Source organism: Haliea sp. E1-2-M8 (genome assembly GCF_030649675.1).
GTDB lineage: Bacteria > Pseudomonadota > Gammaproteobacteria > Pseudomonadales > Halieaceae > Haliea.
The window spans coordinates 114476-229818 of record NZ_JAUTDR010000003.1 but is presented as its reverse complement, the minus strand read 5'-3'; the positions used below and the strand labels follow the sequence as shown (position 1 = coordinate 229818).

At 63.8% G+C, this 115343-nt stretch carries 102 protein-coding genes and 1 pseudogene (2 of these 103 running past the window's edge); 41 read left to right on the top strand and 62 right to left on the bottom strand.

The genetic code is table 11. The annotated features are described in order from the left end of the window. On the top strand, positions 1–858 hold the 3' portion of the coding sequence (locus Q6D67_RS04105) for a malate dehydrogenase (protein ID WP_304704301.1). 123 nt of this gene lie to the left of the window's left edge; only the last 858 of its 981 coding nucleotides appear in the window; its start codon lies off the left edge, out of view; it ends in the stop codon at positions 856–858. Positions 859–889: 31 nt separating this feature from the next. Next, on the top strand, positions 890–1519 hold the full coding sequence (locus Q6D67_RS04100) for a TetR/AcrR family transcriptional regulator (RefSeq protein ID WP_304704300.1): 630 nt from the start codon (positions 890–892) through the stop codon (positions 1517–1519). Positions 1520–1925: 406 nt separating this feature from the next. Here Q6D67_RS04100 and Q6D67_RS04095 read toward each other — a convergent pair whose 3' ends face one another. Both Q6D67_RS04095 and Q6D67_RS04090 read right to left on the bottom strand, forming a co-directional pair. After that, positions 1926–4397 (bottom strand): ABC transporter permease, encoded by a 2472-nt coding sequence (locus tag Q6D67_RS04095; RefSeq protein WP_304704299.1) that lies wholly within the window; start codon positions 4395–4397, stop codon positions 1926–1928. Positions 4398–4406: 9 nt separating this feature from the next. After that, positions 4407–5072 carry an ABC transporter ATP-binding protein gene (locus tag Q6D67_RS04090; RefSeq protein ID WP_304704298.1) on the bottom strand — a complete coding sequence of 222 codons (666 nt, stop codon included), beginning with the start codon at positions 5070–5072 and terminating at the stop codon, positions 4407–4409. Between Q6D67_RS04090 and Q6D67_RS04085 the strand changes: the two genes are divergently transcribed. From Q6D67_RS04085 to dbpA, 6 genes are all read left to right on the top strand, one after another. Then, positions 5071–6396: an amidohydrolase family protein gene (locus Q6D67_RS04085; protein ID WP_304704328.1), complete on the top strand. Its 1326-nt coding sequence runs from the start codon at positions 5071–5073 to the stop codon at positions 6394–6396. The genes Q6D67_RS04090 and Q6D67_RS04085 overlap by 2 nt on opposite strands. Beyond that, a complete protein-coding gene (locus Q6D67_RS04080) occupies positions 6393–7061 on the top strand; it encodes an arylesterase (protein WP_304704297.1) in 669 nt (222 codons plus the stop codon). Before Q6D67_RS04085 ends, Q6D67_RS04080 begins: the two co-directional genes overlap by 4 nt. Further along, the gene (gene bioA, locus Q6D67_RS04075) at positions 7058–8362 is read left to right on the top strand and encodes an adenosylmethionine--8-amino-7-oxononanoate transaminase (protein ID WP_304704296.1); all 1305 of its coding nucleotides are present in this window, start codon (positions 7058–7060) and stop codon (positions 8360–8362) included. The genes Q6D67_RS04080 and bioA overlap by 4 nt, the downstream gene beginning before the upstream one ends. A 68-nt stretch (positions 8363–8430) precedes the next feature. Beyond that, positions 8431–10572, top strand: coding sequence for a YgiQ family radical SAM protein (locus Q6D67_RS04070; protein ID WP_304704295.1), 2142 nt, complete (start codon positions 8431–8433; stop codon positions 10570–10572). Positions 10573–10684: 112 nt separating this feature from the next. Then, positions 10685–11839, top strand: a complete 1155-nt coding sequence (gene cfa, locus Q6D67_RS04065) for a cyclopropane fatty acyl phospholipid synthase (RefSeq protein ID WP_304704327.1) — start codon at positions 10685–10687, stop codon at positions 11837–11839. An 18-nt stretch (positions 11840–11857) separates the two neighbouring features. Beyond that, positions 11858–13282 (top strand): ATP-dependent RNA helicase DbpA, encoded by a 1425-nt coding sequence (dbpA, locus tag Q6D67_RS04060; RefSeq protein ID WP_370551917.1) that lies wholly within the window; start codon positions 11858–11860, stop codon positions 13280–13282. 124 nt (positions 13283–13406) lie between these two features. Here the strand turns inward: dbpA and Q6D67_RS04055 are convergent, their stop codons facing one another. From Q6D67_RS04055 to hrpB, 4 genes are all read right to left on the bottom strand, one after another. Further along, positions 13407–13754 carry a VOC family protein gene (locus Q6D67_RS04055; RefSeq protein WP_304704293.1) on the bottom strand — a complete coding sequence of 116 codons (348 nt, stop codon included), beginning with the start codon at positions 13752–13754 and terminating at the stop codon, positions 13407–13409. Between the two features lie 42 nt (positions 13755–13796). Further along, the gene (locus Q6D67_RS04050) at positions 13797–14243 is read right to left on the bottom strand and encodes a GNAT family N-acetyltransferase (protein ID WP_304704292.1); all 447 of its coding nucleotides are present in this window, start codon (positions 14241–14243) and stop codon (positions 13797–13799) included. A gap of 47 nt (positions 14244–14290) precedes the next feature. Then, complete coding sequence (locus Q6D67_RS04045) at positions 14291–14779, bottom strand: ankyrin repeat domain-containing protein (protein WP_304704291.1); 489 nt, start codon at positions 14777–14779, stop codon at positions 14291–14293. 83 nt (positions 14780–14862) lie between these two features. Further along, positions 14863–17433, bottom strand: coding sequence for an ATP-dependent helicase HrpB (hrpB, locus tag Q6D67_RS04040; RefSeq protein WP_304704290.1), 2571 nt, complete (start codon positions 17431–17433; stop codon positions 14863–14865). A 247-nt stretch (positions 17434–17680) separates the two neighbouring features. Here hrpB and Q6D67_RS04035 point away from each other — a divergent pair, with 247 nt between their 5' ends. Then, positions 17681–19150 (top strand): HAD-IB family hydrolase, encoded by a 1470-nt coding sequence (locus Q6D67_RS04035; RefSeq protein WP_304704289.1) that lies wholly within the window; start codon positions 17681–17683, stop codon positions 19148–19150. Here Q6D67_RS04035 and Q6D67_RS04030 read toward each other — a convergent pair whose 3' ends face one another. Both Q6D67_RS04030 and Q6D67_RS04025 read right to left on the bottom strand, forming a co-directional pair. After that, positions 19151–20890 (bottom strand): DUF885 family protein, encoded by a 1740-nt coding sequence (locus tag Q6D67_RS04030; RefSeq protein ID WP_304704288.1) that lies wholly within the window; start codon positions 20888–20890, stop codon positions 19151–19153. Between the two features lie 61 nt (positions 20891–20951). Next, complete coding sequence (locus Q6D67_RS04025) at positions 20952–22079, bottom strand: zinc-binding dehydrogenase (protein WP_304704287.1); 1128 nt, start codon at positions 22077–22079, stop codon at positions 20952–20954. Positions 22080–22186: 107 nt separating this feature from the next. On the opposite strand from Q6D67_RS04025, the gene ptsP reads away from it, so the two are divergent. Together ptsP and Q6D67_RS21720 are read left to right on the top strand one after the other, a co-directional pair. Further along, positions 22187–24430: a phosphoenolpyruvate--protein phosphotransferase gene (gene ptsP, locus Q6D67_RS04020; RefSeq protein ID WP_304704286.1), complete on the top strand. Its 2244-nt coding sequence runs from the start codon at positions 22187–22189 to the stop codon at positions 24428–24430. 37 nt (positions 24431–24467) lie between these two features. After that, positions 24468–25349, top strand: coding sequence for a lysophospholipid acyltransferase family protein (locus Q6D67_RS21720; RefSeq protein WP_370551916.1), 882 nt, complete (start codon positions 24468–24470; stop codon positions 25347–25349). Between the two features lie 16 nt (positions 25350–25365). Here Q6D67_RS21720 and Q6D67_RS04010 read toward each other — a convergent pair whose 3' ends face one another. Continuing rightward, entirely contained in the window at positions 25366–26727 is a 1362-nt protein-coding gene (locus Q6D67_RS04010; RefSeq protein WP_304704285.1) for an MATE family efflux transporter, read from the bottom strand. A 187-nt stretch (positions 26728–26914) separates the two neighbouring features. After that, positions 26915–27439 carry a peroxiredoxin gene (locus tag Q6D67_RS04005; RefSeq protein WP_304704284.1) on the bottom strand — a complete coding sequence of 175 codons (525 nt, stop codon included), beginning with the start codon at positions 27437–27439 and terminating at the stop codon, positions 26915–26917. A 137-nt stretch (positions 27440–27576) separates the two neighbouring features. On the opposite strand from Q6D67_RS04005, the gene Q6D67_RS04000 reads away from it, so the two are divergent. Beyond that, complete coding sequence (locus Q6D67_RS04000) at positions 27577–30819, top strand: amidohydrolase family protein (RefSeq protein ID WP_304704283.1); 3243 nt, start codon at positions 27577–27579, stop codon at positions 30817–30819. Between the two features lie 180 nt (positions 30820–30999). Here the strand turns inward: Q6D67_RS04000 and Q6D67_RS03995 are convergent, their stop codons facing one another. Genes Q6D67_RS03995 through Q6D67_RS03985 form a run of 3 tightly spaced genes read right to left on the bottom strand, consistent with a single transcriptional unit; the run spans position 31000 to position 34714 of the window. After that, positions 31000–31881, bottom strand: coding sequence for an SDR family oxidoreductase (locus tag Q6D67_RS03995; RefSeq protein WP_304704282.1), 882 nt, complete (start codon positions 31879–31881; stop codon positions 31000–31002). Between the two features lie 23 nt (positions 31882–31904). Then, on the bottom strand, positions 31905–33320 hold the full coding sequence (locus Q6D67_RS03990) for a DUF3482 domain-containing protein (protein ID WP_304704281.1): 1416 nt from the start codon (positions 33318–33320) through the stop codon (positions 31905–31907). Next, positions 33320–34714, bottom strand: a complete 1395-nt coding sequence (locus Q6D67_RS03985) for a DUF2868 domain-containing protein (protein WP_304704280.1) — start codon at positions 34712–34714, stop codon at positions 33320–33322. The genes Q6D67_RS03990 and Q6D67_RS03985 overlap by 1 nt, the downstream gene beginning before the upstream one ends. A 78-nt stretch (positions 34715–34792) precedes the next feature. Between Q6D67_RS03985 and Q6D67_RS03980 the strand changes: the two genes are divergently transcribed. Together Q6D67_RS03980 and Q6D67_RS03975 are read left to right on the top strand one after the other, a co-directional pair. Beyond that, positions 34793–35668 carry a WYL domain-containing protein gene (locus Q6D67_RS03980; protein WP_304704279.1) on the top strand — a complete coding sequence of 292 codons (876 nt, stop codon included), beginning with the start codon at positions 34793–34795 and terminating at the stop codon, positions 35666–35668. Positions 35669–35700: 32 nt separating this feature from the next. Then, positions 35701–36285 (top strand): hypothetical protein, encoded by a 585-nt coding sequence (locus tag Q6D67_RS03975; RefSeq protein WP_304704278.1) that lies wholly within the window; start codon positions 35701–35703, stop codon positions 36283–36285. On the opposite strand, the gene Q6D67_RS03970 is transcribed toward Q6D67_RS03975, so the two are convergent. Genes Q6D67_RS03970 through Q6D67_RS03960 form a run of 3 tightly spaced genes read right to left on the bottom strand, consistent with a single transcriptional unit; the run spans position 36266 to position 39378 of the window. Then, the gene (locus Q6D67_RS03970) at positions 36266–37246 is read right to left on the bottom strand and encodes an NAD(P)H-quinone oxidoreductase (RefSeq protein WP_304704277.1); all 981 of its coding nucleotides are present in this window, start codon (positions 37244–37246) and stop codon (positions 36266–36268) included. The genes Q6D67_RS03975 and Q6D67_RS03970 overlap by 20 nt on opposite strands. A gap of 17 nt (positions 37247–37263) precedes the next feature. Further along, complete coding sequence (locus Q6D67_RS03965) at positions 37264–38007, bottom strand: slipin family protein (RefSeq protein WP_304704276.1); 744 nt, start codon at positions 38005–38007, stop codon at positions 37264–37266. A gap of 6 nt (positions 38008–38013) precedes the next feature. Continuing rightward, a complete protein-coding gene (locus Q6D67_RS03960; protein ID WP_304704275.1) occupies positions 38014–39378 on the bottom strand; it encodes a nodulation protein NfeD in 1365 nt (454 codons plus the stop codon). A gap of 192 nt (positions 39379–39570) precedes the next feature. Here Q6D67_RS03960 and Q6D67_RS03955 point away from each other — a divergent pair, with 192 nt between their 5' ends. The 3 genes from Q6D67_RS03955 to Q6D67_RS03945 all read left to right on the top strand — a co-directional run bounded on the left by Q6D67_RS03955 (position 39571) and on the right by Q6D67_RS03945 (position 43790). Beyond that, the gene (locus Q6D67_RS03955; protein WP_304704274.1) at positions 39571–41340 is read left to right on the top strand and encodes an oleate hydratase; all 1770 of its coding nucleotides are present in this window, start codon (positions 39571–39573) and stop codon (positions 41338–41340) included. 69 nt (positions 41341–41409) lie between these two features. Continuing rightward, positions 41410–43047: an oleate hydratase gene (locus tag Q6D67_RS03950; RefSeq protein WP_304704273.1), complete on the top strand. Its 1638-nt coding sequence runs from the start codon at positions 41410–41412 to the stop codon at positions 43045–43047. Positions 43048–43223: 176 nt separating this feature from the next. Further along, on the top strand, positions 43224–43790 hold the full coding sequence (locus tag Q6D67_RS03945; RefSeq protein ID WP_304704272.1) for a DUF3365 domain-containing protein: 567 nt from the start codon (positions 43224–43226) through the stop codon (positions 43788–43790). On the opposite strand, the gene Q6D67_RS03940 is transcribed toward Q6D67_RS03945, so the two are convergent. After that, positions 43768–44649, bottom strand: coding sequence for a mechanosensitive ion channel family protein (locus Q6D67_RS03940; RefSeq protein ID WP_304704271.1), 882 nt, complete (start codon positions 44647–44649; stop codon positions 43768–43770). The two genes, Q6D67_RS03945 and Q6D67_RS03940, sit on opposite strands and share 23 nt — an antisense overlap. 29 nt (positions 44650–44678) lie before the next feature. On the opposite strand from Q6D67_RS03940, the gene Q6D67_RS03935 reads away from it, so the two are divergent. From Q6D67_RS03935 to Q6D67_RS03925, 3 genes are all read left to right on the top strand, one after another. Then, positions 44679–45647, top strand: coding sequence for a magnesium transporter CorA family protein (locus Q6D67_RS03935; RefSeq protein WP_304704270.1), 969 nt, complete (start codon positions 44679–44681; stop codon positions 45645–45647). 79 nt (positions 45648–45726) lie between these two features. Continuing rightward, positions 45727–47325, top strand: coding sequence for a wax ester/triacylglycerol synthase family O-acyltransferase (locus Q6D67_RS03930; RefSeq protein ID WP_304704269.1), 1599 nt, complete (start codon positions 45727–45729; stop codon positions 47323–47325). A gap of 10 nt (positions 47326–47335) precedes the next feature. Continuing rightward, positions 47336–48799, top strand: coding sequence for a helicase HerA-like domain-containing protein (locus Q6D67_RS03925; RefSeq protein ID WP_304704268.1), 1464 nt, complete (start codon positions 47336–47338; stop codon positions 48797–48799). Between the two features lie 3 nt (positions 48800–48802). Here the strand turns inward: Q6D67_RS03925 and Q6D67_RS03920 are convergent, their stop codons facing one another. After that, on the bottom strand, positions 48803–49828 hold the full coding sequence (locus Q6D67_RS03920) for a zinc-dependent alcohol dehydrogenase family protein (protein ID WP_304704267.1): 1026 nt from the start codon (positions 49826–49828) through the stop codon (positions 48803–48805). Positions 49829–49951: 123 nt separating this feature from the next. Between Q6D67_RS03920 and msrB the strand changes: the two genes are divergently transcribed. From msrB to Q6D67_RS03905, 3 genes are all read left to right on the top strand, one after another. Beyond that, entirely contained in the window at positions 49952–51130 is a 1179-nt protein-coding gene (gene msrB, locus Q6D67_RS03915; RefSeq protein WP_304704266.1) for a peptide-methionine (R)-S-oxide reductase MsrB, read from the top strand. Positions 51131–51214: 84 nt separating this feature from the next. Then, the gene (locus Q6D67_RS03910) at positions 51215–52012 is read left to right on the top strand and encodes a transglutaminase family protein (protein ID WP_304704265.1); all 798 of its coding nucleotides are present in this window, start codon (positions 51215–51217) and stop codon (positions 52010–52012) included. Beyond that, positions 52009–52608: a DUF924 family protein gene (locus Q6D67_RS03905; protein WP_304704264.1), complete on the top strand. Its 600-nt coding sequence runs from the start codon at positions 52009–52011 to the stop codon at positions 52606–52608. The genes Q6D67_RS03910 and Q6D67_RS03905 overlap by 4 nt, the downstream gene beginning before the upstream one ends. A gap of 20 nt (positions 52609–52628) precedes the next feature. Here Q6D67_RS03905 and Q6D67_RS03900 read toward each other — a convergent pair whose 3' ends face one another. From Q6D67_RS03900 to Q6D67_RS03835, 14 genes are all read right to left on the bottom strand, one after another. Beyond that, positions 52629–53351 carry a hypothetical protein gene (locus Q6D67_RS03900; protein ID WP_304704263.1) on the bottom strand — a complete coding sequence of 241 codons (723 nt, stop codon included), beginning with the start codon at positions 53349–53351 and terminating at the stop codon, positions 52629–52631. After that, positions 53335–54123 carry an FTR1 family protein gene (locus tag Q6D67_RS03895; protein WP_304704262.1) on the bottom strand — a complete coding sequence of 263 codons (789 nt, stop codon included), beginning with the start codon at positions 54121–54123 and terminating at the stop codon, positions 53335–53337. The genes Q6D67_RS03900 and Q6D67_RS03895 overlap by 17 nt, the downstream gene beginning before the upstream one ends. A gap of 9 nt (positions 54124–54132) precedes the next feature. Then, the gene (locus Q6D67_RS03890) at positions 54133–54465 is read right to left on the bottom strand and encodes a cupredoxin domain-containing protein (RefSeq protein WP_304704261.1); all 333 of its coding nucleotides are present in this window, start codon (positions 54463–54465) and stop codon (positions 54133–54135) included. Then, a complete protein-coding gene (locus Q6D67_RS03885; protein ID WP_304704260.1) occupies positions 54458–55774 on the bottom strand; it encodes a cell wall metabolism sensor histidine kinase WalK in 1317 nt (438 codons plus the stop codon). Before Q6D67_RS03885 ends, Q6D67_RS03890 begins: the two co-directional genes overlap by 8 nt. After that, positions 55771–56433 (bottom strand): response regulator transcription factor, encoded by a 663-nt coding sequence (locus Q6D67_RS03880; RefSeq protein WP_304704259.1) that lies wholly within the window; start codon positions 56431–56433, stop codon positions 55771–55773. Before Q6D67_RS03880 ends, Q6D67_RS03885 begins: the two co-directional genes overlap by 4 nt. A gap of 9 nt (positions 56434–56442) precedes the next feature. Next, positions 56443–57240, bottom strand: a complete 798-nt coding sequence (locus tag Q6D67_RS03875; protein WP_304704258.1) for an SDR family oxidoreductase — start codon at positions 57238–57240, stop codon at positions 56443–56445. Positions 57241–57249: 9 nt separating this feature from the next. Beyond that, on the bottom strand, positions 57250–57936 hold the full coding sequence (locus Q6D67_RS03870; protein ID WP_304704257.1) for a TenA family transcriptional regulator: 687 nt from the start codon (positions 57934–57936) through the stop codon (positions 57250–57252). Further along, positions 57933–59429: an AMP-binding protein gene (locus Q6D67_RS03865; RefSeq protein ID WP_304704256.1), complete on the bottom strand. Its 1497-nt coding sequence runs from the start codon at positions 59427–59429 to the stop codon at positions 57933–57935. Before Q6D67_RS03865 ends, Q6D67_RS03870 begins: the two co-directional genes overlap by 4 nt. Beyond that, on the bottom strand, positions 59426–60142 hold the full coding sequence (locus Q6D67_RS03860) for a thermostable hemolysin (protein WP_304704255.1): 717 nt from the start codon (positions 60140–60142) through the stop codon (positions 59426–59428). Before Q6D67_RS03860 ends, Q6D67_RS03865 begins: the two co-directional genes overlap by 4 nt. Positions 60143–60218: 76 nt before the next feature. Next, positions 60219–61175, bottom strand: coding sequence for a DUF808 domain-containing protein (locus tag Q6D67_RS03855; protein WP_304704254.1), 957 nt, complete (start codon positions 61173–61175; stop codon positions 60219–60221). Between the two features lie 70 nt (positions 61176–61245). Next, the gene (ppk1, locus tag Q6D67_RS03850; RefSeq protein WP_304704253.1) at positions 61246–63396 is read right to left on the bottom strand and encodes a polyphosphate kinase 1; all 2151 of its coding nucleotides are present in this window, start codon (positions 63394–63396) and stop codon (positions 61246–61248) included. A gap of 118 nt (positions 63397–63514) precedes the next feature. Next, a complete protein-coding gene (locus Q6D67_RS03845) occupies positions 63515–64744 on the bottom strand; it encodes a nucleoside recognition domain-containing protein (protein WP_304704252.1) in 1230 nt (409 codons plus the stop codon). Continuing rightward, positions 64744–65421, bottom strand: coding sequence for an alpha/beta fold hydrolase (locus tag Q6D67_RS03840; protein ID WP_370551915.1), 678 nt, complete (start codon positions 65419–65421; stop codon positions 64744–64746). Before Q6D67_RS03840 ends, Q6D67_RS03845 begins: the two co-directional genes overlap by 1 nt. Beyond that, positions 65322–65567, bottom strand: a complete 246-nt coding sequence (locus Q6D67_RS03835) for a hypothetical protein (RefSeq protein ID WP_304704250.1) — start codon at positions 65565–65567, stop codon at positions 65322–65324. The genes Q6D67_RS03840 and Q6D67_RS03835 overlap by 100 nt, the downstream gene beginning before the upstream one ends. 136 nt (positions 65568–65703) lie before the next feature. On the opposite strand from Q6D67_RS03835, the gene Q6D67_RS03830 reads away from it, so the two are divergent. Continuing rightward, entirely contained in the window at positions 65704–66810 is a 1107-nt protein-coding gene (locus Q6D67_RS03830; protein ID WP_304704249.1) for an S-(hydroxymethyl)glutathione dehydrogenase/class III alcohol dehydrogenase, read from the top strand. Between the two features lie 9 nt (positions 66811–66819). Further along, positions 66820–67662: an S-formylglutathione hydrolase gene (gene fghA / locus Q6D67_RS03825; protein WP_304704326.1), complete on the top strand. Its 843-nt coding sequence runs from the start codon at positions 66820–66822 to the stop codon at positions 67660–67662. A 1-nt stretch (position 67663) separates the two neighbouring features. On the opposite strand, the gene Q6D67_RS03820 is transcribed toward fghA, so the two are convergent. The 4 genes from Q6D67_RS03820 to pspA all read right to left on the bottom strand — a co-directional run bounded on the left by Q6D67_RS03820 (position 67664) and on the right by pspA (position 70152). Then, positions 67664–68467, bottom strand: a complete 804-nt coding sequence (locus tag Q6D67_RS03820; RefSeq protein WP_304704248.1) for an alpha/beta fold hydrolase — start codon at positions 68465–68467, stop codon at positions 67664–67666. A gap of 119 nt (positions 68468–68586) precedes the next feature. Then, positions 68587–69123 (bottom strand): PspC domain-containing protein, encoded by a 537-nt coding sequence (locus Q6D67_RS03815; RefSeq protein ID WP_304704247.1) that lies wholly within the window; start codon positions 69121–69123, stop codon positions 68587–68589. Positions 69124–69127: 4 nt separating this feature from the next. After that, entirely contained in the window at positions 69128–69385 is a 258-nt protein-coding gene (gene pspB, locus Q6D67_RS03810; RefSeq protein WP_304704246.1) for an envelope stress response membrane protein PspB, read from the bottom strand. A gap of 62 nt (positions 69386–69447) precedes the next feature. Further along, complete coding sequence (pspA, locus tag Q6D67_RS03805) at positions 69448–70152, bottom strand: phage shock protein PspA (protein WP_304704245.1); 705 nt, start codon at positions 70150–70152, stop codon at positions 69448–69450. Positions 70153–70368: 216 nt separating this feature from the next. Here pspA and pspF point away from each other — a divergent pair, with 216 nt between their 5' ends. Both pspF and Q6D67_RS03795 read left to right on the top strand, forming a co-directional pair. Next, on the top strand, positions 70369–71400 hold the full coding sequence (gene pspF, locus Q6D67_RS03800; RefSeq protein WP_304704244.1) for a phage shock protein operon transcriptional activator: 1032 nt from the start codon (positions 70369–70371) through the stop codon (positions 71398–71400). Positions 71401–71568: 168 nt separating this feature from the next. Further along, complete coding sequence (locus tag Q6D67_RS03795; RefSeq protein ID WP_304704243.1) at positions 71569–73032, top strand: NAD-dependent succinate-semialdehyde dehydrogenase; 1464 nt, start codon at positions 71569–71571, stop codon at positions 73030–73032. Positions 73033–73258: 226 nt separating this feature from the next. Here Q6D67_RS03795 and Q6D67_RS03790 read toward each other — a convergent pair whose 3' ends face one another. The 5 genes from Q6D67_RS03790 to Q6D67_RS03770 are packed head-to-tail and all read right to left on the bottom strand — an operon-like array spanning position 73259 to position 79557. Continuing rightward, the gene (locus tag Q6D67_RS03790; RefSeq protein WP_304704242.1) at positions 73259–74608 is read right to left on the bottom strand and encodes an aminotransferase; all 1350 of its coding nucleotides are present in this window, start codon (positions 74606–74608) and stop codon (positions 73259–73261) included. 59 nt (positions 74609–74667) lie between these two features. Continuing rightward, complete coding sequence (locus Q6D67_RS03785; RefSeq protein ID WP_304704241.1) at positions 74668–76422, bottom strand: amidohydrolase; 1755 nt, start codon at positions 76420–76422, stop codon at positions 74668–74670. Positions 76423–76444: 22 nt separating this feature from the next. Further along, positions 76445–76630: a hypothetical protein gene (locus tag Q6D67_RS03780; RefSeq protein WP_304704240.1), complete on the bottom strand. Its 186-nt coding sequence runs from the start codon at positions 76628–76630 to the stop codon at positions 76445–76447. A 10-nt stretch (positions 76631–76640) separates the two neighbouring features. After that, positions 76641–78128: a glycerol kinase GlpK gene (gene glpK / locus Q6D67_RS03775; protein WP_304704239.1), complete on the bottom strand. Its 1488-nt coding sequence runs from the start codon at positions 78126–78128 to the stop codon at positions 76641–76643. A gap of 1 nt (position 78129) precedes the next feature. Next, positions 78130–79557, bottom strand: coding sequence for an aldehyde dehydrogenase family protein (locus Q6D67_RS03770; RefSeq protein WP_304704238.1), 1428 nt, complete (start codon positions 79555–79557; stop codon positions 78130–78132). Positions 79558–79669: 112 nt separating this feature from the next. Here Q6D67_RS03770 and Q6D67_RS03765 point away from each other — a divergent pair, with 112 nt between their 5' ends. Together Q6D67_RS03765 and Q6D67_RS03760 are read left to right on the top strand one after the other, a co-directional pair. Beyond that, a complete protein-coding gene (locus Q6D67_RS03765) occupies positions 79670–80809 on the top strand; it encodes an acyl-CoA dehydrogenase family protein (protein ID WP_304704237.1) in 1140 nt (379 codons plus the stop codon). Positions 80810–80814: 5 nt separating this feature from the next. Next, a complete protein-coding gene (locus Q6D67_RS03760) occupies positions 80815–82374 on the top strand; it encodes an NAD(P)/FAD-dependent oxidoreductase (protein WP_304704236.1) in 1560 nt (519 codons plus the stop codon). Here Q6D67_RS03760 and Q6D67_RS03755 read toward each other — a convergent pair. Genes Q6D67_RS03755 through Q6D67_RS03740 form a run of 4 tightly spaced genes read right to left on the bottom strand, consistent with a single transcriptional unit; the run spans position 82286 to position 86332 of the window. After that, on the bottom strand, positions 82286–82726 hold the full coding sequence (locus tag Q6D67_RS03755; RefSeq protein WP_304704235.1) for a hypothetical protein: 441 nt from the start codon (positions 82724–82726) through the stop codon (positions 82286–82288). The genes Q6D67_RS03760 and Q6D67_RS03755 overlap by 89 nt on opposite strands. After that, complete coding sequence (locus Q6D67_RS03750) at positions 82726–83946, bottom strand: CaiB/BaiF CoA-transferase family protein (RefSeq protein WP_304704234.1); 1221 nt, start codon at positions 83944–83946, stop codon at positions 82726–82728. The genes Q6D67_RS03755 and Q6D67_RS03750 overlap by 1 nt, the downstream gene beginning before the upstream one ends. Before the next feature lie 49 nt (positions 83947–83995). After that, positions 83996–84964, bottom strand: coding sequence for an AEC family transporter (locus tag Q6D67_RS03745; RefSeq protein WP_304704233.1), 969 nt, complete (start codon positions 84962–84964; stop codon positions 83996–83998). 30 nt (positions 84965–84994) lie between these two features. Beyond that, positions 84995–86332 (bottom strand): aspartate aminotransferase family protein, encoded by a 1338-nt coding sequence (locus Q6D67_RS03740; protein WP_304704232.1) that lies wholly within the window; start codon positions 86330–86332, stop codon positions 84995–84997. 125 nt (positions 86333–86457) lie between these two features. Here Q6D67_RS03740 and Q6D67_RS03735 point away from each other — a divergent pair, with 125 nt between their 5' ends. Further along, a complete protein-coding gene (locus tag Q6D67_RS03735) occupies positions 86458–87372 on the top strand; it encodes a LysR family transcriptional regulator (RefSeq protein ID WP_304704231.1) in 915 nt (304 codons plus the stop codon). 19 nt (positions 87373–87391) lie between these two features. Here Q6D67_RS03735 and Q6D67_RS03730 read toward each other — a convergent pair whose 3' ends face one another. Then, the gene (locus Q6D67_RS03730) at positions 87392–89713 is read right to left on the bottom strand and encodes an EAL domain-containing protein (RefSeq protein WP_304704230.1); all 2322 of its coding nucleotides are present in this window, start codon (positions 89711–89713) and stop codon (positions 87392–87394) included. Positions 89714–89926: 213 nt separating this feature from the next. Here Q6D67_RS03730 and Q6D67_RS03725 point away from each other — a divergent pair, with 213 nt between their 5' ends. Both Q6D67_RS03725 and Q6D67_RS03720 read left to right on the top strand, forming a co-directional pair. Continuing rightward, entirely contained in the window at positions 89927–90916 is a 990-nt protein-coding gene (locus Q6D67_RS03725) for a diacylglycerol kinase family protein (RefSeq protein ID WP_304704229.1), read from the top strand. Next, complete coding sequence (locus Q6D67_RS03720; RefSeq protein WP_304704228.1) at positions 90913–91728, top strand: metallophosphoesterase; 816 nt, start codon at positions 90913–90915, stop codon at positions 91726–91728. The genes Q6D67_RS03725 and Q6D67_RS03720 overlap by 4 nt, the downstream gene beginning before the upstream one ends. Before the next feature lie 17 nt (positions 91729–91745). Here the strand turns inward: Q6D67_RS03720 and Q6D67_RS03715 are convergent, their stop codons facing one another. After that, positions 91746–92387: an alternative oxidase gene (locus Q6D67_RS03715; RefSeq protein WP_304704227.1), complete on the bottom strand. Its 642-nt coding sequence runs from the start codon at positions 92385–92387 to the stop codon at positions 91746–91748. 433 nt (positions 92388–92820) lie between these two features. Here Q6D67_RS03715 and Q6D67_RS03710 point away from each other — a divergent pair, with 433 nt between their 5' ends. Continuing rightward, complete coding sequence (locus Q6D67_RS03710; protein WP_304704226.1) at positions 92821–94059, top strand: hypothetical protein; 1239 nt, start codon at positions 92821–92823, stop codon at positions 94057–94059. Here Q6D67_RS03710 and Q6D67_RS03705 read toward each other — a convergent pair. Beyond that, positions 94005–95258 carry a hypothetical protein gene (locus tag Q6D67_RS03705; protein WP_304704225.1) on the bottom strand — a complete coding sequence of 418 codons (1254 nt, stop codon included), beginning with the start codon at positions 95256–95258 and terminating at the stop codon, positions 94005–94007. The genes Q6D67_RS03710 and Q6D67_RS03705 overlap by 55 nt on opposite strands. A gap of 219 nt (positions 95259–95477) precedes the next feature. Here Q6D67_RS03705 and Q6D67_RS03700 point away from each other — a divergent pair, with 219 nt between their 5' ends. Both Q6D67_RS03700 and Q6D67_RS21715 read left to right on the top strand, forming a co-directional pair. Further along, positions 95478–95723, top strand: a complete 246-nt coding sequence (locus Q6D67_RS03700) for a type II toxin-antitoxin system CcdA family antitoxin (protein WP_304704224.1) — start codon at positions 95478–95480, stop codon at positions 95721–95723. Further along, positions 95723–95821: pseudogene (locus tag Q6D67_RS21715) on the top strand (CcdB family protein); the annotation flags it as partial. The gene Q6D67_RS03700 and the pseudogene Q6D67_RS21715, both read left to right, overlap by 1 nt. Positions 95822–95832: 11 nt before the next feature. Here the strand turns inward: Q6D67_RS21715 and Q6D67_RS03695 are convergent. Both Q6D67_RS03695 and Q6D67_RS03690 read right to left on the bottom strand, forming a co-directional pair. Beyond that, positions 95833–97011: a P1 family peptidase gene (locus tag Q6D67_RS03695; RefSeq protein ID WP_304704223.1), complete on the bottom strand. Its 1179-nt coding sequence runs from the start codon at positions 97009–97011 to the stop codon at positions 95833–95835. 351 nt (positions 97012–97362) lie between these two features. Continuing rightward, positions 97363–97992, bottom strand: a complete 630-nt coding sequence (locus Q6D67_RS03690; RefSeq protein ID WP_304704222.1) for a bifunctional 2-polyprenyl-6-hydroxyphenol methylase/3-demethylubiquinol 3-O-methyltransferase UbiG — start codon at positions 97990–97992, stop codon at positions 97363–97365. A gap of 397 nt (positions 97993–98389) precedes the next feature. Between Q6D67_RS03690 and Q6D67_RS03685 the strand changes: the two genes are divergently transcribed. Then, positions 98390–98536, top strand: coding sequence for a hypothetical protein (locus tag Q6D67_RS03685; protein ID WP_304704221.1), 147 nt, complete (start codon positions 98390–98392; stop codon positions 98534–98536). A gap of 24 nt (positions 98537–98560) precedes the next feature. On the opposite strand, the gene Q6D67_RS03680 is transcribed toward Q6D67_RS03685, so the two are convergent. Next, the gene (locus tag Q6D67_RS03680; RefSeq protein WP_304704220.1) at positions 98561–100273 is read right to left on the bottom strand and encodes an FAD-binding protein; all 1713 of its coding nucleotides are present in this window, start codon (positions 100271–100273) and stop codon (positions 98561–98563) included. A gap of 157 nt (positions 100274–100430) precedes the next feature. Here Q6D67_RS03680 and Q6D67_RS03675 point away from each other — a divergent pair, with 157 nt between their 5' ends. Continuing rightward, complete coding sequence (locus tag Q6D67_RS03675) at positions 100431–100910, top strand: cytochrome c (RefSeq protein ID WP_304704219.1); 480 nt, start codon at positions 100431–100433, stop codon at positions 100908–100910. 34 nt (positions 100911–100944) lie between these two features. Here Q6D67_RS03675 and Q6D67_RS03670 read toward each other — a convergent pair whose 3' ends face one another. The 6 genes from Q6D67_RS03670 to Q6D67_RS03645 form a co-directional block, all read right to left on the bottom strand. After that, the gene (locus Q6D67_RS03670; protein WP_304704218.1) at positions 100945–101628 is read right to left on the bottom strand and encodes a cytochrome b/b6 domain-containing protein; all 684 of its coding nucleotides are present in this window, start codon (positions 101626–101628) and stop codon (positions 100945–100947) included. Positions 101629–101651: 23 nt separating this feature from the next. Further along, a complete protein-coding gene (locus Q6D67_RS03665) occupies positions 101652–102401 on the bottom strand; it encodes an NUDIX hydrolase (protein ID WP_304704217.1) in 750 nt (249 codons plus the stop codon). Then, positions 102398–103738 (bottom strand): amidohydrolase, encoded by a 1341-nt coding sequence (locus Q6D67_RS03660; protein ID WP_304704216.1) that lies wholly within the window; start codon positions 103736–103738, stop codon positions 102398–102400. Before Q6D67_RS03660 ends, Q6D67_RS03665 begins: the two co-directional genes overlap by 4 nt. A gap of 61 nt (positions 103739–103799) precedes the next feature. Further along, a complete protein-coding gene (locus Q6D67_RS03655; RefSeq protein ID WP_304704215.1) occupies positions 103800–104201 on the bottom strand; it encodes a TIGR01244 family sulfur transferase in 402 nt (133 codons plus the stop codon). A 13-nt stretch (positions 104202–104214) separates the two neighbouring features. Beyond that, positions 104215–104898 carry a DUF3313 family protein gene (locus Q6D67_RS03650; protein WP_304704214.1) on the bottom strand — a complete coding sequence of 228 codons (684 nt, stop codon included), beginning with the start codon at positions 104896–104898 and terminating at the stop codon, positions 104215–104217. A gap of 88 nt (positions 104899–104986) precedes the next feature. Continuing rightward, positions 104987–106090, bottom strand: a complete 1104-nt coding sequence (locus tag Q6D67_RS03645) for a phosphoribosylaminoimidazolesuccinocarboxamide synthase (protein ID WP_304704213.1) — start codon at positions 106088–106090, stop codon at positions 104987–104989. Positions 106091–106257: 167 nt separating this feature from the next. Here Q6D67_RS03645 and Q6D67_RS03640 point away from each other — a divergent pair, with 167 nt between their 5' ends. The 3 genes from Q6D67_RS03640 to Q6D67_RS03630 all read left to right on the top strand — a co-directional run bounded on the left by Q6D67_RS03640 (position 106258) and on the right by Q6D67_RS03630 (position 109888). After that, positions 106258–107295 (top strand): phospholipase A, encoded by a 1038-nt coding sequence (locus tag Q6D67_RS03640; RefSeq protein ID WP_304704212.1) that lies wholly within the window; start codon positions 106258–106260, stop codon positions 107293–107295. Between the two features lie 105 nt (positions 107296–107400). Beyond that, the gene (locus Q6D67_RS03635) at positions 107401–107829 is read left to right on the top strand and encodes a group II truncated hemoglobin (RefSeq protein WP_304704211.1); all 429 of its coding nucleotides are present in this window, start codon (positions 107401–107403) and stop codon (positions 107827–107829) included. Beyond that, positions 107810–109888: a TonB-dependent receptor gene (locus Q6D67_RS03630; protein WP_304704210.1), complete on the top strand. Its 2079-nt coding sequence runs from the start codon at positions 107810–107812 to the stop codon at positions 109886–109888. The genes Q6D67_RS03635 and Q6D67_RS03630 overlap by 20 nt, the downstream gene beginning before the upstream one ends. 229 nt (positions 109889–110117) lie before the next feature. On the opposite strand, the gene Q6D67_RS03625 is transcribed toward Q6D67_RS03630, so the two are convergent. From Q6D67_RS03625 to tsaB, 4 genes are read right to left on the bottom strand one after another with little or no spacing between them, the layout of a single operon-like run. Then, the gene (locus Q6D67_RS03625) at positions 110118–111125 is read right to left on the bottom strand and encodes a tryptophan--tRNA ligase (RefSeq protein ID WP_304704209.1); all 1008 of its coding nucleotides are present in this window, start codon (positions 111123–111125) and stop codon (positions 110118–110120) included. Positions 111126–111184: 59 nt separating this feature from the next. Further along, on the bottom strand, positions 111185–112492 hold the full coding sequence (locus tag Q6D67_RS03620; protein WP_304704208.1) for a M18 family aminopeptidase: 1308 nt from the start codon (positions 112490–112492) through the stop codon (positions 111185–111187). Between the two features lie 50 nt (positions 112493–112542). Next, positions 112543–113343: an undecaprenyl-diphosphate phosphatase gene (locus tag Q6D67_RS03615; RefSeq protein WP_304704325.1), complete on the bottom strand. Its 801-nt coding sequence runs from the start codon at positions 113341–113343 to the stop codon at positions 112543–112545. Next, positions 113343–114041: a tRNA (adenosine(37)-N6)-threonylcarbamoyltransferase complex dimerization subunit type 1 TsaB gene (tsaB, locus tag Q6D67_RS03610; RefSeq protein ID WP_304704207.1), complete on the bottom strand. Its 699-nt coding sequence runs from the start codon at positions 114039–114041 to the stop codon at positions 113343–113345. Before tsaB ends, Q6D67_RS03615 begins: the two co-directional genes overlap by 1 nt. A 56-nt stretch (positions 114042–114097) precedes the next feature. On the opposite strand from tsaB, the gene mobA reads away from it, so the two are divergent. Beyond that, positions 114098–114685 (top strand): molybdenum cofactor guanylyltransferase MobA, encoded by a 588-nt coding sequence (gene mobA, locus Q6D67_RS03605; protein WP_304704206.1) that lies wholly within the window; start codon positions 114098–114100, stop codon positions 114683–114685. Positions 114686–114748: 63 nt separating this feature from the next. Here mobA and Q6D67_RS03600 read toward each other — a convergent pair whose 3' ends face one another. Continuing rightward, positions 114749–115343, bottom strand: the 3' portion of a protein-coding gene (locus Q6D67_RS03600; protein WP_304704205.1) for a hypothetical protein. Its footprint extends 263 nt past the window's final position; 595 of the gene's 858 nt are visible here — the last part of the coding sequence; the start codon falls outside the window, past its right edge; it ends in the stop codon at positions 114749–114751.

The following is a 115343-nucleotide window of genomic DNA, read 5'->3' as shown; positions in this document are numbered from 1 at the left end:
GACATCGCCCCGGCAATGGAAGCCCTGAACGGTGTCAAGATGGAGCTGGACGACTGTGCCTTCCCGCTGCTGGTGGAGACCATCTGCAGTGACGACCCGAACGTCGCCTTCAGGGACGCCGACTACGCCCTGCTGGTCGGGGCGCGCCCGCGCGGTCCCGGCATGGAGCGCAAGGACCTGCTGGAAGCCAACGCCGCAATCTTCTCGGTCCAGGGTAAAGCCATCGATGCCCACGCCAGCCGCAATATCAAGGTGCTGGTGGTGGGCAACCCCGCCAACACCAATGCCCTGATCACCCAGCGCAACGCGCCGGACATCAACCCCCGCAACTTCACTGCCATGACGCGCCTGGATCACAACCGCGCCATGAGCCAGATTGCCCAGAAAACCGGCAAGACCGTCAACGATGTCACCAAGATGACCATCTGGGGCAACCATTCCGCCACCCAGTACCCGGATCTGTTCAACGCCGAGGTCAGCGGCGAGAAAGCGATTTCCCTGATTGAGCAGAGCTGGTACGAGAACGATTTCATCCCCACTGTGCAGCAGCGCGGCGCGGCAATCATCAAGGCCCGCGGCGCCTCCTCCGCCGCCTCTGCGGCGAATGCCGCCATCGACCACATGCGCTCCTGGGCGCTGGGCACCGAGGGCGATGACTGGGTCTCCATGGGCGTCTACTCCGACGGTTCCTACGACATTACCGAAGGCCTGATCTACTCCTTCCCCTGCCGCTGCAAGGACGGCAACTGGGAGATCGTCCAGGGCGTCGAGGTCGGTGACTTCAGCCGCCTGAAGATGCAGGCCACGGAACGGGAACTGACCGAGGAGCGGGACGGCGTTCAGCACCTGCTGCCCTAGTGCTCAAACTACCTGATACTTTGAGCACTACGTGAGGCAAGAGGCCGGACAAAAAAGCTATCACCACGGCAACCTGCGCGCGGAACTGCTGGACACAGCGGTCGAGGAGCTGGAAACCCAGGGCGTGGAAGCTCTCAGCCTGCGGGCGCTGGCCCGCGGCATCGGCGTGTCCCAGACCGCGCCCTACCGCCACTTCAGCGACAAGGGCGACCTGCTGGCCGCCATGGCCACCGTTGGTTACCGGCGTCTCCTGTCCAGCCTGCGTGACGCAGCCGCGGCCACCGAAGACTGCCCTCGTGAACAGCTACAGGCCCTGGCCCATGCCTATGTGGCCTATGCGGGCCAGTATCCGCAAATGTTCAAGCTGATGTTCGGCCCCTCCGTGCACCCGGACTCCCATCCGGAACTGCGCGAGGCGAGCCGGGACACATTCCAGCAGGTCCAGTCCATCCTGCGCCGCGGTATCGAACAGGGAATTTTCCGCCAGCAGGACCTGGCCTATCTCACCAACGCTGCCTGGGCCGGCATCCACGGCCTGGCTACCCTGCTGGTGGATGCGCCGGAACTGTTCCAGCGCCACATCGATCTCCCCCGCCAGGTCGAGCTCGGGGTGCAAACCTTTATCGCAGGTATCAGCAGCAGCCACGCGGCCACTCCCTGAGGGCAGACCACCCGGTCACTGAACACCATCGCGCACAGAGTGCGCTCCTACTGGTAGGAGCCCGCTCCGCGGGCGATCACAGGTAGGAGCCCGCTGGCCCAGGCCACCTTCTCTGTCCGCTACGCGGCCATTCACCTTGTCCGCGGGCGATCACAGGTAGGAGCCCGCTGGCCCAGGCCACCTTCTCTGTCCGCTACGCGGCCATTCACCTTGTCCGCGGGCGATCACAGGTAGGAGCCCGCTGGCCCAGGCCACCTTCTCTGTCCGCTACGCGGCCATTCACCTTGTCCGCGGGCGATCACAGGTAGGAGCCCGCTGGCCCAGGCCACCTTCTCTGTCCGCTACGCGGCCATTCACCTTGTCCGCGGGCGATCGCGCACGGAGTGCGCTCCTACAGGTGGGCGGGTCAGAGATCCCGCAACACCGCCAGCGGCGGGCTGGAAACCACCTTGCGACAGCTGAATACGCCGAGACCGGCAATCAGCACCGTACCCACCACAATCCCCACCGGCCACACCCAGGGCGAGGGCGCGTACTGCATGCCCATCACCTGCGCCTGCAGGATATAGACCGACAGCTCCGCCGCGACCGTGGCCAGCAGGCCGGCGAACAGCCCCATGGCGGCAAACTCGATCAGCAGGCCTCCCAGTACCAGCCGCCGGCACGCACCCAGGGCGCGGAGAATCGAACTCTCGTGCATGCGGGCATCGACGCTGGCCTGGACCCCGGCCACCAGCACCAGGGCCCCGGCGGCCATGATCACCGCCAGCACCAGCTCCACCGCTGCCGACACCTGGCTGATGATGCCGCGGACCTGTGCCACCACCACATCCATCTCGACCACTGTCACCGTCGGAAAGCGACGAATGAACTGGTTGAGGAAGGGCTTTTGCTCCGGCTCCAGGTAGAAACTGGTCATGAAGGTCGCCGGGTAGGAAGCCAGCAGCCTTGGCGGAAACACCAGCCAGAAGTTGGGATTGAAGGATTGCCAGTCCAGTTCGCGGATACTGGTCACGGTGGCCTCGAAGGGCTCGGAGCCCACCTGGAAACCGATGCGATCGCCGAGCGCGACACCAAACCGCTCGGCAAACTCACGCTCCAATGACACTTCCCTGGCATCGCTCTGGGGGCCCCACCACTCTCCCTGTACCAGGGTGTTGTCCGCTGGCAGTTCATCGGACCAGGTAAAATTGGCCTCGCGCTGGCGCGGCCCCCCTTGCTCTGCCTCCTCCCGCGGCGGCAGATCCTCACCATTGACGGTCAGGATACGGCCGCGAATCATCGGTGACAGCGCGGCCCCGGGAACCTCCCGGGCGCGCAGGATCTGCTCCACGCCCTGTACTTCCTCCGGCGCGATATTGAGCGCGAAGTGGTTGGGGGTGTTTTCGGGAAGCTGGGTCTGCCAGGTGTCGATCAGCGAGGTGCGCACCAGCAGCAGCACCAGCAGCAGCATGATGGCCATGGCGAAAATCACGACCTGCAGCGCGTTGGCGGTGCCGCGCCGCTGCAGGCCGGCGAAGGCCAGGCGCCAGACGCTGCCCGCGCTCATGCCCACCAGACGGCCGCCACGCAGCAGGGTCAGGGCCAGCACCAGCCCCAGCACCACCGTCGCCGCCAGCCCCGCCAGCACTGCAGCAGTAAGCTTCCAGTCGCCGCTGTACCACCACATCAGGCCGCTCACCGCGGCCAGGCCGATCGCGTAGTCGGTGAGGGTTCGGCGCTGCTCCAGCGGCATGTCCCGGCGCAACACCCGCAGCGGGCTGGCCAGGCTGAGGCGCCGTAACGGTGGCCAGGCAAAGCACAGCAGGCACACCAGGGCAGTCGCCGCACCGATGCCGTAGGGACGCAAGCCGGCAGGGCCGGGCTGCACCGGCAATTGCCCCCCGAACAGGGTGAAAAAGCTTTGCTGCAGAGCCCAGCCCAGGCCGCAGCCCAGCAGGGTGGCGATGAGACCGAGCAGGAACAGGCTGCTACCGTAGAGGCGGGTGATGTTGGTGGCAGTCGCGCCCAGGCTTTTCATGATCGCAACGTAGTCGTTGTGGCGTTCACTGAAGCGCCGTGCGGCCAGGGCAATAGCCACCCCCGCCAGCACGACGCCGAGGCTGCCGGCCAACAGCAGGAAGCTCTCTGCCCGCTGCAGCGCATCGCCGAGGCCCGGCTGGCCGTCGCTGACGTCCAGCAGGCGCTGACCGGGCACCAGCTGCGGCCGCAGCCAGCCCACAAAGTCCGTCAGCGCGGCGCTGTCGCCGGCATAGAGCTGGCGATACTCCACCCGGCTGCCGGGCTGGACCACGCCGGTGGCGGCAATATCGTCGTAGTGCATCAACACCCGGGGGCCGAAACCGAGAAAGGATCCGCCCTGATCCGGCTCAGTGCGGGCCGACGCCAGCACCGTGAATTCCGCCTCGCCCACCGAGATTCGGTCGCCAATGGCGACGTCCAATAATGGAAACAGGCGTGAATCCAGCCACACAGTCCCCGGCTCCGGGCCGCTGGTCGCGGTCAACACGGCACCGAAGGCTTCTTCGCTAAAGCGCAGCTCGCCGCGCAGGGGATAGGCAGAGCTGACTGCCTTGACCGAGGCCAACACCATCGCGTCGTCGCCGGCGTAGACCATGGAGGGAAAGGTCAGTATCCGGGCAGTCTGCAGGCCCAATCCCTCCGCCTCTGCCAGCCACTCGGCCGGCAGATCACTGCCACTGCGCACTACCCGGTCTGCTGCCAGAAACCGATGGCTCTCCTGCTCCAGCGCGGTCTGGAGCCGGGTGGTAAAGGCGCTGATCCCGGACACTACGGCGACCGCCAGCACCAGGGCCGCCAGCAGCACGCCCAGCTCGCCGCCGCGCCAGTCCCGGGCCAGCATCCGTGTCGCGGTCATGGACACAGGCTAATCCCCCTCTACCAGAGCGCCTGCATCGAGCCGGAACCGGTGCTGGCAGCGGGCCGCCAGCGCGTGGTCGTGGGTGACCAGCACCAGGGTAGTGCCCTGCTCACGGTTGAGTTCAAACAGCAGGTCGACAATGTGGCTGCCGGTGGTGGTGTCGAGGTTGCCGGTAGGCTCGTCGGCGAAGAGGATGGCCGGACTGTTGGCAAAGGCGCGGGCAATCGCCACCCGTTGCTGCTCGCCGCCAGACATCTGCCGCGGGTAATGCTGAACCCGGGACCCCAGGCCGACCCGTTCGAGGAAGTGCCGGGCCTGCTTGCGCACATCGCCCTGCCCCTGCAACTCCAGCGGCAACATCACATTTTCCAGGGCGGTCAATGCCGGTAGCAACTGGAAGGACTGGAACACAAAACCCACCTCCCGGCCGCGAAACAGGGCGCGCTGATCCTCGTCGAGGGCACTGATGTCAGTATCGTTGATCACCACCCGGCCCCCGCTGGCCTCATCCAGGCCCGCCAGCAGGCCGAGCAGGGTGGATTTGCCCGAGCCCGAGGCGCCGATGATCGCCACCGATTCCCCCGACTTGATTTCCAGAGTGATCCCTTTCAGTATCTCCAGCTCACCCCCTGCCATGGGGACACGTTTCTGGAGATTTTCAGCCTTGATCATGCAGCAATTCCTCTTTGCGGTAATACGGGGAGCCCGCTCTTTCAGATTGTTGGCCCTGCTGGCCCTGGCGGCGAGCACAGCCGCTGCCGCCACCCCGCCCGAACGCAGCCTGCTGCTGAGTGCGGATGCCATGGTCGATGTCACCAGTGGCGAACTGGTGCAGGATGCCGCCGTCCTGATCGTGGACGGGAAGATCGTTGCCAGCGGGCCGCGCGCCAGCATAACAGCCCCGGAGGACAGTGAAACCCTGCATCTGGCGGGCCACACCCTGCTGCCGGGCCTGATCGACATGCACGTTCACCTGACCAGTCGCGCCGATCAGCACGGCTATCGCCAGCTGGCGCTGTCAGACGAGCGCAAGACCATCAACGGGGTAGTGAATGCCCGACGCACCCTGCTGGCGGGCTTCACCAGCGTCCGCAACCTGGGCGCCGACGCCTATGCCGACGTGGCTCTGCGTGACGCCATCGCCGACGGCGACATTCCGGGCCCGCGGCTATTCGTATCCGGGCCACCGATTGGCATTACCGGTGGCCACTGCAGTGACGAGAACCTGCTGCCGGCGCAGTTTCAGCACACCGGCGAGGGCGTTGCCGACGGCCCCTGGGCGGCGCGGGCGAAAGTGCGGCAAAACATCAAGTACGGCGCCGACCTGATCAAGACCTGCTCTACGGGCGGCGTCCTCTCCCGCGGTACCAAGGTCGGCGCACCACAATACACCCTGGAAGAGCTCCAGGCGCTGGTGGAAGAGGCTCACAGTCACGGCCTGCGGGTTGCCTCTCATGCCCACGGCGCCGAGGGCATCAACAACGCCCTGCGCGCCGGGGTCGACACCATCGAACACGCCAGCTTCATCGATGAAGAGGGCATCCGCCTGGCCCGGAAACAGGGCGCGGCACTGGCCATGGACATCTACGTTACCGAGTACATTCTCGGTGAAGGCGAGGCCGCCGGCATCCTGCCGGAATCGCTGGACAAGGAACGCGCCACCGGCACCGTGCAACGGGAGAATTTCCGCAATGCACACCGGGCCGGCGTCACCATGATTTACGGCACTGACGCCGGGGTCTACCCCCACGGCGAAAATGCGCGCCAACTGTCGCGGATGACGCAGTTTGGAATGAGCCCGGCGGAAGCCCTGCGTAGCGCCACCGTGAATGCCGCCCGCGCCCTCGGCCGGGAGGAGCAACTGGGGCAGCTGGCGCCGGGCTTTCTGGCCGATATCATCGCCGTGGCCGGCAACCCGCTGGAAGATATCGCGACCCTGGAAAACGTACGCTTCGTAATGCAAGGTGGCGTGATCCACAAGGAGCCGCAAGCATGAATTTTGCGGCCCTGCGGCGCGGTTTCCGCCAGCATTCTCAGCGGAGCTTCGCCACCGCACTGTCGGCGCTGCTGCTGGCCCTGACCCTGGCGGTGCCGGGGAAGGTGTACGCCGCCGACAGCAAAACCCTGCTGGTTCTGGGGGACAGTATCAGTGCCGCCTACGGCATGTCCCTGGAACAGGGCTGGGTGGCATTGCTGGAGGAGCACCTGCAGGAGAGCCACCCGCACTACCGGGTGGTGAACGCCAGCATCAGCGGCGAGACTACCGGTGGCGGCCTGCGCCGCCTGCCTGACCTGCTCGCGCGCTACGAGCCAACGATTGTGCTGCTGGAGCTTGGCGGCAATGACGGCCTGCGTGGCTATCCGCCGGCCAGCATCCGCGACAACCTCAGGGATATGACCCGGCTGGCCGAGGATGCCGGCGCCGAGGTCCTGCTGCTGGCGATGGAAATCCCGCCGAATTACGGTGCCCGTTATACCGCGGCCTTTCGCGACACCTTTACCCTGGTGGCCGAGGAAACCGGGGCCACGGCACTGCCCTTTATCCTCGACGGTATCGCCACGGACGCAAGTTTGATGCAGGAGGACGGCATCCACCCCACCGTGGAGGCGCAGCCGCTGCTGCTCGACAGGCTGTTGCCCAGCCTGCTGGAACTGCTGTGAGCACACGCAAGCCCGGCTGGGCGCAGTTGCAGGCGGGCGATGCTGCGAGTATCTGGCACCCCTATGCCTCGGCGACGGATACCCCGGAAGTCTACCCGGTAAGCAGCGCCCACGGCGTACGCCTCACGCTCGCCGACGGCCGCGAGCTGATCGATGGCATGGCCTCCTGGTGGTGCGCCATCCACGGCTACAACCACCCGGTGCTGAACCGGGCCGTGCAGAAACAGCTGCAGGCCATGTCCCACGTCATGTTCGGTGGCCTTACTCACGCTCCGGCGGTACGTTTGGCACAGCTCCTGACCGAGATCACTCCGCCCAGCCTGGAACGGGTGTTCTTCAGCGACTCGGGCTCAGTGGCTGTGGAAGTGGCGATGAAAATGGCCATCCAGTACTGGTATTCCGAGGGCCAGCCACGCAAGCAAAAACTGGTGGCCCTGCGCAACGGCTACCACGGCGACACCTTCGGCGCCATGTCCCTGTGCGATCCGGTCACCGGCATGCACCACCTGTTCGGGGACGCGTTGGCCCGGCAGTATTTCGCGCCGGCACCGGATGTGCCCTTCGGCCAGCCCTGCGACGAACAGTCCCTGGCCGCCATGGAGGAATTGCTGGTCAGCCACCACAGGGAGCTGGCCGCGGTGATCGTGGAGCCGGTGGTGCAGGGCGCCGGCGGCATGCGCTTTTACTCGGCGGACTACCTGGTGCAGTTGCGCGGCCTCTGCGACGCCTTTGATGTACTGCTGATCTTCGACGAAATCGCCACCGGCTTCGGCCGTACCGGCAAGCTGTTCGCACTGGAGCACGCCGGGGTGGAGCCCGACATTCTCTGCCTGGGCAAGGCCCTGACCGGAGGCTATATGACCCTGGCGGCCACGCTCTGCAACCGCCGCGTCAGCCACGGCATCAGTGAGGGCGAGGCCGGCGCCTTCATGCACGGCCCCACCTTCATGGGCAATCCCCTGGCCTGCGCCACCGCGGTGGCGAGCATTGAGCTGCTGCTGTCGCAGCCCTGGCTGCGCTGCGTACAGCGTATCAATCGGGGCCTCGAAGCGGGTCTGGCGCCAGCCCGGGAGCTGCCTGGAGTGGCAGATGTGCGCACCCTCGGCGCCATCGGTGTAATCGAGCTGGAACAGCCCGTGGATATGCAGCAGATCCAGCCCCTGTTCGTGGAGCGCGGGGTCTGGGTCCGCCCCTTCGGCAAACTGGTTTACTGCATGCCGCCCTTCATCATGAGCGATGCCGACCTCGAAGTTCTCACCACCGCCATGGTCGAGACGGTAGCCGCTGTCGGGGCGCACTAAGCGGCACAGCAGACGGGACGGGAATCGCGTATAATGTCGCCCTCATTCAAAACCCCGCAGCCGTTGTAATGTCCAGCACCGCCCAGCCACGCCACCTCTTCTCCTACCGCAAGTACTGGGCGGAGTGCTTTGGTCCGGCCCCCGAGCTGCCCATGTCGCGCGCGGAGATGGACGCCCTGGGCTGGGACAGCTGCGACGTGATCATTGTCACCGGCGACGCCTACGTGGACCACCCCAGCTTCGGCATGGCGGTGGTGGGCCGGACCCTGGAAGCACAGGGCTTCCGGGTCGGCATCATCGCCCAGCCCGACTGGACCAGTGCCGACGCCTTCAAGGTGCTGGGCAAGCCCAACCTGTTCTTTGGCGTCGCCGCCGGCAACATGGACTCGATGATCAACCGCTACACCGCGGACAAGAAACGCCGCAGCGACGATGCCTATACCCCCGGCAATGTCGGCGGCAAGCGCCCGGACCGGGCGGTGATCGTCTACAGCCAGCGGGTGCGGGAGGCCTACAAGGACGTGCCGCTGATCATCGGCAGCATCGAGGCCAGCCTGCGCCGCATCGCCCACTACGACTACTGGAGCGACAAGGTGCGCCGCTCGGTCCTGCTGGATGCCTGCGCCGACCTGCTGCTCTACGGCAACGCCGAGCGCGCCCTGGTCGACGTCGCCCATCGCCTCGCCGCCGGGGAGCCGGTGCAGCAGATCCGCGACCTGCGCGGCACCGCCTACGTTTGCAAGCGGCTGCCGGAGCATTACCGGGTCATCGACTCCAGCCACCTGGACGTCATCGGCCCGGTGGAAGCACCGATCAACCCCTACATCGACACCCGCACCGAGGCCTGCGCCAGCAGCAGCGAAGAGGGTGCCGCCGAGGCCGAGGTGGCCACCGTGCGCCTGCTGGACCGACCCGCGGAGGATGGCCCGGCGGTCATCCGCCTGCCGGCCTACGAACAGGTGCGGGACGACCCGGCCCTGTACGCCCACGCCTCGCGCATCCTGCACAAGGAAACCAACCCGCACAATGCGCGGCCACTGGTGCAGGCCCACGGCGATCGGGACGTGTGGCTGAACCCGCCGCCCATCCCGCTGGAGACCGATGAGCTGGACCTGGTATTCGAGCAGCCCTACACCCGCCTGCCCCACTCCAGCTACGGCGATGCCAGCATCCCCGCCTACGAGATGATCCGCCACTCGGTCAATATCATGCGCGGCTGCTTTGGCGGCTGCACCTTCTGCTCCATCACCGAACATGAAGGCCGCATCATCCAGAACCGTTCCGAGGACTCCATCATCCGCGAGGTGGAACGTATCCGCGACACCTCCCCCGCCTTTACCGGGGTGATCTCGGACCTGGGCGGCCCCACCGCCAACATGTGGCGGGTCGCCTGCAAGAGCAAGACCATTGAGGCGGCCTGTCGCAAGCTGAGCTGCGTCTATCCCGGCATATGCAAAAATTTGAATACCGACCAGACCCCCCTGATTGGACTCTACCGCCGCGCCCGCGAGGTGAACGGGGTCAAGAAGGTGCTGATCGCCTCCGGCCTGCGCTACGACCTGGCAGTGGAAACCCCGGAATATGTGGAGGAACTGGTCAAGCACCACGTCGGCGGCTACCTGAAGATCGCCCCGGAACATACCGAGGACGGCCCGCTGTCGAAGATGATGAAGCCGGGTATGGGCAGTTACGACCGCTTCAAGGCCATGTTCGAAAAGTACTCGAAGGAGGCCGGCAAAAAACAGTACCTGATCCCCTACTTCATCGCCGCCCACCCCGGCACCCGGGACGAGGACATGATGAACCTGGCGCTGTGGCTCAAGCGCAACAAGTTCCGCGCCGACCAGGTGCAGACGTTCTATCCCTCCCCCATGGCCACGGCTACCGCGATGTACCACACCGGCAAGAACCCGCTCAAGCGCGTAACCCGCGGCAGCGAGACCATGCCCACCGTGCACAAACTGTCCCAGCGCCGCCTGCACAAGGCGTTCCTGCGCTACCACGACCCGGACAACTGGCCCGAGCTGCGCACCGCGCTGAAGAAAATGGGCCGTTCGGACCTGATCGGCAACGGCAAGCTGCACCTGGTGCCGCCGCGGCAGCCCGCCAAGCGCCACGAACGGGTGCCACCGGGTACCGCCAGCTTCGCCACCCAGCACAATGGGCTGCCGCGCAACCCGGCACCGCGTAAATCCCGGGCACGGCGCTAGAGCCGTCCTCACAGCTGAGTGACGGCGTGCCCACAGCGTCCGCACCGTCTATACTGTCACCATTCCAGTCTGCGCCAGCAATGCCGTGCAGGAGGGTACAACAGTGAATCAGATGGCGACCGCAACCACCCGCGAGACACCCGGCGCAGCGCAGGTTCAAGCCCTGCTGGCCGCAGCTGGCATCCGGGTCAACGGCTCCGCGCCCCACGATATCCGCATCCACGATCCGGCCGTATACCAGCGCCTGCTCTCGGGCTGGTCGCTGGGGCTGGGCGAATCCTATATGGACGGCCAGTGGGACTGCCCGCGCCCGGACGAATTCTGTCACCGCCTGCTGCGGGCGGACCTCGAAAGCCAGGCGCGGGGCCGCGCCCGCTGGTCCCTGGCGCTCGCCATTCTCAAAGCCCGGTTGGTCAACCTGCAAGCACCGCAGCGTGCCTTTCAGGTCGCGGAACAGCACTACGATATCGGCAACGATGTGTTTGCCGCGATGCTGGACTCACAGATGGCCTACTCCTGTGGCTACTGGGAGCAGGCCGCTGATCTGGAGCAAGCCCAGGCCCACAAGCTCGACATGATCTGTCGCAAGCTGGAGCTGGCGCCGGGCGAGCGCTTGCTGGATGTCGGCTGTGGCTGGGGCAGTCTGGCGGCCTGGGCCGCGCGCCACTACGGCGCCGAAGTCGTCGGCATCACCGTATCCCGGGAGCAGCAGGCGCTGGCGCAGACCCGCTGCCGGGACCTGCCGGTGGAGATCCGGCTGGCGGATTACCGCGAACTCGAGGGCAGCTTCCACAAGATCGCCTCCGTAGGCATGTTCGAGCACGTGGGTCCGCGCAATTACCGCACCTACTTCGAGATCCTGCACCCGCTGCTGCGGGATCAGGGGCTGATCCTGCTGCACACCATCGGTAGCCATGTCACCGCTGCGCGCACCGAGCCCTGGATCCAGAAATACATTTTCCCCAACGGCAAACTGCCGTCTGCGGAGGAAATCACCGCGGCAACGCAGGATCTGTTTCTGCTGGAAGACTGGCACAATTTCGGGCCAGACTACGACCGCACCCTGATGGCCTGGCTGCACAACTTCGATGCGGCCTGGCCACAGCTTGCCCCCCGCTACGAGGAGCGATTCCGCCGTATGTGGCGCTACTACCTGTGCTGCTGCGCGGGGTATTTCCGCAGCCGCAAGGGACAGCTGTGGCAGCTGGTGCTGAGCAAGCGCGGGCGGACGCGCCCCTATCGCTCCTGGCGCCCCACTCCGACCTAGACAACGCACGGGCGTGGTATGCTGCGCGCCCCCGCCAACAGGGCGATAGGCCCGGAGCACTGCGTGACCACAGCTTTCAACGATCTCGCCCTCGACAGCGCCCTGCTGGCCAACCTGGCCACGCTGGACTACCACAGCATGACCCCGATCCAGGCGCGCAGCCTGCCGCCCATTCTGGCCGGGCGCGATGTGATCGGCCAGGGCAAGACCGGCTCCGGCAAGACCGCCGCCTTCGGCCTGGGGCTGCTGCAGAAGCTGGATGTAAAGCGCTTTGCCATTCAGGCACTGGTGCTGTGCCCGACCCGGGAGCTGGCGGACCAGGTGGCGAAGGAGATTCGTCGCCTCGGGCGTGGCATTCACAATATCAAGGTGCTGACCCTGTGCGGCGGCATGCCTCTGGGGCCACAGATTGGCTCCCTCGAGCACGGCGCGCACATCATCGTGGGCACACCGGGGCGCATCGAGGAGCACCTGGGCAAGGGATCGCTCAAGCTGGACACGGTAACCACCCTGGTGCTGGACGAGGCCGACCGCATGCTGGACATGGGCTTCCAGCCTTCGCTGGACGCCATCCTCGAGTACCTGCCAGCGGAGCGGCAGACCCTGCTGTTCAGCGCCACCTTCCCGCCCGGCATCAAGGCGATCGCGCAGCGCGTAATGCAGGCCCCTGAGCGGGTGCAGGTGGAATCCACCCACGACAGCAGCACCATCGCGCAGGTGTTTCACCAGGTGGAAGACAGCGAGCGCACCACGGCCCTGCGCCTGTTGCTGTTGCAGCAGCGGCCGGATTCCGCGGTCGTGTTCTGCAACACCAGGGTCGAATGCGCCGAGGTCGCCAGAGACCTGGCCCGCCACGGCTTCAGCGTGCAGGCTCTACACGGCGACCTGGAGCAGCGCGACCGCGACCGCACCCTGGTGCGGTTCGCCAATAAAAGCATCTCCGTACTGGTAGCCACCGACGTCGCCGCCCGGGGCCTCGACATCGACGCCCTGGACGCGGTCATCAACTACCACATTCCGCGCGACCTGGATGTCTACGTGCACCGCATCGGCCGCACCGGCCGCGCCGGCAGCAGCGGCCTGGCCTGCACCCTGTTCAGCGACAAGGAGCGCCACAAACTGGCGCAACTGGCAGCCCTGCTGGATCAGCCGATTGTGCCCGCACCCCTGCCCCCCCACAGTCTGCTGAAGACCCCCGGCTACAAACCGCCGATGGTCAGCCTGGAGATCGGCGCCGGCAAGAAACAGAAGCTGCGCCCCGGAGACATCCTCGGCGCTCTCACCGGCGACAACGGCATCGACGGCAAGCAGGTCGGCAAGATCACCCTGTACGACAACTGGTCCTGCGTCGCGGTGCGGCGCAGCGAGGTTGATACCGCGCTGGAAAAGCTGGGACGGGGGAAGATGAAGGGGCGGAGCTTTCGGGTGCGGGTGCTGGAGTAGTCCCACCTGTACTTACCTGGCCTCGACAATCTTTTGCCAGAGCTCCGCTTCCGTGCAGGCAAAATTCCTTGAAACCCTTGCGATCATGCTCTTGCGACCCCCAGTAGCTAGTGGGCAGACTGCCTTACTCAGACCATACCGCGTATTCATTTCCGCTCGGGTCAGTAAAGTGGAATCTGCGGCCGCCAGGAAAACTGTAAATCTGTTTCACTACTTCGCCGCCAGCTTGCACAACTTTTTGCAGGGATGCTTCAAGGTCGAAGCTGCGAAGGACAACCAGTGCACTGCCGCTATCTGTTCGCGAAACCTGATCCGAACGGAAAAATCCACCATCAATCCCTGCGTCGAGAATGGCCGCGTAATCCGGGCCGTAGTCTTCAAACATCCACCCAAAAGCATCAGTAAAGAGTGTCTTGGTGCCTTCCAGATCGCTTGCAGGCATTTCGATGTAGTTTATTTTCTCGGATGTCATGGTTCACCTCGTAACCATACAAGGGCGCCAGCAACAGGAACTTTAGCGGTCGCCATGCCTGGCTTTGTTAACGGGCAAAGACAAGCGGACGGTGCCGTTGTCCCTGCCAAGCTCCTCAAAGCCCATTTTTAGATACATTATCAGAGCAGGGTTCGAATCGTATACACAGCAACTTAACTCAGAATAGCCATGTTGTTTTGCCAACGCCAGGTACCACCGGAACAACTTGCCTCCCAGAATTCCATTCTGACGAACGGGTGCAACCTGAAAGGTATGAATGTGGATACTTTCTGGCGAGCACTCGTAGAACGTAAACGCACATATCTCCCCTTCATGTTCCACCACGGCACTGTTCATGCCGAGAAAGTAACGCCGGATACTGTCTTTGTTCCACTCTTCGCCTCGGGCTGCGTAGTACGGCTGCATGTTCGACTTCATTATCGTGAAGATACTTTCCACGTCGCTGGTGGTGATGGACCGGATCAACATTTGGACGACTCCGCGGAGATTTTTTGGGCAAAAAGGGCACCCGAAACTCATCGCAGGCTGGAAATCACACTCCGTACCTGAGCTTTCGCAGGTTTAGTGCTGTTACCCAATAGATCCAGAATCTCCTTTTCCAGACGCACCAGATAATTCTGGTCTATTTCGCTGCCGGCGGCATACATCATCGCGCAACACAGAAGCGACAATGCCTTCAAGGTAGGTACACCCAACGCTGCGAGCTTATGCAATGTCGGCTCCGACAAGGTACCTATGTTATTGGTTACCGCCATCTTGATGATATTCATTCCCAGCGTATTTTTCCAGAATGGATCTGCCCCATGGGCGAGCAACAAACCGGCAACCACACGCTGTCCTCTACACACCGCCAGCGCCAAGGGCGAGAATGATGCCTCAGTAGGTTGAATGACGTTGACGTCAGCTCCGGACTCCACCAAGGCCTTCACGTGTTCCTGACTGCTCTTCTGCGCCACTATCATCAGGGGCGTGACTGGGGATTCCCCGACCACCTCGAGTTTCATTAACCAGGCTATTCGTCAATTCCATTTCGGTGAGCAATTGATAGTCCCCTGCATCGAGTGCACGCAGGCATCGAGCATCCGGCCTAGCGCACCAGCCCATCCTCTGCGGCGCGCCGCTTGGTCAGGTGCGTCGGCGCCGCCGCCAGCGGGTCATCCGGCCAGGGGTGTTTCGGGTAGCGCCCCTTCATTTCTTTTTTCACTTCCGGATACACGTTGTGCCAGAAGGTCGCCAGGTCCTGGGTCACCTGCAGCGGGCGCTGCGCCGGCGACAGCAGGTGGATCTGCAGGGGCTGGCGGCCGTCGGCGATGCGCGGTGTCTCGGCACAGCCGAACATTTCCTGCAGCTTGACCGCCAGCACCGGGGTTGCGGGGCTGTAGTCGATGGCAACGCTGGAGCCCGAGGGCACCACCAGGCGCTCCGGCGCCAGCCGCTCCAGTTCCAGCGGCAGCGGCCAGGGCAAAAGCCCCTGCAGGATCTGCTTCAGGTCCAGGCGGGCAAAGTCCTGCAGCCGCCGCGCCTGTCCCAGATACGGCAGCAGCCACTGCTCCAGACTGGCGAGGAGGGCCGCGTCGTCCAGGTCCGGCCAGGGGTTGTCCGGCTCACCCCGCCGCAGCCGGTGCAGTAACTGCACCCGCGCGCGCCACTGCTGCAGGGCCGGCGTCCAGGGCAGCAACTGCAGGCCGCGGCGGCGTACCAGCCCGGCGAGGGCGGCGGCCAGCGCCTCTGCCGGTACCTGTTCCAGGGGCCGGCTCTCCAGCACCAGACGCCCCACCCGGCGCTGGCGCTGGGCGATGAACTGTTCGCCGCGTTCATCCCATTCGGCGCGCTCTTCCAGCGTTACCAGCGGCGCCAGCACATCGTCAAAACGGGCCGGGTTGAGCGCGCTGGCGCTGTAGATGCGATCGCCGGTATCGCCGTGCGCGCCGCCGATTTCCGCGGTAGCCAGCCAGCGGGCGGTGCCCAGGCTGTCACCGGCGGGTACGCTGGCGCTGCGGCCATTGGCGAGCTGGAATTCGCCGCCGCGGCCACCCTCGCGGGCGCGCGCAATACGATCGGGCCAGGCACTGGCCAGCAGCACACCCAGCACATCCGCTGCCGGCACCGGCAGGGGACCGCGCCGGGGCTGGTAAATCTCCGACACAATCTGCGCGTAGCGGCGGGCCTGCTGCCAGCTGCGGCGGTACCAGCCCTGAAGCTTCGCCGGGCAGGGCCGCTCGCCCAGCAGCACGGCCAGCGTCGCCCCCAGTTCCGCACCTTCGTCGGCCAGCGGGTTGCGCTCGGCCAGCACCGCCGCCAGCAGGGCCGCGGTTTCGCGCGCGTCGATGTCACAGCCCACCAGCAGCATGTGACCCAGGCGCGGGTGCAGCGGCATCTGCGACAGGCGCACGCCGTGGGGGGTCAGCTGCCATTGACTGTCGCCGCGAGCGAAGGCGGCACCGCACAGCACCAGCACATCCAGACCCTGCTGGTAGTTGGCGGTGGGCGGCGGGTCCAGCCAGGCCAATTCGGCGGGGTCGTGCACGCCCCAGGCGAGCAACTGCAGCGCCAGCGGTGCCAGGTCGGACTGGAGAATTTCCGGGGTACGCTGTTCCTGCAGGCGCTGGAACTGTTCCTCGCTGAACAGGCGCTGGCAGAACCCCGGGCCGAGCCGCCCCGCCCGGCCCGCACGCTGGGCGGCGGAGGCGCGGGAGATGCGGCGGGTGGCCAGGCGGGAGGTACCGGTCGTGGTGTCGAACAGGGCCTGCCGCTCGAGCCCGCTGTCGATCACCGTGGTCACGCCCTCAATGGTCAAGCTGGTCTCGGCGATGTTGGTGGCCAGAACCACCTTGCGCCGCCCCTGCGGGCAGGGCGCGATAGCCTGTTGCTGGCGTTCCAGCGGCAGGCCCCCGTAGAGCGGTGCCAACGTCACATCCGCCGGAAGCAGAGGCGCAAGCTCCCTTGCGACGCGGCGGATCTCCGTCTGCCCCGGCAGGAATACCAGCACGCTGCCGGCGCGTTCCGCGAGCGCCACGCGAATCGCCGCCAGTGCCGGTGCCACTGCGGACGCGCCCGCAGCCAGGCCCGAGCCGTGCACCACTTTGACCGGGTACTGGCGGCCCTCGGAGTGCAGCAGCGCGGGATCGGCCAGCAACCCCGCCACCGGCACACCCTGCAATGTGGCCGACATCACCAGCAGCCGCAGCGGCAGCCCCTCCCGAAACAGCGCCCGCCCCTGCAACGCCAGCGCCAGGCCCAGTTCCGAGTCCAGGTTGCGTTCGTGGAATTCGTCGAAGATGACCAGGCCGACGCCGCCCAGGGCAGGGTCCCGCTGCAGGCGGCGGGTAAGGATGCCCTCGGTGATCACCTCGATGCGGGTGGTGGGGCCGACCCGGTTCTCCAACCGGATCCGGTACCCGACCTGGCCACCGGGCTGCTCGCCCAGCAGCTCCGCCATGCGCGCGGCGGCGGCCCGGGCTGCCACCCGGCGCGGCTGGACCAGCAGGATTGTCTGCCCGGCCAGCCAGTCTTCCGCCAACAGCGCCAGCGGCACCAGGGTGGTCTTGCCGGCACCCGGCGGCGCCTCCAACACCGCGTCGCGGCCTGCCGCCAACGCCGTGCGCAGTGCGGGCAGCACATCGGTGACGGGGAGACGGGGCAGGTCGGCGAGCAGCATCGCGCCATGGTAGCCGAGGCCGGGGGCGGCGCCAATGGCGGTGCAGCGATTGGTTCTTCCGCACCACTCCGGTGCGCCGAGGGCACGACAACCGCCGCAGACGCAGCCCAGACTCCAGTTTCACACTGCTGTCACAGGCCGGATGCAGCATAAGGTGAATTGGCAGGGATCTTGCTGCTGGTAGCAGTAGCAAGCACGGCCTTTCCGCCACCGTCCGCAGGGCACATAGCCCGCCAGGAGACACAGCATGAGCGACCGGGTTCTGGAACAGCACTTGAGCACCATCACCAAAGCTGGTGAATCGGGGGCAGTGGCATTTTTCGACCTGGACGGCACCCTGATCGCCGGCTACTCCATCCTCGCGCTGGCGCTGGAGACGGCTCGCGCCGGCCTGGGTCGCGGTGAGCTGCGCCAGTCAGTGAAAATGATCCGGGATACCCTGGGCCAACGGCGGCGCGAGAGCGGCGGCAACTACCACAGGCTGGTGCGGTGCCTGAGCCGGGCGCTGGCGGGGATCTCCGAGGACAGCCTGCGACGGCTGGGTGAACAGGCCTGCCAGCGCCACCTCGCCAGGAGCCTGTACCGGGAAGCGATCAGCCTGGTGGAAGCGCACCGGGCCGCGGGCCACAAACTGGTTATCGTCACCGCGGCCAGCCACTACCAGGTCGAACCCATTGCCCGCCTGTTGGGCATCGAGGAGATCTGCTGCACCCGGCTGGAAGTACTTGAGGGGCGCTTTACCGGCAAGGTTATCAGCCCCATGTGCTACGGCGAGGGCAAGGCCCTGGCGGCGCGGCGGGTGGCTCGGCGCGAGCACACGGGGCTGGAACAGTGCTGGTTCTACACCGATTCCAGTGCCGACCTGCCGCTGTTGAAAGTGGTCGGCCACCCGGTGGCGGTGAACCCCTCAGACAGTCTCGGGGCTCACGCCCGCAGCCAGCGCTGGCCCCAGCTCCACTTCGCCAGCCGCGGCCTGCCGGACATAGAGTCTCTGCTGCGCACGACCCTGACCGGGCAGGCAGTGACGGCGACGGCGCTGGTCGGTGCGATCGGCAAGCGGCTGGGGCTGCCGCGCTTTGCCAACGCCAATCGCGTGACCCAGTTGCTGGGCGATCTGGGCAGCGGTTTTGCCGGGCTGGAGTTTGATATTGAGGGCGCCGAGCACCTGCAACAGCGGCGCCCGGCGATATTCGTGTTCAATCACCAGAGCATGCTGGACGCCATGGTGCTGGCACATCTGCTGCGGCGGGACGTGGTGCCTTTCTGCAAACAGGAAATGTCCGGGGTTCCAGTTCTCGGACCGCTGCTGCAACAGGTGGGGACCATTTTTGTCGACCGCCAGGCACAGAACCAGTCCGCGGTCCTGCAGGAGGCGCAGGCGGTCCTGGCAAGCGGCCGCTCCCTGGTAATCGCCCCGGAGGGCACCCGCAGCACCCTGGGGCATATCCAACCCTTCAAGCACGGCGCGTTTTTCCTGGCGCGCAAGGCCGGCGTGCCCATCGTGCCGATCGTGCTGCACAACGTCAAAGACGCACTGCCCAAAGGCGGCTTCCTGATTCGCCCGGCGACCATTCGCGTCAGCGTCCTGCCGCCGCTGGAACCCTCCGCCATGGGCAGCGTGCGGGATGTCTGCAGCAGCCTGGAGGCGCGCTACAGCAGTCTGCTGGGAGTGTCCCGGGTCGCCGCCCTGCCCCACCAGACCCCCGCGGTGGCGTGATCAGCCGCGCTGGGCGCCGATCCAGGCGTCCATGCGCTGCTCCAGGGCATCCAGGGGAATGGCGCCGGCGCTGAGCAGGTGGTCGTGGAAGGCGCGAATATCGAAGCGCTCGCCCAGGGTCTGTTCCGCGCGCTCGCGCAGCTCCAGCATCTTCAGCTGACCAATCTTGTAGGCCAGTGCCTGACCCGGCCAGCCGATGTAGCGGTCGATCTCGTTGACAATATCCGCCTCGGTCTTGGCGGCGTTGGCCTTGAAATAATCAATCGCCTGCTCGCGGCTCCAGCCGAAATAGTGCATCCCGGTATCCACCACCAGCCGCACCGCCCGCCACATGTCGTAGGTGAGCTGGCCGTAGCGTGAATAGGGGTCCGTATACAGGCCCATGTCGTAGCCCAGACGTTCGGAGTACAGACCCCAGCCCTCGACGAATGCGGTTTCGCCGCCGCTGCTGCGGAACATCGGCAGGCCCTCCAGCTCCTGCGCCAGGGCGATCTGCAGGTGGTGCCCCGGCACCGCCTCATGCACGCTGAGGACTTCCATCTCGTATTTCGGCCGCACCTCGGGCCGATACAGGTTGACGTAGTAGTAGCCGGCGCGGGTGCCGTTGGCGGCCGGGCGATTGTAATAGGCGGTGGTGGTATCCGGCGCGATGGTATCGGCAATCGGGCGCACGCCGTAGGGCATGCGCGGCAGCTTGCCGAACAGCTTGACCAGCTCCGGGTCCAGCCGCTTGGCCACCGCCAGGTAGCCTTCAAACAGCGCTTCCGGGCTGTCGTAGTAGAACTGCGGATCGGTGCGCAGGAACTCGTTGAACGCCTGCAGGTCACCATCAAAACCAACGCTGGTTTTGACCTCTTCCATCTCTTCCAGAATGCGCGCCACTTCGGCCTTGCCGACCTCGTGGATCGCCTCGGGAGTCATGTCGGTGGTGGTAAAATGGCGGGTGAGAAAGCGATACAGCTCGTCGCCCCCGGGCAGACTGCCGATACCCGGCTCATCGCGGCAGGCGGGCAGGTAGGCCGCGCTGAGAAAATCGCGGAACTCCGCCAGCGCCGGGTTGACCTCGGTGCGAATCATTTGGGCTGCGCTGCGCCGGAGTTCCTTGACCTGGGCGGCGGACAGCTCGGGTGGAGCGTTGCGGAACGGCTTGTAGAAGGGGCTGTCTTCGGGCGCGCCTGCGAGCAAGCGATCGATCTGCGCCGGGACGCGCTCCATGACCACACGGGCCTGGGTACGCTGCTGCAGTATCCCCTCCTCCAGCAGTTCGCGGTACTGCAGCAGCAGGTCCGGCAGCCGCTGCAGGCGCACCAGCCAGGCGCGGTAGTCCTGTTCACTGCGGAAATCGATCTGCTCTGGCAGGGTATGCAGGTGCTGTGGGCCGGAGCGCATATTGACCGGCATCAGGTGCAGGCCCAGCTTGTGGGCCTCGCGCTCGCCCTGCAAGCGACCCACCAGCATGGCGTGGCTGAGCTGATCCTGTTCCGACAGCTCCCGCGCGTCGATGGCGGCCAGCTCGGTCAAAAATTCGCCGCGACGGGCATCGCGCTCCACATGTGCGGCAAGGCTCATGTCCCCCCAGCGGTCGTTGCCACTGCGTTCGCCGAGGTGGGTGCGAAGCTCGGGGTTCTGTTGCAGGTGCCACTGCCAGTGGGCGTCGACGATACGCTGGAAGTCGTCTGCCGGCGCGGCGCTCGCAAACGCGGCGCCCCACAGCAGCAGGGCGAGGATGAGTCGGCTCATGATGGCCTCCCGTAACTGAAAGACCACCATGATACCCCGATTGGGCGGGTTTTGCCGACCCTCAGTCCTGGGGCAGCACCAGGTACTTCTCGCCGGTGGCGCGACGGTTGTAGGCGGCGATGGTCTCCGGGTTCAGGGCCTCGGCGAGGGACACTTTGCTGGTGTAGTGGCTGGCGAAGGTGGTCTTGATCTCCGCCGCGACCCGGGTGCGCATCTCGCCGGCTTTCTGCATCCCCACCTTCTGCAGGAACATTGGCAGCAGCCAGCCGCCGATGTTCCAGGCGAAGCCGAAGTTGCGGGTCAGCACGGTCGGCCCCAGGTCCAGCGCGCCGTAGATGTAGAGTTGCTTGAAAGTCGTGGAGCCGTAGCGGTTGTACTCGGTCATCTTGCGCGCGGCGACGGCTTCCATGCTGTTGAGAATGGCACTGCCCAGCTTGCCGCCGCCGATGGCGTCAAAGGCCAGGGTGGCATCGGTGGCGTCCAGCGCCGCCAGCAACTGCTGCTGGAAGTCCCCGGCCTCGGAGTTGACCACATACTTTGCATCCTGTGCCTGCAACAGCGCTGCCTGTTCGTCCTTGCGCACAATATTCACCAGCGGGATGCCGTCGGCAATGCACAGGCGGTTCAGCATCTGCCCGAGGTTGGAAGCCGCGGCGGTGTGCACCAGCGCGCTGTGGTTTTCCAGCTGCAGGGTTTCCACCATGCCCAGCGCGGTCATCGGGTTGACGAAGCAGGAAGCACCCTCCTCCGCCGTGGTGTTGTCGTTGAGCACCAGGCAGGCCTGGGCGCTGACGCAGCGATACTGGCCGAACATTTCACCGCCGAATACGCCCACGGTCTTGCCCAGCAGGGCCTGGGCTGCCGCCGAACTACCGGCGGCGATCACCTCGCCGGCGCCTTCGTTGCCGGCGGGCAGGGCCTGGCCCACCCGTGCCTGAACAATGCGCATGGCTTGCGGCGGGATATCCGCCGTGATGACCGGGCGCTCCGGGGTGCCGCTGCTGCGCGCAGTGCTCATGTCGGCCGGCCCGAACAGCAGCGCCAGATCGGAGGGGTTGATCGGGGCTGCATCGACCCGTATCAGTACCTGGTCCGGCCCCGGCTGCGGAACGGGTGTATCTTCCAGCCACAGGGTAAGGGTGTTGTCGTCATTGACGCGGGTGCGCAACTGTAATCCGGTGTCCGCCATGGCATTGTCCTCTGTTGGTGTACTGGCAAGAGCCTGCCACTATAGCGGATACTGGGACCTTCCGCCGCCCCCACACCACCACGCCAGCACAGGAACGGACCGCGTCGATGAACACACTGCAGGAACTGACCCGCATCGTGCAGGCTGCCGCCCAGGCAGAGCAGACCGAGGACCAGGTCAAGTTGATCGTGGAGGCGATCCACCGTGCCATCAACGTCGACGTGTGCAGCCTGTATATCGCCGCCATCGACGGCGCCATGGTGCTGGTAGCGAGCCACGGGCTGGACCCGCAGGCGGTCGGCTACAGCCGCCTGGCAGCGGGCCGCGGCCTGGTGGGCCGGGTCGCCCAGAGCCGGCACCCGATCAACGTCGCCGATGCCGCCTCGCACCCGGATTTCTGCTACCTGGCGGAAACCCGTGAAGACGAGTTCCGCAGTTTCTGCGGTGTCCCGGTGGTGCGCGCCGGGGCCGTCATCGGCGTGCTGGTAGTGCAGTCGCGGGAAGGAAGGGTGATGTCCGCGGACGAACAGGCCTTCCTCGTTACCCTCTCCACCCAGCTCGCCCTGGTACTGCCGCCGGAGCCACTCGCGGTACACGCACCGGCCACTGCCCTGCGCCGCGTGCGCGGGGTCAAGGGTGCGCCGGGTACCGGTATCGGCAGCGCCTGGCTGTGCGAAACCGCAGACCTGTATGCGGTGCCGGACCGGCCCTGTGAGGACCCGGCAGCCAGCATCCGCGAGTGGCACCAGTTGCTGGCCACGGTCAGCGCCGCTGTCGACAACGAGCGCAAGGCCCTGGGCGAACAGCTCTCCGACGGCGTTGGCGCCGTGTTTACCGCCTACCAGATGCTGCTCAATGACCCCGGCCTGCGCGTGGGCGTAGAGCAGGCTATCGCCCAGGGCCAATGGCTGCCGGGCGCCCTGCGCCAGGTGGTGCACCACTACGCCGAAGTCTTTCTGGCGATGGAAGATCCCTATCTGCGCGCGCGCAACGAGGACCTGCACCACCTCGGCAACAAGCTCTACCAGAGCTGGAGCGGCGCCCCGGAGAACACTCCCGCCGACGACCACGGCCCGCTGGTGCTGACCGGCGCCAAGGTCAGCGTGTCCGATATCGCCGCCTGCGACCCGCAGCGGCTGGTGGGCATCGTCTGCTACGAGGGCTCCAGCCTGTCCCATACCGCGGTACTGGCCAACGCCCTCGGTATTCCCGCGGTGATGGGGACCGGCAAGCTGAAAGGCATCGACAACGGCAGCCCGCTGATCGTTGACGGCAACACCGGCCAGGTGATTCTGTTCCCCAGCCCCTCGGTGCGGCTGGAGTTCGAGCGGCTGCAGCGGGCGGAACAGGCCCTCAAGGGCGAGCTCGCGGGGCTGCGCGACCAGCCGGCGACCACCACCGACGGCGCACGCGTGCGCCTGCTGGCCAACACCGGGCTGCTGGCCGACATCTCGCCGGGGCTGGCCAACGGCGCCGAGGGCATCGGCCTGTACCGCACCGAAATGCCATTCATGGTCAGCGAAACCTTTCCTTCGGAGGAGGAGCAGCTGCACATCTACAGCCAGGTGCTGGCAGCCTATCGCGGACGTCCGGTGTACATGCGCATACTCGACATCGGCGGCGACAAGCCCCTGCCCTACTTTCCCATTCACGAGGCAAACCCGGCCCTGGGCTGGCGCGGCATCCGCTTCTGCCTGGACAACAGCTCGCTGCTGATGACCCAGGTCCGGGCCATGCTGCGGGCCGCAGCCGGCGGCGAGGAACTGCACATCCTGCTGCCGATGGTCAGCAACACCGGCGAGATCAACGCCTTCCATGAAGTCCTCCTGGATGCCCTGCAGCAGCTGCGCGACGAAGGCGTCGCCGTGCGGCGGCCCCAGGTGGGCATCATGGTGGAAGTTCCCGCGGCCATCTCCCTGTTGCCGGCCTGGGCGCCAAAACTGGACTTTGTCTCCATCGGCTCCAACGACCTCAGCCAGTACCTGCTGGCCCTGGATCGCAACAATCCGCGGGTGGCCGGCGCCTACGACCACATACACCCGGCGGTGCTGCAGGAAATCGCCCGCGTCACCGCCACTGCCCGCAACGCCGGGCTGCCACTGAGCCTGTGCGGCGAAATGGCCTCGGACCCGGCGGCGGTGGTGTTCCTGCTAGGCATCGGCATTCGCAAGCTCAGCATGAGCGCGTCCAAGCTGCCGCGGATCAAGTGGCTGCTGCGCTCGATGGCGGCCGCCGACGCTGCCGAACTGGCCCGGCAGGCGCTGACGCTGGACAACAGCGCAGACATCCGCCAGCTGCTCGAGGGCGCCCTGCAGCAGCGCGGGCTCGGCCGCCTGCTCGGCAGCGAGTGATATACTGGCGCCGAAACATTTGCCAACGGACTTCAGCATGACCGCACTGGACCAGGACAACCAGCCCCTGCAGGGGGAGCGCCTGCAGCGCCATATTGAACGCGCACTCGCAGTCAAGACCATCCCCCACAACCGCGATGTGCAGATCGCCTGGCAGATGGTGCAGCGGCTGTTCCGGCCGGTGGTGCGCGGGGTCGACAACATCCCCCCGCAGCCCTGCCTGTTTGTCGGCAACCACAGCCTGTTTGCCCTCGACGGCCTGGTAGTTGCGACGGTCATGCAGCAGCAGTACGGCCGCTTCCTGCGCCCGCTGGGGGACAAGTTCCTGTTCACCCATCCGGCCTTGGAAAAGCTCCTGCTGGAGCGGGGCGCGGCCATGGGTCATCCCGCTGTCTGCAGCGCCCTGATGGCCCATGGCCACGACCTGCTGGTGTTTCCGGGGGGCGCCCATGAGGCGGTCAAACCCAGTCGCCAGCGCTACCAGTTGCAGTGGAAGGAACGCTACGGCTTTATCCGCATGGCCGCAGAACACGGCTATACCATCATGCCCTTCGGCATTGTCGGCCCGGACGAATTCTACAGCCACCTGATCGAGAGCGAGGACTTGCCGGAGTCCCTGCCGGGGCGTGTGCTGCGCCGGCTTGGCCTGCTGACCGACGACACCCGCGCCGACGCCCTGCCGCCGCTGCCGCTGGGGGCCCTGGGCACACTGCTGCCCAAGCCCCAGCGCTGCTACCTGGGTTTTGGCCAGCCGGTGAACCTGGCCCGTTTCAGCAAGCGCAAGCCGGGCAAGGTGCAGCAGCAGAAGATTCGCGACCAGGTGGCGGGGGAAATTGAAGACCAACTGCGGCAGCTGCTGCTGTTGCGGGAGCAGCAGCGCCGCGAGGACAGTTTGCTGCGCCGCATCCTGACGTTCTGACGGGATTGGCCGCGCGCTACTCTGCCAGCACCCGGGCCAGGCGTGACGGCCTGCGCCAGGTCTGCCCCAGCAGACGCCGCAGGTACACGACGGCCAGGATCAGCAGCATCGCGACAAAGCCCCACCAGCTCGCCAGCGGCCCCACTCCCAGCGGCTTGATCATGATGTACTGGCTCACCAGCATCAGTACATGCAGGCTCATGGAGGTATTCATCAGCCAACGGGTATCGCCCGCTCCCCGCAGCACACCGCTGGAGACAAGAATAATCGCGTCCGCCAGCACGTAGGTGGCCATGCCCAGCATCATGCGGCCGCCCAGTTCGGCGATCTCGCTGAAGTCCTGCTCGGGGGTCGCAAACACCATTATCAGTTCCAGACGGAACAGGATAAAGAACACCGCCAGCACCGCGGAATAGCCCAGCGCAATCACGAAGCCCGCGGCAATCACCTGGTTGGTGCGGCTCATGTCGCCGGCGCCGACATAGCGCCCGATCAGGCTGGTGACCGCGATATTGAGGCCGATCAGGGGGACGTAGTTGAGCATGTCCCAGTTGAAGACGATGGCCATGGCCGCGCCTTCCGCCACGCCGTAGGACTGGAACAGCAGCAGGAAAAAGTTGAAGGTTGCCGCACCGACAAAGGTCTCGAAACCGGACGGCAGGCCCAGGCGCACGTAGCGGCGCAGGATGCCGCTGTCGTAGTGAAAGGAGCTCCGCACCTTGAACATCTCGCGATGAATGCGGTTGAAGTAGAACAGCGCGTAAATGCCAATGCTGAACGCGGTGGCGATAACCGTGCCCAGCGCCGCACCGCGAATGCCCATCTCCGGAAAGCCGAACTCGCCAAAAATCAGCACCCAGCTGAGGGGAATATTCAGCAACACCCCCAGGGTGTCGGTGATCATCACCACCCGGGTGCGGCCGATACCGCAGAAATAGGCCGCCGCACAGGCCTTCACCAGGGTGAAGATGGCGCCGGCCATCATCACGTAGTAATACTGCTGTTCCAGCACCACCTGCTCGGGGGGATGGTCCATAACTGCAAACAGTCCGCCCATGAGCCAGGCAATCACCAGCAACAGGGGCTGGCAGGCCAGCGCCATCAGCACGCCCTGGGTCAGTACCCGGGGGCACTTCTCCAGCTGGCCCGAACCATAATACTGCGCCACCAGGGCGGTGGCGTAGGACATGACGCCAAGAAACAGGGACACACTGACAAAGAAGGTGACCCCGCCACCCAGGGCCGAAGCGATATGCAGGGCATCGATCCGCGACAGGAACAGGCGGTCGGTGAAAACCATCAGGGCAAACGCGCTCTGTGACACCACCATCGGCAGTGCCAGACGAAACAGCTCGCGCGTTTGCCCGGTGCTGAGCATTACCCTCTCCACAAATAGGCGCCAATAAACAAACTCGCCCCCACCAGGAGTGGGGGCGAGAGTGCCGGGTCAAAATTTTCAGGCGGGAATTATAAACCGGAGACGCGAAAACGCTAGCTCGGTCGGGTCAGGATGAGACAAATTGCACGAGAACCGGGACGAATGACTCCCGTGCAGTCCCCGCAGTTCAGCGCTTGGCGACGCCCAATTCGCCCAGGGCGGCTGCCATGTCCTGGGCGGCTGTGGCGGGCTGAACCGAGGTATCTATTTTCAGGATGGTGCCATCAACGCCGATATAGAAGGTATGCCGCTTGGCATACCCCGCGCCCGCCAGCACCCCGTAGGCTTCGGCAGCGCCCTTGTCGGGATCGCTCAGCAGTGGGAAATCGGCGCCGGTTTCCTCGGCAAAGCGCTGGTTTTCCGCCAGCGGATCCACGCTCGCCATGAAGTAGCTGACATCGTACTCCCGAATCAGGTGGCCGTTCTCCGCCAGGGACTTGCACTCAACGGTACAGCCGGAGGTGAAGGCACGGGGATACCAGGCCAGCACCACCGCCTGCTTGTCTTTGAAATCTGCCAGCGAGTAGGTGTTGCCGTCGCTGGCGGCGAGGGTGAAGTCGGGGGCCGGATCGCCGACCTCGAGTTCCTCCGCCAGAACCGGCAGGGCGAAAGTCAGGGTCAGTAACAGGGTCAGGGATCGAATCAGTGCCATGGTTTCTCCGGGGATCATCTGGGGCTCGGTTCACTACCGGGCGGATACATAGTATGGTACGTCGTTTTTGCCGGCCGGATCACTTTCCCGCCACGCAGCTGCGACCCATGACAGCAGTATAACCGATGGATGCCAACATGAATCGAACCCTGCGCTCTTGCCTCTTGCTGCTGTGCGGCAGCCAACTGCTGGTACCCGCCCTGTCGGCGGCGGCCGACACCGATGAACCGGGCTGGGACGTCAACCGTCCGGCCTTTTCGGCAGCACCTGTCAGCGCCGAAATCGAGGTCAGCGAAGGCACCTGGATGAGCCTGGACGTCGCCCCGGACGGGCGCCACCTGGTATTCGACCTGCTCGGCGACATCTACGAACTGCCTATCGCCGGGGGCGAGGCGCGCGCCCTGACCTCCGGCCACGCCTGGGACATGCAGCCGCGCTACAGCCCCGATGGCAGCCACGTCGCCTTCACCTCGGATCGTACGGGCGGCGACAATATCTGGACCCTGGAACGCCCCAGTGGCGACCTGAAGCAGATCACTTTCGAGACCTTCCGCCTGCTCAACAACCCGAGCTGGAGCCCGGACGGGCAGTACCTGGCGGCGCGCAAACACTTCACGACCTCGCGCTCCCTGGGCACAGGAGAAATCTGGCTTTACCACGCCGCCGGCGGCGAGGACAACGGCGGCCAGCTGGTGGTACCCCGTCCCAGCCCGACCTTCCAGAAGGAGCAGGGTGAGCCAGCCTTCAGCCCCGATGGCAAGAGCCTCTACTTCTCCCTGAATACAACCCCCGGCGATACCTTTATCTACCACCAGGACAGCAATACCGAGCTGTTCCAGATCCGCCGCGTCGACCTCGCCAGCGGCGAGGTCAGCACCGTAGCGGGAGGACCCGGCGGCGCCGTGCGCGCCACCCCCTCCCCCGACGGCAAGCAGCTGGCCTACGTCAAGCGGGTGCGGGCGACCTCGCGCCTGTTCGTGATGGACCTCGACTCCGGTGCCGAGCGCATGCTGTTCGACGCTCTTGATCTCGACATGCAGGAAACCTGGGCGGTGCACGGGCTCTATCCCAACATGGCCTGGACCCCGGACAGCCGCAACATCGTATTCTGGGCCCAGGGCAAGATCTGGCGCCTGGCAGTCGCCTCCGGTGAAGTAACGGAAATCCCGTTCCGCGTGCAGGACAAGCGCGACATCTACCCCGCGGTGCGCTTCCCGGTCGAGGTGGCACCGGCACAGTTCCGCACCCGCATGGTCCGTTTCGCCCAGCCCTCCCCCGACGGCAGCGCGGTGGTATTCGAGTCCCTGGGCGAGCTCTACGTCAAGCGCGGGGACAGCGCCCCCCAACGCCTCACCGGCGATGCCAATACCGGCTTCGATTATGCGCCGGTGTGGACCCCGGACGGCCGCGACATCCTGTTCCTGCGCTGGAGCGACCAGGACCTCACCCGGGTGCATAGCGTCTCTGCCCGCGGCGGCAAGTCCCGCGCCCTGGACCACCCCAAGGGGCAGTATACGGAGCTGGCGATTTCTGCCGACGGCACTACCCTCGCCCTGCGCAAGCTGGCCGGCAGCAGCCTGCTCAACCCGGAGTGGGCGGTAAAGCCCGGGCTCTACCTTGTGGACCGCACGAGTGGGGACATGAGCTTTGTCAGCGAACGCGGCCGCAACCCGCACTTCGGCCCCGATGGCCGCATCTATGCCGAGGAGCGCGCCGACAGCGCCAGCGGCCGCGGCAGCAGCACCGCCAGCACCACCCTGATCTCCATGAACCGCAGTGGCCACGATGTGCGCGAGGTAGCCAGCGCCGAGTTGGCAACCGCGATTCGGCTGGCTCCCGACGGCCGCCACATCGTCTTCGAGGACGGCCAGCAAATTTACCTGACTGCCGCCACGCCAACGGGCAAGCCGCTGGCGCTGGATGCGGCCCAGCCGGCCTTCCCCACCGTGCGTCTGAGCAAGGTGGGCGGCGCCTATCTGTACTGGAATGCCGACGGCAGCGCGGTGAGCTGGAGCACCGGGCCCGAGCTGAAAACGGCCGCCGTGGACGCAGCCATGGCGCAGGAGTTCGAACCCGGCAGCGCGGGCATCGACCTCTCCATGAACGTGGACGCCGCCAGTCCGGATACGCGCCTGGCCCTGACCAACGCCCGCATCGTGACCATGAACGCGGCCCGCGACGTAATCGAGGGCGGCACCCTGTTGCTGGAAAACAATCGCATCCGTGCGCTGGGTGACAGTAGCCTCTCCATCCCGGATGACTTCCGCACGGTCGACATGGCGGGCAAGACCCTGGTACCGGGCTTTGTCGACATCCATGCCCACGGCCCCTACGGCCGCAGCGACATCATCCCACAGCAGAACTGGAACCTGCTCGCGCACCTGGCGCTGGGCGTGACCACCGTGCACAACCCGTCCAGCAGCGCCAACCTGGTTTTTGCGGCGGCAGAGTACGCCCAGGCCGGCAAGATCCTGGGACCGCGCATCTTCTCCACCGCGGAGATCATCTACGGCGCCAAGGCCACCGCCTGGTCCCCGGTCGACTCCCTGGAAGACGCCCTCGCCCACGTCCGCCGGCTCAAGGCCCAGGGCGCAGTGAGCGTGAAAAACTACAACCAGCCGCGCCGGGACCAGCGCCAGATGGTGATCGAGGCGGCGCGCCAGGAGGGCCTGATGCCGGTGGCGGAAGGCGGCTCGCTGTACCACATGGACATGAACCTGATCGGCGACGGCATCACCGGTATCGAGCACAACGTGCCGGTACTGACCCTGTACGATGACGTCATCCAGTACTGGCGCCAGAGCCAGGCCGGCTACACGCCGACCCTGGTAGTGACCTTCGGCGGGCTGACCTCCGAGGACTATTACTACCAGGACACGGAAGTCTGGAAGCACCCGCTGCTCGCCAACTTCGTCCCGCCGACCGTGTTGCAGCCGCGCTCCGTGCGCCGCCCCATGGCGCCGGAAGCGGACTACCGCGACGACGATGCCGCAGCCGCCGCCAAGGCCCTGCTGGACGAGGGCATTCTGGTCAACACCGGTGGCCACGGCCAGCGCGAGGGCCTGGCCACCCACTGGGAGATGTGGAGCTTCGCCCGCGGCGGCTTCAGCCCGATGCAGGCGCTGGCCGCGGCGACCATCAACCCGGCCACCTACCTGGGCATGGACAAGGATCTCGGCTCGCTGGAGCCCGGCAAGCTGGCCGACCTGGTAGTCCTGGATGGCAACCCGCTGGAGGATATCCGCAACTCGGACCACATCAGCCATGTAGTGCTGAATGGTCGTATCTATGAAGCGGGTTCACTCACCGAGGTGCATACCGGCGACAGCGCCCTGCAGCCATTCTGGTGGCAGGGTCGGCCTGAATCCGAGATTCGCTGAGGCTGTAGGAGCCGACTCTGTCGGCGATCAAATCGCCCGCAGACAAGGTGAATGACCGCGCAGCGGACAGAGAAGGTGGCCTGGGCCAGCGGGCTCCTACAAATGTGCTTCCCTGTAGGAGCGCGGTCCCCGCGCGATCGCCCGCGGAGCGGGCTCCCACAGGGAGGAGCGGCCCAGCAGTTACAGGGAGGAGCGGCGCGGCAGTGACAGGGTGGTGCGCCCCAGCAGGCCGGTGAGGCGACGCACCAGCCACTTCGGGGTCGCCCGTGCGGCCAGGGTGGTGGCGAGATTGAGAGTCCCCGGCACGACAATGGCCTGCCCCTTCAGGCAGGCCCGCCAGGCTTCCTCCGCCACCTCCTGCACGTCCGAGATCACCATAGCCGGCAGGTTCCGCAGCGCGCTGGACCCCGCCTGGGCTCTGGCCACCATATCGGTAGCGGTGATGCCCGGGCACAGGGTGGTCAGGGTTACACCGCTGCCGCGCAGTTCCTCCCCCAGCGCTTCGGACAGCGACAGCACATAGGCCTTGGTGGCGGCATAGGTCGCCAGGCTGGGAATGGGCTGGAACGCGGCGATCGACGCCACGTTGAGCACCCGGCCAGAGCCGCGGTCTACCATAGGGGGCACGAAATGGGCCAGCAGGTCGGTGAATCCGGCCACATTGAGTTGAACCATGGCCTGATGCTCCGCCGGCGTCATTGCGGTAAACGCCCCATGCTGTAACACGCCCGCGTTGTTGACCAGCACATCCACTGCCAGCTTCTGTCGCTGCACCGCCAGCCACAGCTTGCGGGCACTGCCGCTGGCTGCCATGTCCAACGGCACTAAGGTGACGGCAATGGCGTGGCTTTCGCGCAGGGCCTGCGCCAGGGCCTCCAGTTTGTCCTTGCTGCGGGCGACCAGAATCAGGTCGTAATCCTCCGCGGCGATCAGCCAGGCCAGGGTCTCGCCTATCCCTGCGGACGCACCGGTAATCAGCGCCGTTCGGCGCGCGCGGGAACTGGCGGTACTTTCGGGTGCCGGGGAGCGGCGGGCGCGGCGGGGTTTCTTAGTCGGGCTCATGGCACAAACCTCTCAATGGTGGTTCAGCGATCGCGCTGCAGGCACTGCTGTTCGATCAGCGCCGCCAGCTGCTCCCGGCGCTCCGTCATTTTTCTGCCCCGGCGCAGGTCGGCGAACAGGCGCCCGAACTGGCGCCGCAGGCCGTCATCCAGGTTGGCCAGTAGCTCGCCGCGCAGGTTCAAGGGACTGCGGTCGGCATGGGTGCGGCTGCACAGCAGCTGATGGTGCAGCAATGCGCGGCCCAGCACCACGAAGGGGAAATTGAGATTGCGGGCGGGGCCGTAGTGCAGTTCCTTGCCGCCAGTGGGGATGCCCCGGACCCGGATCTCGCCGATGTCGTTGGCATAGCGCATCGCCGCAATACCGCTGCCGGCAGCGCCCAGTGCGCCGGACACCAGAGTGCCCAGGCCGCCCAGCAGGCCACCAGTGGCGCCGTCGATTACCAGGCCGGTGCCACCGCCTACCATCGCCCCCACCGAACCCGCGACCGTCAGCAGGGAGCGCCGATCCAGACCCCACAGATACCAGTCCTCGACATTGAACAGCTCCGACTCCTCCAGCGCCAACCCCTCCTCGGTACGGTTAAGATTCGTCCAGGAGAATTCCTCCTCCACCCGACGCCGACACTGCCGCTCACGCTCTGCCAGATGGTGCTGGTAACGCTTGAACAACAGCGCCTGGACCGGCTCCTGGGGCAAGCCCCGAGGCACCTTCTGCGAAGTCTCGAAGGTAATCGCCTCGACAATCAGATCCGCAATCAGCAGGCTGGCAGCGCGGTGCTGACCCGCTCTCTCATCGCGCAACACCGCCACGGCCCGCGCCAGCGAGTCGCGCCAGTCCGGGTCCAGATGCCCGAACAGCTCCAACAGTTCCAGCTGTTTGGTCAGCTCTGCGCGCTGGGCGTTGAACTCGCGCACGGTGCGAAAGTACTGGCCCAGGCCCGCGGTCCACTCCGCGGCGAAATCGTCGCTGTCGATGGGGTTGATCAGCGCCAGGCTGGGGCGCCCGGTCCAGCGCAGGATCTCCATCTCCGCTTCATAGTCCGCACTGAAGGGGACCGAGCCATCCACCACATAGATGATACCGGCGCCGTTGACGATCGGCCGCAACAGCTCACATTCATCGTGGAAGCGTGGGTCTGCGCGATGTTCCTCCACGAACTGGCGGACCGCGGCGGGACGCGAGGAGGCATCCGCGCTGTTGGCCTGGAGCCAGTCCAGCACCGCTCTGGCACGCTGGATCCCCGGAGTATCCACCAGCACATACAGGATTTCCTGGTCCACCCGCATGGGAAACTCGCGGGCGTCGCGGGTGGAACCGGCCCGGGCATCAATGAACACCGAGTCGTCCCGGGCCAGGGTGGCGACAATACTGGACTTGCCCTTGTTGGGGCGTCCGACCACGGCGAAGAGTGGGGCGGCCATCAGCGGGGCTGCCATCAGCGTTGCACCCGATTCAGGAGCTGCACATCGACGCTGGCAAAAGGCAGCGAACGGGCGAAGCTGCGCCAGTCTTCCACCTTGCGGTGGGGAATCGCCCTGCCCGGCAGCGGCGCCAGCAAAACCGTGCAGCGCGGTACAGCGGCGAGTGGCTTGAGCAGGTCACGCAGCTCGCCCAGGGGTGGCTCCCAGGCCTTCACCACCAGCAATAGCCGCTCGCTGGCCGCCACCGGCAATTCCGCCAGCCGGGCAAGATCATCCTGCAGCGCGGCGGCACCAACCACCAGAACCTGCCCGGGGGGCACCGTCATCAGTTCCTCGAAATCCGCAGGACCGCCCGGGCCCAGGGCGCCGCCGTAATCCAGCAGCAGCAGGCTGGCGTCGGTGGCCGCTATTCCCAGCGGTGCCGGTTCCAGCTCCAGGGCAGCCGGTGCACCCGTGGCCTCAGTGGCGCGCGTGCGGACCAGCGGCGCCTGCATCCGCGCCAGCACCTGTTCGGCGCCGGGGTAATGCAGAAAACTGCGCGCCAACAGGCGCCGGGAGAACAACCGTGACAGAACCCACAGCAGCAGGCGGGGCAGCAGCGCATACACCAGCAGGCAGGCCCACAGGAAAGGCCACCAGCCGCGCATACTCTCGATGTCACTGCGGTTGAGGGCAACCGTGGCCGGGTGAAAACGACTGTTCGCCACCACCTCTGACGGCACGGTGGCCAGAGGCAACCAGGCTGACCAGGGCAGCGCCAGGGTTTCGGTCAGGCGCTGCACCAGGCCGGCTCCGGGATTGAAGGTGGAGCCCCAGACAAAGCTGAATTCGCCGAGAGCCGGCACCAGCAGAAAGGCCAGCGCCGCACCCAGGGTGAACAGGGCGCCCAACTCCTGGCCGTAGCGCAGGAACAGCATCCGCAGTACCGGCTGGGCTTCCCGCAGGGTACGCCGGTCCGGCAGGCTGCGCTGCACGATCCAGCGCCCCGGATGCAGCGGCAGCGCCATCGGCACATGGCCGCGGACCGTGCGCCACATCATCACCGCGGCCAGCAGGCTGAGCAGAAATTGCAGCAGCACAAACAGCGCCAGGAACAGGAACACGTTCACCAGGGCGCGTTCACTCCCCAGCAGGAAGCCGGCCATGGCAGCGAAGCCGGCGAGCAGCGCCAGCAAGCGCGCCAGCAATGCAGCCGATGCCTCCGACAGAGGCTGCAGGACCGTAGTCGCAACTGCCGGAGAAACCGTATCCAGCCAGTGCAGCAGACGCGGCAGCGCTGCCGCGTCTGCCTGCTCGGCCGCCACGGCTCGATCCCGCTCCCGCAGTGCCGCCACGGGCTGTTCCCGGTCCTGTTCCAACTGTGCTGCCAACCGGTAGAGGTCCCCCAGGTTGGGCCTGCTCTGTGTCATTGCGGTTTGCTCTATATTCGCGGGCGACATGTCCGTGTACGATACAGGCATTCTGCCGGCATGGGGAGTTGCTACCGCGTGATCACCGCCAGCCACGGCAAGTGGCCCATCCGCTGGGACCTGCTGGTCCGTTACCGCTTCATCGAAACCATTGTCCTCTGGGAGGGGCGCCTCACCACCCGCCATCTCTGCGAAACCTTCGGCATTGGCCGGCAGCAGGCCAGCAAGGACATCAACCGCTACATTCGCCAGATCGGCCCGGGCAATCTGCGTTACGACAAATCCCTCAAGGGCTACACACCCGCGGCGGAGTTTACGCCCCAAGTAACCCAGGGTGTGGCGGATGAGTACCTGCATCTGATGGCGCGCAACAACGAGCTGTCCAACGTCTTCGAATCCCTGGCCCTGAACGTGGCCAATGTCGAGGTGCTGTCGGTGCCGGTGCGGGATGTCAGACCGGAAGTGTTGCGGCCGATCATGCAGGCCGCCAGGCAACAGAAGCGGCTGGAGGTGGATTATGTCTCGATCCAGCACCCGGACCGGGAAGGCCGCATCATTGTCCCTCACACCCTGGTCTACACCGGCCTGCGCTGGCACGTCCGGGCCTGGTGCGAGAAGAACCAGGAATACCGCGACTTTGTCCTCAGCCGCTTTCGGGACGTTCCCGAGATCCTCGAGGACTCGGAGCGGGGCCTGGAAGGCGATAGCGAGTGGAATAGCCGGGTGACCATCCGCATCATCGCCGACCCGCGCCTGCGCGAGGATCAGCGCCAGGTTGTGGAAACCGATTACGGCATGCAGGACGGTGCGCTGACAATCACCGTACGCGGCAAGCTGGTGCCCTATGCGCTCAAGTTGTTGCATATTGACCCGGATGCGGCGCAGGATGATCCCATGGCGCAGCAAATCGTGGTGGCAAACCGCGCGGAACTGGTGCCGTGGCTATTTAGCTGAACTACAACAACAACTCTACGGGAGCACAGGTCATGGGCAAGTTCTTCACGCTGATTGCATGGGTCATACTGATTCCGGTGCTGCTGGTCAGCAATTTCCTGACGCTGACCTCGAGCAGCGCCAACGCCGCCCTCTCCGGCCGGCTGGAGGATGCCGGCATCATTACCGTCCACAGCCAGATGCAGGAGCGTTACCGGGAACAGGGCGAGCAGCTGGCAATAGCGCAGGCCCGCAACGAGGAAGTGGGCGAACGGATACAGGCGACCGGAACCGCCATTCGCCAGCGCACCGTGCAGAGCGCCGCGGCCAACGTCGGCTCCCTGCCCGCCGGCGCCGTTCCTTACCTGGGCTGGGCAGTAGTGGTCGGGGTAACGGGCTACGAGCTGATGCTGGCCTGCGAAAACCTGCGGGACCTCAACACCCTGTATACCGATTTCGGTATTGAAGGCGGTACCAGCGACGAGTCCATGGCGTTTATCTGCAACCCGGACCTGCGCAGCTTCGCCGATGCCTACGAGCGGATCCCGGATTCCCTGGCGTCGGAGTATGCAGAATTCCAGGCCTGGGCCAAGGCCACCGAAACCGGGCTGCCGCCGGCTAGCGAACCTGTAGAATAATCTTGCCGATATGGCGGCTGCTTTCCATCAGCTCGTGGGCAGCACTCGCCTCCGCCAGGGGGAAGGTGGCCGCAATAACCGGCTTGAACCTGCCCTGCTGCAGCAGCGGCCAGACCCGTTCGCGCAGGCTCGTCGCAATCGCCGCCTTGGCCTCGGCTGACTGTGGCCGCAGGGTGGACGCCGTCAGGGTCAGGCGTTTCTGCAACACCGGCACAAAATTGACCGTGGTCTCGAAGCCGCCCTGAAAGGCGATATTGACAATCCGACCATCGACCGCGGCGAGCTGGATATTGCGGTTGATGTAGTCGCCGCCCACCATGTCCAGAATCACGTCCACGCCCGCACCTTCCGTAACCGTATCAAGCACCTCGCGGAAATCCTCCTCCCGATAATTCACCGCCCGGGATGCGCCCAATTCCACGCAGGCCGTGCACTTTTCCTCGCTGCCCGCTGTGGCATAGACCGTAGCCCCCAGCGCACAGGCTATCTGGATCGCGGTGGTACCAATGCCGGAGCTGCCGCCATGCACCAGCAGGCTCTCCCCGGGCTGCAAGCGGCCGCGGTCGAAGACATTGGTCCACACGGTAAAGCAGGTTTCCGGCAGGCCCGCCGCCGCCACCAGGTCGAGACTCTCCGGCACCGGCAGGCACTGCCCGGCGGGCGCGGTAACGTACTCCGCGTAGCCGCCACCGTTGGTGAGGGCGCAGACCCGGTCGCCGACTTGCCAGCCGGAGACGCCTGCACCCAGCGCCGCCACGGTACCCGCCACCTCCAGCCCCGGCAGGTCCGAGGCACCGGGGGGCGCCGGATACAGGCCGCGGCGCTGCATGACGTCGGGGCGGTTGACCCCGGCGGCCACAACCTCGATCAGGAGTTCACCGGTATCGGCCCGGGGGGCCTCGCGCTCGGCCGGGAGCAGAACCTCGGGCCCGCCGGGCTGGCTGATTTCAATACACTGCATACAGTCTCTCGTCGGTTTCAGGTAAACTTTTTCATGATATCCACCGGCAGGGGGAAGACAATGGTGGAACTCTTGTCGCCGGCAATTTCCACCAGCGTCTGCAAATAACGCAACTGGATGGCGGACTCCTCGGTGGCCAGCATCTTCGCCGCCTCGGCAAGTTTCTCCGCCGCCTCTGCTTCACCGATGGCGTGGATGACCTTGGCACGCCGTTCCCGCTCGGCCTCAGCCTGCTTGGCAATGGCCCGGACCATGGACTCGTTCAGGTCCACATGCTTGATCTCCACATTGGCGACCTTCACACCCCAGGCCTCGGTCTGCTTGTCGAGGATTTTCTGGATATCATCGTTGAGACGGTCGCGTTCCGCCAGCATGTCATCGAGTTCATGCTGGCCCAACACCGAGCGCAGGGTGGTCTGGGATAGCTGGCTGGTGGCCTCCAGATAATTTTCGACCTGGATGATCGCCCGCTCGGGATCGACCACGCGGAAGTAGATAACGGCGTTGACCTGCACCGAGACATTGTCTCTGGAAATGACATCCTGGGTCGGGACATCCATCACCAGGGTGCGCAGGTCCACCCGCACCATCTGCTGCAGAATGGGGATAATGATGATCAGACCCGGCCCCTTGACCTTGTAGAATCGCCCGAGCGTGAAAATCACGCCGCGCTCGTACTCGCGCAGTACCCTGAACATGGATAGCAGTAGCGCAATAACCAGCACCACCAGGACACCGCCAAACGTTTGTAGCTCGAACATTATCGCTTACTCCTCTGCGGCTGCGACCGCCTGTTTGCGCACGATGGCGGTAAGGCCGTCGATCGCGGTTACTGTGACTCTGTCATTGGGCGCCAACGGCGTATCGCTACGGGCGTGCCAGCTTTCGCCATCCAGCCAGATCCACGCATCGCCGCCCTCCACCCGGATTACGGGTACGGTGGCACCCAGCAAATGCTCGACGCCGGCTACGACCGCGCGCTTGCGCGACCGCAAGATCATGCCCAGAGCAAAGACCAGCAGCCCCGCGCTGAATACGGTCACGGCGACAATCATGGGCAGCGCCAGCTGGAAGGCCGGCAGCGTGGTATCCATGAGCATGACCGAGCCGGTGACGAAGGCCGCCACGCCGCCCAGCCCGAGGACCCCGAAACTCGGGGCAAGGGCCTCTGCCGCCATCAGGGCGATGCCAAGCAGGATAAGGCCCATGCCGGCATAGCTGATGGGCAGCATTTGCAAGGCATACAGGGCGATCAGCAGACTTATGGCACCGACAATGCCGGGCAGGCCAATCCCGGGATTGTAGAACTCAATCACCAGGCCGTAGATCCCGACCATCAGCAGGATATAGGCGATATTGGGGTTGGTGATCACCGAGAGAAATTCGCTGCGCCTGTCCAGCGGCTGGTGGAATACGGGGGCGTCCGCCGTACGCAGGGTTACCGCGGTCTCGCCTACAGTGACCTGCCGCCCATCCAGCTGCGCCAGCAGTTCCGCCATGTTGTTCGCCACCAGGTCGATCACCCCGGCTTCCAGGGCGTCAGCGGCCGCAAGGCTTACACCCTCGCGTACCGCCTGTTCGGCCCAGTCAGCGTTGCGCCCGCGGAGCTGGGCAAGACTGCGAATATAGGCCACCGCGTCATTGACGATTTTGCGCTCCATGGCACTGCCCTTTGCCGGCGCAGATTGGCCGTCACCATCCGGCGACTCGTCCGGCCTCTCCTCCGAACCGGGCATACCCGGCAGAGCGGGTGTACCGCCGATCTGCACCGGGGTGGCGGCACCGAGGTTGGTGCCGGGCGCCATGGCGGCGATGTGGCTCGCATAAAGCAGATAGGTGCCGGCGCTGGCGGCGCGAGCGCCGCTGGGAGCAACGTACGCGATGACCGGGACCGTTGACCCAAGTATGGCCTTGATCATGTCGCGCATCGCGGTATCCAGGCCGCCGGGGGTGTCGATCCGCAACACCAGCGCGATGGCGCCGGCGTCGACGGCCTTGTCCAGTGAGCGCCGCATATGATCGGCGCTGGCGGGACCTATTGCGCCCTCGATATCGACCACCCACACCTCTGACCGTGCCGGCCATGCCAACACCAGCAACAACAGCAGTAAGCCGCAACGGGTTGACGTCATTACACTGTCCATCCTGCCCACCATGCCCGCAGTATAGTGCACTTGATCGGCGGCTGCGGAGAAAGACCTGCGCCATGTTGATGGGCGATCCTGCTGACCAGTGTCTCGGGGCTGATGGCGTACGACACCGAACAGACGAACACGCAGGTATAGTCGGAAGCTTGCGCCGCAACTTCGACGAGGAAAAACCCCATGTACTACAGCAGCGGCAACTACGAAGCGTTCGCCCGCCCGCGCAAGCCCGATGGCGTTGATAACAAGACGGCCTGGTTTGTCGGCTCAGGCCTGGCGGCACTGGCGGGTGCGGCCTTCCTGATCCGCGACGGCCAGATGCCGGGCAACCGGATCACCATCCTGGAGCAGCAACAGTTGCCCGGCGGTGCGCTGGACGGCATCAAGGACTCGACCAAGGGCTTTGTGATCCGCGGCGGGCGCGAGATGGAAGAGCACTTCGAATGCCTGTGGGACCTGTACCGATCGATCCCGTCGTTGGAGATCGAAGGTGCCAGCGTGATCGACGAGTTCTATTGGCTCGACAAGGACGATCCGAACTCATCCTTACAGCGCGCCACTATGAATTGCGGCGAAGACGCGCATACCGACGGCCTGTTCACGCTCAGCGAGCAGGCGCAGAAGGAGATCATCAAGTTCTTTCTCGCCACTCGCGAGGAGATGGAGAACACGCGCATCAACGAGGTGTTCGGGGTGGAATTCCTGAGCAGCAATTTCTGGTTGTACTGGCGCACGATGTTTGCTTTCCAGGAGTGGCACTCGGCGCTGGAGATGAAGCGGTACCTGCACCGTTTCATCCACCAGATCCGCGGTATGCCGGACTTCTCCACGCTGAAGTTCACCAAGTACAACCAGTACGAGTCGCTGGTGCTGCCGCTGGTCAAGTGGCTGCTGGATCATGGCGTGGAGTTCCATTACGGGACCGAGGTGACCGATGTCGATTTCAACATCGCACCCGGCCGCAAACAGGCTACCCGCATACACTGGCGCAGGAACGCCGTTGCAGGCGGCGTCGATCTTGGCCCCGACGATCTGGTGTTCATGACCATCGGCTCGCTCACCGAGAACTCCGACAACGGTGACCACCACACACCGGCGAAACTCAATGTGGGTCCTGCACCAGCCTGGGATCTGTGGCGACGCATCGCCGCAAAGGATACGGCGTTCGGCCGCCCGGATGTGTTCGGCATGCATATACCCGAGACCAAGTGGGAGTCGGCAACCGTCACCACGCTCGACGAACGCATCCCGAAGTACATCGGGAAAATCGCCAGGCGCGATCCGTTCAGTGGCAAGGTCGTCACTGGCGGCATCGTGACCGCAAAGGACTCATCCTGGCTGCTCAGTTGGACGGTGAACCGGCAGCCGCACTTCAAGCAGCAACCCAAGGACCAGATCGTGGTCTGGGTGTACGCGCTGTTCGTAGAGAAACCCGGCGATTACGTGAAGAAGCCGATGCAGGACTGCAGCGGCGAAGAGATCACCCGGGAATGGCTCTACCACCTGGGGGTGCCGGTCGAGGACATCCCCGAACTGGCCGCAACTGGTGCGATAACCATGCCGGTGATGATGCCGTACGTGACCGCCTTCTTCATGCCACGCCAGGCCGGTGATCGCCCGGATGTGGTGCCTGAGGGCGCCGTCAACTTCGCCTTTATCGGCCAGTTCGCGGAATCCAGGGAGCGGGACTGCATCTTCACCACCGAGTACTCCGTACGAACGCCGATGGAGGCGGTCTACACACTGCTCAACGTCGAGCGCGGTGTGCCGGAAGTATTCAACTCCACCTACGACATTCGCATGCTTCTGTCCGCAACCGGCCGCCTGCGGGACGGCGAGGAGATCGACATCCCGGGGCCTGCTTTCCTGCGCAATCTGCTGATGAAAAGGCTCGACAAAACCCAGATCGGCGCACTGTTACGCGAGTTCGGTATAGTCGCGGGCGATTGACCACTCTCCTTCGGTGTCAGTCTTGTGATCATTACCGAGAAGCTTGAAAGAAGGGAGAGGTTCACCTAAATGGCAAAGAAAGAAGATTCTTCTGTTAACGTTTATCTTAATGGTCTTGGCTTGGGTTCCATTGCTGCTGTGATGTATATGATCCAGAAGGCGGACTTTAATCCATCCAATATCCATATATTTGAGCAAAACCGCAGCAAGGATCTTGTTGGAGGAAGCTGTGATGCCTCAGAGATGATGGTGAACGACCAGCCGGCGTACTTCATGCAAGGCAGCCGCATGTTTGAAGACAAGGTATATCCCTGCACCAAAGAACTGTGGTCAATTATACCGTACAACGATAATGAATCCTGTCTACAAGACCACCAGCGGAACCTGGAAGAATGCAGAGTGCACACGGTCGTTCGCCTTCTGCATGCGAACGGCAAGAAGGACACCGGATATCAACTGGGTCTGAACACGGCTGAAAAACTGAAGATGGCAAGACTTCTAGCCACACCCGAGTTCCTGATTCCAGACGGTGCAAGGATCACGGATATTTTTGGCGAGGCTTTTTTCACCAGCAATTACTGGTACATGTGGCGAGCACTTTTTGCCTTTCAGCCGTGGCATTCAGCGGTGGAAATGAAGCGCTACATGCACCTCTTCTTTCACGAAATGCCGAACATGAACACAATGGTCGCCCTGGAACGTACTCGCTATACCAACTTCCATTCTTTTATACTGCCCGCCCTGGGCTTCATGCAGAAGAAGGGCGTGAACTTCCACTACAACTGTAGAATCTCGAACGTAGACTTCAAGGTTGACTCCGGCGGCAAGGAGAGGTGGATTGAGAGGATCCACCTCGAGACCGGGAGTGGAAGGTCCAAGCCTTCCATCCCGGTGCGCAACACCGACCTCGTCTTCCTGACCATCGGCTCCATAGTCAGCAATGCCTCGTTCGGCACCCACGACCGCCCGGTGGACCAGCCCGCGCTCAACGCCCAGAACCTCGGCGGGGCCTGGACGCTGTGGAAGAAGATCGCCGCCAAGCAACCCGACTTCGGCCGCCCCGAGCAGTTCCTCCGCGACATCTCGCAGTCCACGATGATGACCTTTACCGTCACCTTCCGCGGCGGATTGTTCCAGCGCAAGTTCGAGTGGTTGGTGGAGCGCCAGATGGGTCGTCAGAGCCCGCTGCCGATCACAGCGTCACCGTGGATCCTGCACCTCCACACGTACCGCCAGCCCCTGTTCCCCGACCAACCCCGCGATACCTGCGTCATCTGGGTGACGGCGCTGGGGTCCAACAACATCGGCACGTTCGTGAAGAAGACCATGCCTGAGTGCACAGGTCGCGAGATCCTGGAGGAGCTGTTGGGTCACCTGCAGTTCGACCAGGACAAGGGGGAGAAGAACGAGATCCTCGATACTTCCACCTGCATCCCCTGCATGCTGCCCTACAGCACCAGCCAGTTCCTCAGCAGAGCCAGGGGCGACCGGCCTGCGGTGGTGCCGGCGGGTTCAAAGAACTTCGCGCTCCTTGGGCAGTTTGTAGAGATTCCCGACGGAATCGTTTTCACCACAGAGTACAGCGTGTTGGGCGCGATCCATGCGGTGAAAAAATTCGTCAAGCCGTCGCTGGTGGTTCCTCCCATGTATTTCGGGCAGCACCACCCGCTCACGTCCATTGCAGTTGTACGTGCTTTGGCCCGCTAAGTGTATTCAGCCATTCTAATAATACCGCCCTGCCAAATTCTGATTTGGGTGGTTGGCGTATGTGCTATAAAACCGGACAGATTATGTGTCACTGACAGGAACAACCTGCGCCAGACCATGAGCAGAATCGACTGGCGGACTATACTAACCACGGTGAGTCCGCAGAGGATGACATCATGCATAGAATCTGGATAACGGCCATCGCGGCGACAACCACCCTGGCCTGCGCCGAGCCCCGCGGCACAGCTGGCGATGCCGCAGCGGTGGAGGCTGCGGCGAAAGCGGTGGTGCAGCAGTTTGTGGGGCAACTGAAGCCACAGCTGCAGCAGGCCATTGCCGAGGGCGGCCCCGGCCGCGCCACCGCCGTGTGCGCCAACATTGCGCCCGCCCTGATGGATGAGTTGAGCGCCAGCTCCGGCTGGAGTGTGCGCCGGGTGAGCCTGCAACCGCGCAACAGGGAGCGGGCAGTGCCGGATGCCTGGGAACAGGAAGTGCTTGAGCGTTTCAGCGCGGAGCAGGCCGCAGGCACTCCGGCCCAGGCGCTGAACTACGGGCGCAAGGTCGACGGCCAGTATCGCTACATGCAGGCCCAGGGTGTTGAGCCCGTGTGCCTGATGTGCCATGGCACTGACTTGGCGGAACCGGTAAAGAAAGCCCTTGCCGCGTATTATCCGGAGGATAGTGCCACCGGCTACAGTCTCGGCGAGGTGCGCGGGGCAATCAGTCTGATTGACCTGCGCTGACTGCCTCTTCCCGCACAAGGCGCAACTGCCCGCCCAGATGGACATCCCGCTGCGGGAACGCGATTACGATCCCCTGCTCCCGAAACAGTTCGTCAATGCGGAAGCGCAGATCGCTGCGGATCATTCTTAGCCCGCGCTCGGCGGTCGAGTGGATCCACACATTGAGCTCAAATTCCAGGGCACTGTCGCCAAAATTGTCGAACAGGACCAGTTTGACGGGTTCCTCCAGAACATCCGGGTGTTCGTTCGCTGCCTGGTACAACAGTGACTCAGTCAGCCGGACATCCGAGCCATAGGCGACACCGACCCGAATGGACGTGCGCACCAGGTCATCTTCCAGAGTCCAGTTGGTCACCGTGGTTTCCAGCAGCTGACTGTTGGGAATCAGCAGGTGCACGCCGTCCACCCGGCGGATGCGGGTAGAGCGGGTGTTGATCGACTCGACGGTTCCTCGTGCCTCCCCCAGCTCCAGAAAATCCCCGATCTTGATCGGCCGCTCCCACATCAGGATCCAGCCGCTGATGAAGTTATTGATGATGTTCTGGGCCCCGAAACCAAAGCCGATGGCAACCGCGCCCGAGACAAAGGCAAACGCCGCCAGTGGCACACTCAGCAGGTCCAGGGTGGAGATGGCAACGATCACCATGCCCAGGATCAGCCAGGCGCGCGATACCAGCTGGACGACATTGACATCGACACCGCGCTTGCTCATCCGGCTGCGCAGGAAGCCGCCGGACCACAGCACCAGCATCACCCCGATCACGACAAAAGCCAGCACCGTGAAAATCTGCACCAGGCTGATGCTGATGTCGCCGAAAACGATTAGAGGCGTCTGCAGGATTCGGTTAAGCTCTTCCATGTATGAATTCCCCGGGGAGATTGCAGCGAATGATAAAAACCAAATTGCTCTCAGCGCAGGGCCAGTACCAGCACGGTGACGTGGGCCTGATCGATCAGTGGCGAGAGCAAAGCGGCAGCATACTATGGCTGGACATCGAGGGGGAACTCAGCGCCGAAATCCAGGGTCTGCTGCTGTCCCTGAAGTGTGACCGGCTGGCCATCGCCGATTGCTCCCGGGTGCGCCACCCGCCCAAGGTCGAGGAATTTGATCACGATACCTTCATCCTGTTCCGCGGCATGAGCGGCATGGACGAGGAGCTGAACCTGCAACCCATGGCGGTCGGAATGTGGGTCAGCGAAAGGCTGTTGATCACGGCCCACCCCGGGCATGCGGTGAGCGTGCGCCATTTCTGGGACAGCGAGCAGGAACAGAAACTGCTGAAAACGCCCAATATTCTTGCCATGCGCATCCTGCACTACGTCGGCGGCCGTTACCTCGAAAAACTGATGGAGTTCGAGGACACCCTCGCCGGCCTCGAAGACGCACTGCTGGCCGACGAAACAGACACGGTGATGAAGGAATTGGTCGTCTACCGTTCACGCCTGCGCAAGCTGCACCGGATCTTCAACTACCACCGGGCGCTCGCCGAGCAGATCCTGCACGGGGGCACCGCCCACCTTGGCACGGGCAAGGACCACACTCACCACGTCCGCAGGGACCTGTACGACCGCTGCGAGCGGCTGTATACCCTGTGCCACATGTACTATGAAATCTGTGGCGACCTGGTGGAAAGCCACATCTCCATCACCTCCCACAACCTGAACAACACGATCAAGATCCTGACCATCATCACCGCGGTGTTCATCCCGATAACGTTCATCGCCGGCCTGTATGGCATGAATTTCCAGCATATTCCGGAATTGCAGTGGCGCTATGGCTACTTTGCGGTACTCGGAGTCATGCTCGCGCTGGTAGTCGGCATGCTGGCGCTGTTCCGGAAAATCCGCTGGCTTTAGGAGGGCAAGCCGGGGCTTCCCCCGCGGGGTTTTACAGTCTATCGTTGATCCGAACTTACAATAACAGGGGTTAAAAGCAATGCGCGCAGTCAACCTCGCCGACGCCGGCTTCCTGATGATGGAAAAGCGCGAGACCCCCATGCATGTGGGCGGATTACACCTGTTCAACTTCCCCAAGGGGGTGAACCAGCGGCAGTTCCTGCAGGAGGTGCTGGCAGTGCTGCGCGTGCAGGAAGAATACCGGCGGCCCTTCGGCGAATATGTGACTACGGGCCGCGCCGGGCCACTGCGGCTGTACTGGGAGTACGACAGTCACCTGGAAATCGACTACCACGTCCGCCACTCCGCCCTGCCCCAGCCCGGCCGCTACCGGGAGCTGTTCATGCTGGTGTCGCGCCTGCACAGCACCCTGCTCGACCGCAACCGGCCGCTGTGGGAGATTCACCTGATCGAGGGGCTGCAGAACAACCAGTTTGCACTCTACAGCAAGATGCACCACGCAGCGGTTGATGGCGCCTCGGCGATGCACATGGTCAACGCCATGTACTCCAGAAACGCGCGCACCAGGGCAAAACACTCTCCCCTGTCTTTCGCCGCCTACGAGGCCTACAAAAAACAGCAGCTGGCGCGGAGGGCGCCGCGGGTGGAGCCCCGGGGCAAGGAACTCAAGAATGTAATGGAGGTGCTGCGCCAGCAATACGACACCACCGCCAACCTGGTCAGTGCCTTCCGCCAGTTCGGGGGCGCATTCTTTGGCCGCAGCGGCAATCTTTCGGTCCCCTGGCATGAGGTACCGCACACCTCGATCAACACCAATGTCACCGGAGCACGCCGCTTCGTTGCCCAGTCCTTCGAGTTCGAGCGGGTACGGGGCGTGTGCAAGGCGACCAATGCCACGGTGAATGATATTGTCCTGGCGATGTGCTCGGGCGCGCTGCGGCGCTACCTTGCCAGTCAGAATGAACGCCCACCCCACTCCCTGAAGGCCATGGCGCCGGTTTCCCTGCGCGAGGAAACGGATCTCGATTCGTCCAACGCAGTGGCGTACATCACCGCCGACCTGGCGACGGACATCTTCGATCCGGAACAGCGGTTGCGCAAAATCCAGGCTTCCATGGCTGCGGGCAAGGGCCTGCTCAGGAGCATGACCAGCCGCGAGGCCACCCTGTTCATGCAGGTGACCCAGGTACCCGCCCTGTTGGGCTCGGCACTGGGGCTGGCGGGCAGGTTCCCCGCCTTCAGCACCGTAATCTCCAATGTGCCCGGCCCACGGGAACAGCTGTATTGGAACGGCGCCAGCCTGGAAGGCATGTATCCGGCATCGATAGTCTTCGATGGCTTCGCGATGAACATCACCCTGGTCAGTTACCGCAAGCAGCTGGATTTCGGGATTGTCGCCTGCCGCCGCTCCGTACCCCAGGTGCAGCGCATCATCGACTACCTGGAGAGCTCCCTGCAGGAACTCGAGGAACTCGCGGGGACGCGCAACGTGGCTCCAGCCGGAAAGGCCCGCGCGCGCCGCAAGACACCTGCCGCAGCCGCCGGGAAGAAAACCGCCGCGACCAAAACCCAAGCAAAAACCAAAGCAAAAACCAAAGCAAAAGCTCCCAGGGCGCGCACCAAAGCCAGGGCTTCTGTAAAACCCAAGCTGGCCAGCAAAGACAAGAAAAAGGGATAGCATCAGCGCAATGACAGACAATATTCTCATCGGCGGCAACGCCGCCGGCCAGGTTTCGCTGCTACCCCGCTATGCCAACCGTCACGGCCTGATTGCCGGAGCCACCGGTACCGGCAAGACAGTCACCCTGCAGTGTCTGGCGGAGGGTTTTTCCGACCTCGGGGTGCCGGTGTTCATGGCCGATGTGAAGGGCGACCTGTCCGGCATCAGCCAAGCCGGCACACCGCACCCGAAAGTGGCTGAGCGGGTCCAATTCATCGGCATGGAGAACTACCGGCAGCGCGGCTTTCCGGTCGCCTTCTGGGACCTCTTCGGCAAACTGGGGACGCCGATACGCACCACCGTCACCGAAATGGGGCCGCAGCTGCTGTCGCGCCTGCTGGATCTGAATGATACTCAGGAAGGGGTGATGACCGTGGTGTTCGAGTTTGCCGACAGCGAGGGTTTGCTGCTGGTGGACCTGGCGGACTTGCGCACCACACTGGAATATGTCGGCGAACACAGCGACGAGCTGGGCCCGGGCTTTGGCGTCGCCAGGGCGTCGGTCAACGCCATTCTGCGGCGCCTGCTGATGCTGGAACGCGAGGGCGGCCGGGTCTTTTTCGGCGAGCCATCGCTGGAATTGAAAGACTTCATGCAGACCACCCGCGACGGCCGCGGCGTGATCAATCTGCTGGCAGCCGACACCCTGATCCAGAATCCCCGGGTATATTCCACTTTTCTGCTCTGGCTGCTGTCGGAGCTGTTCGAGGAACTGCCGGAGCTCGGCGACCCGGAGCAGCCGATCCTGGTGTTTTTCTTCGACGAGGCCCACCTGCTGTTCCGCGACGTGCCCAGGGCGTTGCTGGAAAAGATCGAGCAGGTCGTGCGCCTGATCCGGTCCAAGGGCGTAGGCGTCTATTTCATCAGCCAGAGCCCCGGCGATATCCCCGACGCGGTGCTGGCCCAGCTCGGCAACCGGGTCCAGCACGCCCTCCGGGCCTATACCCCGAAAGAGCAGAAGGCGGTGCGGATCGCCGCCCAATCCTTCCGCGAAAACCCTGAGTTGGACACCGTAACCGCGATCACGGAAATGGGCGTCGGCGAAGCGCTGGTCTCCACCCTGCAGGCCAAGGGCATACCTGCGCCGGTGCAGCGGGTGCTGGTGCGACCTCCCAGTTCCCGGATGGGGCCCGCCACCGCGGAGGAGCGCAGCGCCATTCTCGCTCACGACCCCAACCAGCGGCTGTACAGGGACGCGGTGGACCCAAGGTCAGCCCACGAGATCCTGCTGGAGCGCACCGCCGCCCGCCAGTCCGCCAAAGACCAGGAGGCGCTGGGGAAGCGCGCCGGGGCCGGCAGCAAGCGCAGCAGCAACCGCCAGAGCACCAGTGAAGCCTTCATCAAAAGCATGGCGCGCAGCCTGGGCTCCGCCGCCGGCAGCAATCTGGGCAGGAAACTGTTTCGCGGCCTGCTGGGGTCGCTGCTGAAATAGCCCTTACACCACTAGCACCGCGGCACCGGTAAACCTGCCCTGGCGCAAATCCTCCAGGGCCTGGTTGGCATCCTCCAGCGCGTAGGTGGTGACCTCGGTATGTACCGGAATGGCGGCCGCCAGCGCCAGGAACTCTTCGCCGTCTGCCCGGGTCAGGTTGGCCACGGAAGTCAGGGTGCGTTCCTGCCACAACAGGTGATAGGGGAAGGATGGGATATCGCTCATGTGAATGCCGCCGCTGACCACCGTGCCACCGCGGTCAACATGCTCCAGTGCCGTCACCATCAGCTCACCCGCGGGCGCGAACACCATGGCCGCATCCAGCACCTCAGGCGGCTCGGTGTTGCTGCCGCCGGCCCACACCGCCCCGAGCCTGCGGGCGAATGCCTGGGCTTCGCTATCACCCTCGCGGGTAAACGCGTAGATGGCCTGGCCGTGATATACCGCGACCTGGGTGATGATGTGGGCGGCGGCACCAAAGCCGTAAATGCCGAGCCGTTGCGGGCGAGTGCCGCCTGCCAGGCGCCAGGTGCGGTAGCCGATCAAGCCGGCGCATAGCAGGGGCGCCAGGGCCAGGTCCTGCGCCGCCTCCGGCAGCGGAAAACAATAGCGGGCATCTGCCAGGGCATATTCCGCATAGCCGCCATCCAGCGTATAACCGGTGAAACGTGCCTCCGGACACAGATTTTCCTGGCCGCGCAGGCAGAAGCGGCAGCTGCCGTCGGTAAAACCGAGCCAAGGCACGCCAACCCGGTCGCCCCGCCGGAACCGGCTCACCCCTGCACCCGTCGCCACCACCTCCCCCACGATCTGATGGCCGGGAATCACTGGCAGCAGCGGATCGGGCAGTTCACCGTCGACCAGATGCAGGTCGGTGCGGCAGACGCCGCAGGCCCGCACCCGCAGCAGGACCTGACCCTTGTCCTGCAGCACAGGTACTGGCCGCTCGCGCAGAACCAGCGCTTCGCCCGGGCGCTCCAGCACCATGGCTCGCATGGTGTCAGGCAGCTTGTGCGCAGATACTGTCATGGTTCACCCCTCTTGTTGCACCGGCCCTCTACATGGTACGACCGAACTCTCGGTCTCTGCCACTGTCGGACAATCTGAGCCTGCGACTTCGACGTCTACACGGCACATCTTCAGGAGAAAGCAATGATGGCAAAACTGACGACGGCGGGCATGCTCGCCGCTCTGGCACTGGCAGCCCTGCTGGTTGCCGTGGGGGGAACTGCGCAGGCCGGCTCCCGCTACGCGCCGGAGACATCCGGACTGGCGGTGGCAACCTTTGCCGGAGGCTGCTTCTGGTGTGTGGAGCAGGGCTTCGAGAAGATTCCCGGGGTGGTCGAGGCGGTATCCGGCTACAGCGGCGGCAGCGAAAAAAATCCCACCTACAAGCAAGTTTCGGGTGGGCGAACCGGCCACACCGAGGCCGTTCAGGTGTACTACGACCCGCGGCAAATCACCTACGAGGGACTGCTGGAGGGATTCTGGCGCTTTATGGACCCGACCGACGCGGATGGCCAGTTCGTCGATCGCGGCCGCCAGTACCGCCCGGAGATCTTCTATCACGATGACGAACAAAGGCAGCTCGCCGAGGCATCCAAAGCCGCCCTCGACGCTTCCGGACGCTATGACAAGCCCGTGGTGATCGCAATCAGCCCGCTGACCGCCTTCTACGAGGCGGAGGATTACCACCAGGACTACTACAAGGAAAATCCGCTGCGGTACAAGTTCTACACCTTCAACTCGGGACGCTACCAGTTTATCGACGAAGTCTGGGGCAATGAGCAGACTCTTGATTTCACCCGCTTCAACCCGGAGCCCGCCGCCATGGAAAAGACCAGCAGCACTACCCCCGCCGACGGCGCTGGTTTTGACCCCGCCACTTTCAGCCGCCCTGATGATGCCACGCTGAAGCAGCAGCTTACCCGGGAACAGTTTGAAGTGGCGCGCAAAGACGGCACCGAGCGGCCGTTCAACAATCCCTACTGGGACGAAAAGCGGGCGGGCATCTACGTCGACATCGTATCCGGGGAGCCATTGTTTTCTTCCCGGGACAAGTATGTCTCCGGTACCGGCTGGCCCAGCTTTACCCGGCCCATTGACAGCAGCATGGTTGTGGAAAAAAGCGAGCGCAGGTTTTTCATGACCCGCACGGAAGTGCGCAGTCGCCATGCCGATTCCCACCTCGGCCATGTGTTCGACGACGGCCCTGCTCCTACCGGGCTGCGCTACTGCATGAACTCCGCGGCCATGCGCTTTATTCCGCTGGAGGAAATGGAGGCTGCGGGCTACGGGGACTACCTTGACGCGGTTGTCGCCGCGCCCTGATTCGGCCACGCTGAAAACAGGACGTAAATCCTGGCGTGTTTTGCTACAGTGGGTTTTCAGCTTCAGACGCGGCGGTTTCCCGGCATGTGGTTCCACACCAGTTGCGATCTCTCCTTCGAGATTATCGAGCCCACCCCCTTCATGCTGATGCTGCGGCCCCGACGCGGCCCCCAGCAATGGGTCGCGCGCGAGGAATACCGCATCTCCCCCAGTGTGCCGGTTTCGGAGTTCACCGATGGCTACGGCAACTACTGCCAGCGTCTGATTGCTCCGCCGGGCGAGTTCAGCATCCATGCCGCCGCGGAAGTCATGACCCTGGACAAGATTGATGTCGCACCCGGGGCGCCCTGTGTCCCGGTACAGGATCTGCCGGATTCAGTACTCAGCTACATTCTGCCCAGCCGCTACTGCGAGTCCGATCGTTTTTTCAACATGGCCAGGGAGATCACCGCGGGGCATCTGCTGGGCTACGACCAGGTTGCGGCGATCGAGGACTGGCTGCGGCGCAGCATCCGCTATCTTCCCGGCAGCAGCGAATATCCCGAGTCTGCGGTGGAAGTGAACCTGCGCCAGTCCGGGGTCTGTCGCGACCTGTCCCACCTGGGTATCGCCCTGTGTCGCAGCCTCAGCATTCCCGCGCGCATGGTGGTGGGTTACCTGTATAACCTTGAGCCCATGGACATGCACGCCTGGTTTGAAGTTTACGTTGGCGGCCGCTGGTACACCTTCGATGCAACCCAGGTCAAACGCGAGCGCGGCTACATCGTGGTTGGCTATGGGCGCGACGCCGCCGACGTGGCCATTTTCAATCAGTTCGGCGCCCCCGTAACCCAGACCGTGCACGACATTCGCGTTGAACGCAGCAACGGTTTGCTGCAGTGAACGGTATCGACGCCATTCTCGACTACTGGTTTGGCGACAGCGACGATGACGCGGCCGTCGCCAGGGGTCAGCAACAGCTTTGGTGGGCAAAAAATACAGAGACCGACGCCGCCATTCGCGAGCAGTTCGAGCCCGAAGTTATTGCCGCCGGAGCGGGAGAACTGGACCACTGGCGCAGCTCGACACCGGGCTGGCTGGCGCTGATCATTCTCTGCGACCAGTTTCCGCGCAATATCTACCGCGATGCACCCCGGGCCTTCGCCCTGGATCCGGTGGCGAGGGCGCTGTGCCTGGAGGGTCTCGCCCGGGGCATGGACCAGCAGCTGCGGCCCATCCAGCGCGTCTTTTGCTACCTGCCTCTGGAGCACGCCGAAGACCTGGAACACCAGCACCGCGCCGTCGCCCTGTTCCAGCACCTGGCTGCCACTGCAGCAGATACCGAGCGGGATACTTTCGACGGCTTTCTCGACTACGCATTGCGCCACCGGGCGATCATCGAGCGTTTTGGTCGCTTCCCCCACCGCAACGCCATCCTCGGGCGCGAGTCCAGCGCGGAGGAAATCGCGTTCCTGCGTGAACCGGGGTCATCCTTCTAGCAACAGCGGACCCGGCAGGCTCAGAACTCGTATTCCAGCAGGGCGCGAAAGCTGTAGTCCGCCGTGCTGTGATCCAGCCCCCAGATCACGCCCGCTTCCCAGCGCAGGGACTGGCGCTCACCGATGCGGGTCATCCCCAGCAGGACCGGGCCCAGCGCCCGGGTGTCCTCGCCCAGGTACAGTTCGAGCGCCGGCTCCAGCAGGGGCGAATGTCGGTACCGGGCCTGCAGCGCGGCCGTGGTTTCCAGTTCATCGGCAATATCGTCGCCCCATTCGTAGACCAGTCCCAGGTTGGCCGTGGCGCTGAAACGGCCCAACTCGCGCTCCAGCAGGAGCGTGGTTGCGTATTCCCAAATGTCATCGTCGCGGGCTTTTTCCAATTCGAAGAGCAGGCCGTAATCCAGCAGGTACTCCCCCTGCTCCGACATCTGCCACAGCACTTCCGCCTCCCAGGCCCGCACCTGCAGACTGCGATCGGCGCTGGCCTCGCCGATCAGGTAGATTTCCGCAAATACATACTCGGCAACCGCCCGGCCAAGGCCGAGTTTGTGGGTTTGGTAGCGCGCCTCCCCGGTGACCGGGTCATCGCGCTGCTGCACCGCTCGCCACTCCAGTTCCCACTCGAGCTGATTCACGTAAGGGTGATAGATCTTGTCGATGACACTGCCATCGGCCAGGCCCTGCAGCGGCAGCAGCACGCAGCAGAGTGCCACGCCCTGCGCCAGTCTAGGCAATTGCTTCACGAGACATCCTCCATTTCCAACCCGCCGCCACGGCGCCCAAGGCAAGCAGCAGGCTGCCGCCATACAGCGCTACCTGCAGCGCCCCGGGTGTGGCCTCATAGCCCAGCACCGCGTACAACAATTCACCGAGAAACGATTGCTCACTGATAAACCGCGAGCTGTCCCACATTGGCGTCTGGTAAGGGAGCCAGTCGACCTGTTCCAGCAGCATCGTGGCCTGCATCACCATACCGGCGCCAATCAGGCCCAGCGCCACAAGGCAGGCGCGGCGCGATGCAACGGGTGCCAGCGCACGCAGCGCGGCATACACCAGAACCCCGGCACTGAGCCCGATACCCGCGCCCAGCGCGCTGCCCGCCCACACCGCCTGCGCCTGATCCCCAGCCGCAGCAAATGCCTGCACGTAAATCTGGATCTCGGCACACTCACGAACGATGGCGAAGGTTACCGCCAGGGTCATGAGCGCTGCCAGGAGCCGGCGCTGGCCATAGTGTGGAAACGTGGTACACAGAAAAAGAATGGGCAAGATCAGCAGAAACACCATTCCCTGCAGGCTGGCATTGGTGACTTCCTGGCCGGCGCCATCCAGCGCCTCGGTAAGGGCGCCAAGGGAATAGGAATAGGCAAACACGCATACCACCGACAGAGGCAGGGCGTACCAGAGCCAGTGGTTGCGAAGGCGCACGGTGTGCGCCAGGGCGAGCAGCACACTGACCAGCACCGCGGCTTCAAGCACCTCGCGCAACACCAGAATGACCGAATTAAGCAACATGTCGACGCCTCATTCGACCACCACCCTGCCCTGCGCGGTGCGGGGATTGAATTCGCCAAAAAACGGATACACCCCGGGCGCCAGGGGGCCAATGAAGATATTGGCTTTTCTGCCACCCATGATCACCTTTTCCCGGTTCAACTCGTAGCTTTCGAATTCCTCCGGGGTCGGGTCGCGGTTGTACACCACCAGCTTTACCTTGGTGTTGGCGGGAATCCGGATTTCCTCGGGGTGGAACAGGTGATCGCGGATATCCAGCTCGAATATCGGCGTTTTCGCCATCGCCGGCAGCCAGGCCAGGGCCAGCAACAGCATCAGTGAAAGCCGCGCGGGTCTATTCATGGGCACTGGTTCCGGCTCCGAATTCGACGGTCACCGCCAGACCGCTACCGAGCGCACTGTCACCCAGGCTGATGCGTGCGCCATGGAGCTGCACGATATGCTGGACTATCGCCAGCCCGAGGCCGGCTCCCGTCACACCACCCTGCCTCCGTTCACCCACTCGGTAAAAACGCTCAAACACCCGTTCACGCTCGTCCCGGGGTATCCCGGGGCCACTGTCGGCCACTTCCAGGACTACACTGCTCGCGCGCCTGCCGGCGAAGACCGCGACCTCACCTCCGCTGGGCGTGTACTTGCGCGCGTTATCCAACAAGTTGCGCAGCAGAACTTCCAGCATGGCTTCGTCGCCTTGCATGAGTACCGATTCGCCCGTCAGCGACAGTGACTGGCCGCGCACCTCGAATTCCGGCCAGGAGTCCGCCGTCACCCGCTGCGCGAGGAGATGGAGATCCATAGTGTGGAAATTGGCTTTGATCAACTCGGGCTGGGTGCGGGCGAGATCCAGTAATTGTTCCACCAGATGCTGCATGCGCTGGACGCCGGCATTGGCGTGAGTCAGGGCGCTGCTCGGCCCGAGCTCCCCTTCCAGATTGTGCAGGTGTATCTTCAGCGCGCTGATCGGGGTGCGCAGTTCGTGGGCGGCATGGGAGGCAAAGTGTTTCTCCCGCTGCAGGGCGGCAGCCAGGCGCAGCAGCAAACCGTTGGTCGACTCGATTACCTGGCGCAGCTCGGCCGGCGGCTCCGTATACTGTAGCGGAGCAAGATCATCGCTGGCCTTGCGGTTGATCTGCCGGCTCAAGTCGCGCAGCGGCGCCAGACCCCACCCCACCAGCACCCAGATCAACAACGCGGCCACCGGCAGCCATAGCAACAGCGGCGTGACCGATTCCAGGACCACACTTTCCGCCAGCAGATAGCGCACATCGGCGCGCTCCGCGACCATACTCCAGCGCTGCTCCCCGCTGGCAACCGTGAGCGTACGCCAGCGGTAACCGCCGAAATTGACATAGCGATATCCATCCTCGAACGCTGTCAGGGGGCGGGTCGGTGCGCTGGCGGAGCGCAGCAGCAGCGAATCCCCATCCCAGACCTGAAAGACAAAACCTTCGGCGCCGTTGACACTGTCGGCTTCGGTACTGTAGCCGGGTCCGATGCTGGTGAGAATGTCGCTGGCATAGCGCAGCTGGGCGTCGAGCAGGATCTCGGCCTTGTCCATGCTGGCGCGGTAGCCATTGAGTGCCGCGACAAAGGACACCAGCGTAAATGCCGCGACCAGCATGACCACCAGCGAGGTGCGGATTGACTTCATCGTCGCGGCACGGTGTAGCCGATACCTCGCACCGTCTTGATAAAGTCCTCCGGGAGTTTTTTCCGCAGGTGGTGAATGTGCACTTCCAGGGCGTTGCTGCTCACCTCCTCGCCCCAGCTGTAGAGCCTGCTTTCCAGCGCTTCGCGGGTGAGTACCTTGCCGGCACTCTCCATCAGCGCCTTCAACAGCATGTACTCCCTGCGCGGCAACTCCAGCGCTTGCTGCGCCACGGAAACGGTGTGGGCGGCGGTGTCCAGCTCGACGCTACCGACATTGAGGCAACTGGTCGCCGCGGAAGCCGACAGGCGCCGTTCCATCACCCGCAGGCGGGCAGCCAACTCCTTCATGTCAAAGGGTTTGGCCAGGTAATCGTCCGCGCCACGATCAAGCCCTTTCACTTTGTCCTCGGCACCATCGCGAGCAGTCAGCAGCAGCACCGGCAGACCGCGGTTGGTCTCGCGCAGGTTCGCCAGCACCTGGAGCCCGTCCATATCCGGCAAACCCAAATCCAGGACCACCATATCGGGCACCTCGGCCCGCACAGCCGCCAGCGCCTGTCCGCCCGAGTCCACATGGTTTACCGCAAAACCCTCCCGGCCCAGGGCCGCCTGCAGGCCCGCCGCGAGGGAACTGTCATCTTCAACCAGGAGGATACGCATCAGCCGAGTTTACTCTCGCGCAGTGGCGGCTGCCAGCGCATGGCGGCGCACGACGGGTAACTGCCGCAACAGTGCCTTGTCCACCAGACCGGGCAAGACGCTGTTGAGCTTGATGAAGAAGCGCTCCGGCCAGCCGATAAAGCGAACGCCGTTACCCCGGGCCAACAGGGCCATCAGCTCATCCGCCACACGCTCCGGCGGATCCATGGCAGTTCCAAGTTCAGAGTTCATCGCCTGCACGGCAGCGCTGTTCATCGACGTTGCGGTCGCCCTCGGGGCCAGGTACTGCACGTTGACACCGCTGTCCGCCAGTTCCCGCCGCAGTGCCTCGGTGAAGCCGCGCAAGCCGAACTTGCTACCACTGTAGGCGACGTTGCCCGCGAAGCCTATGCTGCCGAAAGCGGAGCCCACGTTCACGATGGTGCCACCGCGGGCCTGCAGGGCGGGAAGAAGATCCCGCACCAGAAGCATCGGCAGCAACAGATTCAGCTCCAGGGTCTGGCGCAACTCCGCTTCGCCCTGCTCTCCCAGCAGCCCAAAAAAACTCACACCGGCGTTGTTGATCAGGCCGTCGACCTCCACTCCCGCCGCCGTCACCAGGGCCGCACGTCCCCCGGCAGTTGCCAGATCGGCTGCCACCAGCTGGTGCCCGCTTCCCGGCAGCCGACCACACAGGGCCTCAAGGGCGTCCTCGCTGCGCGACACCAGCAGCAGCTGCGCACCGGCACCCGCCAGTGCGGCAGCGAAAGCCTGTCCGATTCCGCCTGCCGCGCCGGTCAGAACGAACCGCTTGCCCGCAAGTTGCATGCCCAACGCCTAAGCTGCCAGCTGCAGCGCCTGTTCGGCACTGACGCTGCGGTAGACGTCCGCATACAGGTGATAAAACTGGCGCGCGCAGTGCAGGATCTGGCGCTGGTCCTGCGGGCAGTCGATCCGGTTCATCAGGTTTTCGAAAAACTGTACGTGTTCTATGTCCAGGGCGCCGTGCGAAAGCAGGTAGGTAAACGCCTTGCGGGGCAGCCCGGTTACAGTGGCAATGGCATCGGCCGCACTGTCCGCCACTTTGATGGAGGTTCCCTCCAGAACATGCACCATGCCAAAAAACCCTACCGGATTGACCCGGTCGATAATGTGGTACGCATAGGCCACCATCAGTTCGGTTTCCCGGTTGGGGATGCTCTGGCGCGCCTTGTCAGCGTCGTAGCCACAGGCTGCGATGTCGTTGAGGATCCACTCCTGGTGCCCGAGTTCCTCGCCGATGTATTCCGCCAGCGCGGTACGCAGCCACTCCTTGTCGCCGGGCATACGCGCACCGGCGGCCATCAGCAGCGGCACCGTGTGCCTGACATGGTGATAGGCCTGCACCAGAAACGCCACGTAACGCTCGGTACCGACCCGACCGGCGAGCGCGTCCTGCACCAGGCTGGTATTGAGCAGGGCTTCACGTTCGCCCCGGGTGCTGTCCTGCAACTGCTGGAAAAAACCGGAAGATGGGGTGTTCATCGGGCGAGAGACTCCTTCATGGGGGGATAACACTGCTCAACAGCGGCAGCGAAGTGCACAGCTATCTGCTTGCGACGGGGACGCCCGTTCGCGGTCAACAAATCGGCGGCCGCGGACAGCGGCTGCTGCAGCCGGATCCAGTCGCGCACCTGGGCATAGTCCGGCAGGCGCTCATTGGCAGCAGCAATCGCCGCTGCAATGGCACTGTCGTCGCAGCCGGTATCCGCCGGGTACACCAGCGCGACGCACCATGGCCGGTCATCTCCCAGCACTACGGCCTGGCGCAGGACTCCGCCCGCCAGCAGCTCGCTTTCTACCCACTCGGGAGAGATGTTGCGGCCGAAACTGCTGATCAGCAGGTGCTTGCGCCGGCCCGAGACGGTGAGGAAGCCATCGCTGTCGATACGGCCAAGGTCACCGGTGGCAACCGGTCCGCACTCCCAGCTGGCCGGGTCATCGAGGTAGCCCAGGAAGCGATTTCCTTCGACCCACAACTCCCCCTCGCGTTCCGTCACCCGGACATGGGGCAGGACCTGGCCGCTGCTGCCGGGCCGGTCCAGGCCGGGCGTATTCAGACTGACCACCGACGCACACTCGGAGAGGCCGTAGCCCTCGAATACCGGCAAACCCGCCCTCCGAACCCGCTGTAACAGGGCCGGCGCTACCCGGGCTCCACCGAGCGCAACAAAGCGCAGGCTCTGCGGCGGCTGCCAACCTGTTTGCAGGGCCTGGTCAAATAGCGCGAGAAACTGGGGCGTGAGGATCAGCGTTTGCGGCTGCCACTGCCCGAGGGCCTGCAGCAAGCGCCCCGCATTGACCCCGGAACTACCCGTCAGGCCGACTTCAGCAGGCGGCGGCAGCGCAACTGAACCGCCGGCCAACAACGGCATATAGACGCCGGCAATATTCTCCAACAGGGTGCTCATGGGCAGCAGGGACAGGTGGCGCGGCGCCCGCAAACCAACGGCGCTCACCAGCGCAGAGGCCACCCTCAGACACTGCTCCGTCGACAGGCAGACACCCTTCGGGGTACCTGTGGAACCAGAGGTAAAGGTGATCTTGGCGGTACCCGCCGGAACTTGCCCGTGCCTGGTGACGGGCAGCAGATCGAGCAACAGCTCCGGGCATCGGGCGATGGGCTCCCCGCTGCCAGCTGGCAGTGCCAGCAGCGGTCGCAGGCCGGTCTCGCTGGCGATCGCATCGACCCCGACTGCGTGCAGGACATGGTCACGCTGGGCGGCACTGAAGAAGGTGGGCACCGGTACCAGGCAGATCCCGCGGCTCTGGGCGGCGAGGTCCAGCCGGACCCAGTCCGGGGAATTGTCTGCGAGCAGCGCCAGGCGTTTGACACCCAGCGCGGCCAGTTGCCGGCCAAGCTGGTCAATGTCATCCACCAGCCGGGTGGCGGTCGTCGACGTGTGGCCATCGGTGAGTACGACGTCCTCCGGCTTTACCCGCGCCCGCTGGTGCAGAGCCCGCAGCAAGGGGTTCATGCACAGTGCTCGCGGATTGTGCTGGCCAGCGCGTCGATCGAGGCCTGGTACTGGCGCAGGGTTGCCTCCAGTGCTGGCTGCGCCAGCACCTGCTGTCGGGTCAGCGCCATATCCCCCACCATGACCCTGGGGTCACCATCGTAATATCGGCCCCAGCTTGCGGCGGCGGTGCCAAGGCACTCCGCTCTGGCGGGGCCGATGGTCAGCGGCGTGAACCCACTGCGGCGAATGGAGACCCGCACCGCGCGGTTGGCGGCAAAAATCAGATAGCGTATGCCCGCATCGTGAATGGCGGCGGTGACCAGCAGGTACAGCAGCGATCCCTGCCCCGGGTGAGACGCGGCCAGGTTACCCAGTTCCATGAGATTGCCGGGCAGGCAGCGGGTGCCGTACAGGGCCGCCACCTCCTCCAGCGCCGGACGGGCCAGATACTGCTCGCAGAACAGGGGGCCGTGGTTGGCGCTGCGCAGGCCGAGGGCAGCGGAGCAATGTCCCTGCTGTTGCAAGCTGCAAAGCAGGGGCAGAAACCCCAGCACCCGCGCGCCCCAGGCCGCCTGAAACACGCCGGCGATATACTGCTCCAGGCGTTCCCGCCGTGGGTGGAGTTCGGGGCACGCCTCCAGCACCGGCAGGTTTCTTCCGGCCAGGGCCGGGCCAGGCGGGCAGTCAGCGCTGGTGCTGCTCTGGATCTCGATCGTCGTGGCTTTCACCATCTTGCCTCACGTGGCTATTGATGGTGGCCACTCTAACGACCCAAGCTTAGTGCAACCTTAAGCGGACCGGCGGCAATCAGCCCCCCTTCGCCCAGCCCTTGCGCAGGCGCCCGACAATGCTGACCAGGGCCAGCACCACGGCCCCCGCAGCCGCACCGAACAACGCCGAGAGCAGGGTCGGGGCCAACAGGGCCACAGCGGGGCCGACCACTGGCAGACTCGCTCCGCTGGCCGTTATGGCCTGGATCGCGGCGTCGACCGGCCCCAGCCCGTGGGCCAGAATCCCCCCGCCTACCATGAACATCGCCAGGGTCCCGACTATCGTCAGGGTCTTCATGAACCGCGGGGCAAACACCAGCAAGCCTCGACCGAGCACGCGGCTGGCGGCCGCCGCCATACCGCTACCTTCACGACCCGCCAGATGGACACCCGCGTCGTCCAGTTTGACGATGACCGCCACCAGGCCATAAACGCCCACCGTGATCAGCACTGCAATGCCGGCGACGACCGCAATCTTGGTGCCAAGGGCGGCATCAGCCGCGGTGCCCAGGGTGATGACGATAATTTCCGCCGACAGGATAAAGTCCGTGCGAATTGCACCACGAATTTTCTGCTGTTCCAATTTGACCAGATCCGCCTTTGGATCAGCCAGCTTGGCGCGTAATTCGCGCCGGTGCGCGGCCTTGTCCTCGGGCGAATCAAACAGGCTGTGGGCGACTTTTTCGAACCCTTCGTAACACAGGTATAAACCACCGAGCATCAGCACCGGAGGGATCAGGACCGGGGCCACCACGGACACCAGCAGCGCCGCCGGTACCAGGATCAGCTTGTTGCGAAAGGATCCTTTTGCGACCGCCCAAACGACCGCCAGTTCGCGGTCCGCGCGCACCCCGCTCACCTGCTCTGCATTGACTGCCAGGTCATCGCCGAGGACGCCTGCTGTCTTGCGCAATGCGACTTTGCTCATTACCGCCACGTCATCAAGGATGGTGGCGATGTCATCAAGCAGTGCTAACAGGCTGGTACCGGCCATGGTGAGGGGACTCGGATAAAAGGTTAGTGACAGTGTAAGCCAGCCCGGGCCGCGGCAACAACGTCGATGGTCAGCGCCGCTTGCGCCGACGCTGGGGCTTCTTGCCGGTGGCTGGCGTCTTCGGGTAGCGCGGCAGCTTGCCCGTGGCCAGGTACCTGTGAATGGATTCCTGGGAGCGAATCATGGGAGCCTTGCGGGGGCGGGGCACAAACGCGTTCACCTGGTGCTGGTCGATAATCCGCGCCTTCACGTTGTCGTACCACTGCTGGTCGAGAATGTCCTGCAGGGTCTTCTGCGCCGCCGGATCGCGCACCGGGCATAGCACCTCCACCCGGTAGTCCAGGTTGCGCGTCATCAGGTCGGCGGAGCCAATCAGATAGCGTGGATTGCCGCGGTTGTAGAACACGTAGGCGCGCGGGTGCTCGAGATAGCGGTCGACAATACTGATAGCCTCTATGTTCTCCGAGATACCCTTCACCCCGGGCAGCAGCGAACACATGCCGCGGATGATGAGCTTGATCTGCACCCCGGCATCCGACGCCTCGTACAGCTTCATTACCAGCTGATTGTCGACCAGGTTGTTGCATTTGAGCGTAATCTCGGCGTGATACCCCGCCCGGGCATTGGCAATCTCCTGCTCGATCAGGTGCATCAGGCCGGGGCGAGTGCTGTGCGGTGACACCAGCAGGGTGCGGTAGCGCGGGCGCTTGTAGGTGAACTGGAGAAAATCGAAGACATCGTAGATGTCGCGACCGATGTTCTGGTCGTAGGTCAGCAGGCTGAAATCCGTGTAGACCCGCGCAGTCTTCTCGTTGAAATTGCCGGTGCCGATGTGGCTGTAATAGCGGATCTGTCCCTCTTCGCGACGCTCGATCAGCAGCAGCTTGCTGTGTACCTTGAGGCCGGGAATACCGAATATCACCTGAATACCGTTTTCGGTCAGCCGCTGGGCCCAGCTGATGTTGGCGGCCTCGTCAAAGCGGGCCGCCAGTTCCACCACCGTCAGCACGCGCTTGCCGTTTTGCACCGCGTTGACCAGGGCATCAATGACCCGGGACTGTTTAGCCACCCGGTACAGACAGATCTTGATCGCGGTCACGGCGGGGTCCAGAGCCGCGGTCTTCAGCAGGTCGACGATGTAGTCGAAGGGGTGATACGGGTAATAGAGAAACACATCCTGCTCGCGGATGTTGTCCGCCAGGCTGCCCGGATCGTCCAGTCGCGGCAGGCGAATCGGCGGCAGCGGCGGGAATTCCAGGTACTTGGGGCCGACATTGGGGAAGGACATGAAGTCCTTGGAATTATGGTAGCGGCCACCGGGAATCAGGCTGTCATATTTGCCAAACCCGAAGCGCGCACAGAGGTGATCCAGCAGGCGCTGCGGCATGGCTGCGTCGTAGACGAAGCGCACTGCCTCCGCCCGTCGCCGCTGCTTGAGGCTGGTCTCCATCTTGTCGATCAGGCTTTCGCTGATACCGGGGTCGATTTCCAGCTCGGCGTCGCGGGAAAACTTGAAACAGTAGGCCGCCATCTCCTCGATCTGGAATACCCCGCGGAACATCTGCGGCAGGCAGGCGCGGATAACGTTGTCCAGGGCGATAAACACCTTGCCGGCCTTGCCCTTGCGCTTTGGAATCTGCACGAAGCGATCCAGCCGGTCCGTGGGAACCTCGACCACAGCATAGATGTAGTTTTCGCCAGTGCGGATGTCCAGCGCCAGGTAGATCGACTCGTCGTTGAGCGGGGGAATGGAATGCCCCTCCCGCAGCAGGATGGGCTCAAGTTCCGGGAGCACGGTACGGGTGAAAAACGCCTGCACGAAGGCGGCCTGGCCCGGGTCGAGCTGGCGCTCGTTGATCATGAATATCTGGCGTGCCTGCAGGTCGCGCAGCACCCCGTTGTAGGTTTTCTCGAACTGTTTCTGCAACTCCACCACCCGCTTCTGGATGGCTGCCAGCAACTCTTTGGCCTGGGGCCTCATGCTGGCGTCGGACACCGTGATCAGGCGCCGCACTTCCGCCACCCGGACGCGGAAGAACTCGTCCATGTTGTTGGAGAAAATACCGAGGTAGCGCAGGCGCTCGATCACCGGCACCGTGTCGTCGGCGGCCTCCTGCAGCACCCGCGCGTTGAAGGAGAGCCAGCTGATCTCCCGGGGGATAAACAGGTTTTCATCCAGGTCGGCCAGGCGTCGCTGCAGGGAGCTGTGGGTATCACTCAAGGCGGGTTCTCTGCCCCAGGGCAGCCTCGTAAACAAAGGACCACGCAGTCTAGCGTGCCCGGGGGCGCCGTTCACCCGGTTTCGACCACCCGCTATATGAAAGTTTTATGACAACGACTCAGGTGTAAAACCAGTAGGCCACGACGATGGCCGCGGTGATGCCGGCTGCATCCGCCACCAGCCCACAGGCCAGGGCGTGGCGCGCGTGGCGTATGCCCACCGCGCCAAAGTAGACCGCCAGGGTGTAGAAGGTGGTCTCCGTAGAGCCCTGCATGGTTGCCGCCAGCCGCCCCTGGAACGAGTCCACGCCATAGGTATTCATGGTGTCGATCATCATCGCCCGCGCGCCCGACCCCGACAGCGGCTTCATCAGCGCCGTCGGCATGGCCTCCACCCAGCGGGTATCAAAACCCAGCCCCCCGACCCCGGCGCGCAGCACCTCCAGCACCAGCTCCAGGGCGCCGCTGGCGCGAAACACGCCGATTGCCACCAGCATGGCAAGCAGGTAGGGAATGATGCCGATGGCCGTCTCGAAGCCCTGCTTCGCGCCCTCGATAAAGGTCTCGTAAACGTTGACCGCACGCCGGTGGGCCACCACCAGAAACAGGATAATGAGGCTGATAATCAGCAGATTGCTGAGCAGGCTGGACTGCCGCTGCAACTCGCTGGCAGTCAGGGTGGAAAACCAGCCCACCAGCGCCAGCAGCAGGGCAAAGCCGCCCCCCAGGCAGGCCAGCACTACTGTGTCACGAAGATTGATGCGTTGCACCCAGGCGGTCACCAGCAAGCCCGCCAGGGTGGAACAACTGGTCGCGATCAGAATGGGGATGAACACCGCCGCCGGATCCGGCGCGCCCATCTGCGCCCGGTACAGCAGCACCGTGACCGGAAACAGGGTCACCGACGAGGTATTCAGCACCAGGAACAGGATCTGGGCGTTACTCGCCACCGTGGGGTTCGGATTCAGTTCCTGCAGGTCTTTCATCGCCTTGATGCCCAGTGGCGTAGCGGCATTGTCCAGGCCGAGTACATTGGCGGACAGATTCAGGGTCATGGAGGAAATCGCCGGGTGCCCTCGCGGCACATCCGGCATCAGGCGCACAAACAGTGGCGACAGCAGGCGCGCCAGTTTGTCCACCAGCCCGGAGGCTTCGCCGATAGCCACCACCCCCAGCCAGAGGGCCATCAGGCCGATCAGGCCGATCGCCAGTTGCACCGCCAGGCCCGCCATATCGAACAGGCTGGCCACCATGCGCTGGAAAACCTCGGCGTCGCCGGCCACCAGCCACTGGAACAAAGCGCTGGCAAAAGCAATGAGGAAGAAACCCAGCCAGATCCGGTGCAGCATCAGTGAGGCTGGCGTCCCAGGAAATCCAGCACCAGTGCCGCGGTCTGGTCCGGCTGTTCCAGCGGGAAAAGGTGGCCGCCGGGTACGCTGTGCAGCTCCGCCTCAGGCTGCAGCCGGGCCCAGCGCCGCAGGGCCGCCGGCGACAAAATGTCAGAACTTTCGCCGCCAATGCCGAGGGTCGGCACCTTCAGGCGCAGCAACCTGGGCCAAACCAGCGGCAGGGAAGAGTACACCGCGGCCTCCCAGCCACCGGAATACGCCAACTCCCAGGCGCCACCCTTGCCCGGCTTCAAGCCCGCGCGTATGTAGTCCCACAGCACCTCGTCATCGAAGGCGTTGAAAGCGCGCTTGCCGCGGTGAAACTCGAACGCAGTCTGGGGGTCGGGAAAACGGTCCGGGCGGTTCAGCGCCCGCCGCACCATGGGAATTTTCGGCAACCGGGAGCGCGGTGTCAGGTTGAGACCCAGAGCCAGCCGGGTTTTGACAAAAACGGGATCCAGCAGGATCAGGCCGCGAAACAGCTGCGGCCGCTTCAGCGCCGCCAGCATGGCAACGACGCCGCCCAGGGAGTGGCCCATCATCCACACCGGTTCGCCGGCGCCGCGCTCCAGGTCTGGATCAGGTCGTTGGCAAACTGGTGCCAGTCGGCGCGCGCGGGCACCGGTTCCCGCGACCACAGGGGGCGGTGCCGATAGCCGGTAACAGCGTACTGTTCGGCCAGGTGCGCGAGCAGGCGCCGGTAGCTACCCGGGGGGTAACCATTGGCATGGGCAAACACCAGCGGCTCACCGCTGCCGCCGAAAGATTCCAGTCGTTCCTGCATCGGGTGTCTCTGCTTCCTGCAAACTGTGATTCACGCCGGCGCCAGCCTAATGCAAAAGCCCGCGCTTGTCCCGCCCGGAACGGGGCCTTACCATGGTTGCCGTTACACCTGTTGCCATTCTGCAAGGAGTTAGCCAATGAAAACTCGTGCCGCCGTCGCCTTCGGGGCCGGCCAACCGCTGGAAGTGGTCGACGTCGACCTGGAAGGACCCCGCGCCGGTGAAGTGCTGGTGGAAGTCATGGCCACCGGTATCTGTCACACGGATGCCTTCACCCTCTCGGGCGACGATCCGGAGGGCGCCTTCCCCGCCATCCTCGGCCACGAGGGCGCGGGCATCGTGCGCGAGGTAGGGGCCGGGGTGAAATCGCTGCAGCCGGGTGACCACGTCATTCCGCTATACACCCCCGAATGCCGGGAGTGCAATTTCTGCCTGAACCCGAAGACCAACCTGTGCCAGGCCATTCGCGAAACCCAGGGCCAGGGTGTGATGCCCGACGGCAGCAGCCGCTTCTCCCTGGACGGCAAGCCCCTGCGGCACTACATGGGTTGCTCCACCTTCTCCAACTTTACCGTGCTGCCGGAAATCGCGCTGGCCAAAGTGCGCGAGGATGCGCCGTTCGACAAGATCTGCTATATCGGCTGCGGCGTGACCACCGGTGTCGGCGCCGTGGTGTACCGGGCTAGGGTCGAGCCCGGCAGCAACGTCGTGGTGTTCGGCCTCGGGGGCATCGGTCTCAACGTCATCCAGGGCGCGCGCCTGGTCGGCGCCGGCAAGATTATCGGTATCGATCTGAACCCGGAGCGGGAGGCCCTGGGTCGCAAGTTCGGCATGACCGATTTCATCAATCCGAAGAATGTGGCCAATGTGGTCGAGGCCATAGTCGAGCTGACCAAGGGTGGCGCCGACTACAGCTTCGAATGCATCGGCAATGTCGAGGTAATGCGCCAGGCACTGGAATGCTGCCACAAGGGTTGGGGGGAGTCCTATATCATCGGGGTGGCGGGTGCAGGCAAGGAGATTGCCACCCGCCCCTTCCAGCTGGTCACCGGCCGCTCCTGGCACGGGGTCGCCTTCGGCGGCGCCCGCGGCCGCACCGATGTGCCGACGATTGTCGACTGGTACATGGACGGCAAGATCAACATCGACGACCTGATTACCCACACCATGCCGCTGGAGGATATCAACAAGGGCTTTGACCTGATGCACGGCGGCGAGAGTATCCGCTCGGTCGTGGTGTACTGAGGCATGAGCGTGGAAATCATTGCTGAAAACCGCTGCTTCGGTGGCCGCCAGCTGCGCTTCAGCCACCGTTCCGGGGCGCTGGACTGCACCATGCAGGTAGCCATCTACCTGCCACCCCAGGCCGAGCAGGGTCCGGTGCCGGTGCTGTACTGGCTGTCCGGCCTCACCTGCACGGAGGAGAACTTTGTGCAGAAGGCGGGCGCCCAGCGCTATGCGGCGGCCCACGGCATCGCCATCGTCTGCCCCGACACCAGCCCCCGCGGCGAGGGCGTGCCCGATGACCCGGAAGGTGCCTGGGACTTCGGCCTCGGCGCCGGGTTCTATGTCAACGCAACCGAGGCGCCCTGGCGCAGCCACTACCGGATGGACGACTACGTCAGCGCGGAATTGCCGGCGCTGGTGGCCGCGGAGTTCCCGCTGCAGGCGGAGCGCTGCAGCATTTTCGGCCACTCCATGGGCGGCCACGGCGCGCTGGTGCTGGCGCTGCGCAACCCGGGGCGCTACGCCTCGGTGTCGGCTTTTTCGCCCATCGTCGCCCCCAGCCAGTGCCCCTGGGGGGAGAAAGCCCTGGGCAATTACCTGGGGCCAGACCGCGACACCTGGCAGGCTTACGACAGCTGCGCCCTGATCCGCGCGGGTGCGCCACATTTGCCGATGCTGGTAGACCAGGGCGAGGCGGACAACTTCCTCAAAGATCAGCTGAAGACAGAGCTACTGGAGCAGGCCTGTGCCGAAACCGGCTTCAAGGCGCACATCCGCCGACAACCGGGCTACGATCACAGTTACTTCTTTATCGCGACGTTTGTTGGCGAGCACCTGGCATTTCACGCCAGGATGCTGGCGGAGAGCTGACTCAGGAAGAGATTGCCGGGTACAGCAGGCTGTTCCAGCTGTGCCGCTCGAAAGGCCGCCAGCCGCCGAGCGGCAGAGCCAGGCGGTCGGCAACCAGGTACCAGATGGTGGGATTGAAGGTCATGCCGCAGTGGCTGCCGCGCACCTCGATGCTCTCGGTATGCTGGTGGCCGTTGCGCTGCAGGGTGGTCTGCCAGTTCACCACGCCATCGCCGCGGGAGTAGATCGCCGTGGTGGGCACCGGCGGTGCCTCGTGCAGGTGATCCTGCTCAATGGGCAACTCCTCTATCGGATTGAGCGCCATGAACAGACGCGAGGGATAGGATGCGGTCAGGCGGCCTTCGCCAAAGGGACTGCCCAGGGAAATCACCTGCCGCACCCGGTCGGGAAATTCCCGCGCCAGTTCGCGGGCGAAGATACCGCCGAGACTGTGCCCGACCAGGGAAATTGGCCCGCCGTAGCGGTCCGAAAGGAACGTGATACGCGCCTGCAGACTCTCCAGCACTCCATCGCGGGGCCCCAGGTTGCGGCCCAGCCCCCAGCCATGGACCGCGTAGCCGAGGCTGGTCAAATAGCGGCGAAAAGACGCATTGTAGCCATCGGCGCCCAGAAACCCCGGCAGCACCATCACCGGGTGACCGTCGCCGTGGGGCGCCCTGTCCAACAGTTTGCGGCTGAGGCGCAGCGACAACATCTCCACTACGACCCGGTGCGCCTCGGTCAGGGCCAGCAAGGCATGGGGCGGCGGAACAGGCGGCTCCAGCCGGACACTGGTTGCGTAGTCGATAACTTCGACGGCCGTCACTGTCCTACCCCGTCTTTGTCCCACCGGGCACTCCCAGCGTCTTGCATAAAGAGATTCATGCAACTGAGCATAGCCCATCCTGCCCGCAGGGGGAAAGCCCCGGCCTTTGTGTCATTGCACTAAAGTCGAGAAATCTCCCGATCCAGTTCGTACTGGCGCGAGGTGACGTAGGATTCCATGGCTTCAACCCTGCGCAAGGCCTCATCCAGCCGCTCCCGGGCGCGGCGCAGGCGAACGCTGCCGGGCTCGCTGTAGCGAAACACCTTGCGCGGGCGGTAGTCGTGGCGACGCTCGTCGTACTCCATTTCGACGTCGGTATCCGGGCCGGGATCGAGGGCGTCCGGCGGCAGATCCGACCGCTCGCCGCGCCGCGGTGAGGGCCGCGGCGCCAGCAGCAGCCAGGCACCCAGGTACGCCCACAGGGCCAGGGTCCCGGTAAACAGGATTGCGGCCACCCAGAGCAGGCGCACCAGCCAGTGGGCGATATCGAAGTAGTCCGCAAGCCCGGCACAGACGCCGCCGATTTTTCCCGCGCGGGTGTTGCGGTAGAGATTCATGCCCCAGCCGGAAACGCGCTGCCGGCGGAAGCGACGCTCGCCGCCGCGCCAGTCCGGGCCTTTATGGCGACGATAGTCGCGCTGATAACGTTTGCTCATGATCTTACTCCTTGGTGCGCCGCTGACGTTCAGTCTGGTCGCGCCAGTTGCTGTGGTCCGAATCCAGGATTGTTTCCAGGACGCCGATGCGCTCGGTCAGCCGGTCCACCGTTGCCAGCAGGTCCTCCAGAGCCTGCCGGTCTTCCTCATTAAGGCTGCGGGAAGAGCGGTTGACGCTGCGGTAGTGCATCGTGATCCAGATCGGCGCCACGATCACTAAAAACGCCATCGTGGGCACAAACATGAATTGCCAGAATTGCATTGTTTCCATCCTCAGGCAGGTCCGCGGTCAGGCTACATGCTGCCACTTCATCGTGGTCGACACTAGCCGTTACCTTCGCGGCTGCTCTCGCGGCTGCCCTGGCGGGCCTCCAGTTCAGCCTTGAGGCGCTGCAATTCGTCGCTGATGCGCTCGTCCTGCTGCAGGGCGTCGATTTCCGCGGCCAGGTCCGGGGGCACTTCCCGGCCCACGTCAAGCAGCTCGAGCTGACTCTCCAGGTTATCCATCCGCCGCTCGAAGTGCTCAAACCGGTGGAAGGCGGTATCCAGGGCCTCGCGATGCATCTGCCGCTTCACCTTGATCCGGGACTCGACCGTCTGGCTGCGCATCAGCAGGGCCTGCTGCCGCGACTTGGCGTCGGACAGCTTCTGCTGCAGCTGGCCGATTTCCGTGCTCAGCTGGGCGATGTGATCGTCAGCAGCGGTGAGCTCGGCCGTCACTACAACCAGCTCGTCTTCAATGGCGTGCTTTTCCTGCAGCGCCGCCCGCGCCAGGTCCTCGCGACCCTTGCTGATGGCGAGCTTCGCTTTCTGCTCCCAACTCTCGGCGTCGGCCTGCACCTGCTGCAGGCGGCGGGCGGCAGCCTTGCGGTCCGCCAAGACCCGGGCCGAGGAACTGCGTACCTCAACCAGCGTGTCCTCCATCTCCTGGATGATCAGGCGGATCATCTTCTGGGGATCCTCCGCCTGATCGAGCAGCGCGTTGAGGTTGGAATTAATGATGTCCGACATCCGCGAAAAAATACCCATGGTTCCTCTCCACTGGGGCCCTGCCCCGGTTAACGACGGCCAGCTGCCGATCTACACGGCATATCTATCAGCATTCGTGCCAGAAACTGCAACCCACTGAATTTATTGCGCTATTCCCTGAGCGACGTGCTTCGGCCCCGCATTGCGGGAAAGTTATAAGGGTATATTTACCTTTTATAGGCTTCATAAACCTTATACATAGGTTATATTTACCTTATGAAGCCACAAGAGAGCATCATCGGCAGCTCAGCCGCCCTCGCCCAAGCTCTGGAGCAGGTGTCGCGGCTGGCGGCGATCAACCGGCCGGTGCTGATCCTGGGGGCCAGGGGCACGGGCAAGGAACTGGCCGCGGAGCGCCTGCACTTCCTCTCCCCGCGCTGGGATGCCCCGTTCATCAAGGTAAACTGCGCCGCCCTGGCAGATTCCCTGCTGGAGTCGGAGCTGTTCGGCCACGAACCCGGCGCCTTTACCGGCGCGACCCGGGTCCGCCAGGGCCGCTTCGAGCGCGCCGATGGCGGCACTCTGTTCCTCGACGAGTTGGGGACAATGTCCCTGCGCCTGCAGGAGAAACTGCTGCGGCTGGTCGAGTACGGCGAATTCGAGCGCCTGGGGGGTCAGCAGACCTTGCAGGTGGACGTGCGGGTGGTCGGCGCCACCAACGCGGACCTGCAGGCCCTGGCCAGTGCCGGGGAGTTCCGCGCCGACCTGCTGGACCGGCTCAGTTTTGATGTGATCCATTTGCCCGCTCTGCAGCAGCGGCCGGAAGACATTCCCGAGTTGGCACACCACTTCGCGATTCAGATGAGTGCAGAACTGGGCTGGGAGCTGTTCCCCGGCTTCAGCGACGGGGCCATGGCGGCCCTGCAGGGTCACCCCTGGCCGGGTAACGTCCGGGAGCTGAAAAACGCGGTGGAACGCTCTCTGCACCGTTGGGCCCACCCCCGCAGGCCGGTGGCCGAGGTGGCGCTGGACCCCTTTGTTTCGCCCTATGCCGAGCCTCCCGCGCCGGGCCCGGAAAGTGCCGCAGCAGCGCAGCAGAGTGAGACCGCGGCGCTTGCCACCCCTGGAATAACCGATTTTGCCGCCCGTATGCTGGCCATTGAACGCCGTCTGGTACATCAGGCTCTGGCGGACCACGGCTATCACCAGCGCCGCACAGCCGACGCCCTCGGGCTCAGCTACGACCAGCTGCGCGGCCTGGTACGCAAGCACCGGCTGGGGCGCCGGCGCCGCCAGCGCAAAGCCTGAGCGAAGCCCCAATCCACCACTTTCGGGGAGCGCGCAAGCCAGCTAAAGCAGCTATAGTGTGATGTCACGGTGGGCCGGGATGCAAAAGGCATGTTACGGTTGCGCCGATAATCGACGGGCACACGGTAAGCCCGCCATCCAGCATGCACAGCAACAAGGATTCTCGCTATGAGCCTGTCACTCACCGACCCCACGCTGCTCCAGACCCGCGCCTACATCAATGGCGAGTGGGTCGATGCCGACGATGGCGCCACCTTCTCCATCAGCAACCCCGCCAACGGTGAGGTCATCGCCGAGGTGGCGAAGACAGGCGCAGCCGAGACCCGGCGCGCGATCGAGGCCGCACAAACAGCCATGGACAAGTGGAAAGTGGTGCCGGCGAAGCAGCGCGCGCAGATCCTGCGCAAGTGGTTCGACCTGATGATGGCCAACCAGGAAGACCTGGCCCGCATCATGACCGCCGAGCAGGGCAAGGTTCTGGCCGAGTCCCGCACCGAAATCGCCTACGGCGCGTCGTTTGTCGAGTGGTTCGGCGAGGAAGCCAAGCGTATCGACGGTGACGTGATCCCGGGCCCGTCCGCGGACCGGCGCATCGTCTGCATCAAGCAGCCGGTGGGCGTGGTCGCCGCCATCACCCCCTGGAACTTCCCCAACGCCATGATCGCGCGCAAGGCGGCACCGGCCCTGGCCGCGGGCTGCAGCATCGTGATCAAACCCGCCAGCGAGACGCCGCTGTCGGCGTTTGCCATGGCAGTACTGGCGGAGCGTGCGGGCGTTCCCGCGGGCGTGCTGAACATCGTCGCCGGCAGCTCCTCTGCCATCGGCGGCGAACTCACCGGCAACCCCATCGTGCGCAAGCTTACCTTCACCGGGTCCACCCCCGTGGGCAAGATGCTGGAGGCCCAGTGTGCCGAGACCATGAAAAAGACCTCGATGGAGCTGGGCGGCAATGCCCCCTTCATTGTCTTCGATGACGCCGACCTCGACGAAGCGGTCAGGGGTGCAGTGATCTCCAAGTACCGCAATTCCGGCCAGACCTGCGTCTGCTCCAACCGGATGCTGGTGCAGGATGGGGTCTACGATGAGTTCGTGGCGAAGCTGGTCAAGGCGACCGCGGAACTGGCGGTGGGCGACGGCTTTGCCGAGGGCATCAGTATTGGCCCGCTGGTCAACGCCGGCGCCGTCAACGATGTCGACAGCCTGGTACAGGACTCCATCGGCGCCGGCGCCAAGGTTGCCCTGGGCGGGGGCCCACACGACCTCGGGGGCTGTTTCTACCAGCCCACGATTCTGACCGAAGTCACATCGGAGATGGCGGTGTTTCGCAACGAGATCTTCGGGCCGGTCGCTCCGGTGGTGCGGTTCAAGGACGAAGCGGAGGCCATCGCCATGGCCAACGACACCGAGTTTGGTCTCGCCTCCTACTTCTACACCCGCGACATCGGCCGGGTCTGGCGCGTCGCAGAGGCGCTGGAGTACGGGATTGTGGGCATCAACGAAGGCATTATCTCCAACGAGATGGCGCCCTTTGGCGGGGTCAAGGAATCCGGCTCAGGCCGGGAAGGCTCCAAGTACGGGATGGACGACTACGTCGAAATCAAATACATGCTGATGGGCGGCCTGGACCGCTAATGTAGGAGCCCGCTCCGCGGGCGATATCTCCAGATTTAGGAGCCCGCTCCGCGGGCGATATCCCCAGATGCGGTCGATAAATTAATCGCCCGCGGAGCGGGCTCCTACAATTCCCACCAGTTTGATCGCCCGCGGAGCGGGCTCCCACAAGTGCCCCAAGTGCCCCAAGTTCCCCAAGTTCCCCAAGTTCCCCAAGGCCCCCAAGGCCCGGAAGCCCGCAACTGGCTCACGCCACCAGCAGCTGTTCCCGGGTCACGTGCGCCAGGGTCTCATCCAGCGCCCGGCCCAGCTTCTCGATCATTTCATCGACCTGGGCTTCCGAGATAATCAGCGGCGGACACAGGGCGATACTGTTGCCGCCCATGGCGCGCACGATCAGGCCGTGCTCCTGGGCCCGCAGGGCGCAGAATCCGCCGATGAGATTGCCATCGAAAGGCTGCCGGGTATGCTTGTTCGCCACCAGCTCCAGCGCCGCAATCAGGCCCATGCCGCGCACCTCGCCCACCAGTGGATGGCTGGCGAAAGCCTGCAGTTTCCGCTGCATGTAGTCGCCCATCACCCGGGCGCGCTCGAACAGATTGTCGCGCTCGTAGATTTCCAGCACTTTCGACGCCACGGCGCAGGCCACCGGATGGCCGCCGTAGGTGTAACCGTGGCCGAAAATACCCACCTTCGCGCTGGGTTCCACCATCGCCTCATAGATGTCACCAGTGACGATGGCGGCACTGACCGGCAGGTAGGCTGAAGACAGGGCCTTGGCCAGGGACATCAGCTGGGGCTGGATGCCGAAGCTGGTGGCACCGAAGTCGGCGCCGGTGCGGCCAAACCCGCAAATCACCTCGTCGTCCCACATGAAAATGTCGTACTTGCGCAGCACTGCCTGCACCTTTTCAAAGTAGCCCGGCGGCGGCACCACGACCCCACCGGCGCCGCTGATGGGCTCGGCAATAAATGCAGCGATGGTCTCGGGGCCTTCCGCCAGAATCAGATCCTCCAGTTCCTGCGCCCGGCGGGAGGCGAACTCCTCTTCCGTCTCGCCGGGCAGGCCGTCCCGGTAGAAGTGCGGTGCGCCGGTGCGCAGTATGCCCAGCGCCTCGAAAGGCAGGCTGAAGTGGGTGTGATTGGGCACCAGGCCGGTCAGGGACGCAGCCGCGACGGTCACCCCGTGGTAGGCGCGTTCGCGGGAGATAATCTTGTACTTTTCGGGCTTGCCGATGGCGTTGAAGTAATAACGCAGCAGCTTGACCTGAGTGTCATTGGCGTCGGAACCCGAGTTGCCGAGGAACACCTGTGCATTGTCCACCGGCACCATCTCCGCCAGCTTGTCCGCCAGGGCCATGGCCGCCGGATGGGTCTTGCCGCCGAACAGATGCGAGTACGCCAGGGTGCGCATCTGCTCAGCCGCGGTGGCCACAATTTCCTCATTGCCATAGCCCAGGGCGGTGCACCAGAGGCCGCTCATACCCTCCAGGTACTGCCGCCCCTGATTGTCGTAAACATAGACTCCCTCGCCGCGTTCAATCACCAGCTGCTCGGTGGCCTTAAGGTTAGTGGTCGGATAGATCATGTGGGTCATGGCTGGTACCTCGCTCTCTCGCTCTGCAGCTTGCAAATCACTCTTCAGGATAGCGCAAACTACCTGGCCTGATAAACCACCTCGCCATCAAACAGCGTCATCTGTACCGTGGTGGTATTGATGTCTTCGGCGGGAATGCGGTACAGGTCCTGACTCAGCAGCACCAGATCAGCCCTCTTGCCCACCTCTATGCTGCCGACACTGTCCTCCTGATGCATCAGCCACGCCGCGTCCCGGGTGTAGGCCGCGAGCATGGTGTCCAGAGTGACGGCCTCCTGCGCATTCAGGGTGCCCTGCACAAGGTCATCGGGGTCCTGCCGGCGCAGCGCGGTCTCAATCGCATCCAGCGGATTCACCGATGAAACCGACCAGTCGCTGCCGCCGACGATGCGTGCGCCGGCGCGCTGCAGGCTGCGTACCGGATACATGCGCTCCACCCGTTCGGCACCGACTGCCGGGAAATTGATCTCGGTAATGTAGCTGTCCGGCCAGGCCCACAGCGCCTGGAAGGTGGTGCTGACATTGAGCTCCGCGAAGCGCGGGATGTCGTCGGGGTGGACCAGCTGCAGGTGTGCAATATGGTGCCGGTTGTCCCGCGCACCGTTGCGCTCACGCGCCGCCTCGAAAGCATCCAGCGCGGTGCGCACGCCGAGATCCCCGATGGCATGGACATGAACCTGCAGGCCCATGGCATCGAAGCGGGTGATGATATCCTTGAGTTCCTCCGGGTCAAAGTTGATTTCGCCGCTGTGCGGATCGTCACCAAGGTAGGGTGTCACCAGCGCCGCTGTCTCACCCTCCAGCACGCCGTCGACAAAGAGCTTCACCGCATCCGTGTTCACGTGCTCGCTGGCATACTCGCCACGCCGCGCCAGCACTGTCTCAAATTCCTCACCGGTATGCTGGCTGAAGGTACCGTGGGTCAGGGAGGTACGCACCCGCGCCTGCAGTTCGCCGGCAGTCTCGAGCGCCCGATAGGCGCGCCAGTGCTGCTCACCAACCGCGGCGTCGATAAACGAGGTTATACCCTTGCTGTGCATAAACTGCAGGGCGGCGCGCAGGGCGGCAACATCATCTTCGGGCGTAGTTTCCGGCAGCAGGTCACTGACCAGCGCCTGGGCTGTCTCCCGCAGGGTACCAGTCGCTTCGCCCGTGGCGGGGTCGCGCTCTATGACCCCTTGCGGCGGGTTGGGCGTGTCCCCGGTAATGCCCGCGAGCGCCAGGGCGCTGGAGTTTACCCAGGCGGAGTGCCCGTCAGCGGCCGCGAGGTATACCGGGCGCTCGGGAAACAGCGCATCCAGCGATGCCTTGTGCGGGTTGCCGTCCGGGAACAGCCCCAGGTTGAAATCGAGGCCGACGAGCCAGCCTTCCCCGTCCTCGGCACAGTCCTGCAGCCGTTGCAGGATTGCTTCTTCGGACACGGCATCACTCAGGGCACAGCCCAGCAGCGCAGCGCCCGACGACAGGGGGTGCACATGGGCATCGTGCAGCCCCGGCAGCAGCATTCCCTGTTCGGCGTCAATCACCTGGGTATCGTCGTCGACCAACCCTGCAGTCGTGGCGTCATCGCCGACCGCCACGATCGCGCCGTCCCGGACAGCGACACTCTCAGCCTCGGGCTGTTGCGGATTCTGGGTGTAGATCCGCGCGTTGCGAATCACCAGATCTGCCGCTGCCGCGGGAGCGGTCTGCTCTGACGTGCTGGCAGCGGCCGCCGGTGCCGAGGCCTGCTGCCGATCACAGGAGGTCAGCGAGCCAACCCCCAGTGCAACAACCGCCGCAGCGGCCAGTAATCCGGACTTTGTTCTTATCATCGATCGCTCTCCTGTCGAAATATTAGTGTGCCTTCACCTTCTGCTGACCGCAGCGCGCACAGCGGTACACCGTCACCAGCTGCCCCTGCTTCACATCAAACTGCTTCGCTTTATCCACCTCCCACTTGTGATGACCGTGGCGGCACAGGGTTTTGCCCTGGTGTTTCTCCTGCAGGGACGGCTTGCGAAATGGGAGGATGTCGGCCACCGGGCAGCGCTCAGAGCAGGGTACGGGCCAGGGCGGCCTGCCAGGATGTCTGCCGCTGGCGCCGCGCGCCGGCGGACATCTGCACCCTGAACTCCTGATCCGCAGACCAGATCTTGCGAATGTCGCCAACCCCGGACCACAGCCCCACGCCCAGCCCCGCCAGATAGCAGGCGCCGGCCACGGTGGTCTCGATAACCTGTGGCCGCATCAGCTTGCGGCCCAATACGTCCGCCTGGATCTGCATTAGCAGATCGTTGGCGGCGGCACCGCCGTCCACCCGCAGCGGCCGCATGCGCTTGCCCAGGTCGCGCTCCATGGCCAGCAGGATGTCTGCGTTCTGCAGCGCCATGGCATCCAGGGTGGCCCGGGCAATATGCCCGCGTTCGGTGCCGCGGGTGAGGCCGCTGAGGTTGCCCCGCGCATCCGGGGCCCAGTGCGGGGCGCCGAGGCCGGTCAGCGCCGGCACAAACTCCACCCCGCCCGCGTCATCCACGGTCCGCGCCAGCGCCTCCACCTCCGCGGAGCGCTTGATCATCTGCAGGCCATCCCGCAGCCACTGCACCGCGGCGCCACAAATAAAGGCACCGCCTTCGAGGGCATAGACCGGCTTGCCCTCACCCAGCTGCCAGGCCGCTGTGGTCAACAACCCCGAGCGCGACTGCAACAGTTCGGAGCCGGTGTTCATGAGGATGAAGGAGCCGGTACCGAAGGTACACTTGGCATCGCCCGCGGTGAAACAGGCCTGGCCAAACAGGGCCGCCTGCTGGTCCCCCGCCACCCCGGCAATGGGAATGCCGTCCGGCACCCCCGGAATACCGCGTGTCTGGGCCAGGGCCCCGCTGGAGGGAACAATGTTCGGCAGGATACCTTCGGGCACCTCGAACAGGTCCATCAGCTCTTTGTCCCAGCTCAGCCGGCGCAGGTTCATCAGCGAGGTGCGCGAGGCGTTGGAGACATCGCTGACGTGGGCCGCGCCGCCGCTGAGTTGCCAGATCAGGTAGCTGTCGATGGTGCCCGCGGCAACCTGTCCGGCCTTCAGCTTGCGCGCGATGCCAGCGGTGTTCTTGAGCAGCCAGCGGAACTTGCTGGCGGAAAAATAGGGGTCCAGCACCAGGCCGGACTTGCGCTGGACCAGTTTCTCGTGACCGGCGGCCTTGAGCGTTTCACAGAACTCCGTGGTGCGCCGGCACTGCCAGACAATAGCCCGGTTCAGCGGTTCGCCACTGCCGCGGTCCCAGAGCAGTGAAGTCTCGCGCTGATTGGTGATACCGATGGCGGCGATATCCCCCGGTTTGCACAGGCGCTTGCGCAGCACTTTGCCAATGCCGCGCTGTACCGAGCTCCAGATATCCCCGGCGTCGTGCTCCACCCAGCCGGGCTTGGGGTAGTGCTGGGGGAATTCGATATTGACGCTGGTCCGGATTTGGCCCTTTGCATCCATCAGGGCAACCGTGGTGCCGGTGGTGCCCTGATCGATGGCGAGGATAAAGGCACCCATATCAGGTGCCGTAGCCCTCAATCGCCTTGATTTCGAGGAAATCGGTGAAGCCGTGGGCGCCCCACTCGCGGCCGTTGCCGGACTGCTTGTAGCCGCCGAAGGGCACGTTGTAGCCGCCACTGGCGCCGTTGATATGGACGTTACCGGCACGGATGCGGGCTGCTACCCGGCGCGCGTGGTCCATGTCGCCACCCTGCACATAACCCGCGAGACCGTAGGGCGTGTCGTTGGCGATGCGGATGGCCTCGTCCTCGCTGTCGTAGGGAATCATCACCAGTACCGGGCCGAAGATCTCCTCCTGGGCGATGGTCATGTCGTTGTTCACTTCAGAGAACACCGTCGGGCGCACGAAATAGCCCTTGTCGATGCCGTCGGGACGACCCGGCCCACCACAGACCACCTTGGCGCCCTCGGCAATACCCTTCTCGATCAGGCTCTGAATCCTGTTGAATTGCAGCTCCGAGACCACTGGACCCATGGTCGTGGCGTCATCCGCCGGGTCGCCAATAACCACTTTGTCCGTCACCTTCGCCGCAATCGCTTCCGCCTCGGCCAGACGCGCCCGGGGCACCAGCATGCGCGAGGGCGCATTGCAGGACTGGCCGGTGTTGTTGTACATGTGCAGCACGCCGCGGGTGACGGCCTTCTCCAGGTCGGCATCGTCGAGAACGATATTGGGCGACTTGCCGCCCAGTTCCTGGGTCACACGCTTCACCGTCGGCGCCGCATTCTGGGCCACCAGCGAACCTGCGCGGGTGGACCCGGTGAAGGACATCATGTCCACCCCCGGGTGCTTGGACAGGGCCGTACCCACCGTCGGGCCGTCGCCGTTGACCAGATTGAACACGCCCGCCGGCACCCCGGCCTCGTGCATGACCTTGGCAAACAGGTAAGCCGACAGGGGCGCTACCTCGGAGGGCTTGAGGATCATGGTGCAGCCCGTTGCCAGGGCCGGCGCCACCTTGCAGCTGACCTGGTTCATCGGCCAGTTCCAGGGCGTGATCAGGCCGCAGACGCCGATCGGCTCCTTGAAGACGCGGTGCTCACCGAGGTCCTCCTCGAAGGGGAAGTCCCGCAGCACCCGCAGCGCCTCCTGCAGATGGCCGAGGCCGGCGTGGGCCTGGGCCGCTACCGCCAGGGATTTGGGCGCACCCATCTCTTCGCGGATCGCGTCAGCGATGTCGTTGTAATACTTCTCGTAGGTAGCGACGCAGGACTCCAGCACCTCGATCCGGTCCTCGCGGCTGCTGTAGCCCCAGGTCTCGAATGCGGTGCGAGCGGCGGCCACGGCCCGGTCGACATCTTCTTCCGAGCCCAGCGAGATATGGGCACAGACTTCCTCGGTGGCCGGGTTGATCACGTCGTGGGGGTTGGGCTGGGCCGGATCGACCCACTCACCGTTGATATAAAACTGCAGGTAATCGCGCATATGTGCTCTCCAGTAACTGATTAGCGATGTGCGTTAGTGTAGCACCGCCTGTGTGGTCGGCTACCACCCCATAGGGTTATCATTGTCCCCACCTGCCCCAGGAGACTCCCGCATGCAATCTGAAGAAATGACCCTGTTCCGCGACATGGCGCGCCGCGCCTTCGAGGCCGAGATCAGCCCCCATTATGAACAGTGGGAAGAGGACCACATGGTACCCCGGGAGCTGTGGCGCACGCTGGGCAGCGCCGGCCTGCTGTGCGCGGACGTCGACGAAGCCTACGGCGGCGCGGGCACCTCGCCCCACGTCACCCTGATGCTGATCGAAGAGCTGTCGCGGATGGGTTTCGGCGGCTTTGCCTCCGGCTTCGGCATTCACTCCAACATCGTCGCGCCCTACCTGTCGCGCCACGGCTCGGAAGAGCAGAAGCAGCAGTGGCTGCCGAGGATGGTCAGCGGCGACGCCGTCGGCGCCCTGGCGATGACCGAGCCCGGCGCCGGCTCCGATGTGCAGTCGATCCGCACCAATGCCGTCCGCGACGGCGATGAGTGGGTGCTGAACGGCTCCAAGATCTTTATCACCAACGGCATGCACGCGGACCTGGTCATCGTCGCCGCCATTACCGACCCGGGCAAGGGAGCCAAGGGCACCTCCCTGTTCCTGGTGGACACCAGCCTGCCCGGCTTCGAGCGGGGCAAGAAGATCGAGAAGATCGGCCAGCACGCCTCCGACACCGCCCTGCTCTTCTTCCAGGACATGCGCCTGCCGGCCAGTGCCCTGCTGGGGCAGGAGAACAAGGGCTTTGTCATCATGATGGAAGAGCTGCCCCGGGAACGGCTGGGCATTGCCGCCCAGGCGGTGGCCGCCGCCGAGGGCGCCCTGGACCTGACGGTCGATTACGTGCTCGAACGCAAGGCCTTTGGCCAGGCCATCGGCAGCTTCCAGAATACCCGCTTCAAGCTCGCCGATGTGCGCACCGAGATCGCGCTGAACCGGGCCCTGTACCAGCAGTGTGCGGACGAATACAGCCGCGGTGAACTGACCGCCGACAAGGCAGCGATGCTGAAGCTGGCCTCCTGCGAGATGCAGTGCGACACCATAGACGACTGCCTGCAGCTGTTCGGCGGCTACGGCTACACGGTGGAATACCCGATCTCGCGCTTCTATACCGACGCCCGGGTCCAGCGCATCTACGGCGGCTCCTCGGAAATCATGCGCGAGCTGGTGGCCCGCTCCATCCTCGGCCGGGCTTGAGCACCGTGCCGGCGAACGCAACACAGCGTCAATTCGACGTCATTATCGTTGGCGCCGGCTTGTCCGGTATCGGTGCCGCGGTACACCTGCAGCAGCAATGCCCGGGCAAGCGCGTGGCGCTGCTGGAAAGCCGCGCGGCGATGGGTGGCACCTGGGACCTGTTCCGCTACCCGGGCATTCGCTCGGACAGTGACATGCACACGCTGGGCTACGATTTCAAACCCTGGCGCAGCCCCAAGGCCATCGCCGACGGGCCGGCGATTCTCGACTATATCGAGGAAACTGCCAGCGAATACGGAATCAGGGAGAAAATCCGCTTCCAGCACCGGGTTGAGCGGGCGCGGTTTAGCAGCGCAGAGGCGTGCTGGGAGCTGGAGGTCGCGGTTGGCGATGGCGAGCAGGAACAGCGCGCAACCTTCGGCTGCCAGTTCCTGCTCATGTGCGCCGGCTACTTCAACTACGACCACGGTCACGATCCCGCATTCCCCGGCGAGGAGCGTTTCCAGGGTCCCATCGTGCGTCCGCAGCACTGGCCCGAGGACCTGGACTACCGCGGCAAGCACGTGGTGATTATCGGCTCCGGCGCCACGGCCATGACCCTGGTGCCGGCGATGGCGGCAACAGCGGCGAAGGTCACCATGCTGCAACGCTCGCCGACCTACGTGATCTCCCGGCCGGCCCGGGACCGGCTGGCGAACCTCCTGCGCAAGCTGCTGCCGGAACGCTGGGCCTATGCCATCACCCGTTGGAAGAACACGCGCCTGCAGCAGTGGTTCTACCGCAAGACCCGGACCCAACCGGCGAAGGTGCGGGAGCATCTGCTGGGCCTGCTGCGCGAGGAGCTGGGGCCCGGCTTCGACGTTGACCGCCACTTCAGCCCCAGCTACCAGCCCTGGGACCAGCGCCTGTGCCTGGTGCCGGATGGCGACCTCTATGCCGCCCTGCGCAGTGGCCGGGCCGAGGTGGTCACCGAGCACATCGCGGAGTTCACCGGGCACGGCATCCGCCTGCAGTCGGGCAAGGAATTGCCGGCGGACATTATCGTCACCGCGACCGGCCTGGAACTGGTGGTGACGGGCGACATTGTCTTCGAGGTGGACGGGGAAGCGGTGGACTTCAGTCAATGCTGGACCTGGCGCGGCATGATGTATTCCGGCGTACCCAACATGGCCAACACCTTCGGCTACATCAACGCCTCCTGGACCCTGCGCGCGGACCTGATCGCGCGCTTTGTCTGCCGCCTGCTGAACCATATGGACCGCAAGGGGCTGGAGCAGGTGACCCCGACCCTGCGCAGCGACGAACTCGATATGCCCGCGCGACCCTGGATCGAAGGCTTCAGCGCCGGCTACCTGCAGCGGGTCATGCATCTTTTGCCCCGGCAGGGGGACCGGGAGCCCTGGCTCAATCCGCAGGATTATGGGAGCGACCGCAAGATCCTGCCCGCGGTGTCGCTGGAAGATGGGAGCCTGGTGTTCAGTAATCCCGGGGCGATGGCGGTTGATGATGCTCAGGGACAGGGGGATCAAGCGGTGGCTGCCCGCCGCGCCGGCGCAGCCAGTTGAGCGCAGTCAGCACACCGCGGTGCCGGACCAGCCAGCGCTCGAACCGGTATTTACCGGGAAAGTTTATCAGCAGCAGGCCCACCAGGAGCGTCAGCAGCCCCTGCCCCGGGGTTACCAGCATGATCAAACCGAGCAACATCAGCAGCGCCCCGACAATGTTCTTGAGTACGCCCAGAATCAGCACAAGTCGGGGGACATTCCCGTAACTGCGCCAGACTGAGCGCCGGGGCTTATTGAAGTAATCCCTGGGCAGGCGGCTCACTACCCACGGTACGCCAACGGCAGTTGCAACCAGGCACAGCAGAGACAGGCCCGAACCCCACCAGAGCAGCGCTTCCAGTCGTGGATCCATCAGGCCGGGTCCCCCGCCGGGCCGATAACCCCCTGCGCCGCCAGCTGTTCCAGCTCTTCCTCATCCAGTCCCAATAGCCCCTGCAGCACTTCCCGGTTGTGGCTGCCCAGAGCCCCGCCGGGCCAGTCCGTGCGCCCGGGGGTGTCCGCCAGCCGCGGCAGGATGGCGGGAATCTTCAGTGGCTTGCCGTCGATCTCCACCTGCTCGAACATGCCGCGGGCCTGGTACTGGGGATCCTGCAGCATGTCGGCGACGCTGTAGATGGGCCCCACCGGCACTCCGGCCTGCTCCAGCACGAAGATAACGTGCCGGGAGGAGTGCTGGCCGCACCAGAGTGACAGGGCCTTGTCGATCTCGTGCTCGTGGCGCACGCGGCCAGCGTTGTTCGCCAACTCCGGGTCCGCGGCCATGTCCGAGCGCCCCGCCGCCGTCATCAGGCGCTTGAAAATGGAGTCGCCGTTGCCGCCGATGACCACGTACCTGCCGTCGTCACAGTGGTAGGTGTTGGTCGGCACAATGCCGGTCACCGTGGTGCCCGAGGGCTCGCGGATCACCCCGGCGCCGTCGTACTCGGGGACGATACCTTCCAGCAGGTTGAAGATGGACTCGTACAAGGCAACGTCCACTACCTGCCCTTCCCCGCCGTCCGGCTTGCCGCGTTGCAACAGCGCCAGGGTAATGCCCAACGCGGCGTGCAGGGCCGCGACCGTGTCTCCCAGGCTGATATTGGGCCGCACCGGGGCGTGGCCGGGCTCGCCGTTGATATAGCGAAAGCCGCCAAAACCTTCCGTGACCGAGGCATAGCCGGGCTTGTTGGCATTGGGGCCAGTCTGGCCGTAGCCGGAAATCCGCGCGTATACCAGCCGCGGGTTGCGGGCCTTGACCACTTCGGGACCCAGGCCCCACTCTTCCATGGCCCCGGGGCGGAAGTTCTCCACCAGCACATCGGCGCTGTCCAGCAGCTGCAATACCAGTTCGCGGCCGCGCTCACTCTTGAGGTCCAGGGTGACGCTCTTCTTGTTGCGCCCCAGGCTGCGGTACCAGAGCGAGGTGCCGTCCTGGACGACGCGCCAACCCCGGATCGGGTCGCCGCCGGGGGGTTCCACCTTGATCACTTCGGCGCCGAAGTACGCCAGGATAGTGCCGGTAAACGGCCCGGCCAGTAGCTGGCCCAGCTCGATCACGCGCAAGCCCTCAAGCGGTCTGGTTGCTGTTGTCACCCGCTGACCTCCCCCGAAAATCACGATTGTACCCGATAAGCTGCCGCCGTCAGACCGGCGCTGCCGCCAGACCGGCAACAATCAGCACGGTGAAACCGAGTGTCACCGTGACGATGGACATCAGCGTGGTAAGAACGACGATATTCGCCGCCATGGTGCCATCCCCCCGGGCCGCTACCACCATGACAAAACTGGCCGCAGCCACCGGTGCGCTGAGCAGCAAAAACATTACCCCGAGCTGCATGGGTTCTACCCCCATGATTACGGCCACCAGCACTCCCAGCAGGGGACCGACCAGCAGGCGCCAGAGCGTGGCCTCCCAGGTCACACTGCCCGCAGTGCGCAGCACGCTGATCCGCAGGGCCCCACCGATACAGACCAGCATCAGGGGCAGGAAGAAAAGGGACAGGCCCTGACTGATCAGCGGCGTGAAAGACGGCAACGGCCAACCCGTTAGCGCAACAATAACACCCGCCGCAATACCCAACAGCAGCGGATTGACCGCCATCCCCCGCAGCAGGCCCAGCATCGAGCGGCTGCCGCCGTGGGTCACCTGCAGCACCCACACCGCCAGCACATTGTAGAGCGCGGTCAGCAGCGCCACCGGCAGCGCGGCAAGGCTCAGGCCAGCTTCACCATAAGCGGCGTGACAGAGGGCGAAGCCGACAATCGCGAGATTCGAGCGAAAGGTGGCCTGCACGAAAATACCCAGGGTCGGCCGGGGAAAGCCGCGCCAGCGCGCATAAACCCAGCCGCAGGCGAGGGTCAGCACCGTGGCAATTACGCCAGCCAGCAGATAGGTCGCGCCACCCAATGCGGCAAAGTCGACGCCGGCGGCGCTGATAAACAGCAACAGTGGCAGCGCCGCATTGAACGCAAACCGGGAAACGGCATCGATATGGCGCTGCTGCAGCAGCCCGACACGGCGCAGCAGCATGCCCAGCACCACCCAGCCAAAGGTGGGTATGCTGACCGAGAGTGCTGTAAATATCAGTAGTGGAAGGTCAAAAGCCGGCAAGAGTCAGGGGCTACCGCTGGGAAACCCCCATTATGCCAGCTCCCGCAGGGATTCTCCGAGTGCTGTCAGCAGACTGTCGATTTCCGCTTTCTCGATCACGAAAGGCAGGCCCAGCTGGATCGTGTCACCGCCGTAGCGGACATAGAAACCCTTTTCCCACATGCGCATGGCGACCTCGAAGGGGCGCCGCGCGGGCTCGCCCTCATGGGGCCGCAGTTGCAGTGCACCGGCAAAACCGAAGTTGCGGATATCCACCACATGCGGCGCGCCTTGCAACTGGTGCAGCGCATCCTCGAAATACGGCGCCAGCGTGGAGACCCGGGCCGGCAACTGCTCCTGCTGCAGGATATCCAGGGCGGCGATGCCCGCGGCACAGGCGACCGGGTGGGCGGAGTAGGTGTAGCCGTGGGGAAATTCCAGCATATAGTCCGGCCCGCCCTGGGCCATGAAGGTCTGGTAGATCTCGGCCTTGGCGATCACCGCGCCCATGGGCACGGCGCCGTTGGTGAGCTGCTTGGCCACATTCATGATGTCTGGCACCACGCCGAAAGCATCGGCGCCGGTCAAGGCGCCGCAGCGGCCAAAGCCGGTGATGACCTCGTCGAAAATCAGCAGGATATCGTGGGCGGTGCAGATATCCCGCAGCCGCTGCAGGTAGCCCGCCGGCGGCGGAATTACCCCGGCGGAACCGGCCATCGGCTCGACGATGACGGCGGCGATGTTGCTGGCGTCGTGCAGGGCGATCAGTTCCAGCAGCTCATCGGCACGCTGCCAGCCCTGGCGCGGCATGCCGCGGGTGAAGGCGTTTTCCGGCAGCAGGGTGTGCGCCAGGTGGTCGGCCTCCACCGCCTGCCCGAACAGCTTCCGGTTGGGGCCGATGCCGCCAACAGAGATGCCGCCGAAGTTGACCCCGTGGTAGCCCTTGGCGCGGCCGATCAGCCGTGTCTTGGTGGGCTTGCCCTTGAGGCGCCAGTAGGCCCGCGCCATTTTCAGAGACGTATCCGCGCATTCGGAACCGGAGTTGGTGAAGAAGACGTAGTCGAGCCCCTCCGGCGTCAGTGCCTTGATCCGGTTGGCCAGCTCAAAGGACTTCGGGTGGCCGTACTGGAAGGCGGGAGCATAGTCCAGGGTGGTCAACTGGCGCTGTACCGCCTCGGCAATCTCCGGGCGGTTATGGCCGGCACCACAGCACCAGAGCCCCGAGAGACCATCCAGAATCCGGCGGCCGTCATCGTCGATAAAATACACGCCGTCGGCAGCCACGATCATGCGCGGGTCGCGCTTGAACTGGCGATTGCCGGTGTAGGGCATCCAGTGGGATTCCAGCTGTTCCCGGGTCAGTTTCTGGTTGGCAGGCATACGGGTCATGACACTCTTCCTGAAGGCTAATAGGCGCATTCTAGACCTGGCGCAAGGGTGCATAAATCATTATCTATCGCTACTGACTTTCATTATTATGAAACTAACGACCAGACTGTACCGGAGGCGCTGCCATGTCCCGCAAAGCCCTGTTGGGCACCGTCACCGACAACGACCTGCGCCTGCTGCGGGTATTCCGCGCGGTGGTCGCCTGCGGCGGGTTCGCGGCCGCGGAACTGGAGCTGAACATCAACCGCTCCACCATCTCGCGCCACATCAAGGACCTGGAGACCCGCCTCGGCTTCACCCTCTGTCGCCGGGGCCGGGGTGGGTTCGCCCTTACCGATGAAGGTGCGCAGATCTACAGTGCCGCGCAGAAAATGATGGCGGCGCTGGAGGACTACCAGCACGACGTCAACGACATCAACCAGCGTCTGACCGGCTCGCTGGCAGTCGCCATCTTCGACAAGACCGCCTCCAATCCCGCCTGCCATATCGACCGCGCGCTGGCGCTGTTTGATCAACAGGCTCCGGGGGTCCACCTGCAGATCCACGTCGAGCCGATCAACGCTATCGAGCGCGGCGTAATGGAGGGACGATTCAACCTCGGCATCATTCCCGATCACCGCCCCTCCAGCAGCCTGCGCTACCATCCCCTGTTTGACGAGCAGATGTACCTGTACTGCGGCGCCGGCCACCCCCTGTTCAAACGCGCCGGAAAAGCGCTGGAGGACGGCGAGATACTCGCCAGCAAATACGTCGGCATTGGCTACCACTCACCCAACATGGAAGTGACCCGCCAGCGCGGCCAGCACCGCGATGCCACCGCCTGGGACCAGGAAGCGGTCGCTCATCTGGTATTGTCCGGGTGCTACCTGGGTTACCTGCCACAGCACTACGCCGAGGCCTTCGTCAGCGCCCGGCGCATGCTCCCTGTGGCCAGCGACCGCTTCCAGTATACATGCCAGTTCAGCGCGATCGTACGCCAGTCATCGCCGCCCAGCCGGGTGGTGGCGACGTTGCTGAAGGCTTTGGTGGAAGTACACTAATCCCTTGAGCGGAATAGCTTCAGGAGCAAGCTGATGTTGGAACTGTGTTTTCGACAGGGTCCAGGCCATCCTCGGCGAGGCTCTTTCCCGCTGCCAGCAATCCTTCCTCGAACACATCCGCCGGTATTGGTTTACTGAACAGAAAGCCCTGCACCTCATTGCAGCTCAACAGTCTGAGAGCTTCGGATTGCCCCTCGGTTTCGACGCCCTCCGCCACCACGTTTATCTTCAGCAGATGCGCCAGACTGATGATCGCATGTACCAGAACATGGCCTTCGGGAGATAGCGTCATATCCTGCACGAACGTGCGGTCCACCTTCAGGGTGTCCACCGGCAGCCTGGCGAGGTGGCTGAGCGAGGAGTAGCCAGTCCCAAAGTCATCGATGGCGATCCGGACTCCAAGCTCACGGATGGCGTTCAGGCTCTCGACATTTTGCTCGACGTCCAACATCATCAAACTCTCGGTTATCTCCAGTTCCAGTCCCGTCGCGGCGCGTGCGTCGACAGCAAGCAGTTCCCGTATCTCGGTGACAAACTCCGGGTCGCGCAATTGCAGTTGGGATAAATTCACCGCGACCCGCATGTTGGGCAGGCCCTGGTCACACCAGCGCAGGTAGTCGTCAATTGCCTGTCGCAGAACCCAGCGCCCGACGTCACGGATCATGCCGGTCTCTTCCAGGATAGGGATGAAGTCGACGGGGGCCAGCAACCCGGCCTCAGGGTGGTTCCAACGAATCAGTGCCTCGGCACCGCTGATTTCACCGCTGGAAAGGTCGATTATGGGTTGGTAATGGAGCACAAACTGCTCTTCCTCAAGCGCCTTTCGCAACTGATTTTCCAGGGAAAGCCGGGACGCGACCATGTCCGTCATCTTCCGGGTGTAGAACAGATACCGGTCACCGTCCTCCTTGGCCCGCTTGAGGGCAGCCTCGGCCTTCTTGAACAATTGATCGGCAGTGTCCGCATCTTCCGGGAACAAGGCCACCCCGACCTTGGCGGCAACTCTCAGATCCACGTCGTGCAGGTGAAACAGGCTCTCCGTGAACTCCGCCATCGACTTCTTGACCAGGCGCGCCACATCGCCGGCATTTCCTACCATCGGCAATACCACGGCAAAACAATCCGAGCTAATCCGGGCCACCAGGTTGGGATCACCGACCTGGCCGGTCAACCACTCGGCCACCTGTTGCAGCAAAGTATCACCGGCCGTCTGGCCGAGGCTGTCATTGATGTTCTTGAACCCTTCAAGGTCGAAGAGATACAGGGCCAATTCATGACCACCATAGCTGGCGCTGAGGATCTGCGTGGAAACGCGTTCAAGAAACAGTTTTTGATTGGCCAGGCCGGTCAGTGCGTCGTAATAGGCGAGATAACTGAGTTGATCCTGCTGGTCGATATTGGCTATCGCGTAGGAAATATCCCCCGCCAACTCCGCCAGAAGATTCAATTCGACCTCATCAAAGAAATCCGTTTCCGTGGAGTACAGCGCGAAAACGCCCACCACGCTATCGGCCACGATCAGCGGCAGAACCGCGGTGGAGTGAATTTCAGTGGCGGCGTATTCACCGCCGAACAGCAGGGGGGTATCGGCCTGCACGCTGTTGGAAAACAGGACTTTCTTTTCTCTGACCGCCCGCACGGCCAGGGAACTGCCCAGGGGCCCGCACTCTGCCAAGACACAACTGTCATCAAGGATGCCGGTCAGGTTCGGATCCATATCCGCCGAAGCGGTCAGGTCCAGATTTTTGCCCGTCGCATCAACAAGGCCAATCCAGACCTTGCAGAACCCACCCGCCTCCACCGCCAGGCGACAGGCTTCCCGGAACAGTTCATCCCGGTTACGCGCCCGGACAATCAACGTATTGATACCGCTCAGCGTGGCATAGATCCGGTTCAGGTAGATGATCTTGTTTTCAGCCAGGCGGCGCAGACTGATGTCACGTATTGCCGCCGTCACCAGGAGACCCTCGGGGGTTTCCAGCGGACTCAACATGATTTCAATGGGAAACTCAGTGCCGTCCCTGCGCCGGCCGATGAGCTCAATGCCGGTACCGATCTGTTGACTGAGCGCCTCGGCGGCGGTGCGAAGACTGTCGGCAACCAGGCGCTCCGCAAACCCGTTGGGTATGATGGTTGTTACCGGGTGACCGAGCAGCTCGTCACGGGGATAACCGAACTGACTCTCTGCCCGCAGATTCAGCAAAACGATCAGTCCATCCTGATCCACAACCGCCATTGCGTCCGGCGCGGCCTCCAGCAAGCCGAAGTACCGCTGTTCCATTTGCGCCAGACGCCTGTCCGCTTGCCTGGTACGGTGGCTGCCGTAGTGGTCAACTGTCATCCGACATCCTGGTAAAGGTGATCCGAATTCGATTCGACAGCCTACACTTACTCGCGCCCACGGCGCCATGGTTTCAAGTACAATTCTCGCGTTTTTGCCCTCACATTCGAGGGCGAAGAGTTTGAACTTACCGCAAAGTCGGAATCACACTGCCGCCCCCGGATTTTCGCGAGGGGGAGTGCAATATCAGCGCCACCGGGCTATGTTATCCCTATGAATGAACCCGCGACAGATCTGGCCCAACCCTCTCCCGGTAGCGCGACCCTTACCGGCCAGGAGCCTTTTTTCCTGGTCATGAATACCGGCTCTGGCAGCGGTGACAGCGATACAATCCAGGACACGATTGCCACTGCAATGGCGGCTGCCAATCGGCGCTATGAACTGCTGGTGGTGACGGATGGCAGCGGGCCGATCGATACGGCACGGCAGGCGCTGCGCCTGGCTCAACAGCAAAGCGGGATCGTGGTAGCGGTCGGGGGCGACGGCACGCTCAACGCGGTGTGCCAGGTCGTATTGGGGTCGGGGGTACCCTTTGGCGCGCTGCCCCAGGGAACCTTCAACTATTTCGGACGCAGCTTTGGCATCCCCCAGGACACCGCGCTTGCCATGCGGGGCCTGCTGGACGCCGTGATCAAACCGGTCAACGTCGGCCTGGTCAATGACAGGGTGTTTCTGGTCAACGCCAGTCTGGGCCTCTACCCGCAGCTGCTGGAGGACCGTGAAGCGTTCAAGCAGCGTTTTGGGCGCAGCCGCCTGGTGGCTCTGGGGTCGGCACTGGTGACCCTGCTCAAAGCCCACCGGCAGTTGCGGGTTCAGATCGAGAGTGATGGTGAAACCCGGCAACTGCGCACCCCCACCATCGTGGTCGACAACAATGCGCTGCAGCTGGAACACATGGGGCTGCAGGAACCCGCCGAGCTGGCCCGCCATCATCTCGTGGCGATTACCTCTAAACCCACGGGTAGACTGGCGCTGTATGGCCTGCTGGTGCGCGGCCTGCTGAGCAGGCTGGGTGAAGATGAGCATGTGATCAGCTTCGGGTTCGACACCATGACGGTGCGCCTGGGTCCCGGGCGGCGCCGTACCAAGGTGGCGATGGACGGAGAAATCTCATGGCTGCGCTCGCCACTGGTTTTCAGCGTGGCGCAACACCAGCTACCACTGCTGGTGCCGCGGGACCCCACGCTGTTGCAACGCGCATGATCAGGGTGCTGCAGGTTTCGGACCCGCATTTTGGTACCGAGCGACCGCAGGTCATGGAGGCGGTGCTGGAACTTGGGCGCCAACAGGTTCCCGACCTGGTGATTTTCAGCGGCGATATAACGCAGCGCGCCCGACGCGGCCAGTTTGCCCGGGCGCGCCGCTTTGCCGACCGGTTCCAGGCGCCCCTGTTGGCCGTACCCGGCAACCATGACCTGCCCCTGTTCAATGTGTTTGCCCGGCTGTTGAATCCCTATGGCAATTATCGCCGAGCCTTTGGCCAGGAACTGGAGCCGGAGTTTGAAACCGAACAACTGCTGGTGATCGGCGTCAACAGTACCCGACCGGGCCGCCACAAGGACGGCGAGGTCTCTTCGCGTCAGGTCGAGCGGGTCGCCCGCAGACTGAGCCGGGCCCGGCCCCAGCAGCTGCGGATGGTGGTGCAGCATCACCCGGTGCGCGCAGCCGAAGCCAGCGATACTGGCAATCTGCTTTGGGGCCGGGAACTGGCGCTGCCTGCCTGGGTGGATGCGGGCCTGGACCTTCTGCTGGGCGGCCACATCCACCTGCCCTACGTGTTGCCCCTGCCGGGCGGTGACGGCAAGCCCGGTCGCCGTGGCTGGACGGTGCAGGCCGGCACGGCGGTCTCCAGCCGGGTGCGAGGCAAGACCCCCAATTCGGTCAACCTGATCAGCTACCAGCCGGACCCGCAACAGCCGCACTGCCTGCTTGAGCGCTGGGACTACGACGCGGGTGACGGAGGCGGTTTCCAGATCTGCGAGCGCAGTACGCTCGAACTCAGCCGCGATCCCTGAGGCCGCATCCTCCCGGGTTATTCCCCCGGTTTGTCAAAGCTGTCGGCAAACCCGTGGTTGACATCACGATGGCCCGCCTCGTCCTCTCTTACCACAACAATGACGTCGCGTAGTGTCGCGTCGGGCGCCAGCTCCCAATAATCGATTGCAATTGCCGGCGCGGGTACGTCTTCAAGACGCCCGCTTTCCACTTCTCTCAGGTACTCGCTGTAGCTATAGACGGCTTCCTCTTCAAAGTAGCCCACCAGGCGATGGGCCGTGCGCGCAGATATGATATAAAGCAGAAAGAAACCGGTAAAAAAGACACCCTGCGCTGCCAGGATAATCATGCGCTCAAACCAGGTCGGCCGCGCAATTTCAATGAAAGTCATCAAATGCATGCGCTCATTTTCGGCTTCGGACAAGAGTGTGTGTATCCAGCCGTGGTCATCCTCCAGGCGCCGCAGTGAGCGCATGTGACGGACCATCCCAGCGACCATACCAGGCACAGCAGCGACTGTCTCCAGCACCACCGCGCGATGGCCGTAGCGCTTTGCAAAAAAACTGTCAGCGAAAAAACGCAGCATTTTGGTGAGACCAAACGCCACTCGATCAGAGAACCCGGCTGGCGTGTGGCGCTTTTGCAGCGGATCTTCATGGGGGTCCATCGGCTGGTTCATCTGCGCTTCGCTCATCGGGGAAGTGGCAATTTACAGGAGAGCTGCAAGGCGGCACTGCCAGCTGCGAAGCGGCGACGCTTTTCGGTTATAGGCTGGCGCAGTAAACCGTGCAAGGGGATATAACAAGTCCGACCGCCCTGAGATCGAAACCCCTGGCCGAAGTGCGCGCTGGTGCCTGGCCTCGTTATTCCGCATTGTGTATACGCCACGCTCTGAATCAATGTAGATGCCGATAGCACGCCCACATGGAAAGACGCAAAACACGAATTCTACATCAGCTGCCTGATTCAAGTGTAGGCGACGCCGAACATATTTAATTGCGGGAACGCCCCTGACAGTGGCCGGTGGAGCCCCACTGGCTCCCATTGCCAGACTGGATAATTTCCAGTTCCAGACATACCTTTTAATGCCCGCACAAGGTAACGGGTGATTTATGGACCGATCCATATTACTGAAGGTAGCCCTGCTGGCCGGTGTGCTGGCCGTCGCCCGCCTTGATGCCGCGGAACCCAATTACCGCTTCGCTTCAGTGCGTACCATTGATGGCCCGTGTTGTGGAGATTGGGGCTCAAGTATCTCAGTTGACACCGAGGGTGCCGTATTCGTGGCAGGTCGCCGCGGGGGGCTGGATCTCAACGGAAATGGCGTAGTGGACCTGGACACCTACGGCTCGCCCGACTCCATGGTATTCAAGGCGTTCGGCACCAGTGAATGGCTGGACTGGGTCAAGGGACCGGGGGGCGTCGGCGAGGACTTTGCCAGCGGTGTCGCACCTGACGGACAGGGTGGCGCCTATGTGGTTGGCCAGTTCGATGGCCGGATGCAGGTCGGCAAGGAGACCGTCACGGGGAGTGGCAGAAAAGGTGGATTCCTGGCGCGCTTCGACAGGCGTGGCGAGGTCGTTTGGGTTCGCGCGATCGGTGGCGCCGGGGATGATCGCATAGCGCAGGTGGCGGTCGATAGCGAAGGCAGCGTCTTCGTGGTGGGCACCGTCGCAGGTTCCGTTGACGTTGATCGCGACGGCACCGTGGATGTCGATGCCCGCGGTGCGTCAGCCATGTTGTTAGCCTCCTTTGACCCCACGGGTGCCCTGCGCTTTGCGCGCGCCACAGAAGGCACGGCACGCACCATGGGCTGGTTTGTTTCGGTCGGTCGCGAAGGCGAGCTCCATGCAGGTGGCCACTACATGGCCGGCACCCTGGACCTTGATGGCGACGGGCAGGACGACATTGAGTTCAAGAGCATAGCCGGCAGAGTCTGGGAACACGATCTGGACGCCAATGGACTGCTGATGCGTCTCTCCCCTGCTGGCGAGCTGCGCTGGATGCGTCGCTACGCGGCGGCTGTCGCCAGTGTCACTTCGAATGGCTCTCGCATTGTGGTTACCGGAACCTACACCGACGGGAATTTGCGCCACACCTTCACCATCTTCGGCGATGACAGCGACGTCCCCTATGCGGCGCGTCCTCTGCGGATGGTGACCGGCTTTATGCCACCGGCTACACCAAACTGGGGGCGGACTTCAGCGGTGACGGCAAGATCGAGAGCGAGTCGCTATGCCACCAGCTCGGGGACGTATTCCTGGCTGTTTACGACGTCAAGGAATGACGGGGGTGCTCACAGCGGACTCACCGCCATAGACGCCGGGCCCTCCCCGGTGCGGAGCACGTAGGGGCTGCGAATCAGCTTCATCCCATCGAGGGTGTACACATCGATATGGTGCGCATTGGTCGCCTGGACAAACAGCATTGAGCCATCGGGACTGAACTCGATTCCCTGGGGGACGTACGCCATCGGAAGGTAGTAAAGGAGCTGCATCGGTGAAACGGTGAGGTCGACGACCGCGAGCTGCCCGAGGTAAGGCCCGACAATGCAGGCGATCACCGCAAATTTGCCGCTGGGATGGAAGGCTGCGCTCTCGAGCGCTTGTGCGACGTTCGGGATTGCTTCCGTCACACGGGGAGGGTCAATTGTCAGGTCGATATTCAGCACAGCGTCCAGCGATGGCGTTGCTGCTATACCCAGGCCATTCAGGACCAGTGCGCGCGATCCGTCCGGACTGAAGCGGGGCGCGAAAGGCTGATCAATCGCGCCCGCTGCCGGATCGATTCCAATCTGGGTGACGTGACTGATGGTTTCAGCTTCAAGCTCAAAGAGGTGCAGCTCGACCACCGTCGAGTAGGATAGCTCCTGGGCAGCTGTAGCGATGATAGAGCGTCCGTCCGGACTGATCGCAAAAGACGTCAGATATAACGGGAAGCGCTCGCTCTCCGAGACGAGTCGTGGCCGACCGGATTCGACTTGCAAGAGATAGAACCGATGGTCGCTGATAGCAATCGCGCGATCTCCATCTGGATGTGCCAACACCTGCCATGCATGGTCAGGCAGGGGTAGCGTCGCAACCACAGTCAAGTCAGGAGTGTCCAGATCCACCACGGAGACCTGGTTTGGTGACTGCCCCTCCTCGTCATCCGATCCCCAGGGATTGTTGGGCACTACTGCATACTGTCCGCCAGACAAAATGGCCGACGAAGGCGCGCCAGCGAATGTGTTCGGTACCGTCCCGGGTACAGTGCGCGTGACGGGTGGCGTATCTACAGAGAGATCGATCACGGTGATAGAGTCGGGAAAGTCACTGCCAGGCCGACCCAAGGATCTGAGAGCGTCGCCATCGTTGGCGCTAACAATGCGCAGTGGCGAGGACGATGCCAGGAATGGCCGATCAATTGTGGCTGCGCGATCAACAGGCGCGCAGCCAGCACTCAGCGTTGCGATGGCTAAAATCAATATCAGGGGACTCGCTTGCCGCGTGTCAACTCGCTCACCTGAACGGTCCATTGCTTTCAACAAAGAACAAAAATTGACAATCATGCAGACACCTCACTTCGGAGAAGGTTTATAGCATGGAAAATTCGGGCCAGACAGTACTCCATCGTACCGATAGGAATAACCAGGGCTGCCATGTCTTTGATAGCGTCACTGAAAACCTCAAGCAGCGGTACAAAGTGTTTGGCAGCTTTGCAGTGCGAATGCTTTACAATGCGCAGTGAGTGCGCACAATGTGAGCATTGCCGCACGGAGGATGCCCTCATGGAGCCGTTGTTCGATACACATGCCCCAAAGAAAGCCACGAATCTTAGCGTAAACAGCGATCTGTTGACTAAGTCCAGAGCACTAAACATAAACCTCTCAGCCACTTTGGAGCAGGCATTGCAGGCCAAGCTGGCCCAGGCGAGCGCCGAAAAGTGGGCCGACGAAAATCGAAATGCCATTAAGGCATATAACGAATTTGCTGCGGAGCATGGCTGCTTTGGCGATGAATACAGGCAATTCTGATGCGACAATTCGACGTCTACGCAAACCCGAGCAAAACCACTCGCGGGGCATATCCCTATATCGTAGATATTCAAAGCGACACGATCTCGGCAATAACCACTCGAGGCATTTACCGACTCCGGTTGTATTTTTTCATTAGCTCGACCAATCGGTCATGCGGCAATTCATGCACGGTGTTTCCGTTGACTCCCACCATTGTTTCTGCTGCCACGAGCGCATTGACGATTGCTTCTTCCGTTGCTTCTGCTGTTGCTAAAAATAGAGGGCTCATCTCCTCATTTGGCAGCATCTTGGCTGCAAAGGAACGTGTCCGTGTTGCGGCTCCAGGGTTCGCCGTAGAAAACGCTATAAAAATGTCTCCCGACCCGTTGGAACCATAGCCACCAACCCGCGATATACCGATCGGCACGCGCCGCGCCACTCGCTTCAAGTGATGCGGAAGCAGGGGCGCATCGGTCGCGACGACTACAATGATCGAGCCGGTGCTACGATCGTTCGGCCTGAACTCCGGCATCAGGTCGGTTATCTCGGCACCTACTGGTACGCCGGCAATCGTTAAAGCCTCTCTGGTTCCGTGATTGGCTTGCACCAACACACCCAAGGTATATTTCTGGCCAAAGATATCCAGCACGCGGGAGGCAGTACCGATCCCACACTTGAACTGATGACAAATCATCCCGGTACCGCCGCCAACGGCACCTTCCTGCACTGACCCGACGGTGGCCGATTCGAGTGCCTCTATGACGTGTGCTTTGGTAACGTGAAAGCCATTGATGTCGTTCAAGTCACCATCATAGGTCTCTGCGACAACAGGTAACGACCAGAAAACCTCAGGGTCATCAGGCAGAGGATCGAAGAGATTGTTCTCGTATTGCCAGGCAATGGTGGCGTCCCGGGCAACTCCCACGCTATGCGTGTTTGTGATCACCACAGGGCCTTCGAGAAAACCAGATTCTTCAATCCAGGTGGTGCCCGTCATCTCGCCATTGCCGTTCAGTGCGTACCAGCCGGCGAACACGGGATCGTAGACCTTGCCGCGAGGATGTATCACCGTCACGCCAGTCCTGACCGGACCGACCCCTACTTCCAAAGGGCCATTACCAGCAATAAGCGTCTTGTGCCCCACGGTGACGCCGGCGACGTCTGTGATCGAATTTAGTGGTCCCGGTGAGCCGCCAAATGGAATGCCCAGATCTCTGGCGCGTATATCATTTTGCCCGAGCGCGGTCAGCGGTATCAGAGCCAGGCAGGTTACCGCCAGTCGCTGGTAGATCCGTTGTAGTTTCATTCTTCCTCCAGCCCATTTCAAGGCGCTACCGGATTAATCAGGGGCTTTGGAGGCCAATGCGGACTTTCGATACGCCAACTCACGCATGACCTTGCTCATAGCTCCGACCTCAATAGTCTGATCGAAACACCTAATGCTCTTAGTCATGCGTCAGCTTGGCTGATCGCGTGCAATTGATGGTTAGGCGGCGGTCGATCATGGGTCATAGTTTAGAGTGGTGCGCAACAGCGTCAAGGCGGCTAAATTGAGTGGTGGCACTCCAAGATGCGAAGAGACATCTCCGCAGAAACGCTTTCCGGTTATATATGGCACCAAAAGCGAGGGCACTGAAATATAAGACGTCCTGCCTGGTCAGGCGATAGCCGAAACCGGTGCCCCCATCCTGTCTGTATGAACAATCCCCCACTCCGGGTGGTCTTCAGCATGCACCGTGATATTCTGGAAACCCGCCTGCTCCAGATGAGCCAGCAAATCCGGCAGGGAGAATAGCCGCAATTCCAGCGTAGCCCCATCTCCTCCGTGGAAACACAAATCGGTATAAATTTTCTCGCGACCATCCTGGGTTCGGTTGATTAATTGGCGATCACTTTTTTTGCCAATGATCTCGAAATCATGGAGTTCAGGGAAGTGCTCAACGGTTTGCCCCTGCAAGGCGTAGGGGACCGTAAATACCAATACCCCTCCAGGCCGTAGCAGTGCGTGTAAATTGGCAAATACACTATCCAGCGGCGCGCTTACATGTTCGAGAACGTCGGAACTGATCACAAAGTCATTTCGTGCCAGGTATTGCGTTCCCGGCTTTCGAATATCGAGATAGGGACGGGTATGAAAGAACGTATTGGTGTATGAGAACTTCTGTTCCAACCAATAGGAGTAAACAGACGCATCACTCATCCCCAGGCCGACAACCCCCTTGTCTGGTGCCACACGAGCCAGGGCCTGTTCAAGCCCACCATACAGCCGCAATTGCAGGGCAGCCATCAGCGAGCGGAATCGCAACGTGGACTTGCATACGCTGCAACTTGCCAATTCACGTTGCGACCACAGCGTCTGATCTCTACGCAGTTTGCAGCCACAAATGTTGCAAGCGGGCTCGCCCCGGGGCGGACGTATGCGAGTATCAATACTCGCATACGTCCGCAAGGCGATATGGCGGAAACGGCCTAACCGACCCATACTACCGGCATGTCCGCGCTCATCGAAAGGTAAGAAAAAGCACCTGTTAAAGACGCTACGGGTTCAATTGTATGACACTCATAAATTACTTGCCATTCCACCGCGGCCCACTTTGTGTCATAAGTCACGGAGGCGCTTCCGCCCTGGCGGGGCACCTCACACACTCCAACGTTTGGGAGCGCACAATTTCATGCAGGATTCAATGCAACAACTCAATGACCAGATTCAGAAGCTGGTGCAGGCCGGTGTATTCAGTAGTGAGCAGCAAGCGATCGACGGCATCATCGCCTGGTTACAACACATGGAGGATGATTTCATTCGCCAACAGATGCAGCAGGAAGACGCCTGAATCCACGAGCTGGCGGCCTGAGTGCTACTGCTCGCGGTAGCCGGTAATGGCCTTGGCGGCCTGATAGGCGAAGGTCATGGCCGGGCCCAGGGTCGAGCCGGGGCCCGGGTAGCAGGGCAGTGTCGGCGCGCTGCAATTGCCGATGGCGTACAGGCCCGGAATCACGGAGCCGTCCTCCCGCAGGACCTGGGCATCGGCATTGCAGACCATGCCGCCCTGGGTACCGAAATCACCCGGGTCGATCTTCATCGCGTAGTAAGGCGGCTTGTCGAGGGGCGCCAGGCAGGGGTTGGGGGTGACCCGCGGGTCGCCGTAGTAGCGGTCGTAGGCGGAGTCGCCGCGGTGGCAGTCCGGGTCGACGCCGGTGCGGGCGTACTCGTTCATCTTCGCTACCGTGTCCGCAAGCCCATCCGGATTGACGCCGATCTTGCGGGCAAGCTCCGGAATGGTATCCGCCTTGGCGAAAAAGCCTTCCTCCTCGTAGCGCTTGGGCAGGGCCCAGTCCGGGCGGAAAGTGCTATTGTACAGGGGCCCTACAAAGTAGCGGGCGCGGAAGTTGGCATCAAATACCTGCCAGCTCGGGTTGCAGGGGTTCTCTTCGCTGTGTTTCTCGAAGGTCTCATGCTGGAACGCCATGTAGTTCTGGGATTCGTTGCTGAAACGCTCCCCGGCGGGGTTCACCACGATGGAGCCCGGGTAGGACTTTTCCATGATGCTGAGGCGGGGGATCTCCTCCCCTGGCACGGAAATCGTGTTGCACCACCAGGCTTCGTTGAGCCGGTGCATCTTCGCCCCCAGGCGCTGGCCTTCGAGGATGGCATCGCCGGTATTGTCCTTGGTACCGGCGCTCCAGCGGTGATCGGTAGGCTGGGGCAGGTACTGTTCGCGCATGGCCTGGTTGTGTTCGAAGCCGCCGGCTGCCAGCACTACGCCCTTGCGCGCCTGGATGCGCACGGTCTCGCCGTTGCGCTTGACCTCAATACCCAACACGGCCCCGTCCTCATCGACGACCCGGGTCATGGCAGTGTTGAGCCACAGGGGAATGTCCCGGTCTTGCAGGGAGGCGCGCAGGCGGGCGACCCCGGCGCAGCCTGTGGCCAGACGCCGGTGGTACTTGTCTCGCAGGCGCCAGGGGATATCCGTGAGATAGCTGCCCACCAGCTTGAGTGCGGTTTTCCACCAGCCCGGCTGCTGGCCCACCAGCAAGGCAGCCTCCACCTGGGTGATACCAATCAGGCCTCCCAAATGCATCATCGGGTGGGTCCGGCGCAGGCGTCGCCACTCTTCACCCAGTTCGCTGGCGGCAAAGGTTTCCGGTTCCATGGAGCGGTGGCCGACCATGGCCCCGTCCAGGTTGGTGTAGTAGTCCGGGTAGTGCGCCAGGGTAACGTAGCGCATGCGGGTGCGCTCATGCAGGAAATCGACCATCTTCGGGCCGTTCTCGAGAAAGGCCTGCAGCTGGTACTCGGGCACTTCCTCTTCGGTGATCAGTTGGCGCAGATAGGTGCGCGCCTTTTCGATGGAGTCCTCGGCGCCGACCGCGCGGGCGTAGCGATTGCAGGGGATCCAGACTCCGCCGCCAGAGATGGAGCTGGTGCCGCCATAAAGATTGGATTTCTCCACCACCAGTACGTCGCGTGTGCCCATTTCATAGCTGCACAGCGCCGCGGTCAGACCCCCGTTACCGGATCCGACCACCACCACGTCAAAACTGTAATCCCACTGCTGTGCGCTCATGTGCTACCTCGTTGCATCAAGGGGGCAATGGTAGCCCACCCGGGATCAATTCCCCACGCCGCCTCGGCGTAACCCGAGGCAGGTTCAAAAAATTGGTCGCAAACCGCATCCCTGTCGTATAGTTGGAGAGCACCCACACCATTGCAAGGAGATTTCCATGTCGAACCCGTTCCGTAAGCGTGCAGCCATCCTGGCATCGGCCGCCGCCCTGGCCATGTCGCCCCTGGCCCTGTCCCACCTGGACGAGGACGAGTTCCACCAGTCCTACCGCCAGTCCTACTTTGCCCTGCTGGGCTCCAACTTTGGACCCATCGGCGCCATGGTGAAAGGGGAAATGCCCTGGAATCAGGAGCAGCTGCAGGGCTTTACCGATGACCTGGTCGCGGTGACCTCGCTGAATATCCTCCGCGGCTTCCCCGAAGGTTCCGAGCGCGGCACCACCCGGGCCCAGCCGGAGATCTGGGAAAACAAGGACGACTTCGCCAGCAAGCTTGACGACCTGAAGGCGGAAGCCGCCACCCTCAAGACCACGGTTGCCGGTGGCGATCGCGGCGCAATCGCGCAACAGGTCGGCGCCGTCGGCGAGGCTTGCAAGGCCTGCCACGACGACTACAAGTCGAAAGACTACCTCTACTGAGTGGGCAGCGGGGCGTTGCCAGTAACGGCCCGCCCTACCACATCCGGGGTGGCGGCGGCGCCTGCTGCAATAACCACCAGCCTGCCGCAATCACCACAACCAGCAACAGCGGCGCCAGCCACCAGGGCGCCGGCGCTGCCACCCCCTGTTTGCCTTCCGCCGTGCCCTTGAGCATGGCCTGTACCAGCTTTTCCCGGCGCCGGAACTGGTGCCACGCAATTGCCAGCAGGTGCAACACCACCATCGCCAGCAGGGCGTCAAATGCCCACTCGTGCACCACCCCGAGAAAGTCCCGGGTATCGCTGCTGACCGCGTAGTAGAAGGGTCCGTCGAACAAAATCTGGTCACTGTTGAAAAGCCCGCTGCCCGCCTGCACCAGCAGCAGGGTGAGCAGCACGATCACCGACCAGCCGCCCAGCGGGTTGTGACCGGGGCCTGGCGCAACGCGGCCACGGACATAGCCCAGCACGGTGCCGGGGCCCCGCAGGAAATCGCGAAAACGGGAGTGCGGGCTGCCGACAAAGCCCCAGCAAATGCGAAACACCACCAGCACGATGACCGTGTAGCCCACCCACTGGTGGCGCTCCATCTGCCCCTCCTCCGCGGTCCACCAGGCCAGCGGCAGCAAAACCACCAGGGCCCAGTGGAATAATCGGGTAGGCCAGTCCCAAAGCGGATGGGGTGCATTCCGGGACACAGCGTCAGTACCTTGGGGCATTGCTGTTTATCTCGCTGGACGTCTCAGGAGCCAATCAGGCAGGGGAATTCAGGCGCCACATTTTCGTACTCATAGTGCCAGCGCCCGTCTCTCAGAGTCGCCCGGTGGCGAGCGCCATGCACTGAGCCGTCGCCGCTGTCGTAACCCGCATCGCCACGAAACATCACGAATACTGTGCCATCGCCGTGGCAGAACCGTGGCAGCACTTCCCCGGGCGGGCGCACCAACTCTCGCGCCAGCAGCTCGGCGACATTCCGGTATTGGGCGACATGGCACAGGGTGACATAGGTGGGAGGCAGTACGCCCAGTTCGCCGGCATGGTGTTCCGCGACTGCAGCCGCCACGTTCACCCAGCGTGAGTCGTGGATTTCGCTGCCGTCAATCACCACCTCGGTTTCACTGTCCACCGGTGCCGCGTAGATCCAGGTAGAAAAGCGCTTGGCTTCGTTGACCGGCGTGGTCCAGTGGCTGATCAGCACCATTTCGTCCGGGCAGGGGCGCAGGCCCGATTCTTCCCCGGCCTCGCGGGCCGCCGCCAGCCGGGTGGCGCGGTCTTCGTCGCCAGCGGCCTGCTCCCAGTCCTGCGGCTCCAGCGCGCCGCCGGGAAATACCCAGTAGCCGCCGGCGAACAACAGCGCCTTGTTACGCCGCAGCAACAGGGTTTCCAGACCGTCCGCGCCATCCCGCAGCAGCACCACAGTGCTCGCGGGGCGAGCCTGGACCTCCTCCGGGGACTGGTTGTCCGGCCGGGGGAAAAAGCTTTCTCGAGTCACGGCGCGGGTGCCTGCAGCAACTTCTGCAGGGCCACTACCGTCGCCTCGACACCCAGGGTGATGGCGGGCTCCGACTCCACCCTGAACTGCGGTGAATGGTGCGAGGGGACAGGGTCACCACCGGCGGCGGCGCGGGTAAAGTCTTCCAGCGGCGTGCCACCAACGGCAAAATAGGTGCTGGGGATGTAGGGATCGGTAGTGAAAAATCCGAAGTCCTCAGCGCCCATGCCTTTGCGCTTGCCTTCCCTGAAGATCTGCTCGCCAAAGTGACCGGTCCAGACTTCCCGCAGTTCGCGGGTCAATGGGGTGTCGTTGATGGTCGGCGGTACCGACTCGCTCTCGGAAACAAGCACCTCCGGCAGCTTGTCATCCGGCAGCCCCACCACCCGCCCCATGTTCTCCGCCACCCGGCGGATACCATCCAGCAGCAGCTCGCGGTTCTCCGGGTCGTCATGCCGCACCGTGAGCTGCAGGTGGGCGCGGTCGGAAATGATGTTGTGCTTGCTGCCGGCGTGGAATGCACCCACAGTAATCACCCCGGCATCCCGCGGCGCCAGTTCTCGCGATACAACGGTTTGCAGCGCCAATACGATCTGGCTGCCCAGCACCACCGGGTCGATACCCTCGTGGGGGCTGGCGCCGTGGGCGCCGATGCCGTGGACAATGATGTCGACGGTGTCCGCGCCGGAGTACGGTGAGTCTTCAGTCAACGCGAGCTGGCCTGCGGGCAACTGCGCGGCGACGTGGAAGGCCAGGGCGTAGTCGGGCTGGCCGAACCGCTTCCAGAGGTCGTCTTCCATCATGTTCCGGGCGCCGACGATTCGCTCCTCCGCGGGCTGGCCGATCAGCATGAGGGTGCCGGACCACTGTTCCCGCTGCGCCGCCATCAGCCGCGCCGTGCCCACCAGGCTGGTGATGTGGACATCGTGGCCGCAGGCGTGCATCACAAACGTCTCCTGGCCGGACTCATCCACCTGCTTTGCCCGGGAGGCATAGGGCAGGCCGGACTTTTCCTCCAGCGGCAGGCCATCCATGTCCGCGCGCATCATCACCAGCGGACCCGGCCCGTTCTCCATCAGCGCCACCACCCCGGTACCGCCGACCCCCTCGGTGACCTCGAACCCCGCTTCGCGCAATTCAGCCGCCAACCGCGCAGCGGTCTTGGCCTCCATGCCGGAGAGTTCGGGATTCTGGTGGAAATGAGTAAACAGTGCGCCGAGATGACGCTTGTAATCGGCGGCCACCAGGTCGGCGAGTTCACTCGCCGGTACCGGGTTGGCGAGGACAGCAAGGCTCAGCAGAAGGGAGCCGACTGTCAATCGAGGGGAACAGTGCATGGGAAATTCCGTTCAGAGGGTCAGCCGGATAGGCTACCCAGCGCGGCCGCGAATGGCAACCTCAGCGCTGGCCCACCATGGAGAGGTCATAGCCGAGGCTGCGGGCCCGCTGCAGGGCTTCGGGCCACTCCTGGGCGGAGCGGGTCGCGAGCCACAGGTTGATGGAGCGGGTGCCGCTGCGACAAAAAGCCAGCGCGGGCCCTTTGGCAGCGGCAAATGCAGCCGAGAGTTGCTCGAGATCCGAACCCGGGAAGTCCAGCCCGGTAACGGGATAGTAGACGTAGCTGACGCCGTGCTGCGCAGCCGCGGCGGCAAAGGCCGCAGAGGACGGCTGCCCCGGAGCCTCGCCGTCGGGCCGGTTATTGATCAGCACCTTGTATCCCGCCGCCGCTATGGCCGCCACGTCCTCGGGCAATATCTGCTCCGACACGGCGATGTCCGGGGTAATCTTGACTATGTTCACTGCCAGTTTCTCCTTAGGCGCCGCGTACGCGGTCGACGCTGTCCCTGAGCAAATCCGCCCACCGCCGCAGTATACGCCTGAATTCGGCCCGGTTGGTCACGCTGCTGGTCCACTGCAGCTGGCTATGCTCCACACCGCGCCTGCGGTCCACAACCCGCCCCTGGACCTGGCCGGTCAGCGCGTCTACCAATTCCAGATTCAGCGTCATCTCGCCGGCGGAGGTGGTATAGGAGCGGGTTCGCACGGCACCCTGCACGTCGGGCGCATGGATATCCAGGTTGACAATGGACGGGCGCAATACCAGCACGTCTTCGCCGTTGGGTGCTGCCTCGACCAGGTCATAGGCCGGTGCGCGCTCCAGCGCGGCGCGGAAATGCTCGTCGCAGGCTGCAGCAATGCGCTGGCGGATCCGGTCCGCATCCTCCTGCCGCACACGGGAGGTCAGGTTTCTGCTGTCGCGCTGCTGGTCGCGCAGCCAGTTCTTGCGGAAGGCAACTTCACACCCGCCCAGGGACAGGTGCTGGTAATGCCCCAGGTCGGCGCCCGGGCGCAGATACACTTCGGCAAACTCCTGGCCCTCGACGCGCTCCAGGCCGTCGTGGGTAAGAGCGGATTCCCGCGAGGAACCGCTACCGGCGCAGGCAGCGAGGACAAGACTGGTAATGACAACAAGGCTGGCAGCAAGATTGCGGTACATGGCGTCACCTCCACGGATTGACCTTTAGACCACACTATAGGCAAAGCCGGGCCGCGGCACCACTTCAGGCGAGGGATGCCGCGCAACACTAGGAGATAAGGCCGAACTCAGTGCCGAGGATGTCGATGATCTCCTGTCGGGGATCGTCCGGCAGGGCCAGCGGCTGGCCGGTAATTTTCTCCGCGATGCCGACGTAGGTGGCGGAGACCGCCAGCAGCACCGACGCCGGCAGCTCGTTGTCCCGGGCCAGGGCTACCCGCTCGGGCATCCGGTCCTTGTTGAGCAGGATATCGGGGTCCGGGAAGTGATTCAGCAGCAGCTGGCGGAAGCTCTCCTTGGAGTTCTCCACCACCTGCCCCTCGCGCCAGGCCGGGCCATCCCAGATACGCGAGGAGTCGGGGGTTCCCACTTCATCCATGTAGATCAGCTGCTCTTCACCCGCGGCGTTGGTCACGTAGCCGAATTCAAACTTGGTGTCGACGAAGATCTGGTCCAGCCGGGCCAGTTCCCGGCTGATCACTTCAAAGCCCTCCCGCAACAGGGTCTCGTAGCGGTCCACATCCGCAGGCGAGCGGAACTGGAAAGCGGCATAGTGGTTGAGGATGTCGTCGCGGGTAATGTTGACATCATCCTGGGCCGGCACGCCGGGGATACCCTCGAGAATCCCTTTGGTGGAAGGGGTAATCAGTAGTTCGGGCAATTTCTGGTCCTTCTGCAGGCCATCGGGAATGCGGATGCCGCAGAATTCGCGCTCGCCGCGGGCATAGGAGCGCCACATGGAGCCGGTAATGTACTGACGGGCGATGGCCTCGATCATTACCGGGCGGGCTTTCTGGACGATCCACACCAGGGGATGCGGAATCTCCAGAATGTGGCTGTCCGCCAGCCCCTGCTCCCGGAACAGCCGGAACCAGTGGTTGGAGATCGCGTTCAGCGCGGCGCCCTTGCCGGGCACGCCGGCCATGCCACCCTCGCCGCGCCAGATGCACTCGAAGGCGGAGATGCGGTCGCTGATCACCATGATCGCCAGCGGGGCATCGGCAGCCACAGGGTAGCCGCGCTCCCTGATCAGGCGCGCGCTGTCAGCGGCATCCAGCCAGTACACGGACCTCACCTTGCCGGAGTGGACAGGAGCACCGGTGCGAATCGGCAGGTCGTTGTTGACCGCCAAAACCTTGTTTGCAAGACTCATTTCAGATTCCTGTTGACGCAAATAAAGGCGCAATTCTAGCAGACAGCGGGCCGTCAGGGCACCCGCTACCGTCCATACCAAACCCGCAAGCCGGACCGCGCCGCTGTTCCCCGGGCGCCTGCTCAGTTAAACTTGGACTTCATTTTTCCCCGGACACGGCCAGCGTCATGAAGGCACGATTTCTTGCATCGGCCCTGCTGTGGTCAGCCCTGGGCAACGCCCTTCATGCCCAGGCCGACACCCTCGCCACTTGCGCGGCCATAGCCGACAACGCGCTGCGTCTTGACTGCTACGACGCCCTCGCGGCCTCTGCCGACAGCGCTGCGGAACCGCCGCCCCCGGGCATCACAGCCCCGGGCGGCCTGGCGGACTCGCCGCTTACCGAGGAAACCGTTGAACCCCTGGATCTCGCTGAGGAAGAGCTGCTCATGGGCATGCGCCTGGCGGAGGAGACAACGCTCTCCGGCAACGCCTGGGTCATTACCCCCCACCACCGCAACTATCTGCTGCCGGTAACCTACAATGACACGCTCAACCGGGAAGACTGGGCAGCGCTGCAGCCGAAAGACGCCATGGACTGGGTGGAAGCGAAGTTCCAGATCAGCCTGAAAACGATCGCCTGGGAAAATATCCTCGGCGCGGGCAGCAACCTCTGGGTTGCCTACACCCAGCGCAACTGGTGGCAGCTCTACAACGACTCCTCGCCCTTCCGGGAAACCAACTACCAGCCGGAGGTGTTCCTGACCTTCACCAACAACTGGCGCTTCTGGGGCTTCACCAACACCGTGGTCGGCGCCGGCTTCAAGCACGAATCCAACGGCCAGGGCGGCGATCTCTCCCGCAGCTGGAACCGGGTCATGGCCATGGCGGCCTTCGAGCGGCGGCGCATGGCGCTTAACGTCCGCACCTGGTACCGCCTTCCCGAGAGCAGCGGCGATGACGACAACCCCGATATGGAGCGCTACATGGGCTACGGCGATATCGCCGGCATCTGGAAGTGGCGAGAGCACGAATTCGGCGTGCGGTTGCGCAACAATCTGCGCAGCCAGAATCGCGGCGCGGTAGAGCTGGAATGGACCTTTCCCATCAACCGCCGCTTCAAGGGCTACATCCAGTACTTCAACGGCTATGGCGAGAGCCTGATCGACTATGATCAGAGCAACAACCGCATCGGCTTTGGGGTGTCCATGACCGATGTCCTCTAGCAGCAACCCGCCCCGTCCGGTTCAGTGGGTCAACCCGACAGAGAGGAAATCACCGGCAAAGGCGGTTAAACTGTCGCCCCTCCAAAAGCAGCCGCCACCGATACCATGACTACAGCAAACACCCCCTTCGAAATTCTTGGTGAAGACGGTATCCGCCAGCTCTGCGCGGATTTCTACCGCATCATGGATACCCGGCCGGAAGCGCGCGAACTACGCGCCATGCACGCCGAAGACCTGGGCCCGATCACCGAGAAGCTGGCCGAGTACCTGACCGGCTGGATGGGCGGGCCGCCCCGCTATGCGGAAAAATACGGCACCGTCTGCCTCACTGACTCGCACGCGGCCTACCATATCGGCCCCGAGGAACGGGACCAGTGGCTGTGGTGCATGGAACAGGCGCTCACCGAGAGTAACGCCCCCGAGGAACTGCACGAGATGTTGCGCATTCCACTCCAGCGCATCGCCGATGCGGTGCGCAATCGGGACCAGCCAAGTGCCACCAAGAGGGACCCCAATGTCATCGCCGCAAGTTAAATCAGGCATGCGCCTGCTCGCTATCGCCATTGCTGTCACCGCCACCGCGACAGCAACCGCGGCCGAGCAGCGCCTGGAGCAGATTCTGGTCAGTGCCAAACGGATCAGCGAGGACGCCAGGCGCCTGCCGCTGGCCTGGTCCACGGTTGATGAGGACGACCTCGCCCTCATCGGCCACACCCACCCCAATGAAATCATGCAACAGATTCCCGGCTCCTGGATCAGCCGCGGCAACGGCCAGGAAAGCCTGACCGCCCTGCGCTCCCCGGTCCTTACCGGCGCCGGTGGCTGCGGTTCATTCTTCATGGCCGCCGACGGCATCAGCCTGCGGGCTCCCGGGTTCTGCAACGTCAACCAGCTGTTCGATGCCAACATTGCACAGGCCGGCCGGATCGAGGTTATCAAGGGCCCCGCGGGCGCCACCTACGGCTCCAACGCCATGCACGGGGTCATCAACGTCCTCAGTGCCGAGCCGAAACAGGGCGCCGGCCAGCAGTTCGCCATTGAGGCCGGACCCGACGACTACTACCGCGGCAAATACCGCCTGGACCACGTCGAGGGCCGCCATGGCATCAGCCTGCGGCTGAACGGCACCACGGACGGCGGTTACCAGGACGAATCCGGTTTCGACCAGCAGAAACTCACCCTGCGCCACGACTACGACGGCGACGTCTGGGCGTTCCAGAGTGTGGTCGACGCCGCCAACCTGAACCAGGAAACCGCGGGCTTTGTCCAGGGTTTCGAGGCCTACGCAGACGACGCCCTGCGGCGCAGCAACCCCAACCCCGAAGCCTATCGCGACGCCTGGTCCCTGCGCATGTACAGCGAGGCCAGCCGCGAATTGTCCAATGGCCAGCGCCTGAGCATCACCCCCTACCTGCGGCGCAACCGCATGGTATTCCTGCAGCATTTCCTGCCCTGGCAGTCGGTGGAAACCAATGGCCACGAATCCCTCGGGCTGCGCACTACCCTGCACGGCGAGGCTGACCGCCTGAGCTGGGTAGCCGGCACCGACCTCGAGTACACCGATGGCTGGCTCCGGGAAGACCAGGAAAATGACTTCAGCCCGAACCAGCCCGCTGGCATTCACTATGACTACGAGGTCAAGGCCAGCATGGCTGCGGCCTACACCCAGCTGCGCTACGACCTGAGCGAGCGCTGGACCCTGGACGGCGGGGTGCGGTTGGAATATACCCACTATGACTACGACAACCTGGCGGCGGACGGCCCGGCCTGCGCCCCCACCGCCAGTGCCTGCCGCTTCTTCCGGGTTGCCGACCGCAGCGACAGTTTCACCGACTGGTCGGTCAATGCCGGCGCCAGCCTGCAGTTGCGCCCCGACCACTACGCCTACCTGCGCCTGGCCAACGGCTTCCGGGCGCCGGATACCAGCGAGCTGTACCGCCTGCAGTCCGGCCAATCCGTGGCCGAGCTGGACTCGGAGGTGATCGACAATATCGAACTGGGCCTGCGCGGCGATACCGGTGCCGGCCTGAGCTACGACCTGTCGGTCTACCACATGAACAAGGACGAAGTGATCTTCCAGGACGCCGACCGGCGCAACGTCAGCGGCGCCAAGACCGAGCACTACGGCCTGGAAGTGAGCCTCGACTACCGCTCACCGGGGCCCTGGTATACGCGCCTGGATGTCACCGCCGCGCGCCATCGCTACGCCAACAACGCCCTTCCCCGAGGTGTCAACGAGTCCATCGATGGTAACGACATCGACACCGCACCGCGCCTGTTCGGCAGTGCCCGGTTTGGCTGGGAGTTCGCCTCCCGCCACGGTACGGCACCGGTGGCCGAGCTGGAGTGGGTGTACATGGATGAGTACTACCTGGAGCCGGAAAACCGCTTCGAGTACGAGGGCCACTCCCTCCTCAACCTGCGCATCAGCAGCCCCCTGACCCCGCGCCTGGCCGCCACGGTCCGCATCACCAACCTGCTGGACGAGGACTACGCGGAGCGGGCCGATATCGGCTTTGGTGAGTACCGGTACTTTGTGGGGCGACCGCGCAGTGCGTTCGTTGAACTGCGGTACTCCTGGGGCGAAGGTTAGCGAAGCTTTGCGCTATTGGCACGGACTTTGGCGCGGCCGGCCTCGGGAACTGGAAGGGCTTTGCCGGACACGCTGCAAGTCCATCCATGGACGCTCGTACTCGACTTCCTGTCTCGAACGGTCCGGCAAAGCCCTTCCAGCCCCCGAGACCTCTGGCGGACATGGCACGTAATTCTCCGGGAGGCGCGAAGAATTACGTGCCGTAGCGCGACCAGCAACCAGCGTACCCTCACCGCATCGGCGCGATACCCACGGCGTCTCTGACTTGAGCGAGTAACGGCGTGCTGAAAGAGCGTGCGCGCTCGGCGCCGCGCTGGAGGACTTGCTCGATGTGTGTGGGGTCGTCCATCAGCTGGAGGTAGCGCTCGCGGGCAGCTGCGAGAGTATCGTTGACCAGCTCGAACAGCTCTTTCTTGGCTTCGCCCCAGGCGATGCCCTGCTCGAACTCGCGGCGCATGCGCGCGGTTTCTTCTGCTGAAGCGAAGGCCGACCAGATCTGGAATACAGTGGAATCGTCTGCATCCTTGGGTTCGCCGGGTTCCAGCAGATTGGTCTTGATCTTGTTGATGGCCTTGCGCAGCTGCTTCTCCGGCAGGAACAGGGGGACGGTGTTGTTGTAGCTCTTGCTCATCTTGCGCCCGTCCAGGCCCTGCAGCACCGCGACGTGATCTTCCACTACCGCCTCGGGCAGGGTGAACAGCGGGGCGAAGTTGTGGTTGAAGCGCTGGGCGATGTCGCGGGCCATTTCCACATGCTGGATCTGGTCGCGGCCCACGGGCACTTTGTGGGCGCCGAACATGAGGATGTCTGCGGCCATCAGCACCGGATAGCTGAACAGCCCCATGGTCACGCCGAAGTCGGGGTCCTCCCCCGCCTCTTCGTTGGCCTGTACCGCCGCCTTGTAGGCGTGGGCGCGGTTCATCAGGCCCTTGGCGGCGTTGCAGCAAAGGATCCAGGTCAGCTCGGTGATTTCCGGGATATCCGACTGGCGGTAGAACACCGCGCGCTCGGTATCGAGCCCCAGCGCCAGCCAGGTGGCGGCGATCTCCTTGCTGGATTGGCGCACAACGGTGGGGTCCTGGCATTTGATCAAGGCGTGGTAGTCCGCCAGGAACAGGAACGACTCGGTGCCGGAATCGGTGGAAGCGGCAATCGCGGGACGTATTGCACCCACGTAGTTGCCGAGGTGAGGCGTGCCGGTGGTGGTAATGCCGGTGAGAACGCGTTGTTTGCTCATGAGTGTCCCGCTCGGGTAAAAGCCCGAGATTCTAGCGCCTCAAGGGGCGGCTGGCTATTTCAGGCGGGCGTCAGAGAGCCCGGATGGTTGTAGAACCGGCGCAGCACCCGGCCCAGGTTGCAGGCATCCTCGCTGCCGGCGAGTTCGCGAATGGAGTGCATGGCAAAAGTCGGCACGCCGATGTCCAGAGTGCGGATACCGGTGCCGCCGGCGGTAATCGGACCGATAGTACTGCCGCAACCCATGTCGCTACGGACCACAAAGGTCTGTACCGGCACCTCCTCCTGTGCCGCCAGCAGGCGGTAGAGGCCGGCAGTTTCCGCGTTGGTGGCATAGCGCTGGTTGGCGTTGACCTTGATGACCGGGCCCGCATTGAGCCGGGGACCGTGATTGTCATCGTGCTTGTCGGCATAGTTCGGATGGATACCGTGGGCATTGTCGGCAGAAATCATCATTGAGTTCTGCACCAGCTGGCCCAGGCGCTCCTCGGTACCGGCAATGCGGCGCAGGGTCGACAGCAGCAGCGGGCCCTGGGCGCCGGAGGTGGACTGGCTGCCCACCTCCTCGTGGTCATTGCAGACCAGCATGCAGCTTTGCCTGCCATCGGCCTGCAGCAAGGCCTGCAGCCCGGTAAAGCAGCTCAGCAGATTGTCCAGCCGGGCCGAGGCGATAAACTCCTGCCGTAGCCCCACCAGGGCGGCTGGCTGGCTGTCGTAAAAGCACAGCTCATAGTCCAGCACCCGCTCGGCAGCGCAGTCCGGGTGCTCTTCCAGCAGGCGCTGGCGCAACAGGCTGCGGAAGTCGGGCACCGCACTGTCAGCCTGCAGCGCCAGGATCGGCAGGATATCAGTCTGCGGGTTGACGCTGCGGGACTGGTTGGCCTCCCGGTCCAGGTGAATGGCCAGGCTGGGGATGACTGCCAGCGGGCGGCGGAAGTCCACCAGCGCGGTGTGCAGCCTGCTGGCCCCAGCGGCGAAGCTGACCCGGCCCGCCAGCGACAGGTCGCGGTCAAACCAGGGATTCAGCAAGACGCCGCCATACACCTCCACTCCCAGCTGGAAATAGCCCGAGCGCTGCTTCTCTGGAGAGGGCTTGACCATCAGGCAGGGGCTGTCCGTGTGGGCGCCGACCATGCGCATGCCAGTCTCGGGAGCGGACTCCGAGCCCACCGTAAACGCCAGCAGGGAGCTGTCGTTGCGAGTCAGGTAGCAGCGCTGCCCCGGTTGCAGGTTCCAGTCCCCCTCCGGCGGCAAGCGGGCGAAACCAGCAGCCTCCAGCCTCCCCACCAGCGCGACCACGGCGTGAAACGGCGTGGTCGCTGCCGTGAGAAATGCCAGGAGATCAGTATTGAACTGTTGCGGTGTCATGGGCGAACAAACCTCGATCCGGGAAAACAACGGGTAACCGCGCTACGGCGTCAAAACAGCCAGAGCGCGTAGAGCAGACCAGCGAGCGCGATACGGTAATACACAAACGGCATCAGGCCCAGGCGCTCAAGCAGGCGCAGGAACAGGCTGATACAGGCGTAGGCCGTGACTGCGGCCACCAGTGCTGACACGCCCAGCACCAGCCAGTCCACGGGTGCGCTTTGCTGTGCGAGCTGCAGGCCTTTTAGCAGCCCCGCTCCGGCGATCACCGGAATCGACAGCAGGAAAGCGAAGCGCGCCGCCGTGGCGCGGTCCAGACCCAGCAACAGGCCGGCGCTAATGGTGATGCCGGAACGGGATACACCGGGCACGGGCGCCAGCGCCTGCGCCAGGCCAATCAGCAGGGCCACCCCGGCGGCCAGCGGTCGCGCCGGCGCCCCGCTGCGCGCGCGCCGATCCGCCAGCCCCAGCAGCAGCCCGAACAGCAGCGTGGTGGTCGCGATCACCGGCAGATTGCGCAGCCGGGTCTCGATAAATTCATCGGCGAGAAATCCAACTACAACGACCGGCACGGTGGCCAGAGCCAGGTACAGTACCAGTCGGACATCTTCATTCACCGGCTGCCCTCGCAGGAGGCCGGCGCAGCTCATGCTCATTTGCAGCAGTTCACGACGATAGTACAGCACCACCGCCAGCAAGGTTCCCACGTGTACCGCGACATCGAAGGCGAGACCCTGGTCCTCCCAACCCAACAGCAGTGCCGGCAGGACCAAATGTGCCGAACTGGAGATCGGCAGAAATTCGGTGACGCCCTGCAACAGGGCCAGGACTAGCGCCTGCAGCCATTCCATCACGCCTGCGGCCCCTGTTGGTCCAGCTTTTTCCAGCTTATCTCGTCGCGCACGTATACCGGGCACACCTGCTCCGCACTCTGCACACGACGCTCTTGCAGGGCCCTGAGCGCCTCAGGCAGCACGTCCAGCGCGTCAGGCAGCAAGTCAGGATGTGCGGCATTGAAGCGAGCCGTGACGGCGGGGGGCATGGCATCCCGATACTTGAGCCCGCCGCCGATCGCGATCAGCGCATCACTGCCGGACGGAGCCAGCAACCCCGGCTTGACCGCCTGCGCCGCAGCGATCTCCACGGCGCGGCCCTTGTCTATACGGTATAGCGCCCAGTACAGCTCCCCGATGTGAGCGTCCACGGTACTGAGTACATAATCGCCCTCCCCCGCCTGCCCCAAACGTATGGCACCATATACCTGGCAGCACAAGGTGGAGACAGGCAATGCCGGCAGGCCGGTGGCGAAACACAAGCCCTGCACCGCGCTGGCGGCGATACGCAACCCGGTGAACGAGCCCGGGCCGCTGCCATAAGCGACCGCATCCAGAGCATCCGGCCCCGCGGGCATAAGCTCGCGCAGCATGGCCAGCAACAACTGGTTGTGCCGGCGCGGCGCGATTTCCTGCAGTGCAGTCACTTCACCGTCGCGGTAAAGTGCCACTGAGCAGGCTTCTGTCGAGGTATCAACTGCAAGGATGCTTGTCATAACATGATTATCCCACAGGCCGCCGCTGGCAAGAACTGCAACAGAGGACAAAACAGGTGGGTCGCGCGCAAACTCCTGCACATTTTGACGGCCTGATCCTCGCGGGTGGTGCCGGTCGCCGTGCCGGTGGACGGGACAAGGGTCTGCTGGACTGGGAAGGCAGACCGTTGGTGGCCTGGGTCAGTGAACGCCTGCGACCCCAGACCAGCCACCTGCAGATCAGCTGCAATCGCAACCTGGATGTTTACGCAGGCTTTGGCGATTCGGTATTCGCGGACCGCCAATCCGGATTCCAGGGTCCACTGGCGGGGTTGGAGGCGTTCCCAACGGATCCGACCCGGGAGTTCCTGCTGGTGGTTCCCTGTGACACTCCGCGCCTGCCGCTCGACCTCGCCGCTCGCCTGTACCAGGCGCTGACCAAGCAGCCGGAGTCATGTGATCTGGCTTACGCCACCGCCGGCGGGCAGCACCACTACCTGCACATGCTGCTGCGGCGGCGCTGCCTGGGCAGCCTGCCGGCCTATCTGGCCAGCGGCGGCCGCTCCGTGCGCGGCTGGCAGGCACAACTGCGCTGTATCAGCGTGGATTTCGCGGCTGCCGGTGACGCCTTCGACAATCACAACCAGATGCAGGCCCGGACCTGACCTCCGCCAATAAAAAAACCCGCGCCAGTTTCCCGGCGCGGGTTCCTCGGTTCCTGCAAGCAGTCAGCCGCTGGCGGCGGTGGCGTTAACCTGCCGTGGCGCAGCTTTTGCTTTTTTGGGAGCAGCCTTCGCTTTTCTGGGCGCGGCCTTTGCCTTTTTAGGTGCGGCCTTTTTAGGTGCAGCCTTTTTCTTTGCTGCAGCCTTCTTCTTCGGTGCCGCTTTTTTCTTGGGTGCCGCCTTCTTGGCCTTTGTCCTGGCTTTGGATGCAGCAGGTGCGACCGAGTCGGCGAGGGATTCTGCAGTTTTCGCCAGCGACTTGCGGCCGGCGCGCGCTTTCTTCAGCGCCCCCTTGGCAGCGGCCTCAGCTTTCTTTTCCGCCGCTCGCAGCTGCGCGAGTACTTTCTTCTCCAACGCGTTTATCTTGGCAGCATCGGATTTGGCGCGCTGCGCGGTCCATTTCTTGGCGTGCTTCGCCAGCGCTCTGGACTTGTCGATTTCAGCCTTGGCCGCCAGTTCCGCTTTCTTCTCCAGAACCCGCTCCTGGGCCGCCATCTGTTTGGCTACCAGCTTCGCATCGGCAACTATTTCCTTCACTCGCTGACGCGTTTCCCTGAGCTTGCCCTGCGCTGTTTCCAGACGGGCTTTGGAACGCGCCACT

Bases quoted from the DNA above. Each gene is read 5' to 3' on its own strand.
- Q6D67_RS04095 (WP_304704299.1), bottom strand. From the start codon at position 4,397: ATGACCGCGACACGGATGCTGGCCCGGGACTGGCGCGGCGGCGAGCTG.
- Q6D67_RS04085 (WP_304704328.1), top strand. From the start codon at position 5,071: ATGCAGCAATTCCTCTTTGCGGTAATACGGGGAGCCCGCTCTTTCAGA.
- Q6D67_RS04090 (WP_304704298.1), bottom strand. From the start codon at position 5,072: ATGATCAAGGCTGAAAATCTCCAGAAACGTGTCCCCATGGCAGGGGGT.
- Q6D67_RS04080 (WP_304704297.1), top strand. From the start codon at position 6,393: ATGAATTTTGCGGCCCTGCGGCGCGGTTTCCGCCAGCATTCTCAGCGG.
- Q6D67_RS04070 (WP_304704295.1), top strand. From the start codon at position 8,431: ATGTCCAGCACCGCCCAGCCACGCCACCTCTTCTCCTACCGCAAGTAC.
- cfa (WP_304704327.1), top strand. From the start codon at position 10,685: ATGGCGACCGCAACCACCCGCGAGACACCCGGCGCAGCGCAGGTTCAA.
- dbpA (WP_370551917.1), top strand. From the start codon at position 11,858: ATGCTGCGCGCCCCCGCCAACAGGGCGATAGGCCCGGAGCACTGCGTG.
- Q6D67_RS04055 (WP_304704293.1), bottom strand. From the start codon at position 13,754: ATGACATCCGAGAAAATAAACTACATCGAAATGCCTGCAAGCGATCTG.
- Q6D67_RS04050 (WP_304704292.1), bottom strand. From the start codon at position 14,243: ATGTTGATCCGGTCCATCACCACCAGCGACGTGGAAAGTATCTTCACG.
- Q6D67_RS04045 (WP_304704291.1), bottom strand. From the start codon at position 14,779: ATGAAACTCGAGGTGGTCGGGGAATCCCCAGTCACGCCCCTGATGATA.
- hrpB (WP_304704290.1), bottom strand. From the start codon at position 17,433: ATGCTGCTCGCCGACCTGCCCCGTCTCCCCGTCACCGATGTGCTGCCC.
- Q6D67_RS04035 (WP_304704289.1), top strand. From the start codon at position 17,681: ATGAGCGACCGGGTTCTGGAACAGCACTTGAGCACCATCACCAAAGCT.
- Q6D67_RS04030 (WP_304704288.1), bottom strand. From the start codon at position 20,890: ATGAGCCGACTCATCCTCGCCCTGCTGCTGTGGGGCGCCGCGTTTGCG.
- Q6D67_RS04025 (WP_304704287.1), bottom strand. From the start codon at position 22,079: ATGGCGGACACCGGATTACAGTTGCGCACCCGCGTCAATGACGACAAC.
- ptsP (WP_304704286.1), top strand. From the start codon at position 22,187: ATGAACACACTGCAGGAACTGACCCGCATCGTGCAGGCTGCCGCCCAG.
- Q6D67_RS21720 (WP_370551916.1), top strand. From the start codon at position 24,468: ATGACCGCACTGGACCAGGACAACCAGCCCCTGCAGGGGGAGCGCCTG.
- Q6D67_RS04010 (WP_304704285.1), bottom strand. From the start codon at position 26,727: ATGCTCAGCACCGGGCAAACGCGCGAGCTGTTTCGTCTGGCACTGCCG.
- Q6D67_RS04005 (WP_304704284.1), bottom strand. From the start codon at position 27,439: ATGGCACTGATTCGATCCCTGACCCTGTTACTGACCCTGACTTTCGCC.
- Q6D67_RS04000 (WP_304704283.1), top strand. From the start codon at position 27,577: ATGAATCGAACCCTGCGCTCTTGCCTCTTGCTGCTGTGCGGCAGCCAA.
- Q6D67_RS03995 (WP_304704282.1), bottom strand. From the start codon at position 31,881: ATGAGCCCGACTAAGAAACCCCGCCGCGCCCGCCGCTCCCCGGCACCC.
- Q6D67_RS03990 (WP_304704281.1), bottom strand. From the start codon at position 33,320: ATGGCAGCCCCGCTGATGGCCGCCCCACTCTTCGCCGTGGTCGGACGC.
- Q6D67_RS03985 (WP_304704280.1), bottom strand. From the start codon at position 34,714: ATGACACAGAGCAGGCCCAACCTGGGGGACCTCTACCGGTTGGCAGCA.
- Q6D67_RS03975 (WP_304704278.1), top strand. From the start codon at position 35,701: ATGGGCAAGTTCTTCACGCTGATTGCATGGGTCATACTGATTCCGGTG.
- Q6D67_RS03970 (WP_304704277.1), bottom strand. From the start codon at position 37,246: ATGCAGTGTATTGAAATCAGCCAGCCCGGCGGGCCCGAGGTTCTGCTC.
- Q6D67_RS03965 (WP_304704276.1), bottom strand. From the start codon at position 38,007: ATGTTCGAGCTACAAACGTTTGGCGGTGTCCTGGTGGTGCTGGTTATT.
- Q6D67_RS03960 (WP_304704275.1), bottom strand. From the start codon at position 39,378: ATGACGTCAACCCGTTGCGGCTTACTGCTGTTGTTGCTGGTGTTGGCA.
- Q6D67_RS03955 (WP_304704274.1), top strand. From the start codon at position 39,571: ATGTACTACAGCAGCGGCAACTACGAAGCGTTCGCCCGCCCGCGCAAG.
- Q6D67_RS03950 (WP_304704273.1), top strand. From the start codon at position 41,410: ATGGCAAAGAAAGAAGATTCTTCTGTTAACGTTTATCTTAATGGTCTT.
- Q6D67_RS03945 (WP_304704272.1), top strand. From the start codon at position 43,224: ATGCATAGAATCTGGATAACGGCCATCGCGGCGACAACCACCCTGGCC.
- Q6D67_RS03940 (WP_304704271.1), bottom strand. From the start codon at position 44,649: ATGGAAGAGCTTAACCGAATCCTGCAGACGCCTCTAATCGTTTTCGGC.
- Q6D67_RS03935 (WP_304704270.1), top strand. From the start codon at position 44,679: ATGATAAAAACCAAATTGCTCTCAGCGCAGGGCCAGTACCAGCACGGT.
- Q6D67_RS03930 (WP_304704269.1), top strand. From the start codon at position 45,727: ATGCGCGCAGTCAACCTCGCCGACGCCGGCTTCCTGATGATGGAAAAG.
- Q6D67_RS03925 (WP_304704268.1), top strand. From the start codon at position 47,336: ATGACAGACAATATTCTCATCGGCGGCAACGCCGCCGGCCAGGTTTCG.
- Q6D67_RS03920 (WP_304704267.1), bottom strand. From the start codon at position 49,828: ATGACAGTATCTGCGCACAAGCTGCCTGACACCATGCGAGCCATGGTG.
- msrB (WP_304704266.1), top strand. From the start codon at position 49,952: ATGATGGCAAAACTGACGACGGCGGGCATGCTCGCCGCTCTGGCACTG.
- Q6D67_RS03910 (WP_304704265.1), top strand. From the start codon at position 51,215: ATGTGGTTCCACACCAGTTGCGATCTCTCCTTCGAGATTATCGAGCCC.
- Q6D67_RS03895 (WP_304704262.1), bottom strand. From the start codon at position 54,123: ATGTTGCTTAATTCGGTCATTCTGGTGTTGCGCGAGGTGCTTGAAGCC.
- Q6D67_RS03890 (WP_304704261.1), bottom strand. From the start codon at position 54,465: ATGAATAGACCCGCGCGGCTTTCACTGATGCTGTTGCTGGCCCTGGCC.
- Q6D67_RS03885 (WP_304704260.1), bottom strand. From the start codon at position 55,774: ATGAAGTCAATCCGCACCTCGCTGGTGGTCATGCTGGTCGCGGCATTT.
- Q6D67_RS03880 (WP_304704259.1), bottom strand. From the start codon at position 56,433: ATGCGTATCCTCCTGGTTGAAGATGACAGTTCCCTCGCGGCGGGCCTG.
- Q6D67_RS03875 (WP_304704258.1), bottom strand. From the start codon at position 57,240: ATGCAACTTGCGGGCAAGCGGTTCGTTCTGACCGGCGCGGCAGGCGGA.
- Q6D67_RS03870 (WP_304704257.1), bottom strand. From the start codon at position 57,936: ATGAACACCCCATCTTCCGGTTTTTTCCAGCAGTTGCAGGACAGCACC.
- Q6D67_RS03865 (WP_304704256.1), bottom strand. From the start codon at position 59,429: ATGAACCCCTTGCTGCGGGCTCTGCACCAGCGGGCGCGGGTAAAGCCG.
- Q6D67_RS03860 (WP_304704255.1), bottom strand. From the start codon at position 60,142: ATGGTGAAAGCCACGACGATCGAGATCCAGAGCAGCACCAGCGCTGAC.
- Q6D67_RS03855 (WP_304704254.1), bottom strand. From the start codon at position 61,175: ATGGCCGGTACCAGCCTGTTAGCACTGCTTGATGACATCGCCACCATC.
- Q6D67_RS03845 (WP_304704252.1), bottom strand. From the start codon at position 64,744: ATGCTGCACCGGATCTGGCTGGGTTTCTTCCTCATTGCTTTTGCCAGC.
- Q6D67_RS03835 (WP_304704250.1), bottom strand. From the start codon at position 65,567: ATGCAGGAACGACTGGAATCTTTCGGCGGCAGCGGTGAGCCGCTGGTG.
- Q6D67_RS03830 (WP_304704249.1), top strand. From the start codon at position 65,704: ATGAAAACTCGTGCCGCCGTCGCCTTCGGGGCCGGCCAACCGCTGGAA.
- Q6D67_RS03815 (WP_304704247.1), bottom strand. From the start codon at position 69,123: ATGAGCAAACGTTATCAGCGCGACTATCGTCGCCATAAAGGCCCGGAC.
- pspB (WP_304704246.1), bottom strand. From the start codon at position 69,385: ATGCAATTCTGGCAATTCATGTTTGTGCCCACGATGGCGTTTTTAGTG.
- pspA (WP_304704245.1), bottom strand. From the start codon at position 70,152: ATGGGTATTTTTTCGCGGATGTCGGACATCATTAATTCCAACCTCAAC.
- pspF (WP_304704244.1), top strand. From the start codon at position 70,369: ATGAAGCCACAAGAGAGCATCATCGGCAGCTCAGCCGCCCTCGCCCAA.
- Q6D67_RS03795 (WP_304704243.1), top strand. From the start codon at position 71,569: ATGAGCCTGTCACTCACCGACCCCACGCTGCTCCAGACCCGCGCCTAC.
- Q6D67_RS03790 (WP_304704242.1), bottom strand. From the start codon at position 74,608: ATGACCCACATGATCTATCCGACCACTAACCTTAAGGCCACCGAGCAG.
- Q6D67_RS03785 (WP_304704241.1), bottom strand. From the start codon at position 76,422: ATGATAAGAACAAAGTCCGGATTACTGGCCGCTGCGGCGGTTGTTGCA.
- glpK (WP_304704239.1), bottom strand. From the start codon at position 78,128: ATGGGTGCCTTTATCCTCGCCATCGATCAGGGCACCACCGGCACCACG.
- Q6D67_RS03770 (WP_304704238.1), bottom strand. From the start codon at position 79,557: ATGCGCGATTACCTGCAGTTTTATATCAACGGTGAGTGGGTCGATCCG.
- Q6D67_RS03765 (WP_304704237.1), top strand. From the start codon at position 79,670: ATGCAATCTGAAGAAATGACCCTGTTCCGCGACATGGCGCGCCGCGCC.
- Q6D67_RS03755 (WP_304704235.1), bottom strand. From the start codon at position 82,726: ATGGATCCACGACTGGAAGCGCTGCTCTGGTGGGGTTCGGGCCTGTCT.
- Q6D67_RS03740 (WP_304704232.1), bottom strand. From the start codon at position 86,332: ATGACCCGTATGCCTGCCAACCAGAAACTGACCCGGGAACAGCTGGAA.
- Q6D67_RS03735 (WP_304704231.1), top strand. From the start codon at position 86,458: ATGTCCCGCAAAGCCCTGTTGGGCACCGTCACCGACAACGACCTGCGC.
- Q6D67_RS03730 (WP_304704230.1), bottom strand. From the start codon at position 89,713: ATGACAGTTGACCACTACGGCAGCCACCGTACCAGGCAAGCGGACAGG.
- Q6D67_RS03725 (WP_304704229.1), top strand. From the start codon at position 89,927: ATGAATGAACCCGCGACAGATCTGGCCCAACCCTCTCCCGGTAGCGCG.
- Q6D67_RS03720 (WP_304704228.1), top strand. From the start codon at position 90,913: ATGATCAGGGTGCTGCAGGTTTCGGACCCGCATTTTGGTACCGAGCGA.
- Q6D67_RS03715 (WP_304704227.1), bottom strand. From the start codon at position 92,387: ATGAACCAGCCGATGGACCCCCATGAAGATCCGCTGCAAAAGCGCCAC.
- Q6D67_RS03710 (WP_304704226.1), top strand. From the start codon at position 92,821: ATGGACCGATCCATATTACTGAAGGTAGCCCTGCTGGCCGGTGTGCTG.
- Q6D67_RS03705 (WP_304704225.1), bottom strand. From the start codon at position 95,258: ATGATTGTCAATTTTTGTTCTTTGTTGAAAGCAATGGACCGTTCAGGT.
- Q6D67_RS03700 (WP_304704224.1), top strand. From the start codon at position 95,478: ATGGAGCCGTTGTTCGATACACATGCCCCAAAGAAAGCCACGAATCTT.
- Q6D67_RS03695 (WP_304704223.1), bottom strand. From the start codon at position 97,011: ATGAAACTACAACGGATCTACCAGCGACTGGCGGTAACCTGCCTGGCT.
- Q6D67_RS03690 (WP_304704222.1), bottom strand. From the start codon at position 97,992: ATGGCTGCCCTGCAATTGCGGCTGTATGGTGGGCTTGAACAGGCCCTG.
- Q6D67_RS03685 (WP_304704221.1), top strand. From the start codon at position 98,390: ATGCAACAACTCAATGACCAGATTCAGAAGCTGGTGCAGGCCGGTGTA.
- Q6D67_RS03680 (WP_304704220.1), bottom strand. From the start codon at position 100,273: ATGAGCGCACAGCAGTGGGATTACAGTTTTGACGTGGTGGTGGTCGGA.
- Q6D67_RS03675 (WP_304704219.1), top strand. From the start codon at position 100,431: ATGTCGAACCCGTTCCGTAAGCGTGCAGCCATCCTGGCATCGGCCGCC.
- Q6D67_RS03670 (WP_304704218.1), bottom strand. From the start codon at position 101,628: ATGCCCCAAGGTACTGACGCTGTGTCCCGGAATGCACCCCATCCGCTT.
- Q6D67_RS03660 (WP_304704216.1), bottom strand. From the start codon at position 103,738: ATGCACTGTTCCCCTCGATTGACAGTCGGCTCCCTTCTGCTGAGCCTT.
- Q6D67_RS03650 (WP_304704214.1), bottom strand. From the start codon at position 104,898: ATGTACCGCAATCTTGCTGCCAGCCTTGTTGTCATTACCAGTCTTGTC.
- Q6D67_RS03645 (WP_304704213.1), bottom strand. From the start codon at position 106,090: ATGAGTCTTGCAAACAAGGTTTTGGCGGTCAACAACGACCTGCCGATT.
- Q6D67_RS03640 (WP_304704212.1), top strand. From the start codon at position 106,258: ATGAAGGCACGATTTCTTGCATCGGCCCTGCTGTGGTCAGCCCTGGGC.
- Q6D67_RS03635 (WP_304704211.1), top strand. From the start codon at position 107,401: ATGACTACAGCAAACACCCCCTTCGAAATTCTTGGTGAAGACGGTATC.
- Q6D67_RS03630 (WP_304704210.1), top strand. From the start codon at position 107,810: ATGTCATCGCCGCAAGTTAAATCAGGCATGCGCCTGCTCGCTATCGCC.
- Q6D67_RS03625 (WP_304704209.1), bottom strand. From the start codon at position 111,125: ATGAGCAAACAACGCGTTCTCACCGGCATTACCACCACCGGCACGCCT.
- Q6D67_RS03620 (WP_304704208.1), bottom strand. From the start codon at position 112,492: ATGACACCGCAACAGTTCAATACTGATCTCCTGGCATTTCTCACGGCA.
- Q6D67_RS03615 (WP_304704325.1), bottom strand. From the start codon at position 113,343: ATGGAATGGCTGCAGGCGCTAGTCCTGGCCCTGTTGCAGGGCGTCACC.
- tsaB (WP_304704207.1), bottom strand. From the start codon at position 114,041: ATGACAAGCATCCTTGCAGTTGATACCTCGACAGAAGCCTGCTCAGTG.